75 protein-coding genes, 5 tRNA genes, 1 other RNA gene and 3 pseudogenes are annotated in these 97,457 nt (G+C 70.8%); 41 read left to right on the plus strand and 43 right to left on the minus strand.

The window, feature by feature from the left end:
- From ACIQOU_RS29505 to ACIQOU_RS29525, 5 genes are all read right to left on the minus strand, one after another.
- Positions 1 to 1,487, minus strand: a 1,487-nt coding sequence (locus ACIQOU_RS29505; protein WP_401541333.1) for a class I tRNA ligase family protein, incomplete at its 3' end; no start/stop codon positions are given.
- Between the two features lie 239 nt (positions 1,488 to 1,726).
- Positions 1,727 to 2,443 carry a thioesterase II family protein gene (locus ACIQOU_RS29510; protein ID WP_401541336.1) on the minus strand — a complete coding sequence of 239 codons (717 nt, stop codon included), beginning with the start codon at positions 2,441 to 2,443 and terminating at the stop codon, positions 1,727 to 1,729.
- Between the two features lie 104 nt (positions 2,444 to 2,547).
- A complete protein-coding gene (locus ACIQOU_RS29515) occupies positions 2,548 to 3,504 on the minus strand; it encodes a chlorinating enzyme (RefSeq protein ID WP_401541339.1) in 957 nt (318 codons plus the stop codon).
- 5 nt (positions 3,505 to 3,509) lie between these two features.
- Positions 3,510 to 3,770, minus strand: a complete 261-nt coding sequence (locus ACIQOU_RS29520; protein ID WP_401541342.1) for a phosphopantetheine-binding protein — start codon at positions 3,768 to 3,770, stop codon at positions 3,510 to 3,512.
- A gap of 1 nt (position 3,771) precedes the next feature.
- Positions 3,772 to 5,346, minus strand: coding sequence for an amino acid adenylation domain-containing protein (locus tag ACIQOU_RS29525; RefSeq protein WP_401541345.1), 1,575 nt, complete (start codon positions 5,344 to 5,346; stop codon positions 3,772 to 3,774).
- Positions 5,347 to 5,559: 213 nt separating this feature from the next.
- Here ACIQOU_RS29525 and ACIQOU_RS29530 point away from each other — a divergent pair, with 213 nt between their 5' ends.
- Positions 5,560 to 7,080 carry a cation:proton antiporter gene (locus ACIQOU_RS29530; RefSeq protein WP_401541347.1) on the plus strand — a complete coding sequence of 507 codons (1,521 nt, stop codon included), beginning with the start codon at positions 5,560 to 5,562 and terminating at the stop codon, positions 7,078 to 7,080.
- 10 nt (positions 7,081 to 7,090) lie between these two features.
- Here the strand turns inward: ACIQOU_RS29530 and ACIQOU_RS29535 are convergent, their stop codons facing one another.
- Positions 7,091 to 7,924 (minus strand): AraC family transcriptional regulator, encoded by an 834-nt coding sequence (locus ACIQOU_RS29535; protein WP_401541350.1) that lies wholly within the window; start codon positions 7,922 to 7,924, stop codon positions 7,091 to 7,093.
- A gap of 67 nt (positions 7,925 to 7,991) precedes the next feature.
- Between ACIQOU_RS29535 and ACIQOU_RS29540 the strand changes: the two genes are divergently transcribed.
- Both ACIQOU_RS29540 and ACIQOU_RS29545 read left to right on the plus strand, forming a co-directional pair.
- Entirely contained in the window at positions 7,992 to 8,972 is a 981-nt protein-coding gene (locus tag ACIQOU_RS29540) for a DMT family transporter (protein ID WP_401541353.1), read from the plus strand.
- A 505-nt stretch (positions 8,973 to 9,477) separates the two neighbouring features.
- Entirely contained in the window at positions 9,478 to 10,293 is an 816-nt protein-coding gene (locus ACIQOU_RS29545; protein WP_401541355.1) for a triphosphoribosyl-dephospho-CoA synthase, read from the plus strand.
- A 130-nt stretch (positions 10,294 to 10,423) separates the two neighbouring features.
- Here ACIQOU_RS29545 and ACIQOU_RS29550 read toward each other — a convergent pair whose 3' ends face one another.
- Both ACIQOU_RS29550 and ACIQOU_RS29555 read right to left on the minus strand, forming a co-directional pair.
- Entirely contained in the window at positions 10,424 to 11,884 is a 1,461-nt protein-coding gene (locus ACIQOU_RS29550; protein WP_401541357.1) for an aminopeptidase P family protein, read from the minus strand.
- A 140-nt stretch (positions 11,885 to 12,024) separates the two neighbouring features.
- A complete protein-coding gene (locus ACIQOU_RS29555) occupies positions 12,025 to 13,536 on the minus strand; it encodes a PP2C family protein-serine/threonine phosphatase (RefSeq protein ID WP_401541360.1) in 1,512 nt (503 codons plus the stop codon).
- A gap of 523 nt (positions 13,537 to 14,059) precedes the next feature.
- Here ACIQOU_RS29555 and ACIQOU_RS29560 point away from each other — a divergent pair.
- Both ACIQOU_RS29560 and ACIQOU_RS29565 read left to right on the plus strand, forming a co-directional pair.
- The gene (locus ACIQOU_RS29560; RefSeq protein WP_401541363.1) at positions 14,060 to 14,725 is read left to right on the plus strand and encodes a bifunctional DNA primase/polymerase; all 666 of its coding nucleotides are present in this window, start codon (positions 14,060 to 14,062) and stop codon (positions 14,723 to 14,725) included.
- 56 nt (positions 14,726 to 14,781) lie between these two features.
- Positions 14,782 to 15,399, plus strand: coding sequence for a hypothetical protein (locus tag ACIQOU_RS29565; protein ID WP_401541366.1), 618 nt, complete (start codon positions 14,782 to 14,784; stop codon positions 15,397 to 15,399).
- A 244-nt stretch (positions 15,400 to 15,643) separates the two neighbouring features.
- Here the strand turns inward: ACIQOU_RS29565 and ACIQOU_RS29570 are convergent, their stop codons facing one another.
- The 3 genes and pseudogenes from ACIQOU_RS29570 to ACIQOU_RS29580 form a co-directional block, all read right to left on the minus strand.
- Positions 15,644 to 16,609 carry a DUF5926 family protein gene (locus tag ACIQOU_RS29570; protein WP_401541369.1) on the minus strand — a complete coding sequence of 322 codons (966 nt, stop codon included), beginning with the start codon at positions 16,607 to 16,609 and terminating at the stop codon, positions 15,644 to 15,646.
- Positions 16,610 to 17,593: 984 nt separating this feature from the next.
- A pseudogene (locus ACIQOU_RS29575) lies at positions 17,594 to 18,254 on the minus strand (ATP-binding protein).
- A 190-nt stretch (positions 18,255 to 18,444) separates the two neighbouring features.
- Positions 18,445 to 19,257: a glycerophosphodiester phosphodiesterase gene (locus ACIQOU_RS29580; protein WP_401541372.1), complete on the minus strand. Its 813-nt coding sequence runs from the start codon at positions 19,255 to 19,257 to the stop codon at positions 18,445 to 18,447.
- Positions 19,258 to 19,550: 293 nt separating this feature from the next.
- Between ACIQOU_RS29580 and ACIQOU_RS29585 the strand changes: the two genes are divergently transcribed.
- A complete protein-coding gene (locus ACIQOU_RS29585) occupies positions 19,551 to 21,083 on the plus strand; it encodes a S1C family serine protease (protein ID WP_401541374.1) in 1,533 nt (510 codons plus the stop codon).
- A 44-nt stretch (positions 21,084 to 21,127) separates the two neighbouring features.
- Positions 21,128 to 21,214, plus strand: a tRNA-Ser gene (locus ACIQOU_RS29590).
- A gap of 228 nt (positions 21,215 to 21,442) precedes the next feature.
- Here ACIQOU_RS29590 and ACIQOU_RS29595 read toward each other — a convergent pair.
- The 5 genes from ACIQOU_RS29595 to ACIQOU_RS29615 form a co-directional block, all read right to left on the minus strand.
- A complete protein-coding gene (locus ACIQOU_RS29595; RefSeq protein WP_401541376.1) occupies positions 21,443 to 21,934 on the minus strand; it encodes a hypothetical protein in 492 nt (163 codons plus the stop codon).
- A 258-nt stretch (positions 21,935 to 22,192) separates the two neighbouring features.
- Positions 22,193 to 22,549: an ASCH domain-containing protein gene (locus ACIQOU_RS29600; protein ID WP_401541378.1), complete on the minus strand. Its 357-nt coding sequence runs from the start codon at positions 22,547 to 22,549 to the stop codon at positions 22,193 to 22,195.
- A 322-nt stretch (positions 22,550 to 22,871) separates the two neighbouring features.
- Positions 22,872 to 23,060, minus strand: a complete 189-nt coding sequence (locus ACIQOU_RS29605) for a hypothetical protein (RefSeq protein WP_401541380.1) — start codon at positions 23,058 to 23,060, stop codon at positions 22,872 to 22,874.
- A gap of 1,071 nt (positions 23,061 to 24,131) precedes the next feature.
- A complete protein-coding gene (locus tag ACIQOU_RS29610) occupies positions 24,132 to 24,287 on the minus strand; it encodes a hypothetical protein (RefSeq protein WP_401541383.1) in 156 nt (51 codons plus the stop codon).
- A gap of 44 nt (positions 24,288 to 24,331) precedes the next feature.
- On the minus strand, positions 24,332 to 24,862 hold the full coding sequence (locus tag ACIQOU_RS29615) for a hypothetical protein (RefSeq protein ID WP_401541386.1): 531 nt from the start codon (positions 24,860 to 24,862) through the stop codon (positions 24,332 to 24,334).
- Positions 24,863 to 25,502: 640 nt separating this feature from the next.
- Here ACIQOU_RS29615 and ACIQOU_RS29620 point away from each other — a divergent pair.
- From ACIQOU_RS29620 to ACIQOU_RS29630, 3 genes are all read left to right on the plus strand, one after another.
- Entirely contained in the window at positions 25,503 to 25,814 is a 312-nt protein-coding gene (locus ACIQOU_RS29620; RefSeq protein ID WP_401541389.1) for a hypothetical protein, read from the plus strand.
- 1,404 nt (positions 25,815 to 27,218) lie between these two features.
- The gene (locus tag ACIQOU_RS29625) at positions 27,219 to 27,779 is read left to right on the plus strand and encodes a SigE family RNA polymerase sigma factor (protein WP_401541392.1); all 561 of its coding nucleotides are present in this window, start codon (positions 27,219 to 27,221) and stop codon (positions 27,777 to 27,779) included.
- A gap of 249 nt (positions 27,780 to 28,028) precedes the next feature.
- On the plus strand, positions 28,029 to 29,723 hold the full coding sequence (locus ACIQOU_RS29630) for a long-chain fatty acid--CoA ligase (RefSeq protein WP_401541395.1): 1,695 nt from the start codon (positions 28,029 to 28,031) through the stop codon (positions 29,721 to 29,723).
- 35 nt (positions 29,724 to 29,758) lie between these two features.
- Here the strand turns inward: ACIQOU_RS29630 and ACIQOU_RS29635 are convergent, their stop codons facing one another.
- Positions 29,759 to 33,670, minus strand: a complete 3,912-nt coding sequence (locus ACIQOU_RS29635; protein ID WP_401541398.1) for a PAS domain-containing protein — start codon at positions 33,668 to 33,670, stop codon at positions 29,759 to 29,761.
- A 206-nt stretch (positions 33,671 to 33,876) separates the two neighbouring features.
- Positions 33,877 to 34,458 (minus strand): SSI family serine proteinase inhibitor, encoded by a 582-nt coding sequence (locus tag ACIQOU_RS29640; protein WP_401541401.1) that lies wholly within the window; start codon positions 34,456 to 34,458, stop codon positions 33,877 to 33,879.
- A gap of 160 nt (positions 34,459 to 34,618) precedes the next feature.
- Here ACIQOU_RS29640 and ACIQOU_RS29645 point away from each other — a divergent pair.
- From ACIQOU_RS29645 to ACIQOU_RS29685, 9 genes are all read left to right on the plus strand, one after another.
- Positions 34,619 to 34,709: transfer RNA gene (locus ACIQOU_RS29645), tRNA-Ser, on the plus strand.
- Positions 34,710 to 34,881: 172 nt separating this feature from the next.
- Positions 34,882 to 34,954: transfer RNA gene (locus tag ACIQOU_RS29650), tRNA-Arg, on the plus strand.
- A gap of 196 nt (positions 34,955 to 35,150) precedes the next feature.
- Positions 35,151 to 36,047, plus strand: coding sequence for a DUF2797 domain-containing protein (locus ACIQOU_RS29655; RefSeq protein ID WP_401541404.1), 897 nt, complete (start codon positions 35,151 to 35,153; stop codon positions 36,045 to 36,047).
- 280 nt (positions 36,048 to 36,327) lie between these two features.
- The gene (locus tag ACIQOU_RS29660; RefSeq protein ID WP_062701118.1) at positions 36,328 to 37,068 is read left to right on the plus strand and encodes a response regulator transcription factor; all 741 of its coding nucleotides are present in this window, start codon (positions 36,328 to 36,330) and stop codon (positions 37,066 to 37,068) included.
- Positions 37,065 to 38,687: a sensor histidine kinase gene (locus tag ACIQOU_RS29665; RefSeq protein WP_401541407.1), complete on the plus strand. Its 1,623-nt coding sequence runs from the start codon at positions 37,065 to 37,067 to the stop codon at positions 38,685 to 38,687. The genes ACIQOU_RS29660 and ACIQOU_RS29665 overlap by 4 nt, the downstream gene beginning before the upstream one ends.
- Positions 38,688 to 38,701: 14 nt before the next feature.
- Positions 38,702 to 40,273 (plus strand): glycosyltransferase, encoded by a 1,572-nt coding sequence (locus ACIQOU_RS29670; RefSeq protein WP_401541409.1) that lies wholly within the window; start codon positions 38,702 to 38,704, stop codon positions 40,271 to 40,273.
- On the plus strand, positions 40,273 to 42,522 hold the full coding sequence (locus tag ACIQOU_RS29675) for an ArnT family glycosyltransferase (protein ID WP_401541411.1): 2,250 nt from the start codon (positions 40,273 to 40,275) through the stop codon (positions 42,520 to 42,522). Before ACIQOU_RS29670 ends, ACIQOU_RS29675 begins: the two co-directional genes overlap by 1 nt.
- Before the next feature lie 214 nt (positions 42,523 to 42,736).
- The gene (locus ACIQOU_RS29680) at positions 42,737 to 44,257 is read left to right on the plus strand and encodes an MFS transporter (protein WP_401541413.1); all 1,521 of its coding nucleotides are present in this window, start codon (positions 42,737 to 42,739) and stop codon (positions 44,255 to 44,257) included.
- 108 nt (positions 44,258 to 44,365) lie between these two features.
- The gene (locus ACIQOU_RS29685; RefSeq protein WP_401541415.1) at positions 44,366 to 45,220 is read left to right on the plus strand and encodes a TetR/AcrR family transcriptional regulator; all 855 of its coding nucleotides are present in this window, start codon (positions 44,366 to 44,368) and stop codon (positions 45,218 to 45,220) included.
- A 35-nt stretch (positions 45,221 to 45,255) separates the two neighbouring features.
- On the opposite strand, the gene ACIQOU_RS29690 is transcribed toward ACIQOU_RS29685, so the two are convergent.
- The 4 genes from ACIQOU_RS29690 to ACIQOU_RS29705 all read right to left on the minus strand — a co-directional run bounded on the left by ACIQOU_RS29690 (position 45,256) and on the right by ACIQOU_RS29705 (position 50,448).
- Complete coding sequence (locus ACIQOU_RS29690) at positions 45,256 to 45,729, minus strand: PPOX class F420-dependent oxidoreductase (RefSeq protein ID WP_401541418.1); 474 nt, start codon at positions 45,727 to 45,729, stop codon at positions 45,256 to 45,258.
- 350 nt (positions 45,730 to 46,079) lie between these two features.
- The gene (locus ACIQOU_RS29695) at positions 46,080 to 46,901 is read right to left on the minus strand and encodes a YceI family protein (protein WP_401541420.1); all 822 of its coding nucleotides are present in this window, start codon (positions 46,899 to 46,901) and stop codon (positions 46,080 to 46,082) included.
- A gap of 458 nt (positions 46,902 to 47,359) precedes the next feature.
- The gene (locus ACIQOU_RS29700; protein WP_401541422.1) at positions 47,360 to 49,924 is read right to left on the minus strand and encodes an MFS transporter; all 2,565 of its coding nucleotides are present in this window, start codon (positions 49,922 to 49,924) and stop codon (positions 47,360 to 47,362) included.
- Between the two features lie 11 nt (positions 49,925 to 49,935).
- On the minus strand, positions 49,936 to 50,448 hold the full coding sequence (locus tag ACIQOU_RS29705) for a MarR family winged helix-turn-helix transcriptional regulator (RefSeq protein ID WP_401541425.1): 513 nt from the start codon (positions 50,446 to 50,448) through the stop codon (positions 49,936 to 49,938).
- Positions 50,449 to 51,365: 917 nt separating this feature from the next.
- On the opposite strand from ACIQOU_RS29705, the gene ACIQOU_RS29710 reads away from it, so the two are divergent.
- Positions 51,366 to 51,569, plus strand: coding sequence for a hypothetical protein (locus tag ACIQOU_RS29710; protein WP_401541428.1), 204 nt, complete (start codon positions 51,366 to 51,368; stop codon positions 51,567 to 51,569).
- A gap of 970 nt (positions 51,570 to 52,539) precedes the next feature.
- On the opposite strand, the gene ACIQOU_RS29715 is transcribed toward ACIQOU_RS29710, so the two are convergent.
- The 4 genes from ACIQOU_RS29715 to ACIQOU_RS29730 all read right to left on the minus strand — a co-directional run bounded on the left by ACIQOU_RS29715 (position 52,540) and on the right by ACIQOU_RS29730 (position 55,831).
- A complete protein-coding gene (locus tag ACIQOU_RS29715) occupies positions 52,540 to 53,430 on the minus strand; it encodes an RNA polymerase sigma factor SigF (protein ID WP_401541430.1) in 891 nt (296 codons plus the stop codon).
- A gap of 245 nt (positions 53,431 to 53,675) precedes the next feature.
- Entirely contained in the window at positions 53,676 to 54,497 is an 822-nt protein-coding gene (locus ACIQOU_RS29720) for an RNA polymerase sigma factor SigF (protein ID WP_401541433.1), read from the minus strand.
- Between the two features lie 294 nt (positions 54,498 to 54,791).
- On the minus strand, positions 54,792 to 54,962 hold the full coding sequence (locus ACIQOU_RS29725; protein WP_401541796.1) for a hypothetical protein: 171 nt from the start codon (positions 54,960 to 54,962) through the stop codon (positions 54,792 to 54,794).
- A gap of 296 nt (positions 54,963 to 55,258) precedes the next feature.
- Positions 55,259 to 55,831 (minus strand): TetR/AcrR family transcriptional regulator, encoded by a 573-nt coding sequence (locus ACIQOU_RS29730; protein ID WP_401541436.1) that lies wholly within the window; start codon positions 55,829 to 55,831, stop codon positions 55,259 to 55,261.
- 147 nt (positions 55,832 to 55,978) lie between these two features.
- Here ACIQOU_RS29730 and ACIQOU_RS29735 point away from each other — a divergent pair, with 147 nt between their 5' ends.
- Complete coding sequence (locus ACIQOU_RS29735) at positions 55,979 to 56,797, plus strand: SDR family oxidoreductase (protein ID WP_401541439.1); 819 nt, start codon at positions 55,979 to 55,981, stop codon at positions 56,795 to 56,797.
- A 44-nt stretch (positions 56,798 to 56,841) separates the two neighbouring features.
- A complete protein-coding gene (locus ACIQOU_RS29740) occupies positions 56,842 to 57,795 on the plus strand; it encodes an SDR family NAD(P)-dependent oxidoreductase (protein ID WP_401541442.1) in 954 nt (317 codons plus the stop codon).
- A gap of 194 nt (positions 57,796 to 57,989) precedes the next feature.
- Here the strand turns inward: ACIQOU_RS29740 and ACIQOU_RS29745 are convergent.
- From ACIQOU_RS29745 to ACIQOU_RS29760, 4 genes are all read right to left on the minus strand, one after another.
- Positions 57,990 to 58,077 (minus strand) — tRNA-Ser (locus ACIQOU_RS29745).
- Positions 58,078 to 58,122: 45 nt separating this feature from the next.
- A complete protein-coding gene (gene tadA / locus ACIQOU_RS29750; RefSeq protein WP_401541445.1) occupies positions 58,123 to 58,548 on the minus strand; it encodes a tRNA adenosine(34) deaminase TadA in 426 nt (141 codons plus the stop codon).
- A gap of 41 nt (positions 58,549 to 58,589) precedes the next feature.
- Entirely contained in the window at positions 58,590 to 59,120 is a 531-nt protein-coding gene (locus ACIQOU_RS29755; protein ID WP_401541447.1) for a hypothetical protein, read from the minus strand.
- Positions 59,121 to 59,578: 458 nt separating this feature from the next.
- A complete protein-coding gene (locus ACIQOU_RS29760) occupies positions 59,579 to 59,806 on the minus strand; it encodes a hypothetical protein (protein WP_401541784.1) in 228 nt (75 codons plus the stop codon).
- A 105-nt stretch (positions 59,807 to 59,911) separates the two neighbouring features.
- Between ACIQOU_RS29760 and upp the strand changes: the two genes are divergently transcribed.
- Positions 59,912 to 60,547 carry a uracil phosphoribosyltransferase gene (upp, locus tag ACIQOU_RS29765; protein ID WP_401541450.1) on the plus strand — a complete coding sequence of 212 codons (636 nt, stop codon included), beginning with the start codon at positions 59,912 to 59,914 and terminating at the stop codon, positions 60,545 to 60,547.
- Positions 60,548 to 60,674: 127 nt separating this feature from the next.
- Here upp and ACIQOU_RS29770 read toward each other — a convergent pair whose 3' ends face one another.
- From ACIQOU_RS29770 to ACIQOU_RS29790, 5 genes are all read right to left on the minus strand, one after another.
- Positions 60,675 to 61,319 (minus strand): LytR C-terminal domain-containing protein, encoded by a 645-nt coding sequence (locus tag ACIQOU_RS29770; RefSeq protein ID WP_401541453.1) that lies wholly within the window; start codon positions 61,317 to 61,319, stop codon positions 60,675 to 60,677.
- 97 nt (positions 61,320 to 61,416) lie between these two features.
- A complete protein-coding gene (locus ACIQOU_RS29775) occupies positions 61,417 to 61,713 on the minus strand; it encodes a type II toxin-antitoxin system VapB family antitoxin (protein WP_003999914.1) in 297 nt (98 codons plus the stop codon).
- Positions 61,714 to 61,907: 194 nt separating this feature from the next.
- On the minus strand, positions 61,908 to 62,051 hold the full coding sequence (locus ACIQOU_RS29780; protein WP_401541456.1) for a hypothetical protein: 144 nt from the start codon (positions 62,049 to 62,051) through the stop codon (positions 61,908 to 61,910).
- 71 nt (positions 62,052 to 62,122) lie between these two features.
- Positions 62,123 to 62,437 carry a hypothetical protein gene (locus tag ACIQOU_RS29785; protein WP_401541459.1) on the minus strand — a complete coding sequence of 105 codons (315 nt, stop codon included), beginning with the start codon at positions 62,435 to 62,437 and terminating at the stop codon, positions 62,123 to 62,125.
- A gap of 111 nt (positions 62,438 to 62,548) precedes the next feature.
- The gene (locus ACIQOU_RS29790) at positions 62,549 to 63,214 is read right to left on the minus strand and encodes an HhH-GPD-type base excision DNA repair protein (protein WP_401541462.1); all 666 of its coding nucleotides are present in this window, start codon (positions 63,212 to 63,214) and stop codon (positions 62,549 to 62,551) included.
- A gap of 196 nt (positions 63,215 to 63,410) precedes the next feature.
- Between ACIQOU_RS29790 and ACIQOU_RS29795 the strand changes: the two genes are divergently transcribed.
- The 6 genes and pseudogenes from ACIQOU_RS29795 (at position 63,411) to ACIQOU_RS29820 (ending at position 71,835) form a co-directional block, all read left to right on the plus strand.
- Positions 63,411 to 65,510, plus strand: coding sequence for a penicillin acylase family protein (locus ACIQOU_RS29795; protein WP_401541464.1), 2,100 nt, complete (start codon positions 63,411 to 63,413; stop codon positions 65,508 to 65,510).
- Positions 65,503 to 66,108, plus strand: a pseudogene (locus tag ACIQOU_RS29800) (GNAT family N-acetyltransferase); the annotation flags it as partial. The gene ACIQOU_RS29795 and the pseudogene ACIQOU_RS29800, both read left to right, overlap by 8 nt.
- A gap of 139 nt (positions 66,109 to 66,247) precedes the next feature.
- Positions 66,248 to 68,053, plus strand: coding sequence for a copper resistance protein CopC (locus ACIQOU_RS29805; RefSeq protein WP_401541786.1), 1,806 nt, complete (start codon positions 66,248 to 66,250; stop codon positions 68,051 to 68,053).
- A 607-nt stretch (positions 68,054 to 68,660) separates the two neighbouring features.
- The gene (locus tag ACIQOU_RS29810) at positions 68,661 to 69,974 is read left to right on the plus strand and encodes an ABC transporter substrate-binding protein (protein WP_401541467.1); all 1,314 of its coding nucleotides are present in this window, start codon (positions 68,661 to 68,663) and stop codon (positions 69,972 to 69,974) included.
- Entirely contained in the window at positions 69,971 to 70,951 is a 981-nt protein-coding gene (locus ACIQOU_RS29815) for a carbohydrate ABC transporter permease (protein ID WP_401541469.1), read from the plus strand. Before ACIQOU_RS29810 ends, ACIQOU_RS29815 begins: the two co-directional genes overlap by 4 nt.
- Entirely contained in the window at positions 70,948 to 71,835 is an 888-nt protein-coding gene (locus tag ACIQOU_RS29820) for a carbohydrate ABC transporter permease (protein ID WP_401541471.1), read from the plus strand. Before ACIQOU_RS29815 ends, ACIQOU_RS29820 begins: the two co-directional genes overlap by 4 nt.
- Positions 71,836 to 71,875: 40 nt before the next feature.
- On the opposite strand, the gene ACIQOU_RS29825 is transcribed toward ACIQOU_RS29820, so the two are convergent.
- Positions 71,876 to 74,254, minus strand: a complete 2,379-nt coding sequence (locus ACIQOU_RS29825) for a helicase-associated domain-containing protein (protein ID WP_401541473.1) — start codon at positions 74,252 to 74,254, stop codon at positions 71,876 to 71,878.
- Between the two features lie 302 nt (positions 74,255 to 74,556).
- Here ACIQOU_RS29825 and ACIQOU_RS29830 point away from each other — a divergent pair, with 302 nt between their 5' ends.
- Positions 74,557 to 75,240, plus strand: coding sequence for a DUF6000 family protein (locus ACIQOU_RS29830; RefSeq protein ID WP_401541476.1), 684 nt, complete (start codon positions 74,557 to 74,559; stop codon positions 75,238 to 75,240).
- Positions 75,241 to 75,470: 230 nt separating this feature from the next.
- Here the strand turns inward: ACIQOU_RS29830 and ACIQOU_RS29835 are convergent, their stop codons facing one another.
- Positions 75,471 to 76,130: a hypothetical protein gene (locus tag ACIQOU_RS29835; RefSeq protein WP_401541478.1), complete on the minus strand. Its 660-nt coding sequence runs from the start codon at positions 76,128 to 76,130 to the stop codon at positions 75,471 to 75,473.
- A 38-nt stretch (positions 76,131 to 76,168) separates the two neighbouring features.
- Here ACIQOU_RS29835 and ACIQOU_RS29840 point away from each other — a divergent pair, with 38 nt between their 5' ends.
- The 5 genes from ACIQOU_RS29840 to ACIQOU_RS29860 all read left to right on the plus strand — a co-directional run bounded on the left by ACIQOU_RS29840 (position 76,169) and on the right by ACIQOU_RS29860 (position 84,040).
- The gene (locus ACIQOU_RS29840; RefSeq protein ID WP_401541481.1) at positions 76,169 to 78,031 is read left to right on the plus strand and encodes a TIR domain-containing protein; all 1,863 of its coding nucleotides are present in this window, start codon (positions 76,169 to 76,171) and stop codon (positions 78,029 to 78,031) included.
- Positions 78,032 to 78,349: 318 nt separating this feature from the next.
- Positions 78,350 to 78,559 carry a hypothetical protein gene (locus ACIQOU_RS29845; protein ID WP_401541484.1) on the plus strand — a complete coding sequence of 70 codons (210 nt, stop codon included), beginning with the start codon at positions 78,350 to 78,352 and terminating at the stop codon, positions 78,557 to 78,559.
- Between the two features lie 146 nt (positions 78,560 to 78,705).
- Entirely contained in the window at positions 78,706 to 79,017 is a 312-nt protein-coding gene (locus tag ACIQOU_RS29850; RefSeq protein ID WP_401541487.1) for a hypothetical protein, read from the plus strand.
- A 5-nt stretch (positions 79,018 to 79,022) separates the two neighbouring features.
- Positions 79,023 to 83,468, plus strand: a complete 4,446-nt coding sequence (locus ACIQOU_RS29855) for an RHS repeat-associated core domain-containing protein (protein ID WP_401541489.1) — start codon at positions 79,023 to 79,025, stop codon at positions 83,466 to 83,468.
- Between the two features lie 17 nt (positions 83,469 to 83,485).
- Positions 83,486 to 84,040, plus strand: a complete 555-nt coding sequence (locus ACIQOU_RS29860; RefSeq protein ID WP_401541492.1) for a hypothetical protein — start codon at positions 83,486 to 83,488, stop codon at positions 84,038 to 84,040.
- A gap of 478 nt (positions 84,041 to 84,518) precedes the next feature.
- Here the strand turns inward: ACIQOU_RS29860 and ACIQOU_RS29865 are convergent, their stop codons facing one another.
- The 5 genes from ACIQOU_RS29865 to ACIQOU_RS29885 all read right to left on the minus strand — a co-directional run bounded on the left by ACIQOU_RS29865 (position 84,519) and on the right by ACIQOU_RS29885 (position 88,228).
- Positions 84,519 to 85,040 carry a hypothetical protein gene (locus tag ACIQOU_RS29865; RefSeq protein WP_401541494.1) on the minus strand — a complete coding sequence of 174 codons (522 nt, stop codon included), beginning with the start codon at positions 85,038 to 85,040 and terminating at the stop codon, positions 84,519 to 84,521.
- Positions 85,041 to 85,344: 304 nt separating this feature from the next.
- A complete protein-coding gene (locus ACIQOU_RS29870; protein WP_401541496.1) occupies positions 85,345 to 86,514 on the minus strand; it encodes a hypothetical protein in 1,170 nt (389 codons plus the stop codon).
- Between the two features lie 115 nt (positions 86,515 to 86,629).
- A complete protein-coding gene (locus ACIQOU_RS29875; protein ID WP_401541499.1) occupies positions 86,630 to 86,893 on the minus strand; it encodes a hypothetical protein in 264 nt (87 codons plus the stop codon).
- Between the two features lie 212 nt (positions 86,894 to 87,105).
- Positions 87,106 to 87,708 carry a TlpA family protein disulfide reductase gene (locus ACIQOU_RS29880; RefSeq protein WP_401541501.1) on the minus strand — a complete coding sequence of 201 codons (603 nt, stop codon included), beginning with the start codon at positions 87,706 to 87,708 and terminating at the stop codon, positions 87,106 to 87,108.
- Positions 87,709 to 87,736: 28 nt separating this feature from the next.
- Complete coding sequence (locus tag ACIQOU_RS29885) at positions 87,737 to 88,228, minus strand: DUF3515 domain-containing protein (protein ID WP_401541504.1); 492 nt, start codon at positions 88,226 to 88,228, stop codon at positions 87,737 to 87,739.
- Between the two features lie 175 nt (positions 88,229 to 88,403).
- Here ACIQOU_RS29885 and ACIQOU_RS29890 point away from each other — a divergent pair, with 175 nt between their 5' ends.
- A complete protein-coding gene (locus ACIQOU_RS29890; protein WP_401541505.1) occupies positions 88,404 to 88,922 on the plus strand; it encodes an RICIN domain-containing protein in 519 nt (172 codons plus the stop codon).
- A gap of 226 nt (positions 88,923 to 89,148) precedes the next feature.
- On the plus strand, positions 89,149 to 89,388 hold the full coding sequence (locus tag ACIQOU_RS29895) for a LuxR C-terminal-related transcriptional regulator (RefSeq protein WP_401541508.1): 240 nt from the start codon (positions 89,149 to 89,151) through the stop codon (positions 89,386 to 89,388).
- Positions 89,389 to 89,563: 175 nt separating this feature from the next.
- On the opposite strand, the gene ACIQOU_RS29900 is transcribed toward ACIQOU_RS29895, so the two are convergent.
- Positions 89,564 to 89,651: transfer RNA gene (locus ACIQOU_RS29900), tRNA-Ser, on the minus strand.
- A gap of 73 nt (positions 89,652 to 89,724) precedes the next feature.
- Between ACIQOU_RS29900 and ffs the strand changes: the two genes are divergently transcribed.
- From ffs to ACIQOU_RS29920, 4 genes and pseudogenes are all read left to right on the plus strand, one after another.
- Positions 89,725 to 89,819, plus strand: an RNA gene (gene ffs, locus ACIQOU_RS29905) — signal recognition particle sRNA small type.
- 58 nt (positions 89,820 to 89,877) lie between these two features.
- Complete coding sequence (locus tag ACIQOU_RS29910; RefSeq protein ID WP_401541511.1) at positions 89,878 to 92,145, plus strand: DNA polymerase III subunit gamma and tau; 2,268 nt, start codon at positions 89,878 to 89,880, stop codon at positions 92,143 to 92,145.
- Between the two features lie 318 nt (positions 92,146 to 92,463).
- Positions 92,464 to 93,717 (plus strand): phosphoribosylamine--glycine ligase, encoded by a 1,254-nt coding sequence (gene purD / locus ACIQOU_RS29915; protein WP_401541514.1) that lies wholly within the window; start codon positions 92,464 to 92,466, stop codon positions 93,715 to 93,717.
- A gap of 393 nt (positions 93,718 to 94,110) precedes the next feature.
- A pseudogene (locus ACIQOU_RS29920) lies at positions 94,111 to 95,386 on the plus strand (hypothetical protein); the annotation flags it as partial.
- Positions 95,387 to 97,457: the final 2,071 nt, after the last annotated feature.

Raw genomic sequence — 97,457 nt, forward strand, 5'->3', positions numbered from 1 at the left:
TGCGGGTCGAGGCCCGACTGGTCGGTGCCGGTCAGCTCCGACAGCTCGGCGAGCGAGCCGACGACCGTGAGGTGGTCGTCCTCGCAGCGCCAGATCGGCAGCGGGGTGCCCCAGTAGCGGTTGCGGGACAGCGCCCAGTCGATGTTGTTGGTGAGCCAGTCGCCGTAGCGGCCGTGCTTGACCGTCTCCGGGAACCAGTTGGTCTTCTCGTTCTCTTCGAGGAGACGGTCCTTGACGGCGGTGGTGCGGATGTACCAGGAGGGCTGCGCGTAGTAGAGCAGCGCGGTGTGGCAACGCCAGCAGTGCGGGTAACTGTGCTCGAACGACTCGTGGCGGAACAGTAGGCCGCGGTTCTTGAGGTCCTTGAGGACCGTCGCGTCGGCATCCTTGAAGAACTGTCCGCCGACGAGGTCGAGTTCGGGGTCGAAGGTGCCGTCAGTGCGGACCGGGTTGACCAGCGGCATCCCGTAAGCCCTGCACACCTTGTAGTCGTCCTCGCCGAAGGCGGGATTGGTGTGCACGAGGCCGGTGCCGGTCTCCGTGGTCACGTGGTCGCCGTTGACGACGAAGTTGGCGCCGTCCAGCGGTAGGAGGGAGAAGGGAGGGCGGTACGTCCAGTGCTCCATCTCGGCGCCCGTGAAGGTCCGGCCGGTGGTCTGCCAGCCCTCGCCGAGCGCCTTTTCGAGCAGGGCTTCGGCAACGACCACCTGCTCGCTGCCGTCTGTCGCGACGACGTAAGTGATGTCTGCACCCACCGACACGGCTGTGTTCGTGATCAGGGTCCAGGGGGTTGTCGTCCAGGCAAGGAGCGCGGCCTCGTCGGCGAGCGGACCGGAGGTGAGCGGGAAACGGACGTACACGGACGGGTCGACGACCGTCTCGTAGCCCTGGGCCAGCTCGTGGTCGGACAGGCCGGTGCCGCAGCGGGGGCACCAGGGGGCGACGCGGTGGTCCTGGACCAGCAGGCCCTTGTTGAAGATCTCCTTCAGCGACCACCAGACGGACTCGATGTACTCGGGCTCCATCGTGACGTACGCCTCGTCGAGGTCGACCCAGTAGCCCATGCGGGTCGTCAGCGCGGAGAAGGCGTCGGTGTGCCGCAGCACGGACGCCCGGCACCGGTCGTTGAACTCGGCGATGCCGTACGCCTCGATGTCCTTCTTGCCGGAGAAGCCCAGCTCCTTCTCCACCGCAAGCTCGACCGGCAGGCCGTGGCAGTCCCAGCCCGCCTTGCGGGCCACGTGGTGGCCGCGCATGGTGCGGAAGCGGGGGAAGACGTCCTTGAAGACGCGGGCCTCGATGTGGTGGGCACCGGGCATGCCGTTGGCGGTGGGCGGACCCTCGTAGAACACCCATTCGGGGCGGCCCTGGGACTGCTCCAGGCTCTTGGCGAAGATCTTCTGCTCGCGCCAGAAATCGAGCACGGCGTGCTCCAGCGCGGGCAGGTCGACCTGGGCGGGCACCTGGCGGTACTGGGGGAACGGCATCGGCGGGTTACTCCGGTGGGTGAATGCGGTTTAGCTCTCCGGAAGGTGCGGACACAAGCTCCCGCAGTACACCCTTCCTGGCCTGGAAACAGCGTGACGGGCGTTCATCTGATGACTCCCGGGCGGACTATGTGGGCTCGCCCCTCGCTACGGTCAGCGTCTGTCAGTCGACACACTGTACGGACAAGATGCCAAATCCCGGCGGGAGTTGAGTCGGAATTCGGCCACCAGGAACCACGTCACGTGGTCGGCAGACTCAGCCGACGCGTGATGACCTCCGTCAGCGCTGGAACGTTCTGTTCAAGATAGAAGTGTCCGCCCGGGAACAGGTGGAGCTCTGTCGACTGCGTTGAGTTGCAACGCCACGGGGTGAGCTGCTCCTTGGCGAAGATGTCCTCTGTGCCGCAGCAGACGACGATGTCTGCTTCCGTGACTGTCTTCCGCCCCTTGGAGAGGAAGGACTCAGAGATCGAGAAATCGGCCCGGAGAAGGTCGGCGGTCCGCTGACGCAGCTGAGGGTGCTCAAGTATCTGCGGCGAGAGGCCACCACCGGACTTGGCCGTGATCTCGAATATCTCGTCGTCGCTCGTCAACAAAGGTGACCCCGTGAAGGGAAGTGCGGCGGCACTCGGCGCTGCGTTCGCCGATGCGAACAGCAGTGAGCAGCGGCTGCCTACCGTCGTCTCCTCTAGCCTTGCCGCGAGCGCCAGCCCCAAGTAGGCACCCAGGCTGTGGCCGAAGATGGCGAACTCACCCTCGATATGGGAGACCGCCGGTAACAAGGCGTCTATGGCTTCATCGATGGACGTGACGGAGGTCTCCCGCCACCGGCGCCCTCGCCCCGGCAGGTCCAGGGGCATCGGCTCGATCTGCGGTGGCAGCGCCTTGACGAGAGGCTCGAAGAACGTGGCGGAACCGCCCGCGTGGTGGATCAGGACGAGTGGGTGAGAGGTCATGCCTTCTTCCTCCGGCGGGCCGTGTAGATCCGGCATTCGTGGTGACTCGATGGCTCCGGGGGCGGAGGCGTAACGCCAGCCGCCCCCGGAGCCGCGACGATGTGTCAGCTCAGCTGGTGCGGAATGAACTGGAAGCCCCGCTGGCTCTCCTTGGCGATGCGGTTGTGTCCGTAGTCGTCCTGACCGCCGACGAGCACGGCGCCGTACTTGTCGAGGACGATGCCGCCACCGTATTCACTGACCTCTTCGGTACCCGGGTAGATCTGCACCTGGGTCGGAACGAAGCGGGACGCGTAGCCCATGCGGTAGTCCTTCTTGCTACCGGTGTGCGGCAGAGACGCGTGCATCAGCGTGGACCAGAAGATGACGCACTCACCGGGCTTCATCACCAATGGGAACGCCTTGGACTCGTCCGGCGTCCAGTCGGGGTCCTTCTGGAGCTGCCGGTAGTCGTAGCCGAAGAAGCCCCGCTTGATGCCGTCCTTTTCCTGGGCGTTGACCGCCTCGGCGTCGTACGACATGCCCTTGGACTCGTCGTAGTTCATGTACTTGTGGGTGCCGGGCATCAGCTGCAGACAGCCGTTCTCCCTCGTGGAGTGCGTGAAGGCGGTCCAGACCGTGATGGTTCCGCCGAACGCCGGCTGACCGTCCTCCGACGGCCACACGATCTGCGGCGTGCCGCTGGCGTGCGCGAAGTTGGCCGCTTGGTGCCAGTCGGTGCCTTCGTCTCCCTGGTACTTGGGGAAGAACTCACTGCGCCAGCAGAGGACGTTCGGACCCAGGATCGAGGCGACGCGATCGACGATCTCCCGCTTGATGATGTGCTCGGACAGCAGATCGATGTCCAGGTGACGGTCGTAGTTCGAGATACTGCTCGCCTTGCCCCCGCCCTCCGGGTAGATCGCGTGGGAGCGGTCGCGGAGCTGGCGCTGGAGCGTCTTCCAGCGCTCCTCCATTTCCTCTACCTCGTAGATCTTGATCGGGCCGAGGAAGCCGTCGCGCTCGAACTGGGCGAGTTCGTCCTCGGTGAGGGCGAAGGAGGTCTGCTGATCGGTGGTCATCGGTGTCATCCTCTCGGTACGGGGATCTCGGCGCGACGTACTACGTCGGCGGCTACCTCGCTGAAGCTGTGCTCGAACAGCAGCTGCAGGTCGAGGTCGACGTTGAAGTGCTCCTTGATTCGGCTGATCAGGTCGAGGGCGAGTGCCGAGTGTCCGCCGAGGTCGAGGAAGTTGTCGTCGCCGCTGGCCTGCGCTTCGAGCAGTTCGGTCGACCAGGTGAGGACCAGCTGCTCGACGTTGTCCGGACTCGGATTTCTCTGTGTCATCTCACTCATCCGTTGTAAGCATTTCGTTCCAGGACCGGGCGACGTCGGCTCGGTCGACCTTGTCGTTGACCGTTGCAGGCAGCGACGGCAGGCGCAGGTAGCGGGCCGGATGCATGTACGACGGCAGCAGATCCTTGATGTGCCTGCGCAGGTCGGCTGCCGTCGGGGGACCCGCATCGTCACGCGCGACGAACGCGCACACGAGGCGGTCGTCGCCGGCCTTGAAGTGCCGTACCTGCACCACCGCGTCAAGCACCTGGTCGTGGCGTCGTACGGCTGCCTCGATGTCGCTCAGCTCTATGCGGTAGCCGCGGAGCTTGACCTGCAGGTCGGCGCGGCCGTCGTACACCAGGTTGCCGTCGGGCAACCGACTCACCAGGTCACCGGAGCGGTAGTAGCGGACTGCGTCACCCGTCTCCGAATCGGTGACGACGGGGTACTTCTCACTGGTGAGGTCCGGTCGGTTCAGGTATCCCTCGGTCACCTGCGGGCCGGCGAGCCACATCTCGCCGGTCTCACCGTCCGGAACATCGCGGCCTTCATCGTCGACTACCCGGACCCGGAACCCCGGCAATGCTGTGCCGATCACCGACCTGTCCGTGGCGAGATCATCGTCGACGATCTCGTGGAAGGTGGTGAAGACCGTGGTCTCCGTGATTCCGTAGCCGTTCACGAGCCGGGGACTGGCCAGCCCGTACCGCTTGGCCCACGGCCGGAACGCGGCGGGTGTCAGCTTCTCTCCACCGAAGATGACGTAGCGCAGATCAGGCAAGTCCCGGTCGGAGCGTAGGGCCGCCTCGGCAAGGGCTGCGAAGGCCGTAGGTGTCTGATTCAGGACGGTGATGCCCTGATCGACCACGACGTCGAGGCACTTGTCCGGGGAACGCGCGGCCCAGTGCGGCAGAATCACCAGTTCGGCGCCCGTGGTGAGGGCTCCCCAGATCTCCCAGACGGAGAAGTCGAAAGCGATCGAGTGGAAGAGCAGCCACCGGTCCTGGGCGGTGAATCGGAAGACGGCCTGTGAGGCCGAGAACAGGGCGGCGGCATGGCCATGCCGCACCGGTACGCCCTTGGGGGCACCGGTGGTGCCCGACGTGTAGATCACGTAGGCGGTGTCCTGTGCATCTACACGCCGGGCGGTTGATCGCTTTGTGGCCTGCTGGGCCAACTCGGCGATCTCCGACGGGGTAATCACGGTGGGGACCACCCCGTCGTTGATCCCCTCGCCGGGTTCGCCGATGAGGGCCGTGGCCCCACTGTCGGTGATGATGAAGGTCTTCCTCGCCGGAGGGTGCCGGACGTCCAGTGGAACGTACGCAGCTCCTACCTTGAAGATCCCGAGAATCGCAGCGATTGCCTCAGGCCCCGGGGGCATGCGCAGAGCGACACGGGCTCCGTGGCGCACCCCCTTTTCCTGAAGCAACCAACCAATCGCGTCTGACCATGCATCCAGCCGACGATACGAATATTGCTGACCGTCGGCGGATAAAGCAATGCGATGCGGATGGGTGGATACCGAGTGACCGAATGAGGCTAACAGATTCGCTTCGGCCGATAAGGCGGTGCTCGTTTTCACCGCGGAAAGCCCCCCTCCGGTTGTGAGTTGGAGATCCCGAGATAGTTTCTCGGTTCAATCGGTGCAACGGAGAGCAACTTAGGTGGACTTCTGGGTAGCCAGCAAGCGGTTGTGTTCTTGATCACATCGGATGGACTAGGTTGCCTGACCTGCGGTTATCTCCTACGTGCACGGCCTGGCAACTGTCTAAATGAGGAAGGGAGTTGGCGAAAAATGCATCATTTAAAGTCCGGGGAGGGTAAACGGTGGCGAGTCCAAACCGCCTTTCTTCTGGCTGGCGTCGTGCCTCTTTCGCTGGTCATTGCTATCTCGGTGTCGGTCGGCCGTGAGCCTGCACAAGGGGAACGTGCTGTTCCGAAGGAGGCATTTCTGGACACGGCTGGCCACTTCTTTCTCGGGGTTGCAGCGGTTCTGCTGGCGTCTCACACAGTGGGATTTCTGGCAACCAAGTTGGGCCAGCCGAGAGTCACCGGCGAGATAGCCGCGGGCATCCTCCTCGGTCCTTCCTTCCTTGGGGCGCTGGCGCCCGATGCAACCGGACGGCTCTTTCCTGAGAGCGTTCTCCCGATGTTCAACGGACTGGCTCAGCTCGGTCTCGTGCTCTTCATGTTCGGGGTGGGACAGGAACTCGGGTCCATGCGCTTACGTGGTGCAGCCAGCCAGGCCATGGTGATCAGCCAGGCGTCCCTGTTCGTCCCCCTGGCCGCTGGTGTCCTGGTCGCACTGCCGCTCGTGGACCAGTACATGGACCATGGAGTCCGCCCGGTGGCCTTTGTGCTGTTCGTGGGGTGTGCGCTGAGCATCACCGCCTTCCCCGTGCTCGCGCGTGTCCTGAGCGACCTCAGAATGTCCCGGACACGGCCCGGTCAACTCAGCCTGTTCGCTGCCGCCGTTGGCGACGGCGGCAGCTGGCTGGTCCTGGCCGTGGTCCTGGCCCTGTCGCACGGGACCGACCCGATGTCGGTCCTGGGCAGAGCCTTGGCGGTGGTGGCCGTGACCGTCGTTTTTGTCGGGCCGCTGCGTCGGCTTGTGGCCCAGTGGGCCGACCGTGTGCCCGGCGTGGCAGGGGCGCCGGCCATCACTCTGTTCCTCGTGGCCGCCGTGGGGGCCTCCTCGGCCCTCACCGCTGCCCTGGGGATTCACCAGCTCATCGGCGCCCTGCTCGTCGGACTGATTTGGCCACGCGAGCACAGAGTTGCCATCGCCGCGGTGGCTCCCTTGGCGTCCACGGCCAAAACCATCCTGCTTCCCTTCTTCTTCCTGGGGTTCGGCCTCACCGTGGACCTGCGGTCCCTTCACCTGGACGGCAGGGCCGGCATCGTCCTGCTCTCTCTGCTGGCGGCCGCCACAGCTGCGAAGATCACCGGACCCAGTCTGGCCGCACGGCTCACCGGGCTGCCCTGGCGGGAGTCGTTCACCGTGGGCGTCCTGCTGAATGCGCGGGGCCTGACGGAACTGGTGGTGCTCCAAATAGGCTACGAAGCCCGGCTCATCAACGAGGAACTGCTCGGCCTGTTGACCATCGTGGCCTTGGCCACCACGCTCATGACCACTCCTCTGCTCAGACTCACCGGGGGCCTGCCCGACAGGCTCCAGGACCCTCTTCCGCTGCCGCACGACACGACCGCATCGGTTGCCGAGGCGCCCGTTGACGCGGTAGCCGCCAAGGGAGTTGGCGACAGATTGGGATCAGCGTCCGACGGCGCGTCCCACAGGGCCGGCGGGAGCACGTGAGTCACCGGGCTCACTGCACTGAGCGCTGATAAGTACCCGGTGTGATGCCGTAAGTACGCTTGAACCAGCGGTTGAAGTGTGCCTGATCCGCGAAACCCGACGCCGCCGCGGCGTCGGCGGGCGACATGCCGCCCGTCAGCAGACGCCGCGCCCGGCGGAGGCGCAGGAGGCGCTGGTAGTCGCTCGGCGCCATGCCGTACTCCGCCAGAAAGGCTCGGTAGAGAGCGAATCGGCTGCAACCGGTGGCCAGAGCCAGGTCATGCGCCGATACGGATTCGAGTAGCGCCTCGTCCAACACGGCACGAGCCCGGTGGGCGGCCCGGCGCTGTCCCGCTCCAGCCAGAGTGCGCAGTCGCGGAGCGCGGGTCGCGCCGCGTTCCGCCATGGTCAAGACAGCTGCGGTCAGAAGCTCTTCCCGTACGAGATCGCTGGCGGAACCCAGTAAGGAAGCGTGGAGGCGCTCCAGTGCGCCGGTGGGCACCGGATCGGTCAGCACTGGGCGTACGAACAGCGGCATCGCTCGTGAGCGGCCGTCGGAGGCATCAGCGAGGATGTCGTGGACCACGGAGGGGCCGATGTGCACGATCCGGTAGTGATAGCCCAACTCCACCGCCGCGTGGCCGTCATGCACTTCGTCGGGATTGAAGGCCATCACCATGCCGGCGGCGCTGGTGTGGTCCGCTCCGCGACAGCGAAAGCTCTGGGCGCCCGCGTCGGTTATGCCGAAGGAGTAGGTGTCATGGCTGTGCCGGGAGTACTCGTGATCGAGGAAGTGCGCATGCATGGCCTCCAACGGACGAATGCTGTCCCGCCAATACCGCACCCAGTTCTTCCCCGTTGCCATAGCCCCATTGTGACTCGCGCACCAGCGTTCAAGTCAGACGGGGCATGGCCTCGACAGAGTCTGATCCATGGGAATGTGGAGAGGGGCTGGCAACCCGTACCTGCTGCTGTTGACGACCATGGTGCTGTGGGGGGCCTCATTTTCGAGCTCCAAGGTGGTCGTGGAGAACGTTCCGCACTCCGTGGGTGCTCTCCTGCGGTTCGGGGGCGGTGCCATCGCCCTGCTGGTGGCCGTCTGGTTGTTCGACAGACGTGAGACGCCGGTCCCGGCACGCAATGCCTGGCTGGCGGGGGCCGCAGGTGTGCTCGGCGTCTTCGCGTACAACGGGTTCTTCTTCTGGGGGCTGTCGCTCGCTCCGTCTCTCGACGCGGGCATCCTGATTCCTGTCATGAGTCCTGTACTCACCAGCACGTTCTTGCTGGTCTCCGGGAAAGAGAAGGCGACCTGGGCACGTGTCTTGGGCCTTGGCCTCGGACTTACCGGCGCAGCGATCTTCTTCCTGGGCGCCGGTGGCAGCACGGAAGGCGGGTCAGACCGCCTCTTGGGTGACGCGCTGTTCGTCCTCAGCGCGGTGTGCTGGGCGGCGTACACACTCGTGGGGCCCCGTGTGATGGCCGGAATCGCACCGCTGCGTGCCACCACATACGCGACCTGTGCAGGCGCCGTGATGCTGGGCGTCCTCGCGGTCCCCGACATGGGCAAAGTGGAGTGGACCGAGCTGCCGTCCAACGTCTGGCTGAACGCTGTGTACCTGGCAGTCGGTGCCGCCGCGGTGGCCAACCTTCTCTACTACCGGGGAGTGAGCGCCGTTGGTCCGGCGAAAGCCTCGCTGATGATGTTCAACGTTCCTGTAGTCAACACGCTGTGTGCCACGCTCATCCTCGGTGAGTCTTTTGGCTGGCTTCAGGGAACCGGGGCATGTGTGCTGCTCGCTGGAGCTGCTATTGCTATGAGTCAGGGCAAACTGCCTAGGCGCTCGTCCGCTCGGGGCAAGCATGGATCTACTCCTGACCAGAGCGCTGCTCGGGAGAGCGATCTGGCGAAGTGAGGGCTGCTCAGTAGCCCGAGCGGCCACTGTCGCAACGTCAGTCCGAGCTCTGACTCGGTGGTGGGCGAGGGCCGGCGCGGTGGGACATCCTCGTCAGGAACTCGCAGATGTGCCTCCAGCGGGCACATCCAGGGCACAGTGCAACGGAAAACACCACGGACCAGTGAGAACTACCGAGCATAGTTTTCCCTGGTCCGCAGTGTTCTCGGGACGAACCCGCAGGTCCCCCCCCACCCCCTGTCATTTGATGCTGAAGTTCCGTGAGGGCGCCCCGCTCATGGCGGTGTGAAAGCGCCAACGGACCGGTTTCCGGCCAGACTTCAGCTTTCTCAGCATTCACAGCTCACGCTCACCTTCACCCCAAGCGCCTGACGGCCTCCGTTCGTAGCTTCCCTGCGCATGACGGGACATCACCAGAAAACGATCATCACCGGGCGCCGTGCGCGTTCGGCGCCCCCGGCGAGCACCGGCGACGTTCCCCCCTCGGCCTCGGCGTCCTGACGGCATGACCGGAGGCGAGGACGAGAAGCTGGCGTGGGCCGCCGTCGGCGCGCTCACCGGGCAGCTGGCCCTGGCTCCCAAGCCGGGCCTGCCCGACCCGCGCGACCTCGGCGCCCGCGTCACCCGGCGGGACCACCTCGCCCTGCGCTGGTCGGCCAAGGCGTTGGCGCCCGGCCTCGCGGCGATGGCCGCCGCCGCCCGCCGCACCGGTGAGCCGACGGTGCGGCTGCGGGCGGAACTCGGCGCGATCGGCCGCTCCACCGAGCACGCGGTGGGTCTGGCGGGCGGCGGCCACCGGGGTGCCCTGTGGGCGCTCGGGTTCCTGGTCGCGGCGGCGGCGCTCACCCCGGGTCTGGCGGTGCCGGACGTGACCGCGAACGCCCGGCGGCTCGCCGCGTTCACCGACCGGGGCGTGCCGCGCAGGCCGTCACGGGGTTCGACGATCTCCGTGAAGTACGGCGCCGCCGGTGCTCGCGGCGAGGCACGCGCGGGCTTCCCGCACGTCCGGCGGGCGGTGACCGCGCTCACCGCGGCCCGCGCGGCCGGTGCCACCGAGGCCGAGGCCCGCCTGGACGCGCTGCTCACCGTGATGTCGACGCTCCAGGACACGGAGCTGCTCCACACGGCGGGCCCGGCCGGGCTGCGGCAGGTGCAGGCGGGCGCCCGGGGCGTCCTGGAGGTGGGGGGAACGGCGACGGAGGCGGGCCGCGCGGCCCTGCTCGCCCTCGACGCCGATCTGCACGCGCGCGCGTGGAGCCCGCGGGGGAGTGCGGGCCTGCTGGCGGGCGCCCTGTTCCTGGACGACGTCACGCCAGGTTGACGTTGGGTGCCCTCCTCAGAGGACGACGAATGGCCGGGCACGCACCTGCTGCCCGGCCATTCGTCCAACCGTCGCCCTTAAGGCGGACGATCTGTCCCCCAGGTGAAACGCGCGCCCTTAAGGAGGGCCGTCAGCCCTTGAGCAGTGCTGCCATCCAGGCCTCGACCTCGTCGGAGGCGCGGGGCAGGGCGGCGGAGAGGTTCCGGTTGCCGTCGGCGGTGACGAGGATGTCGTCCTCGATGCGCACGCCGATGCCCCGGTACTCCTCGGGCACGGTGAGGTCGTCGGCCTGGAAGTACAGGCCGGGCTCGACGGTGAGGACCATGCCCGGCTCCAGCGTCCCGTCGACGTAGGACTCCACGCGCGCGGCGGCGCAGTCGTGGACGTCCATGCCGAGCATGTGCCCGGTGCCGTGCAGCGTCCAGCGGCGTTGCAGTCCCAGCTCCAGGACCCGTTCGACGGGACCCTCGACGAGCCCCCACTCGACGAGCCGCTCGGTGAGCACGCGCTGCGCCGCGTCGTGGAAGTCGCGGTACTTGGCGCCCGGCCGGACGGCCGCGATCCCGGCCTCCTGGGCCTCGTGGACGGCGTCGTAGATCTTCTTCTGGATCGGCGTGAAACGGCCGTCGATCGGCAGCGTGCGCGTGACGTCGGCGGTGTAGTAGGTGTGCGTCTCGACGCCCGCGTCGAGCAGCAGCAGGTCACCGGCGCGGACCGGGCCGTCGTTGCGGACCCAGTGCAGGGTGCAGGCGTGCGGTCCGGCGGCGGCGATGGTGCCGTAGCCGATGTCGTTGCCGTCGACGCGGGCGCGCAGGAAGAACGTCCCCTCGATGTAGCGCTCGCTGGTCGCCTGCGCCCGGTCGAGGACCTTGACGACGTCCTCGAAGCCGCGCACGGTCGAGTCGACGGCCTTCTGCAACTCGCCGATCTCGAACTCGTCCTTGACGAGGCGGGCCTCGGAGAGGAAGACGCGCAGTTCGGCGTCGCGCTCGGCGGTGACCTTGTCGGTGAGGGCGGCCTCGACGCCGGCGTCGTACCCGCGCACGACGCGGACCGGGCCGCTCGCCTCGCGCAGTGTGCCGGTCAGTTCGCGCACGTCGGCGGCGGGGATGCCGTAGAGCGCCTCGGACTCGGCGAGGGAGTGGCGGCGGCCGACCCACAGCTCGCCCTGCCCGGAGAGCCAGAACTCGCCGTTCTCGCGGTCGGAGCGGGGCAGCAGGTGGATCGTCGCGCGGTGCCCGTCGGCGGTGGGTTCCAGGACCAGGACGCCGTCCTCGGTCTGGTTGCCGGTGAGATAGGCGTACTCGACGGACGCGCGGAACGCGTACTCCGTGTCGTTCGAACGGGTCTTCAGGTTGCCCGCGGGGATCACCAGCCGCTCGCCGGGGAAGCGCGCGGAGAGCGCGGCGCGGCGCACGGCGGTCTCGGCGGCCTGCGCGATCGGCTCCAGGTCCCGCAGCTCGGTGTCGGCCCAGCCGGACTTCATGTTCTCGGCCAGCTCGTCGGACACGCCCGGGTACAGGCCGTTCTTGCGCTGCTTGATCGGCTCCTCGGCCTCGTCCGGGGTCTCCGGGGTGAGCTCCTCGGCCACGTCATCCTCCTCGATACGGCGCGGGACCCGCCCCCGGGTTCTCGGCTTGGCCCGGGCAGGGGGACCCCTCCCACATCGTACGGTTGTGCGGAAAGCGGGCGGGAGGCTCTGCGGGCCGGTCTGCGGCCCGGTCTGCGGGCCTACTCGAAACGGGCCGCGAGCAGCACGACGTCCTCCGCGTCGTCCGCGTCCGCGAGGCCGTCCGGCAGCATCGCGCGCAGCACGTGCTCGACGATCGCGTCCGGGTCCTGGCGTACCGACCTCGGCACCCCGGCCGCCGCCGCGTGCAGCCGGGCGAAGGCGCGGTCGGTGGCGTCACCGGTGCGGTGCAGCAGGCCGTCGGTGTACAGCAGAACCGTCTCTCCGGGTGCCGCCTCCAGTTCCACGCCGGGCGCCTCCCAGCAGGCCAGCATGCCCAGCGGCGCGGACACGGACGTCTCCACGAACTCGGTGTGCCGCTCGCCGAGCAGCAGCGGCGGGCAGTGTCCGGCACCGGCCAGCGTGATCCTGCGCAGCGCGGGCTCGCAGTAGGCGAACAGTGCGGTCGCCGACCGGGCGGGCTCGGTCAGCCGCAGCAGCAGCTCCAGATCGGAGAGAACGGCGACGGGGTCCTCGCCCTCCATGACGGCGTAGGCGCGCAGCGAGGCCCGCAGCCGGCCCATCGCGGCGACCGCGCTCGGCCCCGAGCCGGTGACCGCGCCGACGGCCAGGCCCAGCGCGGCGTCCGGCAGCGGCAGCGCGTCGTACCAGTCGCCGCCGCCGCGCGGCCCGGTGCGGTGGCGGGCCGCCAGCTGGACGCCGGGCACCCGGGGCAGCCGGGAGGGGAGCAGTTCCTCGGCCATCGTCGCCATGCACGCGCGCGTGCGCTCGACCTCGACCAGGCGGGCCAGGTGCACGCCCGCGTACCGGGTGTACAGCCCGGCCAGGTGCCGTTGCCGCTCGCCGGGTTCGGCGGGCTCGTCGTAGAGCCAGACGGCGGCGCCGACGCGGTCGCCGGGGCCGGTGCCCAGCGGGAGGGCGTAGCTCGCCGCGTAGCCGAGACGGGCGGCGACCTCGCGGTGCCGGGGGTCGAGGCCGTCCTCGGCGAAGAGGTCGGGCGAGGCCAACTCGGCGTCCGCGTCCGGGAGTCCGTCGAGGATGCGGCCGAACGGCATCGCGCTGCGCGGCACCGTCTCGATGTGGCCGAGATCGGCCCGGCCGAGGCCGAGACCGAGGGTGGTGGCGGGGCCCAGGCCGTCGCCGGGTTCCAGGACGACGAGACCGCGCCGGGCGCCCACCAGGGCGGCTCCGGCGCGCAGCAGTTCGGTCAGGGCCTCGTCGAGGGTGGCGGTGCGGGCCAGTCGTTCGGTGAGTTCGTGGAGGGTGGTGAGGTCCGAGACCCAGCCGGCCAGACGGTCCTGGAGGAGGGCTCCGGGGGCATGCGGTCCAGTGACGGGAGAGGCGCCCGGGGCGGTCGGCGACGGCGCGACAGTGTGTGCGGGCGAGGGAACCGTGGCATCGATTCCGGCCACTTTCGAGGGGTGAGGGGCGTTCATGGTGTTCGGCTTTCCGACCGGTGCGTTTTGCTCAAAAGCATCGCAAACCCCCATGTCATTCTGCGCCGCTGGCAGTGTCTCCACATGTACACGCACTCGTGAGGGGATGTCCAGCATTGTCCTGCCGGGATTCCTGGTGTCCAAGGGGTCTGCGGCGAACTCTTACCTCATTGCAAAGTTGGCTTAAAACTGCCTCGGGTTACGGGGTATTGCGGTCGACTGGCCTAGCTCCACAGAGCGTCACACCGGTCGCGATGGGTACGTACTCGGAGAAGACACAGGGGTGGTCGACCGCCACCCGGAACCTGGTGACCGACCCGAGCGTCCTAGCCATCGACGACCGTGCCCCATCCTCCCGTGGCGGAGGCGAAGAGCCATACGCGCGACGGCAAACGCCAGACTTCGCCACCCCTGCGCCACGCCCATGCTTGTGATGGAAGCGACGACGGCACAGCAAGCACGGCACGACGGTCGAGGCCGCCGCGGACGCGGCCGATGTTCGACCCCTGGGGTTCCCTCCGTCCCGGATGTCATGGACAGGGGTGTGATGCGCCAACAGGTACGCACAGTCCAGTGATCGACACATGGTGTGAAGTGGCCCACGTGTTGCCAGCGGTGCAACGGAAAGGAACGAGCGCTCATGCGCGAGATCCTCGGAAGGCGACGCAGGCTCCTGTCCCGGCGCGGCGGCGGGAGGCCTGAGTTGATCAGCGCGGCCCTGACCATCGCGACACAGTGGCAGTGGCCCGTACTCCCGGGTGTGCCGGCCGACCCCCAGGGTCGTTCCCGCTGCACCTGCCCCGACCCCGAGTGCACGATTCCCGGTGCGCACCCCTTCGACCCGGCGGTCCTCGCGGCCACCACGGACGAACGCATGGTGCGCTGGTGGTGGACCAACCGGCCCGCCGCGCCGATCGTCCTGGCCACCGGCGGCCGCGCCCCCTGCGCGGTCAGCCTGCCGGCGGCCGCCGCCGCGCACGCCCTCGCCACCCTCGACGCCCAGGGCATCAGAGTCGGCCCGGTCGTCGCCACGCCCAGCCGCTGGGCGATCCTCGTCAAGCCGTACTCCCTGGAGCAGCTCGGCGCGCTGCTCTACGCCCAGGACTGCGTGCCGCACTCGCTGCGCTTCCACGGCGACGGCGGCTACCTCGCCCTCCCGCCCTCCGAGACCGGCGAGGGCGAACTGCGCTGGGAACGCGCCCCGCTGCCCGGCTCCGCCTCCCCCTGGGTGCCCGATGTCGAGGCCGTGGTGGACGCCGTGGTCGAGGCCCTCACTCGTACGGGTGTGAGCGCGCCCGAGTTGTAGGCGGGTCCGGCGCGCGCGGGGCGGCGGGTCCGCGCGCGGAAGTTATCTTCCGTCCCATGAACCTTCGTCTGCTCGGCCTCGCGGGCGTGGTGGTGTGCGCGGTCGCGCTGCCGCTGGCCGTGGCGTCCGCGGGACAGGTCGGCGACAAGGACCGCGCCGCCGCGTCCGCCCCCGACGGCCACCCCCGTGCGGGCACCTCCGCCAACGAATCCACCGACGGCTCCGTGAGCGATCCGGCGGCCCGTGCGGGCGGCCAGGGCGCCCCCGGGGACGCCAAGCCCACCGCCCGCTCCTCCCCCACCTCGCTGCTGCTCGGCCTCGGCCTGGCCACCGCCACCCGCTGCGGGCCCGAACTCACCGCCCCCGAGGGCATCGAGGCGCAGACGTGCGTGCTGACACAGGGCGACGAGTCCTGGGCCCGTGCCTACTACCGCAACGCGACCGGGGACGCCCTGGACGCCGTTCTCAGCCTCATGGGGCCCGACGACCACACCGTGCGCACGAGCTGCGCCGTGGGGGCCGGGGACGACCCGGGGACGTGTGAGACGCCCAGGGAGCACAGCCGGGGCGGTCTGGACGCGTACACGGCCGTCTCGGAGTTCACCACGCGGGGTGGGCGGGGGCCGCTGCTGCTGCGGTCGGGGAGCAACTCCGGTTCCGCTACAGGGAGTTGACCGACGGCGGCGTTCCGTCGAGGGAACGCGGGCAGAATAAGACCCGGTTGCTGGCGACGGGGGATGCACCAGCAACCGGGCTATTGGAACGGTAACAAGAGATCGGCGGTTCGCAAATTCGATCCGGGCTTTCCGGTCACGGATCTGCTTGTGACAACGGGGACTTGTGACCGGAGTCACCGATCTGGCCCAACGCCGTACGACTGACCGACGAGTCAGCTGAACGGCGTCCCGTCGCCGGCCGTCAACTCAGCGTGACCTGGCGGTTGGTGAGTCCGCCCCGCGCCCGGCGCTCCTCTGCGGTCAGCGGCTCGTCGCTCGCGAGCGCCCCGGCGAGCCGCTCGGCGAACTCGGCGGCCGGCTTCTCGATCTCCTCGGCGCCGACCCCGCTCGGCAGGTCCCAGACCGGCACGATGAGCCCGTGAGCGCGGAAGGAACCCACCAGACGGGTGCCTTCACCGAGGCTCGAACGGCCCGCCGCGTGCAGCCGCGCGAGAGCGTCCAGAAGCCGCTCCTCGGGGTGCGGCATGACCCAGCGCAGGTGGTTCTTGTCCGGCGTCTCGCACCAGTACGCCGCGTCCACCCCCGTCAGCCGCACCGTCGGGATGGCCGCGGCGTTGGCCCGCTCCAGGGAGGCGGCGACATCCGGAGTCGCGTTCTCCGCGTCCGGCACCCAGAACTCGAACCCGCTGTGCACAACTGGCTCGAACGCGCCTTCCGGCTCCAGCAGATCCTGAAGCCGCGGCCCCTCGGCGGGCGCGCGACGCCCCTGCACGGGGGAGCCGGGCGCCGCCTCCAGCGCCCGCTGCAAGGTGTCGGCGAGGTCGCGGCTGATGTCGCCGGACGCCGTGTCGTTCTGGAGGCCGAGCAGGACCGAGCCGTCGTCGCGGCGCAGGGCGGGCCACGCCATCGGCAGCACGGTGGCCAGCGTCACCGAGGGAACGCCCTCGGGCAGGCCGCCCTTCAGGGGCAGTTCGACGGTCGCCGCCGGCACCAGCTCGCGCAGCGCCACCCAGTCGCCCTCGCCGGGCAGGCCCTCGAACGGCCGCTGCACCAGCTCGGTCACCGCGTGCGAGGCGGCCCGGCCGTGACAGGCCTTGTACCGGCGGCCACTGCCACAGGGGCAGGGCTCGCGCGCGCCGACGACCGGGATCTCCCCGTCCGTGAGCTGCGGGCGCTTGGCCTTGGTCTGGGGTTGCTTCTTGGCCATCGTGGCTGTCTCCCGATCACGGCTCGTCCAGATACGCGGGGAGCCTAGCCGCTCCCGGCGGCCGCGACGGAGCCTGTGGATAACCGGGGGAGGGTCGGGGCAGCCCCTAGTGGGGCGGCGCCGCCGGGGGCGGGAGGCGGACCGGGGGCGGCTGGCCGTCGGTGCAGCCCCCTAGTGGGGCGGCGCCCCAATCTCTACACAGGGCGGCCGCGTGACGCACGCCCGGGAGCACTGGCCGCGTCCCGCCGTCGGCCACCTTGCCCGACCCGTAGTACCCGTAGCACCCGTGATCCCCGGCGGGCCGAGCGCCGAGGGCCCGTCGCGGAGATGCCATCGGCCTCGTAGGACCCGTAGCCCGAGCTGCCGGGCCTTGCCTGGTCCGGGTCTGCCTTCGCGGCCGGGGAGTTCGCGGACCCCGTACGACCCGTAGCCCCAGCCGTCGCGCCTTGCCTGGTCCGGGTCGACCCTGGCGGCCGGGGGAGCCCATGGGCCCGTGCGGCCCGTGGCCCCGCCTGCACCGGTCTGGTCGGGTCCGCTTTCGTGGCCGGGGAGTTCGCGGCCCCCGTGGGACCCGTAGCCCCAGCCGCCGCGCCTTGCCTGGTCCGGTCCCGCCCGTGCGGCTGGGGCGCAGCCCCGTAGCCCCAGCCGTCGCGCCTTGCCCGGTCCGGGTCGACCCACGCGGCCGAGGGAGCCCATGGACCCGTACGACCCGTGGCCCGCTTGGCCCGGCCTGGTCAGGGCCGCCTTCGTGCCGGGGGAGTTCGCGGCCCCCGTACGACCCGTAGCCCCAACTGCCGTGCCCTGCCTGGCTCGGGCCCGCCCTTGCGGCCGGGGAGCCCGCAGCCCCCGTACGACCCGCAGCCCCCGTACGCCCGTGATCCCAGCCGCCCGGCGCGGCACGCCCCCTCGGGGCCCTGCTCCCGCCCGGCGCGGCACGCCCCCGGGGACCTGTTCCCGCCCCGCACCCGGCTCGCCCGGCTGTTCTCAGCTCAAGTCGTCGAACGCGTCTGCGAAGTCCAGGGTGGGTGGGTGGGCCGGGACTGTGGCCAGGGGGCGGGGTGACGGGGCCGTGACGCGCGTAGCGAAGTCGTCCCGGCAGTGCCCCGCATCCGGATCGTGGACGTCCTTGTGGACCAGCACCCACACCGTGACCTCGCCCCGGGTGTCGTCGCGGACGCCCCAGTCGTCGGCCAGCGCCGTGATGATGTTCAGCCCCCGGCCGCCGTGCGCGGTCACCGACGGGGTGGCAGGGGCGGGCCGGGTCGGGCCGCCGCCGTCCGTCACCTCCACGATGAGCCGCCCCCCGTGGTCGACCTCCCACGCGGCGCGGACATCACCGTCGCCGGACAGCGCGTCGCCCAACGGGCGCCCGTGCTTGCACGCATTGCTGAGTAGTTCGGAAAGAATCAGAACTGCGTCGTCGATGACCGTGTCCGACACCCCGCCGACGCGCAGCTGTTCGCGCATCCGATGTCTCGCTTCCCCCACGCCCGCAGGCCCATGAGCAACGGCCATGCTCGACGACGTGGGCACCTCCTGTGCCACCACCAACGCCACCCCCGAGACCTCCTTCGCCCCCACGCCACGGATTGGATGCCCCACCCGCCTGTGCCGGAAACCGGCCGTCGCGGGTCCGGCGACGCATTCAGCACGTTCGAACACTCACCGAACGCGCCGGGGCACACCCTGTAGCCGTATGGCCGGTTTTCGACCCATGTCCGGGATCGGAGGATCTCCGTGGACGCCGGTACGGGTCAAGGTTTTTCCTGGGGTTCTTCACAGGTCTTTACCAGTGGACGCCGAGGCCGCGCCGGGTGTTCGGCCCGGCGCGCGGATCAGCGGCCGAGACTGCGCAGCACCGGTCCGGGCCGGTTGGTGATGATCGCGTCGACGCCGAGGTCGACGCAGAGATCGACGTCCTCGGGCTCGTTCACGGTCCACACGTGGACCTGGTGGCCGGCCTGCTTCAGCCGTTCGACGTAGGCCGGATGACTGCGCACGATCCGCAACGAGGGGCCCGCGATCCGGATGCCGGCCGGCAGCCGCCCGTCCCGCAGCCGGGGCGAGAGGAACTGCGTGAGATAGACCGTCGGCAACGTCGGCGACGCGCCCCGCACGCGATGCAGCGAGCGCGCCGAGAAACTCATCACCCGCACCGGCGACTCGGCGGCCGAGGCGGGCGCGTCGAGGCCGAACCGCTTCAGGAGCACCAGGAGCCGTTCCTCCACCTGCCCCGCCCAGCGCGTGGGGTGCTTGGTCTCGATGGCCAGTTCCACCCGCCGCCCGGCGTCCGCGACCAGCTCCAGCAGCCGTTCCAGGGTCAGAACGGAGGTGTCCGCGCGGTCGTCCGAGCGGAACTCCCAGTCCGGCGCCTCGTCGCGGGCCTTCCAGGAGCCGAAGTCCAGGGCGGCGAGGTCGGCCAGTTCCAGCGCCGAGACGGCACCGCGGCCGTTGGACGTACGGTTGACGCGGCGGTCGTGGACGCAGACGAGGTGTCCGTCGGCCGTCAGGCGCACATCGCATTCGAGGGCGTCCGCACCGTCCTCGATCGCCTTCTTGTACGCGGCCAGGGTGTGCTCGGGAGCGTCTTCGGAGGCTCCGCGGTGAGCGACGACTTGAATCCGGTGCTGCTGTCGTGCGTGGGTCACCGCGTCATGGTGCCACCGCGAGGCGAACGGTGGGCGGCCGAAGGGCGTCGGTGGGCGATCGGAGGAATCCGAATTGCGCCAATTTGACGCTTCGTGACCTATATAAGGGATGGCCCCACACCCACAGGCCCCGCTTATGGTGCCCTGACGGCTCATGGGAAAAGCTGACGGCATACAAAAGGACATGCACAGCAGGACATGCACAGCTGCATCGCGCCGGGCCCCAGGCCACCGTGAACGAGCGTGACCGAGTGCGACCGAGAACAAACAGCCGTGGATCGAGGAGAGAAGCTGTGAGCACCGAGAACGAGGGCACCGCGGTACCACCCGCCCCGTCCGCACCCCCCGTGCCGGTGGACGCTCCCGCTGCCTCCGCACCCCAGGAGCGCACGGCCCCCGACGGGGGCGCCCCCACGACCCCGATCCCGCCGGTGCCCCCGGGCGCCCCCGCGACCCCGCCGCAGGAACCGGCGTACGGCGCCACGCGCGCGTACGCGGGAACCGGCGCGGAGGAAGCGCAGGCCGGGCAGCAGGCGGCTCCGCAGGGCGCGTTCGGTGGCCAGAATCCGCCGGCGCACGACACTGCGAACCCCCAGGGCGCCTGGCCGCCCCCGGCGCCCGCCACGCCCGCGTACGGCGACGCGGGCGCGGGCGGCGGTGACGTCTGGGGCGCGGCCTATCCGCAGGAGCCGGCGCCCAAGTCGGGCCGCGGGCGCGGCGGTCTGGTCGTCGCGATCCTGGTCGCGGCCCTGGTGGCCGGCGGTCTGGGCGGCGGCCTCGGCTACACCCTGGCCAAGAACAACGACGGCGGAAACGGTTCGACGACCGTCTCCTCCTCCACCAGCGGCGGTTCCGTCAAGCGCGACGCGGGCACGGTCGCGGGCGTGGCGGCCAAGGCGCTGCCCAGCACGGTCACCATCGAGGCCGAGTCGAGCAGCGGCGAGGGCGGCACCGGCACGGGCTTCGTCTTCGACACCCAGGGCCACATCGTCACCAACAACCACGTCGTCGCCGACGCGGTGGACGGCGGCAAGTTGACGGCCACCTTCCCGGACGGCAAGAAGTACGACGCCGAGGTCGTCGGCCACGCGCAGGGCTACGACGTCGCCGTCATCAAGCTCAAGAACGCGCCGTCGGACCTCAACCCGCTGACCCTCGGCAACTCCGACAAGGTCGCCGTCGGCGACTCCACGATCGCGATCGGCGCGCCGTTCGGGCTGTCCAACACGGTCACCACGGGCATCATCAGCGCCAAGAACCGCCCGGTCGCCTCCAGCGACGGCAGTGGCTCGAACGCGTCCTACATGAGCGCCCTCCAGACGGACGCGTCGATCAACCCGGGCAACTCCGGCGGCCCCCTCCTCGACGCCCAGGGCAACGTGATCGGCATCAACTCCGCGATCCAGTCGACCGGCAGCGGCGGCCTCGGCGGCTCCAGCCAGTCCGGTTCGATCGGCCTGGGCTTCGCGATCCCGATCAACCAGGCCAAGTACGTGGCCCAGCAGCTGATCCAGACCGGCAAGCCGGTGTACGCGAAGATCGGCGCGTCGGTGTCCCTGGAGGACTCCTCGGGCGGCGCGAAGATCACGGAGCAGGGCGCCAGCGGTTCCGACGCGGTCGAGTCGGGCGGGCCCGCCGCCAAGGCCGGGCTGAAGCCGGGTGACGTCATCACCAAGCTCGACGACCGGGTCATCGACTCCGGGCCGACCCTGATCGGCGAGATCTGGACGCACAAGCCCGGCGACAAGGTCACGATCACCTACGAGCGCAGCGGCAAGTCCCACACGGTCCAGCTGACGCTGGGCGCCCGCGACGGCGACGGCTGACCCGTTACTCTTGTCCCCGCGCCGCTGATCACCGGCGGCGCGGGGGAGGCGTGCCCGAGCGGCCGAAGGGAACGGTCTTGAAAACCGTCGTGGCAGCGATGTCACCGTGGGTTCAAATCCCACCGCCTCCGCAGAGCCCGTAGTACACGCAGACACTTGGGGTGCCCCTCCCGGGAGGGGCACCCTTTTTGTGTGAGAGCCGTCTCAGCCTGGTCCCGCCCTGCCGCGTTGCGGATCAGCGCGTGTGAACCAGGCATGCACCAAGAACCGACGGCGTGAGGCCGCGGAACTTGGAGATCCGACGAACGCGCAGCGTGCAAACGCCGGAGCTGCTGCCTCCGAACAGAAAGAAGCCGGGGTCAGCCACCGACGACGTGATTTTCGATGAAGTCCCGAAGCAGATTCCCTGAAGGGAAAAGCGTCAGTGAACGGAGCACACCTGAATCTCCGTCGTACATCAACGTGGCAACGGTCGAGGACGACGATTCGACTCTCACCGAAACCTCGTACTCATCGCCCCTGGTAGCGGTGTCATCGAGATCGAAGCGGACCGCGCCTTGCTCCTCGGGGCCTGCCATCCACACCTCGACTACACCCCGGCAATAGTCCCGCACTCCCGGCGGTGGCGTGCGCAGCTTTGACAGCAGCCGAGGGACCGCACGCTTCGCACCCAGAAGTTCCAGGTGGTCGAATTCTCCCTCAGCGCCGAGCCGAACCAGACCTGCCAATCCAGTCTCGTCATCAAACTCCAGAGCTGGACCCCCAGAAATGGACGATGATTTCACGAAGGACAGTAGCGCCACGTCCACTTCTGGATCGTAGCGAATGTGGCAATCTACGCGGCTTGTCATATGGATTCCCCCCCCAGGCTCCCAAGTGGTGATGCTAGCGACGCCAGGCCGTCACGCAGGAGCCGTTTTTGGATGATGCCTGGTCGAAGTGCCGCTCGATCTAATTCGCCGACGGTAGCCTCCAAGGCCCGTTCAGTCCGTTCGTTCGAGCGTTGCTGGTTGCTGCTGATCGCCTGGGCGTAGAAGTGGAACAGGACGGCGATGCTGTGGCCCGCCGTCGCTCCTTGTCTCCGCGACCCTTCCGGCAGCGTGGCGGGCTTACTGCGGCAGTAGCTCGATCTCGATGGCGAGTGTGCCGAGGGCTTCCTTCTCTGCCGGGTAGATCTCGCGGATGTGGGCGAGCTGCTGCTCACGGGTGGAGGACGGGTTGACGTTCGCCGGGCCCTCTCCGTCGAGGAGTTCCTCGAACGTCCGGTACCCCGTGACCCGCTTCACCAGGACGTCGCGGCTCTCGTCCGAGCCCTTGATGCGGAAGCGGATGATGTCGCCGGTAGCCAGGTCTTCGAGGTGGGGGTACTTCACGCGCACCTCGATCGTCTTCTCTCCTGCCGCGACGAGGTCGAAGTACCGGCGGTAGAGGTTCAGTTCGCGGAGGCGGCCGGTGGTTTCCGCCATGGTGCGGGCGTGCTCCTGGTCGGTGCGGGGACATCAGTCGGCCGAGTTCACCGGCTGAGTACGAGCGGAAGAAGTGGTGGGGGTCGGCGAGTGACACGTCGGCGAGATCGAGGAGCCGGTCGACGTACTCGGCCAACGAGCCCGGCCACTCCCGGGTGTCGAGCATCCACGGGGCCGCACCGTCGGGCAAGAGGAGGGGACCCCCGACGAAGGGGCCAGGCAGCAGCGGGCGGAGTCCACGCGGGGCAGCACCCGCAGCCACGTGCGGCGGAAGTGCTCGTCGGCCTGCTGCCGGCTGTAGGTCTCGAACGAGTAGGGCACGCTAGCCTGTCGACCTGGTCGGCGGCACCGGCCGTGCCAGGGTGTGCGCGGAGGCCCGCTGGCAACGGTGACCGCTCTCCGGGTCGGTGACGATGGCGGGGGCGTTGTCGAGGGCGCTGAACTGGACTTCGGCCGGTACCCCGAACCTGTCGCGGACGAGGGCCGCCCCGGCGAACGTGAGGGACTGCACCAGGGAGCAGGGCTTCGCCCGATCCTCGGTCCTCGGTCCTCGTAGTGAACGGCGATCGCGAGGGCGGCCTGTTGCGCGCGGAGGTCGTAGACGGCGTCACGGCGCAGTGGTGTCACGTGAGTGACCGGGACGGGCACGGAGCGCAGGGTGCTGCCGTCGGACCTGGCCCGCCACTCCGCGCCCCCAACGGGCGGACGGAGCTGGTAGGACGCCGAATGGTTGCTCGGAACGGCGACGACGACCCCGATCTCTCCCTTCTTGGCGAGATCGAGGGAGAGATCGCCGAGGCGAGAGTGAAAGGGGGGCCCGGCGATTAACTCACCTTTGTGCAGGGAGAGTTGCTTCGGCCTGCGGCATCCCGAGCCGGAGCCGCGCCCGGCGCACGCGACGACCGATCTTTTCGGCTTCCTCCAGCATCGGTGCTCCGTCCGTCGAGGCTGTTCCTCACGAAGGTACCGAGGGCGTGTGCCGAGTGGAGGGCGCTCTGGTCAGCGATGTCACCGTGGGTTCAGATGCCACCGCCTCCGCACAGTCCGTAGGCCACGCAGGCCACTTGGGGTGTCCCTCTCCGGAGGGGCACCCGTTCTGCGTGCCGTGACCGTAGGCAGGGTCAGGTGTTTGCGATCGAGGTGGTGCGAAGCGTGGACGTCGTGTTGAGGGGGCTCGGGAATGGGGAGTTCGACGTCAGTCCAAAGTCGGGGGACAGGGGCGGCACAGTTGGCGCCTTGGGCGTCGAGAGGTTTGCCGTCGGGTGTGAGATGAAGAGGAACGGTGACGACGGTCCGTTAGTTATCGGTGAGCCGCATAAGCGTCGAGCCGTAGAAATGCGGAACCGTAAGGATTTCCCCGTAATTGCCTTAGTGGCAGCTTGCCGGGGTGAAAGGGGGCGGGGGAGGTTGCCGTTCCCGAATTCTCTGGGTACGGGGCAATTCGGCTGCGCCAGTCCAACCGTGAAACGGCGAGATTGGGGGCGCCCTCAAAAAGGCACCCCCAATCCCACCCCCAATCCCACCCCGCGACCTCATCTGCCCGGCGTGACCACGTGAGCCCGCGCCTTTCGTTGAGGAAACCTCAGCGCGAGGGCGATTCCCGGCGGGCGCGAATGTAGTGCCAGCCGAAATACAGCGCGCCCAGCACGCCGACAGCCGCACCGACGCCGCACAGTGCCGTCGCCCAGGAAGCCATGTCCTGCGTGATCCACAGCAGGCTCACGGCAACCAGCGCCACGGAGAGCAGGAGGCGCTCCCCGTGGCCCGGGCTGCGGCGACCGGTCAGTCCCCGATGGCGCTGCACTTGTACGTGACGCCCTTCATCTTGATGTCCCGGTACCCCACCTTCGGGCTGATCGGGACGGACTTCGAGTTGAGCGGGGCGATGTCGCCGCCGCCACCGCCGCCGGTGCTCTTCTTCCGGCAGCTGTAGCCGAGAGCCTCAAGTTTCTTGAGGTCACTCTTGGCCTGGTAGCTCTTGTACGACTTGATCATCGCCGCGCGCTTCTGTGCGGGCGTGGCCTTCTTCGCCTGCGTGTACAGATAGCAGCCGATGCTGGCGCCGATTCCTACCCAGGACGCGCCCTTGGCCAGTGCCTTGGAAAGGCCTGCCGCGCCACTGCCGATGCCTACGACAGCGCAGATCTCATCCGATCCCACGCTGGCCTGCATTTCTGTTGCCGCCTGCGCGGCCGCCGCGACCTTTTCGGCTTCTGTCGGCGCCGCGTAGGAAGCGGTCGTCCCGATGGCGCACAGTGTGCCGGCCATGGTGAAGGTCACCGCAGTGGAAATGGCTTTGCTTCGGATATTCACGAAATCAAACCCCCGTGCACTCGGAATCGCTTAGATCAAGCAATTCCCCCGTCAATGCGAGTGAGACGCTACCAGCGGGGTCATGTGTACGCAATGGTGAATATCGTTCAGTTGCAACTCTTCGGGGAGGGCGGTTCCGGGCGGTCGAGGGGCTGGTCGAGGGGGCTGTGCGGGCCGTGTCGCCGGCGCCTGCCGACTGGTGATGGTCGCGCCCGCGCCTCCATGTCGCCGTGCCTCGCGCCCCGCACCCCCCTGTACCTACCCGCCACCGCCCCCTCCGTCCGTGTGCCCGTTCGACTGAGGGAGGTGGGTGGGGAGGCGACGCGCCGGAGTGGGTGGCCTGGGATCGAAACTGACCAAGCCGGGAGAAAACGCTTCACCTCAAGGGGCGCCTAGGGCGTGAACGTCGCTTCCGTGCCGAATCGGGCGCAGAGTGCCGGAAGGTGTAGTGAAAGGGGTTTATCGACTTGTCGTAGCACTTGAGGGGGAATCAGGGTCTACGGGGTGGTTCTGCGGGGTGCGGTGGGCAACTCTGATCTCGCGACGTCGTACACAGCACCGAGGCGGTCGGCCAACTGCCCCGGGAACAGCCTTACTTGACGTACTTCCGGCACAGAGCCGGGTTCTGGAGGAAGAAATCATGGCAAGCATCCGTACCGCCCGCGTCATCGCCGCCGTCTCCGCCCTCCCGCTGGCCGCCGCCCTGTTCACCGGCGTCGCCGCGGCGGACAACGGTGGCTTTGCGGACGACGGATCGAACGCCGGTGTCGCGACCATCGTCGGCAGCGGCGTCGGCCACGACAACAACGGCAACCTGGCCACCACGCAGCAGAACGCGGTGGGTTCCGGCGCCACGAACCAGAGCAACACCGCGCAGGTCAAGGGGTCCGCGTTCACGGGCATCAATCAGGGCAACGAGAACGTCCTCGTCCACTTCAACCGCCTGTGGTGAACCGGCCCTGATGGTCAGGGTGTGCTCCGTGGGGTGGTGACACGTCGGCGCGGCGGTACTCCGGTACCGCCGCGCAGGCGTTTTCGCCCCCGGCACCAACAGGGTTCCGACTTCGGCATGGCTCAAGTCCCGTACCTGGCCTCGGCGTCGACAGACAGGTCCCCCAACAAGGGCTCCTGCTCGGCGCCTTGACGCTCACTCCTCACCAAGTTGGGCACCGGGTACTTCGTCACGCCCCGGACCGGCCTCCACGGTTCGGCTCGGCGGTCCGGATCGAGGATGCGCCACCAGGAGCCGCCAGCGGAGCACACGGCGCCCGGCTCGGCGCTGCCGTTCGAGCAGCTCACCCCAGCCTCCTGGGGAGCGACGCCGACCCGCAGAACTCTGCACACCTAGGGGTCAGGCAGCCGCCGTCGGCCGGGCATACACGGCGACGAACCCGGCGGCGTACCCCCACGGCCGTCGCCCGCCCACTCTGACGCACCTCGGGCCTGTCCCGGCTGGCGACCACTTCACGCCGTTCGTGCCGATGCAAGTGCGCGCGCGGGGAGGCACCGGAGTTCGCGGCCGGGGCGGACGGCGCCGCACTCCGCACACCAGGCAGCTCGGGGAAGCCACCCGGCACGGCATGAACGGCATGGCAGGCGCTGGCGTACCGGCTTCCAGCCTGATCCTGACGTCACCGGACGCCCCGGGGCCGGTCCTGGCCACGGCGGCAACGGCGTACTCGCGTACCGGAGTGTCGGCGTCGGAGTACTGGCGTCCCGCCCGATCCCGGTGGCATTGGACGCCTGGCCCCCTACTGGTCGCAGTACCGGCGTCGGGGTACTGGCCTCCCGCCCGATCCCGGCGTTACTGGACGCCGTGGACCGGTCCTCGGCATGGCCGGCGCCGGAGTGCGGGCTTCCGGCCCGATCCCGGTGGCATTGGACGCCTGGCCCCCTGCTGGTCGCAGTACCGGCGTCGGGGTACCGCCCTCCCGCCTGATCCCGGGCGTTACTGGACGCCGTGGACCGGTCCTCGGCATGGCCGGCGTCGGAGTGCCGCCCTCCCGCCTGATCCCGGCGGCATCGGACGCCTGGCCCCCTGCTGGCCGCAGTACCGGCGTCGGCGTACCGCCCTCCCGCCCGATCCCGGCGTCACCGGAGGCGTGGGCCGGTACTCGGCATGGCAGGCGCCGGAGTGCAGGCTTCCGGCCCGATCCCGGCGTCACCAGACGCCTACCCCCCCACTGGCCGCGTCTCATTCTCAGGGCTTCCCCCAGGGGTCATCCCGCAGTACCCCGATGTCTCTCGTCCACCTTCAGGAGGTGGAGCCAGTACCACCCGTACAACCTGAGAGGGACGCCGCTTCGGGACCTCCGGCCGATCCGCCGCAGGCACCCCCGCTCCTAGCGTGGAAGCCATGACCACACTCGTCTGCACCAGCGCGTCCGCGGCTGCCGAACCCGCGTCGCAGACCCTCGCGTACCCGTCGTTCGCCTCGTACGTGAGGGCCCGCCAGCCGGTGCTGCTGCGTGCCGCCCGGTCGCTGACCGCGAACCCGTGCGACGCGGAGGACCTGCTCCAGACCGCGCTGACCAAGACGTATGTCGCCTGGGAGCGGATCGAGGACCACCGCGCGCTGGACGGCTACGTCCGCCGGGCGCTGCTGAACACGCGCACCTCGCAGTGGCGCAAGCGCAAGGTCGACGAGTTCGTGTGCGAGGAGCTGCCCGAGCCGGAGCCGCTGCCCGGCGACGAGGACGACCCGGCCGAACGGCAGGCGCTGCACGACGCGATGTGGCGGGCGATCATGAGACTCCCCGCCCGGCAGCGGGCGATGGTCGTTCTCAGGTACTACGAGGACCTCAGCGAGGTGCAGACGGCCGAGGTGCTCGGGGTGTCGGTGGGGACGGTGAAGTCGGCGGTGTCGCGTGCGCTGGGTAAGTTGCGTGAGGATGCTGAGCTGGGGCTTGTGCGTTAGCGCCGATCGGTACCGGGGGCCTAGGGGTGCTCGGGGCGTTGGTGGCCGGTGAAGTCGGCGGTGTCGCGTGCGTTGGGTAAGTTGCGTGAGGACGCTGAGCTGGGGCCTGTGCGTTAGCACCGGGGACCTAGGGGTATCCCTGGGGCGGCGTCCGGATTCTGTGGGTGTGGTGATCGATCGGCCCGGCCCCTAGTGACATACCGAGCGGTACGTGCGCAGAATCGGCGCAGCCCCCACCGCCGTCGGGCAGTGTCGCCCCGGGAGGACGCCGTGCTGAGCACCATGCAGGACGTACCGCTGTTGATCTCCAGGATTCTGACCCACGGGTCGACGATCCACGGAACCTCGCAGGTCACCACGTGGCGGGAGGAACCCGGCGAGCCGCAGCGCCGCACTTTCGCCGAGATCGGGGCCCGTGCCGCCCAGCTGGCGCACGCCCTGCGCGACGAACTCGCCGTCACGGGCGACGACCGCGTCGCGACCTTCATGTGGAACAACTCGGACCATGTCGAGGCATACTTCGCGATCCCCTCCATGGGTGCGGTCCTGCACACCCTCAACGTCCGCCTCCCCGCCGACCAGCTGACCTGGATCGTGGGCCACGCCGCCGACCGGGTGGTGATCGTCAACGGTTCCCTGATCCCGCTGTTCGCTCCGCTGCTCCCGCACCTCACGACGGTCGAGCACGTGGTGGTCTCGGGCCCGGGCGACCGCGCCCCGCTCACGGACGCCGCCGCCGTCGGCGTCGTTCGCGTGCACGAGTACGAGGACCTGATCGCCGGGCGCCCGACCACGTACGACTGGCCTGAGCTGGACGAACGTCAGGCCGCCGCCATGTGCTACACCTCCGGCACCACGGGGGACCCCAAGGGCGTGGTGTACAGCCACCGTTCGATCTATCTGCACTCCATGCAGGTCAACATGGCGCAGTCGATGGGGCTGACCGACCAGGACACGTCCCTGATCGTGGTGCCCCAATTCCATGTAAATGCCTGGGGTCTGCCCCATGCCACCTTCATGACCGGCGTCAACATGCTGATGCCGGATCGTTTCCTCCAGCCCGGGCCGCTGGCCGGGATGATCGAGCGCGAGCGGCCGACGCACGCCGCCGCCGTCCCCACCATCTGGCAGTGCCTGCTCCCCGAACTGACCGACCGCCCCCGCGACGTCTCCTCCCTCACCCAGGTCACCATCGGCGGCTCGGCCTGCCCGCCCGCCCTGATGGACGCCTTCGACCGGCTCGGCATGCGCGTCTTCCACGCCTGGGGCATGACGGAGACGTCCCCGCTCGGCACGGTGGCCCGGCCACCGGCGCGGGTGATCGGGACGCCGGAGGAGTTCGCGTACCGGCTCACCCAGGGACGTTTCCCGGCCGGAGTCGAGGCCCGCCTCTCCGGTCCCGACGGCGAACGGCTGCCCTGGAACGGCGTGTCCGCCGGGGAACTGGAGGTGCGCGGCCCCTGGATCGCGGGCGCCTACTACAACGGCCCCGAGGCTCAACCCCTGCGCCCCGCCGACAAGTTCAGCGCGGACGGCTGGCTGAAGACCGGCGACGTCGGCACCATCTCGCCGGACGGCTATCTCACCCTCACCGACCGCGCCAAGGACGTCATCAAGTCCGGCGGCGAGTGGATCTCGTCGCTCGAACTGGAGAACGCGCTGATGGCCCACCCGGACGTCACCGAGGCCGCCGTCGTCGCCGTCCCCGACGACAAGTGGGGCGAACGGCCGCTGGCCGCCGTCGTCCTCAAGGAGGGCGCCGACGCCGACTTCGCGGCCCTGCGGACCTTCCTCGCCGACCACGGCCGGATCGCCAAGTGGCAGCTACCGGAACGCTGGACGGTCATCGACGCCGTCCCGAAGACCAGCGTCGGCAAGTTCGACAAGAAGGTGCTGCGCGCGCGGTACGCGGACGGCGACCTGACCGTGACGACCCTGCCCTGACCCCATCAGGGCAGGGTCGTCACGGCCGCCGACGATCAGTTGGTGCCGATCCGGGCCAGGAGGTCGACGATGCGGCTCTGGACATCGGGGCTGGTGGAACGTTCGGCGAGGAAGAGTACCGTCTCGCCGGAGGCCAGCCGAGGCAGGTCGGCCTGGTCGACGGCGGCGGTGTAGACGACCAGCGGGGTGCGGTTGAGCTGGCCGTTCGCGCGCAGCCAGTCGATGATCCCGGCGAACCCGGCCTGCCGCCTGTGCACCTGCATCAGGTCCATCACGACCAGGTTCGGCCGCAACTGCCCCGCGAGCGCCACCGCGTCCGCGTCGCTCGCCGCCCGCGCCACCTGCATCCCGCGCCGCTCCAACGTCGACGTCAGCGCCAGCGCGATCTCCGCGTGCTCCTCGATCAGCAGCACCCGGGGCGGATGCTGCTCACTGTCCCGGGGCGCGAGCGCCTTCAGCAGAACGGCGGGATCGGCGCCGTACGCCGCCTCGCGCGTCGCCTGCCCGAGCCCGGCCGTCACCATCACCGGCACCTCGGCGGCCACCGCCGCCTGCCGCAGCGATTGCAGCGCCGTCCGCGTGATCGGCCCGGTCAGCGGGTCCACGAACAGCGCGGCCGGGAACGCCGCGATCTGCGCGTCGACCTCCTCGCGCGAGTGCACGATCACCGGCCGGTAGCCCCGGTCGCTGAGCGCCTGCTGCGTCGTCACGTCCGGCGCCGGCCACACCAGCAGCCGACGCGGATTGTCCAACGGCTCCGGCGGCAACTCGTCGTCCAACGGCTGCGGGCGCGGCGGGTCCGCCACCTCGACCGCGCCGCCGGGACCGTCCAACGGCTCGGGACCCTCGTCGGCGTTCTCGTCCGGGGCCCCTATCGCGTACGACCTGCCGGAGCCCTCGGTGGTCTGCGCGAGCCTCGACTGCCCACCGGACGACGGGAGTTGGGGCGACGCGGCGACGGGCTGCTCGCCCGACGGATGCGGGCGCGCGGTGGTCGGGTCGGGCGGCGTACCGAGCTTGCGCCGCCGCCCGGAGGCGTTCGGGTCACGCGGCGGAGGCGTCGCCGTGGGCTGCTGCACCTGAGCGGCCTGCCGCGTGAACGGCACCCCCTGCCCGAGAGTCCGCACGCTGATGGCGTGCCCCTGGGCGGAGTGGGGGTCGACGGCGGCCTCGGCGGGCAACGGCTGCGGCTGCGGCGGGGCGGCCTGCGCCGGGGTGTGCTCCGGCGGCAACGGGGCGGCGGGCACGGCCGTCTCGGCGGGCAACGGCTGCGCCGGAATCCCGGGCGCCTGCGGAGCCGGGGCGGGAGCCGGAGCCGGGGCGGGAGCCTGGGCGGGTCCAACGGCCGTTCCCTGCGGGGGAGTTGCCGTGGCCACGCCGGGCTGCGCGACGGCACGGCGACGGCGTCCGGTGGGCCCGTTGGTGGGGTGCGGCTGCGGCGGGGTGTGGTCGTCGGCCTGGTCCAACGGAACGGCGTCGTGCCGCCCGTCGTCGCTCACCGCGACCGGTGCCCCCTCCGGCCCCGCCTGCGACGGGAGGTGAGGCGGGGCGCCCTGCGGCTGGGCGCGCGGCGGGGCCGGCGGCGCCTTGGGAGCGCGGTCGGCGGCGGCGGGCGGCAGGGCGAACACCGGGCGCGGACCGGCCTCCTGGGTCGCGGCGGCGCGTTCGTTGGCGGCGGCCAGGGCACGGCGCCGACGTCCACCGGGCTCCCCGGCGTCCTCGTCGGCGCCGGGCTGCCGCTCGGGCGCCGGGTCCGCTCCCGGTGCCGCGGCGGCGGGCCTGCCGGGCGGCAGGGCGTGCTGCTCACCGTCGTCGCGCCGGGCCCGGCGTCCTCCTGCGGGTGCGGGCACACCCTGCGGCGGAACGGTGCCACCGAGCCCCGTTCCGACCGCCGCCGCGCCCGCCGCGTGCTCGGCCGCCGTGACGACGGCCCCCTCGGAGACCCCGTCCCCGCCCTCGACGACGCCGTCGGCCGGTCGGCCACGCCTGCGTCCGGTGCCGCCGGAACCGTCGCCGGGGGCAGCGGCCAGCGCGGGCAGCGCCGGTGCCTCCTGCGCGGGAGCGCCCCGCCGACGGCGCCGTCCGGTGGGCACACCGGCCTCACCGGCACCCTCGCCCTCGCCCGGAACGCCGACCTCGCCGGGGCCGTCGTTCTCCCCCGGGACGTCGCTCTCCAGGAACGCGTCGACGGACGCCCGCCGCCCGCGCCGCCGCCCGCCCCCGGCGACCTGCTCCTCGACCTCGACCTCGGCCGGAACCTCCTCCGGCGCGGCGGCGACGGCTCCCGCGCCTCCGCCGATCGGCACTTCGAGGACGTAGGCGTTGCCGCTCATCCCCGGCACCTCGTGGGTCTGGAGGACGCCGCCGTGGGCGCGCACGATCCCGCGCACGATCGGCTCGTGCACCGGATCGCCCCCGGCGTACGGCCCGCGCACCTCGATGCGCACGACCTCGCCGCGCTGCGCCGCCGCCACCACGACGGTGTTGTCCATGTAACCGCTCGCCGACATCGGCGAGTTGCCGGTCGCGTCGACGCCCGCCACGTCCGCGATCAGATGCGCGAGGGCGGTCGCGAGCCGCACCGGGTCGACCTCGGCCTCGATCGGCGGCGCGTGCACCGCGAACTGCACCCGGCCGGGCCCGATCAGCTCCACGGCGCCGTCCACACCGGCCGCGACGACCGCGTCCAGCATCACTTTGGTCCGGCTGACGTCCTCGCCGCCGGTGTCGAGCCGCTGGTAGCCGAGGACGTTGTCGATGAGGGTGGTGATGCGGGAGTAACCGGCCGACAGATGGTGCAGCACCTGATTGGCCTCGGGCCACAACTGCCCGGCGTCGTCGGCGGCCAGCGCCGCCAGCTCCCGCCGCAACTCGTCCAGCGGCCCGCGCAACGACCGTCCCAGCAGCGTCAGCAGCTGTTCGTGCCGTGCCGCGAGCGCCTCGTACCGGTCCTTCTCGCGCTCCCCGAGCGCCGCGTACCGGTCCTCACCCGCGCCCAGTTCCTCGGCGTGCCGCTCGGTCAGCTCCTCCAGTTCGCGGACGTGCTGCTGGCGCAGGGCGGTCAGCTCGGAGGCGTGCTCCTCGTCGAGGCGCTCCAGGTCGTCCCGGTGGCGCTGCTCGGCCTCGGCCATCTCCTCGGCGAGCACGTCGTAGGGGCGCCGGTCGGCGAAGGTCATGACGGCGCCGACGAGTTGGTCGCCGTCGCGCACCGGCGCCGTCGTCAGGTCGACGGAGACCCGGTCCCCGGACTTCGACCACAGCACCTGCCCGCGCACCCGGTGCTTGCGCCCGGACCGCAGGGTGTCGGCGAGCGGCGACTCGTCGTACGGGAACGGCCCGCCGTCGGCCCGCGAGTGCAGGACGAGGGTGTGCAGCTCCTTGCCGCCGAGGTCGCTGGCGCGGTAGCCGAGGATCTGCGCGGCGGCCGGGTTGACCAGCACGATCCGCCCGTCGGTGTCCGTGCCGACGACGCCCTCGCTGGCGGCCCGCAGGATCATCTCGGTCTGCCGCTGGGAACGCGCGAGTTCGGCCTCGGTGTCGACGGTGCCGGTCAGGTCCCGGACGACCAGCATCAGCAGCTCGTCGCCGCTGTAGCCGTAATTGTCGTAGGCCTGCTGGCCGTTCTCCAGGTTCGCGCTGGTCACCTCGACCGGGAACTCGACGCCGTCGGTGCGTCGCGCCACCATCCGCGTCGGCTTGGTCTGCCCGCGCGGGTCCATGTGGTCCGGCCGGCGCATCGAGCCGGGGATCAGCTTGGAGTCGAACTGCGGCAGCAGATCGAGCAGTCCGCGCCCGACGAGCGCGGTGCCCGGGGCCTCGAAGGCCTCCAGGGCGATGGTGTTCGCGTTGACGACCGTCCCGTTCGCGTTGACCAGGAACAACGCGTCGGGGAGTGCGTCGAGTATCGCTGCGAGGCGAGCAGCGCCTCGGGATGGCCTGCTGCTCACGAGACGCTTCCTCCCTGTTACCGCACCTTGCCGACCGCTCGGGCCATCTTGCCCACCGGCCCGAGCCGTGTCACGCGAGGGAGTCTACGACCCCGGGTCCCGCTCGGGGCGCGCAATGAGAGGGAGGTCGCACGGTGAAGTGACGCAGAACATGTGACCGGCAGTTCAAGCGCGCGAGGCGGGTTCACGAGACCTTGGCGGGACTTTTACGCGGCCGTTGCCCGGGGCGGCGGGCTCAGGTCGGGCAGCAGCGGTACGAGGCGGTCCCACTGTCCGATCCGGCAGCCGTCCCGCCGGTCGAACGTCGCGTCAACAGGGCGCCCGGCCCACACACCGGTGATCCGCGCGGTGGCGGGCCCGCCGTACTGCATCGTGCAGACGCTGCCGTCGGACGGAGGAGCGAAGGTGTCCCGGCCCCACTGCGTCTTGCGGTCCAGCAGCGCACAGGCCGCGTCGACCTGCGGATGATTCCCGCCCCCGGGATGGCAGTACACCTCGAACGTCCCACTCCCCCGCCCGGCCTCCCGGACAACGACGGTGAGGTGATCCCCCTGCCGCCCGACGGGGGCGAGGGAGGAGGGGACGGGATCGAGGGAGGGAACGGCGGTGCCGGGGACGGCGACGGGGGCCACGGAGGGAACGGTTGTGCCGAGGGGGGCGGCTTGGGCGGCGGAGGTGACGGGGGTGCCGACGGCGAGGGCGAGGGCGGCGGCGCCGAGGAGCAGGCGGCGGCCGGCGGCCGGGGCGACGCGGGGGGCGCCGGGGAAGCGGGGGGTGACCTGGAACATGACCTGACTAACGCCGTGCGGGGCGTGACGGTACGGGGCGGGGGGAAGCCCTTTGCCCTGCGGCCCACCCGCCTAGTACCGTGGGTGCCGATTGGTGACACGCCGCTCGTCTGTGTCATCATCTGCACGCACCACTCGCGCTCGCGCGGGGGGTTGTGCTGGAGGCGTCGCCTAGTCCGGTCTATGGCGCCGCACTGCTAATGCGGTTTGGGCCTTAAAGCCCATCGAGGGTTCAAATCCCTCCGCCTCCGCAGCAAGATCACGAAGCCTCGGTCCATGGACCGGGGCTTCGTCATTTTCCCAGGTCACAAGGGCTAACCCGAACGGATTTCACAGGACGGCGGCAGTCATGTAATGTTCTTCCTGTCGCCGCGACGGGGCCGAAAACACCGGCTCGGAAGCGCAACGACAACAACAGAACAAGCACTCGTAGCTTAACGGATAGAGCATCTGACTACGGATCAGAAGGTTGCAGGTTCGAATCCTGCCGAGTGCACATGTGAGTCGAGGCCCCGGAGAGATCCGGGGCCTTCGGCGTTTCCCGGGACGGGTTCTCCCGGCCCTCCCCTCGCCTCCCCTCCCCTCCCCTCGCCTCCCCTCTCTTCTCTTCTCTTCTCTTCTCCTCCCGTCCGTCCGTCCCTCATCCTCGTCCCCGCCCCCGTTGTCAGTGCCCCCCTCTACTCTGCGGAGTGATGGCTCAGGTGTGGAAGTGCTCAGGGCTTCAGTGGTCGGACGTCGGGCCCGTGCTGGTGTGGGACGGGGGACGGCGGTCGGTGCTGGCCCGGGGGAAACGGGTGGCGTTCGGGGTTGCCGACGGGGGTGGGCGGACGTGTACAGGGGCACGTGGATATCCGTGTCCGGCTCGGGTGACCGTGTCCGGGAGGAGCACCGGGGCCCGGTGCGAGGAGTGCGGGCGGCTGGACCGGGCGCACTCGGTCGCCGCCGACACCCTCGCCGACGACCCCCGCCCGTACCGCGTGTACCTCGCGTGGTTCGGGCCCGGCCTGGTCAAGGTCGGCATCACCGGGGCGCACCGGGGGTCGGCCCGGCTGCTGGAGCAGGGCGCCGTCTCCTTCAGCCGGCTCGGCGTCGGTCCGTTGATGGCCGCCCGGCGTACGGAGGAGTTGCTGCGGGCCGCGCTGAAGGTGCCCGACCGGATTCCGTACGCCGACAAGCGCGCGGTGCGTTCGGCGCTGCCCGGCACGGCTGCGGAACGGGCCGTGGAGGTGCGGGAGTTGCACGCCCGGGCGGTCGCCCTCACCGGCTGGCCCGAGTCGCTCACCCGCGAGCCCTGCCGTCCCGTCGACCACGCGGATGTCTTCGGCCTCGTGGGCTTGCCTGCCGCCGTCGGCGAGGTGAGCGGGCTGGTCGCGGGCGGCGCGGTGAGCGGGGCGTTGGTCGCCGTGGCGGGGCCCGATCTGCACCTCGACACCGGGCGCGGGGTCGTTGTCCTCGACACGCGGTTGATGCGGGGGTGGGAGCTGGTGCCCGGCGGGGGCGCGGACGGGGAACTCGGCTTTCCTGTGCGGGAGTTCGGGGGCGGCGCTGGGGGCGGGGGCGCGGGGGGAGTGCAGGACGGGTTGTTCTGAGGAATCGGCCACCGTGGCTCAGGATCGTTCTCGGTGCCGCTCCTCGGTATGGGGGCATTTATGGCCCATGTCCGGATGGTCCGGTCCTTCGGTCCCTGTGATTTTGGGTGGGGATGGAGGTTCGGGCGGCTTACCTTCTCCGGATGAAAGCCCTCTTACCTGCGGCCTTGAGGAACAGAAGGGGTTTCCATGGGTTCCCTGAGAGGTGGCTGTGTGTTTCTCAGATAAATCACAGGTTAGGGAAAGAGTGCTCTCAGGGGGCGCCGACAAAGTATGCGACATGACCACGACCTCGCCCCAGGGGCGCACCGAACTGCTGAGGCCGGACGGGAGCCCCGTCCGAGTGCTTGTGGTGGACGACGAGCTGTCGATCACCGAGTTGCTGTCCATGGCCCTGCGCTACGAGGGATGGCAGATCCGCAGTGCCGGCGACGGCACCGGTGCCATTCAGACCGCGCGGGAGTTCCGGCCCGACGCCGTCGTGCTGGACATGATGCTTCCGGACATGGACGGACTGACCGTACTGGGGCGCCTGCGGCGGGAGTTGCCCGATGTGCCGGTGCTGTTCCTGACGGCCAAGGACGCCGTCGAGGACCGCATCGCCGGGCTCACCGCCGGTGGCGACGACTACGTCACCAAGCCGTTCAGCCTGGAGGAGGTCGTCGCCCGGCTGCGCGGACTGATCCGGCGTTCCGGTGCCGCCGACCGCCGTTCCGACTCCGTGCTGGTCGTCGGGGACCTCACCCTCGACGAGGACAGCCACGAGGTCTCGCGGGCCGGGGAGAACATCCACCTCACCGCCACCGAGTTCGAACTGCTCCGGTTCCTCATGCGTAATCCTCGGCGGGTTCTCAGCAAGGCGCAGATCCTGGACCGCGTCTGGTCCTACGACTTCGGCGGCCAGGCCAACGTCGTCGAGCTGTACATCTCCTACCTGCGCCGCAAGATCGACGCCGGGCGGGAACCGATGATCCACACCCGGCGTGGGGCCGGTTACCTGATCAAGCCCGCCGCGTCATGAGCGGGCGACGACGACCGCGTCCGCAGAGGCAGAAGCGACGGATGGGCCAGCCTCGTACCCTGCGGACGCGGCTCGTCGTCGCGTCCGTGATGCTCATCGCCGTTGTCTGCGCGGTGATGGGGACGGTGACCACGCTCGCGCTGCGCTCGCACCTCTACGACCAGCTCAACCATCAGGTGACGGAGGTGGCGAACCGGGCCGGTGCGATGGCCCCGCCCGGCGCGCTCAAGGGCGGCGGGCCGGACAACGACTCCCGGTCCACCACCGTCGACCTGGCGGACTTCGTCACGCACGGCCCGCAGCCGCCCGGCACGGTGATCGCCAAGGTCGTCAACGGCAGCATCACCAGCGCCAAGGTCGGAGTGAAGGACGAGGCCAGCGCCGCCACCAACCCCATGGTGGACAAGAGCCTCACCTCGGCCCAGGAGGCCGCCCTCGCCTCCGTCGCCCAGGACAAGAAGCCGCACAGCGTCGACGTCCCCGGCCTCGGCAGCTACCGGGTGCAGTACGTCGACGGGACCAAGGGCACCTATTACGTCGCCGTCCCCACCGAGGACACCGACGGCACGATCAACACCCTCATCATCGTCGAGCTGAGTGTCACCGCCGCCGGTCTGGTGGCCGCGGGCATCGCCGCCTATGTGCTGGTCGGCGTCGCCACCCGGCCGTTGCGCCGGGTCGCCACCACCGCCACCCGGGTCTCCGAGCTGCCGTTGCACACCGGCGAGGTCAACCTCAGCGAGCGGGTGCCCGAGTCCGAGACCGACCCGCACTCCGAGGTCGGCCAGGTCGGCGCCGCGCTCAACCGGATGCTCGACCACGTCCACGGGGCGCTGCACGCACGCCAGCAGAGCGAGATGCGGGTACGGCAGTTCGTCGCGGACGCCAGCCATGAGCTGAGAACCCCGCTCGCCTCCATCCGGGGGTACGCCGAGCTGACCCGGCGCGGCCGGGAACAGGTCGGGCCCGACACCAAGCACGCGCTCGGCCGGATCGAGTCCGAGGCGGGGCGGATGACGCTGCTCGTCGAGGACCTGCTGCTGCTGGCCCGGCTCGACGCCGGACGGCCGTTGCAGTTCGAGCAGACCGACCTCATCCCGCTGGTCGTCGACACCATCAGCGACGCCCGCGCGGCCGGCATGGACCACAACTGGCGCCTCGACCTGCCCGACGAACCGGCCCTGGTGTCGGCGGACGCGGCACGGCTGCTCCAGGTGCTCGTCAACCTGCTGGGCAACGCCCGTAAGCACACCCCGTCCGGCACCACCATCACCGCGCGCGTGCAGCGTCGCGGCCCATGGATGTGCGTGGACGTCGAGGACAACGGCCAGGGCATCCCGCCCGAACTGCTCCCGCACGTCTTCGAACGGTTCGCGCGAGGCGACTCCGCGCGCTCCCGGGCGACCGGGTCGACGGGGCTCGGCCTCGCGATCGTTCAGGCCGTCGCGTCGGCGCACGGCGGCGCGGTGACCGTGGACAGCGTCCCGGGACGCACGGTGTTCACCGTGCACCTGCCGGCGCTCGCCGGGCGGGTGCCGCAGCCGGACCCCGAAACCAACTGGCAATCGCACTCACAGGTACAGCACAGTGCCACCACATCGGTGCAACAGGGCCACTGACGAAAGTCGTTGCCATGCGAACCGACTCTTCTCCCGGCACTCTGCCGGCGCGGGAGCACCTCCCGGCCGGCACCGCCGGTGCGCCTGTCCTGGACGTCGTGATCCCCGTCTACAACGAGGAGAAGGACCTTGAGCCGTGTGTCTTGAGACTGCATGATCATCTCAAGCGCACCTTCCCGTACGCGTTCCGCATCACGGTGGCGGACAACGCGTCGACGGACGCCACCCCCCAGGTGGCGGCACGGCTGGAGGCGGAGATCGCCGAGGTCTCCAACTTCCGTCTGGAGCAGAAGGGCCGGGGTCGCGCCCTGCGGACGGTGTGGTCCGCCTCGGAGGCGCCGATCCTCGCCTACATGGACGTGGACCTGTCGACCGACCTGAACGCGCTGCTGCCGCTGGTGGCACCGCTGATCTCCGGCCACTCGGACCTCGCCATCGGCTCCCGCCTCGCCCGCTCCTCGCGGGTGGTGCGCGGACCGAAGCGTGAGTTCATCAGCCGGGCCTACAACCTCATCCTGCGGGGCTCCCTCCAGGCCCGCTTCTCCGACGCACAGTGCGGCTTCAAGGCGATCCGGCGCGATGTCGCGCAGGTGCTGCTGCCGCTGGTCGAGGACACCGGCTGGTTCTTCGACACCGAGATGCTGGTCATCGCCGAGCGCGCGGGCCTGCGCATCCACGAGGTGCCGGTCGACTGGGTCGACGACCCGAACTCGACCGTGCACATCGTGAAGACGGCGACCGAGGACCTCAAGGGCGTCTGGCGGGTCGGCAAGGCGCTGGCCACCGGATCGCTCCCGCTGGACCGGGTCGCCCGCCCGTTCGGCGACGACCCCCGCGACCGTGACATCCAGGACGTGCCGAAGGGGCTGGCCCGCCAGCTCGTCGGGTTCTGCGTGGTCGGCGGCCTGTCCACCCTCTTCTACCTGGTGCTCTACAGCGTCTTCCGGGAGTTCTCCGGTTCGCAGATCGCCAACGCGCTCGCCCTGCTGGTCTCGGCGGTCGCCAACACCGCCGCCAACCGCCGCCTCACCTTCGGGGTGCGGGGCCGGGGCGGGGCCGTCCGGCACCAGGCCCAGGGTCTGGTCGTCTTCGGCATCGGGCTCGCCCTGACCAGCGGCTCCCTCGCCGCCCTGAGCGCCGCGAGCAGCGACCCGGCGCACTCCACCGAGCTGGCGGTGCTGATCGCCGCCAACCTCGCGGCGACCATCCTGCGCTTCCTCCTCTTCCGCGCCTGGGTCTTCCCGGACCGCCAGGACGCCACCCCCTCGACGGTCGTCGCCTCGCACACCCCGTCGTCACCGACCTACGCGACGTCGGCAACGGCGCCGAACGCGGCGTCGTATGCAACGTCGGCGGCGCCCTCGTACCCCGCGGGCGGCTCGGCCGGTCACGCTCAGCAGCCCCCGCTGCCCCAGCGCTCCGGCCAGCAGAGCGCCGACCACCTGAACGCACAGCAGTACGGCAGCACCCAGCACCAGACCACGCAGTTCCGCGCCGGTGAAGCCGCGGACGGCGGGCGGCAGGACGCCACGATGCGGCTCCAGCCGACGCGCCCCTACGACAGCACCGAGCCGAGGGACCACTGATGACCACCCACTACGACCGGACCACGCACGAAGGGGGTGCCGCCCTCGCCGAACCGGCCGAACCGGTCGACGCGCGGGACATCGCCCCGTCGCCCCCCGAGGGCGGCGAGCCGAAGCAGCCGTTCGCCACCCGGGTGTGGCGCGGCCGGCCCGAGGACCCGCGCTGGGCACGCCCGGCCTTCCTCGGACTCCTGCTCGCGACGGCGGCGCTCTACTTCTACAACCTGAGCGCCTCCGGCTGGGCCAACTCCTTCTACTCCGCGGCCGTCCAGGCGGGCACCAAGTCCTGGGAGGCGATGTTCTTCGGCTCCCTGGACTCGGCCAACGCGATCACGGTCGACAAGCCGTCGGCGTTCCTGTGGCCGATGGAGCTGGCGGCCCGGGTCTTCGGCCTCAACTCCTGGACGATCCTGGGCCCCGAGGTCCTCATGGGCGTCGGCACGGTCGCCGTCGTCTACGCCTCGGTGCGCCGCCGGTTCAGCCCCGGCGCCGGTCTGATCGCGGGCGGCGTGCTCGCCCTGACGCCGGTCGCGGCGCTGATGTTCCGGTTCAACAACCCGGACGCGATGCTGGCCCTGCTGATGTCGCTGGCCTGCTACTTCGTGGTCCGCGCCCTGGAGGACGGCCGCACCAAGTGGCTGGTGTGGGCGGGTGTCGCCATCGGCTTCGCCTTCCTCGCCAAGACGCTCCAGGCGTTCCTGATCCTGCCGCCGCTCGCGATCGTCTACGCGGTCTGCGCGCCGGTCCCGGTGAAGAAGCGGTTCGGTCAACTCGCCCTCGCCACCGGTGCGTTGGTGGCGGCCGGCGGCTGGTGGGTGGCGCTCGTCGAACTCTGGCCCGCCTCCTCCCGCCCCTACATCGGCGGCTCCCAGAACAACTCGTTCCTTGAACTGACCTTCGGCTACAACGGACTTGGCCGCATCAACGGCGACGAGACCGGCAGCGTCGGACCCGGTGGCGGCTCGGTCAGCGCCTGGGGCGAGACCGGCTGGGACCGGATGTTCAACTCCGAGATCGGCGGCCAGATCTCCTGGCTGCTGCCCGCCGCCCTGGTCCTGCTGGTGGCCGGCATGGTCGCCACCCGCAAGCTCAACAGGACGTCGGTGACCCGGGGTTCGTTCCTGGTCTGGGGCGGTTCGCTGCTGACCACGTGGGTCATCTTCAGCTACATGGCCGGCATCTTCCACCAGTACTACACGGTGGCGCTGGCCCCCTACATCGCGGCCGTGGTCGGCATGGGCGCGGGCATCCTGTGGGAGAAGCGCACCGAGATCTGGGCCTCCCTCGCCCTCGCGGGCTCCGTGGTGGCGGCCTCGGTCTGGGGTTACGTCCTGCTCAACCGCAGCTCCACGTACCTGCCGTGGCTGAAGTGGCTGGTCCTGATCGGCGGCCTGGTCGGCGCCCTCGGCCTGATCTTCGCGGGCCGCGTCAAGCGTCAACTCGCCCTCGCCGCCGTCGCGGTGAGCATCCTCGCCGCCCTCGGCGGCCCGACCGCCTACACCCTCAGCACGGTCAGCACCGGTCACACCGGCTCGATCCCGACGGCGGGCCCGTCCGGTATGGGCATGGGCGGCATGGGCGGCGGCCCCGGCGGCGGTGGCGGTCGCGGCGGCAACGGCGGCCCCGGCGGCGGCATGCCGGGCCAGAACCAGCAGAACGGCGGCACCCAGAAGAACGGCACCGGCAACGGCGGCGGCTTCCCGGGCGGCGGCACCGGTGGCGGCGGCTTCGGCGGCGGCACGCCGGGCCAGGGCGGCACCGGCCAGCAGGGCGGCCAGAGCCAGCAGGGCAACGGCACCGGCTCCACCCAGGGCCAGAACCGTCAGGGCGGCCCCGGCGGCGGCATGGGCGACGGTGGCATGGGCGGCGGCGCGGGCGGCCTGCTGAACGGCGCGAACGTCACCTCGGCGGCCAAGAAGCTGATCTCCGCCGACGCCGACAAGTACACCTGGGCGGCTGCGGCCATCGGCGCCCAGAACGCGGCGAGCTACCAACTCGCCACCGGTGACCCGGTGATGGCGATCGGCGGCTTCAACGGCACCGACCCGTCCCCGACGCTGGCCCAGTTCAAGAAGTACGTGGCCGAGGGGAAGATCCACTACTTCATCTCCAGCGGCTCCGGCGGCGGCATGGGCTCCAGCTCCACCGGCACCTCCTCGAAGATCACCTCCTGGGTCGAGAAGAACTACAAGAAGGTGACGGTCGGTTCGGCCACCTTCTACGACCTCACCCAGAAGGCGAGCAGCTGACGTCCGACTGAGGAGTCGAACGGCCAACGGCCGACAGAGGGCGGTGACTTCGGTCACCGCCCTCTCTCGTGCGCCGGGGACGGCCGCCCGTCGGCGGCGGCCGGGGGGCGAGGGGGTGAGGGGTGAGGGGGCGAGGGACGGGTATCGAACGGCGGCTGCGGCTGACCGGAATGGTTGTTGTACGGCGTACAGGGGCTGTTCTACGGTGTATGGCATGCCGACCAGCCAGGGCCACCCGCCGGACCACTCCCCGGACCACTCCTCCCCGGGCCCCCTCCATGACCAGCCCCAGGGTCACCCCCAGCGGTGGCTCATCCTCGGGGTCATCTGTCTCGCGCAGCTCACCGTGCTGCTGGACAACACCGTCCTGAACGTCGCGATCCCGTCCCTGACCAGGGAGTTGGACGCGGGCACCGCCGACATCCAGTGGATGATCAACGCGTACTCGCTCGTCCAGTCGGGCCTGCTGCTCACCGCCGGCAGCGCCGCCGACCGCTACGGCCGCAAGAAGATGCTGGTCGCGGGTCTGATCCTGTTCGGCGTGGGCTCGCTGGTGGCCGGACTCGCGGGCACGACCGGGCAGTTGATCGCCGCGCGGGCCGGGATGGGCATCGGCGGCGCCCTGTTGATGACGACCACGCTGGCCGTGGCGATGCAGATCTTCACCCCCGGCGAGCAGCCGAAGGCCATCGGCATCTGGGCCGCCGTCAACTCCCTCGGGTTCGCGACCGGACCGCTGCTCGGCGGCTTCATGCTGAACCACTTCTGGTGGGGCGCGATCTTCCTGATCAACCTGCCGGTCGCCGCGCTCGCCCTGGTGGCCGTCGTCGTGCTGGTCCCCGAGTCCAAGAACCCGCTCGGTGACCGCCCCGACCTGCTGGGCGCCCTGCTGTCCACGGTCGGCATGAGCGCGCTGGTCTTCGCGATCATCTCCGGCCCCTCGCACGGCTGGACATCGCCCCGGGTGCTGGTCAGCGCCGCCGTCGCGGCCGTCGTCCTGGCCCTGTTCGGCTACTGGGAGAACCGGATTCCGTACCCCATGCTGGACCTGAACTTCTTCCGCAACCGGCGGTTCACCGGCGCCGTCGCGGGCGCGGTGCTGATCTCGTTCGGCATGGGCGGCTCGCTGTTCCTGCTCACCCAACACCTCCAATTCGTCCTGGGCTACGGCCCGTTGGAGGCAGGGCTGCGTACCGCGCCGCTCGCGCTGACCATCGTCGCCCTCAACTTCACCGGGATCGCGGCGCGTTGGATGACCCGGCTCGGCACGCCCCTCGCGATCGCCGTCGGCATGGCGCTGATGTCGGGCGGCGTGGCGGCCATCGCCCTGCTGGCGCCGAGCGGTTACGCCGGAACGCTGGTCGGCCTGCTGCTCATCGGCGCGGGCGGCGCGATCGCCAGCCCGGCGATGGCCCACGCCATCATGAGCGCGATCCCGCCCGCGAAGGCCGGCGTCGGGGCCGGGGTCAACGGCACCCTCGCCGAGTTCGGCACCGGGCTCGGGGTCGCCGTTCTCGGCGCCGTCCTCAACTCCCGTTTCCTGGCGGTGTCGTTGCCGGTCGCCCTGGCCGCGGCCGGTTCGGCGGCGGAACGGCACCGGGTCACCGCGTCCTTCTCCGACGCCCTCCGCACGAGCCTGCTGGTGGGCGCGTTCGCGGTGCTGCTGGGCGGAGTGCTCGCCGCGCTGCTGCTGCGCAGGGCCGAACGGGCGGACTCGGAGGCGGTGGTCGCCTAGGTGCCGGGGTGGTTGGGTAGTCGTTGAGGCTGGTCGTGGGGGTTTCCCGTGGTGTGCGGGGGGCCTGGTGCGGTCGTTGCCGGTGTGCGGAAGTGAGGAAGGTGCCCCATGACGAAGGCGGCCGATCGGACCAGCGTGTGGCTGGCGGGCAAGGTTCGCGGGGGCGGGCGCGGTGGGCAGCCGTCGGGGCTCGACCGGGGGCGGATCACCGAGGCGACGGTCCGGCTGCTGGACGCGGAGGGGCTCGCGCGGTTCTCGATGCGCCGGCTCGCCGCCGAACTGAACGTCACCGCGATGTCCGTCTACTGGTACGTCGACACCAAGGACGACCTCCTCGAACTCGCCCTGGACCACGTCTACGGCGAACTGCGCCTCCCCGACGCCGTGCTCCCCGGCCAGTGGCGCGACCAACTCCGGTCGCTGGCCGGTGCGTACCGGCTGCTGCTGGTCCGGCACCCGTGGCTGTCGCCGCTGGTCGGCACGTTCCTCAACGTCGGCCCGAACTCGCTGTCGTTCTCCCGTTCCGTCCAGCAGATCCTGCGGACGACGGGGCTGCCCACGGCCGGACTGACCGGCGCGATCTCCGCCGTCTTCCAGTTCGTGTACGGGTTCGGCACGATCGAGGGGCACTTGGGGGTGCGCTCGGCGGAGGCCGGCATGACCCAGGAGGAGTACTTCCGGCACGCGATGGACGCCGTGGCCCAGGCCCCGGAGACCGCCGCGATGGTCCAGGAGAACGCCGACCTCATGGCGGCTCGCGGCGGCGACACCATCCAGGAGATGAGAGACCGCGACTTCACCTTCGCCCTGGACCTCCTGGTGGCCGGCATCGAGGCGATGGTGGAGAGGGCGGGGAGTGGGGAGCAAGCGGGGCTGGCGTCCGGTGTGGAGGGGGCGGGGGCGACGGGGACGGCGAGGGCGCCCGGGGCGACGGGTGCGGCCGGGGCGCCGGGGAACCCGTAGTACCCGCACGTACCCGTCGTAGTGCCCCCGCCCCTTTACGCCTCCGGCGGAGCCAACCGTGCCGGGAAACCGCCCGTCGCCACCGGCCCCCACTTCTCCGGCGTGACCCGGATGATCGACTTGCCCTGCTTGGCCATGGCCGCCCGGTACTCGTCCCAGTCCGGGTGCTCCCCGGCGATGTTGCGGTAGTACTCGACGAGGGGTTCCACGGAGTCCGGGGTGTCGATGACCTCGGCGGTCCCGTCGATCTGGACCCACGGGCCGTTCCACTCGTCGCTCAGGACGACGAGGCTGACCCGGGTGTCCCGCTTGGCGTTGCGCGTCTTGGCCCGCTCGGGGTACGTCGACATGACGATCCGGCCGGAGTCGTCGACCCCGCAGGTGAGCGGCGAGGCCTGCGGGCTCCCGTCGGTCCGCCGGGTCAGCAGCAGCGCCCGGTGCCGGGGACGCACGAAGTCGAGCAACTCGTCGAGGGAGACGCGGGTGTTGGTCGCGATGTTCGGTGCCATGCGGCCAGCGTAGAACGCCGGGTGCCGGAAGGCGCGCTGAGGACGGAGGGGGCGACGGAGGGGGCGACGGAGGGGGGCGACGGAGGGGGGCGACGGAGGGGGCGTCAGGATGGCGAGGGCTTGTCACGCCGGTTAGAGGGTGTCACGCCCGTGAGAGGCTCCCCGAACACGCCCAGCCCTCGCCCCCGTTACACCCTCTAACTCCCGCTGCAACCACTCGCGCCCCCGACACCCCCTCACCCGTGAGGCACCCTCTCACCTCTGGGGCACCCCCTCACCCGTGAGGCACCCTCTCACCTCTGGGGCACCCCCTCACCCGTGAGGCACCCTCTCACCCCGGAAGCACCCCCTCACCCCTGCGGCAGCGTCTCGCCCTGCACCGCCTGCACGTCCAGCTCCACCCGCAGCGTCGTGCCGATGGCGGCGATGCCGGCCTGGACGACCTGGTTGTAGTTCATGGCGAAGTCCTCCCGGTGCAGTTCCGTCGTCGCACGGAACGCGGCCCGCGTGCCGCCCCAGGGGTCGGCGCCGGAACCGAGGTAGGCGAGGTCGAGGTCGACGGGGCGGGCGACGCCGTGCAGGGTGAGTTCGCCGTGGACGGTCCAGCGGTCGGTGCCGGCCGGGGTGAGCCCCGAGGAGCGGAAGGTGATCTCCGGGAACGCCGTCACGTCGAGGAAGTCGGGGGAGCGCAGGTGGTCGTCGCGCATGCCGTTGCCGGTGTCGATGGACGCGGCCCGGATGACGGCCTCCACGCGGGACTTGGCCGGTTCGTCCGGGGCGATCTCGATGCGCGCGGCGAAGTCGGTGAACCGGCCCCGCACGCTGGAGATCCCCAGGTGCTGGGCGCTGGCGGCGACCGAGGAGTGCGCGGGGTCGACGGTCCAGGGGCCGGGCGGCGGCAGTTCGGTGCCGCCCTGCCGGGCGAGGGTGAGGGTGCCCAGTTCGGCACGGCCGCTCGCGGTGACGAGGGCGCTGGAGGCGACCGGCGCGTAGCCGACGGCCGTGACGATCACCGTGTAGGCGCCCGGCGCCAGGGCGGTGGTGTCCCGGACCGCGCCCTCGGGGTCGGCCTCGGCGCGCAGCACCTGGGTGCCGGTCATGTCGGTCACCGTGACGACCGCGTGCGACACGGCCCATCCGTCCCTGGTGCGGATCTTCGCGGTCAGTCCCATCCCGTTGTCTCCTTGCGGGGCCGTGCCGACACAGCTGTGGGTGGTCGCCGTGCTGATGCCGGTCGTTGTGGTGCTGGTGGTCACTGTGGTGCTGCTGGTCGAGCGAGGGACCGGCCCGTGGCGACCGCCCCGATCGGAGGCGTGCCCACCACGGGCCGGTACGGAACTCCCCGCCGAACGAGGCGAGTTGAACGTCGGGCTGAACGCCCGCCCGACGCAAGCGAGTTGCACACTCGCCCACCTGAGCGGGCCGAACTCCCCACCCACCTGGCTGGGTTGAACTCCGCCCCACCCGAGCGAGCCGAACTGCCCACCCGCTCGGGCCGGTTGGACTCCACACCGGCGTCGGGGGGCTGAGCCGACCCCCGACGCCGGTGAGCCGGACGCTCCCCGGAACCGGTGAGCCGGGTGCTGCCCGACGCCGGTGCGCTGGGGCTCACCGGCGTCGGCGTGCCGAACTACTCGCTGGGGTGGGCGAGTTCGATGTCGTGGGCGTCTACTCCGGTGCCCTGCACGGTGAGGGCGGTGGCGGTCGGGGGGTAGCCCGTCGCGATGACGGTGTACTCACCGCCGTTGAGGTCGGCGAAGGCGTACGCGCCGTCGGACCCGGTGGTGGAGGTGCCGACGACGTTGCCGGCGGCGTCGACGAGGGTCACGCGCGCGTCGGGCAGCGGGCCGTGCGGCGCCCGGACGACGCCCCGCAGTTGGGCGCCCGCGTCGAGGTCGACCTCGATCCGGGTGACCCCGGTGCCGCCCACCTCGACGGGCAGCGCGCGTGGCCGGAACCCGGCGGCGTTCACCGCGACGGTGACGGCACCCGGCACCAGTTCGGCGAACCCGAACTCGCCGCCCGCCCCGGTGGTCCCGGTGGCCAGCAGGTCGCCGCGGACATCGGTGACGATGACCATGGCACCGTCGACGGGCAGCCCGGTCCCCGCGGCCCGCACCAGGCCGTTGAGCCCGCTGGTGCCGCTGAGCAGGATGTCGAACGGGACGGGGTCGCCGTTCACCACGATCGTGGACGCCTGTGGCTGGAAACCGTCGGCGGAGGCGATCAGGACGTAGCTGCCGGCGCTCGGCGCGGCCAGCGCGTAGGAGCCGTCGGCCTGGGTGACCGCGCGGCCCAACTGCCGTCCGGCCAGCGAGATCAGGGTGACGGCTGCCTGCGGCACCGGCGCGCTCTCCGCGCCCCGCACGAACCCGTGCACCGGTATGCCCCCGAAGCCGGAACCGAACCCGGCACCGGACTCGTCCGGGTGGGCCAGGGTGGCGACGGCGGCCAGCGGCTGCGTGCCGTCGGCGGCCACCTCGGGTGAACTCCCCGCGTCCACGGCCCAGTTCGGCACCGACTCCCGCGCCATCGCCGTTTCGCGCGCGGTCGCCTGGGCCGGGATCGGAGCCGTCGCCGCGGCCTCCTCGCCGTCGGCCGCCTGCGCGAGTCCGCCCTTGGTGCGCAACGGGACCTCCTTGATGAACAGGGTGATGAGGAAGGCGAGCAGCGCCAGCACGGCCGCGATCATGAAGACGTCGGCGATGCCGTGGCCGTAGGCGCTCTCCATGACCGTGCGCAGCGGCGCGGGCAGCTTGTCCATGTCCGGGATCTCGCTGGAGGAACTCGAACCGGACGCCAGGGAGGCGTACTTGGGGCCGAGGCCGGCGATGCCGTCCTTGGCGTAGTCGGTGATGCGGTTGGCCATCACGGCGCCCAGCGCGGAGACGCCCATGGCGCCGCCGAGGGAGCGGAAGAAGGTGACCGTGGAACTGGCGGAGCCGAGATCCTTCGGGTCGACCTGATTCTGCGTGGAGAGCACCAGGTTCTGCATCATCATGCCGACGCCGAGGCCCAGCAGGGCCATGAAGACCGCGGTCTTCCAGTAGTCGGTGTCGTAGCGGATGGTGCCCAGCAGACCGAGCCCGGCCGTGATGAGCACACCCCCGCTGACCAGCCACGCCTTCCACTTGCCTGTGCGGGTGATGAACTGCCCGGAGACCGTGGAGGAGACGAACAGGCCGCCGATCATCGGGATGGTCATGACACCGGACATCGTCGGTGACTTGTCCCGCGCCAGCTGGAAGTACTGGGCGAAGAAGACCGTGCCGGAGAACATCGCGACGCCGACGAACATCGAGGCGAGCGAGGAGAGGGTGATGGTCCGGTTGCGGAACAGCCGCAGCGGGATGATCGGTTCGGTGGCCTTCGACTCGACGAGCACGAAGATCAGGCCGAGCGCGATCGAGCCCGCGATCATCGCGTACGTCTGCCACGACAGCCAGTCGTACTTGTCACCGGCGAAGGTGACCCACACCAGCAGCAGCGAGACGGCCGCCGATATGAAGAACGCGCCGGCCCAGTCGACCTTCACGTCCCGCTTCACGACCGGCAGGTGCAACGTCTTCTGCAACACGATCAGCGCGATCACCGCGAACGGCACGCCGACGTAGAAGCACCAGCGCCAGCCCAGCCAGCTGGTGTCCGTGATGACACCGCCGAGCAGCGGACCGCCGACGGTGGCGACGGCGAAGGTCGCCCCGAGGTAACCGGAGTAACGGCCGCGCTCACGCGGCGAGATCATCGCCGCCATCACGATCTGCGCGAGGGCGGAGAGGCCGCCGACACCGATGCCCTGCACCACGCGGCAGGCGATGAGCATCCCGGCGTTCTGCGACAGACCGGCGGCCGCCGACCCGAGCACGTAGATGATCAGGGCGATCTGGACGAGCGCCTTCTTGTTGTACAGGTCGGCGAGCTTGCCCCACAGCGGGGTGGCCGCCGTCATCGACAGCAGGGTGGCGGTGATGACCCAGGTGTAGGCGGACTGGCCGCCGCCGAGGTCACCGATGATCTCCGGGAGCGCGTTCGAGACGATCGTGGACGACAGGATCGCCACGAACATGCCGAGCAGCAGGCCGGAGAGGGCTTCCATGATCTGCCGGTGCGTCATCGGGACGTCGCCGGAGGGACCCGTGGAGCCTCCCCCGTGCTTGGCATGTCCCCGCACACCGGCTGGTGTGGTCGTTGCCATGGACTTCCTTATCAAGTGGTTGCGGGTGTACGGGTGGTCGGTGCGAGGGTGGGGGGCGGTGGTGGTGGCGGTGGTGGCGGTGGTGCGTGCGGGGTGCGGCTGTCGTCGAAACTCGAACGCAGCCGGGCCATCAGGCCGATGAGCTGGGCGACCTCGTCGTCGCTCCAGTCCCCGAGGCGGTCGGCGAGCAGATCGGACGTCCGCTCGGACAACTCCGCCAGCAGGGCCAGACCCGCCGGGGTGAGGTGCAGAATCCGTGACCGCCGGTCCGCCGGGTCGGCGCTCCGGTCGATCCAGCCGCGCTCGGCGAGATGCGCCACGTGTCTGCTGGTGACGGACATGTCCACGGCGAGCAGCTCGGAGAGCCGGCTCATCCGCATGGCACCGTGCCGGCCCAGCAGCGTCAGCACGGCCGCGCTGCCGCTCGGGCAGTCCGACGGCAGAATCCGCCCCAACTCCCTGCGTACGGCGCCGAAGGCACTGAACTGACGGATCAGCTCCTCATACTGCGCCCGCTCGGCCATCGCCCCTCCCATTGTTGCTTGGGGCAACCATAGAAGTCGTTGGTTGCTACAGGCAAACGAAAAGGGACCCCCTCAAACCAAAAACTCGGCAAACCCAAGTATTGCAAACGTAAATAAGCAGGTGAGGCTGGCTGGGGGCGGGGGCGGGGGCGTGGGCGGGGCTGGGGCGGGGCGGGTGGTGAGGCCGGGGGCAGGGTCGGTGGCTGGTGGCTGGGGGTTCGTGGCGGTTGGTCGGTGGCCGGGGGCCGAGGGGCGAGGGGCGAGGGGTGAGGGGCGGGGGAGGCAGCGGGGTGGGGGTCGGGTGCGCGCCTGCGGGGGTGGCCGGGGGCGAGTGCCGTCTGTGTCGGCGGGGTGTGGGCGGGGATGGCGCCTGCGTAGGTGGGGCGTGGGCGGGGGTGCCCCGGCTGGGGGTGTCGTGAGGGTGCGGGTGGGGGTGCCGTTTGCGTCGGCGGGGTGCGGGCGGGGGCGTCGGCTGGGGGTGTTGTGCTTACTCGGCGGGCGTGGGCGTGGGCGTGGGCGTGGGCGTGGGCGTGGGCGTGGGCGTGGGCGGGGGCGTGGGCGTGGGCGTGGGCGTGGGCGTGGGCGTGGGCGGGGGCGTGGGCGTGGGCGGGGTGCCGGGTAGGGGTGCGGTGCCCGCTCGGCGGGCGTGGGTGGGGTGTTGGCCAGGGGTGTCGTGCTCGCCCGGTGGGCACGGGTGCGGGTGCCGCCTGCGGGTGGGTGGGGGCGTGGGCGGGGCGTCGCCTGGGGTGTCGTGCGCGCTCGGCGGGCGCGAATGCGGGTGCGGATGCGGGCCCCGCCTGCCGGGCGCGGGCGTGAGCGTCGGCCGGGCGGCGCCGTACTCACCCGCCGGATGCGGGCGCCGGTACCGGGTGACCCGCACTTGGGTCCCCACCGCGGATTCGCTAGGGTCTCGTGCCATGGCTAACCCCCAGGGCCCCCAGGGCAACCACGACCCGGCCGGCTCCACCCAGATGTTCCGCGCGTTCGTCGACGAGGGCCCCCAGGGTCGTCAGCAGGCTCAGCCCGCCGCCGCCTCCTCCGGTCCCCGCGTCGGCCTCATCATCGGCGTCGTCGTGGCGATCGTCGTCGTGGCCGCCGTCGCCTGGCTCGCCCTCAAGTAACCGGCGCGCCCGGCCACTCCACACCTCTACGGGACGGCGACGTCCCGCGCTTCGGCGTGCCGGGCCCCGTCACGCCGTTTCCCGCGCGAACGATGCCGCCCGGCGCCCGGCGCGCCAACTCCCGCTGCTGGGGCGCCCGTAGGCCAACTCCAGCGGGCGAAACCACCGTTGGCCAACGGCCGTGGGCAGAGCGGCGATTGGCCAACCCCGTCGGATGAAACGGCCGTTGGCCAACGGCTGTAGGCAGGGCGTCGGTTGGTCAGCCCCGGTGCGCGACACGGGCGTTGGCCAACACCTGTTGGCGCGGACTGCGGCTAACTCCGGCGGGCGAAACGGCCGTTGGCCAACGTCTGTAGGCAAGGAGGCGTTGACCGGCCCTGGCTGGCGACACGGGCGTTGGCCAACGTCTGTTGGCAAGGTGACGGTGGCCAACACGGCGGATGAAACGGCTGTTGGCCAACACCCGTTGACGAGGCGCCCGTCGCCCACCTCCGGTTGCTGAAACGCCCGTTGGTCAACTCCGGTAGGCAAACCCCCGTAGGCAAACGCCTGTTGGCCAACCCCCGTAGGCAGAGCGGCCGTCGATCACCCCCGCCAACTCCCCCGCACAGGACAGCCGCACACGTAACCGGCTCCCCCCACCCCCCACCAGGACGGCCGTCGACGCGCCGGTCAGGGCGCCTCGACGGCCAGGTGTCCGAGAGTCGGGGAACTTCCTTGAAGCAGGCGGCCGTCAAGGCCGACGTGCCCCAAAGCGTGCGCCCCCTCAAGTGGCCCGGGACGTGACCCCAAGGCGTGCGCCCCTCAAGTGGGTAGGGACGTGACCACAAGGTGTGCGTCCCTCAAGTGGCCCGGGACGTGACCCCAAGGTGTGCGTCCCTCAAGTGGCCCGGGGCGGGACCGCAAGGTGGGCGGATCTTGAGGAGGTTGGGACGTGTCGCAACGCGGGTGTCCCTCAAGTGGGGGTGGGTCAGTCGGAGATGAGGCCCTCGCGGAGTTGGGACAGGGTGCGGGTGAGCAGCCGGGAGACGTGCATCTGGGAGATGCCGACCTCCTCGCCGATCTGCGACTGGGTCATGTTGGCGAAGAAGCGCAGCATGATGATCCGGCGCTCGCGAGGCGGCAACTTCGCCAGCAGCGGCTTCAGCGACTCGCGGTACTCGACACCCTCAAGTGCCGTGTCCTCGTAGCCGAGCCGGTCCGCGAGGGAGCCCTCGCCGCCGTCGTCCTCCGGGGCGGGGGAGTCCAGCGAGGAGGCCGTGTAGGCGTTGCCGACCGCGAGGCCGTCGACGACGTCCTCCTCGGACACGCCCAGCACGGTGGCGAGTTCGGCGACCGTCGGCGAACGGTCCAGCTTCTGCGACAGCTCGTCGCTGGCCTTGGTGAGCGCCAGACGCAACTCCTGGAGGCGGCGCGGGACCCGCACCGACCAGGACGTGTCGCGGAAGAACCGCTTGATCTCGCCGACGACCGTCGGCATCGCGAACGTCGGGAATTCGACGCCCCGTTCGCAGTCGAAACGGTCGATCGCCTTGATCAGGCCGATCGTGCCGACCTGGACGATGTCCTCCATCGGTTCGTTGCGCGAGCGGAACCGGGCCGCCGCGTACCGCACCAGCGGGAGGTTCAGCTCGATCAGCGTGTCCCGGACGTAGGCACGCTCGGGGCTGTCCTCGGCGAGCGTGGCGAGCCGCAGGAACAGGGAGCGGGACAGGGTGCGGGTGTCGAGGGCTCCCGATGCCGTGGGAAGCGCCGGGGCCACGGGGGCCTCCAGCACCTGGACTTCGTCAAGCGCGGCTACGGGCGCGGACTCGCTCTTCGTGAGCGTGAGCACCTTCGAGCTGCCCTGGTCTGCGGACATGCCACCCCCTTTGGGTCGCGGGACGGTCGGGGCGAACGCTCCGGACGAGGAACGCTGGCCTTCACCTGAATACCGGAGCCGAGGCCACGGCAAACGCGCTTCCGGCAGAATGTCACATGTCGGCAACACGCTGTAGTGACATGTCGACATGCGAGACGCGAAAAGGCCCTGGAAGAAGGGGGTCTGACGGTGTTTCGGACCAGAAATGTCAGTAACCGTCCGGATGAGCGATTCGCTCGGGACGGTTACGCCTCGATCCTGTTTGCGGATCGCAGCCGCTGGAAGCTACGCGCGAGTAGCCGGGAGACATGCATCTGGGAGACGCCGAGTTCGGCGCTGATCTGCGACTGGGTGAGGTTGCTGTAGTACCGCAGCAGCAGGATGCGCTGTTCGCGCTCGGGGAGTTGAACGAGGAGATGGCGGACGAGGTCGCGGTGTTCGACGCCGTCGAGGGCCGGGTCCTCGTAGCCGAGCCGGTCGAGCAGTCCGGGCAGCCCGTCGCCCTCCTGGGCGGCCTCAAGCGAGGTCGCGTGGTACGAGCGCCCGGCCTCGATGCAGGAGAGCACCTCCTCCTCGGAGATGCGCAGCCGTTCGGCGATCTCGGCGGTGGTCGGGGAGCGCCCGAAGGCCGTCGTCAGGTCCTCGGTGGCGCCGTTGACCTGCACCCATAGCTCGTGCAGCCGGCGTGGGACGTGGACGGTGCGGACGTTGTCGCGGAAGTACCGCTTGATCTCGCCGACGACGGTGGGCATCGCGAAGGTCGGGAACTGCACGCCCCGCTCGGGGTCGAAGCGGTCGATCGCGTTGATGAGCCCGATGGTGCCGACCTGGATGACGTCCTCCATCGGCTCGTTGCGGGAGCGGAAACGTGCCGCCGCGTACCGCACGAGGGGGAGGTTGGCCTCGATGAGCGCCGCCCGCACCCGGGTGTGCTCGGGGGTGCCGGGGGCGAGGTCCTTGAGTTCGGCGAAGAGCACCTGGGTGAGGGCCCGGGTGTCGGCACCACGGCTGCGCTGGGGGGTTTCCGTGACGTCCTGGGGAGGCGCGGTACTGGCCGACACGGACAACGCCACCTCTTCATCGGTCGACTGCTTCGGGCTGGTGCATCGGTCAACTCATCCGTCAAAAGCGGTCATAGCATCACAAGACATGTGCACTGTGTGCAAGCACCTCATAACGCCGTGTTGAGGGTGAGTTGGGGCATATAGCGGCAATCCAGCCCAAACAGGCCCTCCGCCTGTCCGACGGAGGGCCCGGGAAAGGGTTCGTGACGGGTTTGTGGACGGGCTCGTGGACGGGCTCGTGGAGGGGGCTGCGGGAAGAGGTGCGGGAGGGGCCGCCGGGGAAGCCGGGGCTCCCCGCTACTTCCCGCCGTTGGCCATCCACGTCATGAAATCGCCGACGGCCTTCGCGGCATCCGATATGCCCTGGAAACCTATCTGGACGTAGTCGGCTGCCTTGGCCGGATCAGTGATGATCACGTAGAGCACGAAGACCACGACCACATAGACGGCGATCTTCTTGGAATTCACCGCCACCGCGGCCTCCCCTGTGACTGCTGTGCCTGGTGCCTGCCCTGTGGATCAGGCCGGCGGCGAGTGTAACCTTCACACCCGCTTATCGGACCAACGGCCCACCGTGCGAAGGTTTTCGGCCACAGTTCGAGGCGTGCGCGGACCGAGGGGCGACCGGCCCGGCCCGCACCGGTGGACGTCGTCCGGCGCCCACTCGCCCTTCTTCCCAACGCCCCCTGCTCCCAGGTGAGTTGGGGATCGCGGCGCCCGGCCCCCGCGCCTCGGCGACGCCGGCCGGGAGCCTCCCCCGCCGGTCACTCCACGGGCGCGCCGGGCTCCGCCTCCCGCAGGCAGCGGTCCAGGCGGCGCAGGAACCCGTCGAAGGGCTCGGCCGCGGGCCAGGTCTCGTAGGCGGTGGTCATGGCGGCCACCGCGAGATTCATCCGGAGAACGGGGGTCAGGTCGTCGGCACCGGTGGCGCGGGACTCCACCCAGCTCCGCAGGTCGGTGAAGAACTGCTCGCTGAAACGCTTGGCCGACTGCGCGAAGGCGGGTGACTGCGCCTTGAGGCGGCGTTGCAGCGGCATCCGGTCGCGCAGGCTTGCGCAGAACCCGGTCAGGATCGCGGTGAGCGAGTCCCAGAGTGGCTCGTCCGCGGGGCGCTCGGCCATCAGGGCCTGCCAGTCGAGCCGTTCCTCGGGGTCCTGGTCCAGGACGGTGGCGTCCTTGCCGGCGAAGTAGTTGAAGAAGGTGGCGCGCGAGACGTTCGCCGCCTCCGCTATCTGCTCGACCGTCGTGGCCTCGTAGCCCTGCTCGTCGAAGAGCCGCAGTGCGGCGGCCCGGATGGCCCGCCAGGTGGCCAGTTTCTTGCGCTCGCGCAGGTTCATGTGGTTCCTCCCATGCGTCCATCCTACGTGCGATTTCTGGACGGGTGCATTTCTGGATGAGGCTATTTTTGGATGGGTCTAAGTTTCTGGGGTACGGTGAAGCTGCCGCCCGGGGCAGTCCCGGGCGGCCGTCCCCGAGGAGGAACAATGAGCAAGGTCTGGTTCATCACCGGCACGTCCCGCGGCATCGGCCGCGCCTTCGCCGAGTCCGCGCTGCGACGCGGGGACAAGGTCGCCGCGACCGCGAGGAACGTGGCGACGCTGGCGGACCTGGTCACCGAGTTCGGCGACGACGCGGTCCTGCCCCTGGCGCTGGACGTCACCGACCGGGCGGCCGTGACGGCCACGGTGGCCGCGGCGCACGAGAAGTTCGGCCGCCTCGACGTCGTCGTCAACAACGCGGGCTACGGGCTGTTCGGCATGGTCGAGGAGATCACCGAGGAGCAGTTGCGCGACCAGATGGAGACGAACTTCTTCGGCGCCTACTGGGTGACCCAGGCCGTGCTGCCGATCCTGCGCGCCCAGGGCAGCGGGCACATCGTGCAGATCTCGTCCGTCGGTGGCGTCGCCGCCTTCCCGTCGCTCAGCGCGTACCAGGCGTCGAAGTGGGCGCTGGAGGGCTTCAGCGACTCCCTCTCCCAGGAGGTCGCGGGCTTCGGGATCAAGGTCACCATCGTCGAGCCCGGCGGCTTCAGCACCGACTGGGCCGGTTCCTCCGCCGCCCGCGCCGAGCCGATCCCCGCCTACGACCCGGTCCGCGAGGCCATGGCCCGCCTCACACGCGACGCCCGGTACAGCGAGAGCGCCAGCGCCGGTGCCGCCCTGCTGCACATCGTCGACGCGGAGAACCCGCCGTTGCGCGTGCTGTTCGGGACCGAGCCCATCGAGATCGTCGAGCCCGTCTACGCCGAGCGCCTCAAGACGTGGGCCGACTGGCAGCACGTCTCCCGGATCGCCCAGGGCTGACCGGCCCGGCAACCCCTCCCACCTCACCTGTCAGGAGACAGCTCATGTCCGGATCGCAGAGCCCCCGCACGTTCGGGGCGACCACCACAGCCGCCGAGGTCATGGACGGCGTCGACCTGCACGGCCGTCGTGCCGTGGTCACCGGCGCCAGTTCCGGGATCGGCGTGGAGACCGTCCGCGTCCTCGCCGCCGCGGGCGCCGATGTCACCCTGGCCGTCCGGAACGTCGACGCGGGCGCCCGGGTGAAGGCCCGCCTGGAGGCCGAACTACCCGCCGGATCAGGGACGTTGACGATCGGCCGACTCGATCTGTCCGACCGTTCGACGGTGGCCGCGTTCGTGGCGGACTGGGACGGGCCGCTGGACATCCTCGTCAACAACGCCGGAGTGATGGCGCCGTCCGAGATCGCCCGCACGGCGGAGGGCCGGGAGTGGCAGTTCGGCGTCAACCACCTGGGCCACTTCGCCCTCACCACCGGCCTGCACCGGGCGCTCGCGGCGGCGGACGGCGCCCGGGTCGTCGGGGTCAGCTCCATCGGTCACCTCTTCTCCCCGGTGGTCTTCGACGACCTCGACTACCGCTTCCGCCCCTACGACCCGTGGACCTCCTACGGGCAGTCCAAGACGGCCGTCATCCAGTTCGCCGTGGCCGCCGCCGCACGCTGGGCCGACGACGGGATCACCGTCAACGCCGTGATGCCGGGCAACATCTCCGGCACCGACCTGGCCCGCCACATCGACATGGCGGCGGTGACCGCGATGATGACCTCCGGCGAACTCGCCCTGCCGCCCGGCAAGTCCGTCCCGCAGGGCGCCGCGACCTCCGTCCTGCTGGCCGCCTCCCCGACCGTGGCCGGCGTCACCGGCCGCTACTACGAGGACTGCGCCGAGGCCACCCCGGTCACCGAACGCGCCGGAGCGGCCGCCGGCGTAGCCCCCTACGCCCTGGACCCCACCAACGCCGACCACCTGTGGACGGTCTCGGAGTCCTTGACGTAGCCGACCTGACCTACGTTCCCGGAGCCGGGGAGGGCGATGCGGGCGAGGAGAGCGGTGGCGGGGGGCTGCGAACCCGCTTGCTTGACCTGTCCCACCTGCGGTTTTCCTAGGCGTGGGACACGCTGCCCTGTTGTGCACGGTCGCGCAAAAACACCCCCCCGGCCACGTTTCCGTGGGCGGGAGGGTGTTGAGAGCGGTAGCGGAGGGATTTGAACCCTCGGTGACGGGTTACGCCACACTCGCTTTCGAGGCGAGCTCCTTCGGCCGCTCGGACACGCTACCGAGAGAGACCCTACAACACGGCGGGCCGTGCTCAGAAATCGGCGTTCAGCGGGAGCGGAAGAAGTCGGTGAGGAGCCGGGCGCAGTCCTCGGCGAGGACGCCCTCGACCACCTCGGGGCGATGGTTGAGGCGGCGGTCGCGGACGACGTCCCAGAGGGAGCCGGCCGCGCCCGCCTTGTCGTCACGGGCGCCGTAGACGACCCGGTCGACCCGGGACTGCACGAGGGCGCCCGCGCACATCGTGCAGGGTTCCAGGGTGACGACGAGGGTGCAGCCGGACAGCCGCCACCGACCGGTCCGCGCGGCCGCCCGGCGGATCGCCAGGACCTCCGCGTGGGCGGTCGGATCGCCGGTCGCCTCGCGTTCGTTGTGCCCGGCCGCCAGCACCGTCGTTCCGTCCGGGGCGAGCAGGACGGCGCCGACGGGGACGTCGTCGCCGGCCCGCCCGGCCTCGGCCAGGGCGAGCCGCATCGCGGCTCGCCACGGGTCGCGGACCGGGTCGGACAGGGGGGTCAGCGGACGGTCTCCAGGACCTCCGAGGCACCCAGGGCCTCGGCGATCTCGGCGAGCGCGTCGTCGTCGAGGGTGCGCAGGTCCTGCTCGCTCACCCCGAGGTCGGCGAGGATCGCGGGGTCGCCGACGGGCCCGGACGGCATGGACTCGGCGCCGGTGGACTCGTCGTCCTCGTCGGCGTCGGGTTCACCGTCCTCGGTGCCGTCGAGGTCGAGGTCGTCGAGGTCGATGGAACCGCCCGGGTCGTTCTTGCCGAGCAGTTCGTCCGTGAGCAGCAGTTCACCGTACGAACTGCGGGACGCGGCGGCGGCGTTCGAGACGTAGACGCGTGGGTCCTCCTCACCGTCCACCCGGACGATGCCGAACCAGGACTCCTCCTGCTCGATGAAGACGAGGACGGTGTCGTCGTCTTCACCGGCGGACTCCCGGGCCAGATCGGCCAGGTCGGCCAGGGTCTCCACATCGTCGAGCTCTGTGTCGCTCGCTTCCCACCCGTCTTCGGTGCGCGCGAGCAGTGCGGCGAAGTACACCGTGACTCTCCCACTGGTCTGAGGCGTGCCGGTTGGGGGTCCCCCCGGCGGAGGTTACGGGTGGGGATGAGCTGGGCTCCGAGCCCCACCCACTCGGAATCGTGGCAGAAACAAGGCGTTCAGGGGACGTCTTCCGGCCCCTGTGTCCGGCAGTTTTGACCGTGTGTCCGCAAAGGACCCGCAAAGGTCCCACCGGTACCTCGTTGCCGCCACGAGCGGGATCGTACGCGGCTTTCCCGCGCGCCCGCGCACGGCCACCCGGCAGCCGGCCCTGCCGACGCGCCCGCCGCACCCCCGCGGGTCCACCGACGGACCGGCCCGGGGACCGGCCCCGCGGCTCTCCGGGTCCACCAGCGGAACGTCCGAACGCGCGGCCGGCCGGCGGAACGCGCACACGCGCAGCCGGCCGGCCGAACCTCCGCACGCGCAGCCAGTCAGCGGAACGTCCGCACGCGCACCTACCAGCGGAACGTCCGCATCCGCAGCGCGTGCCGCAGTCGGGCCACCTTCGCGCGGCGCGGCTGCACCCGGTCGCGCAGTTCGCGGGCCTCGGCCAGTTCGCGCAGGAAGCGGGCGCGGCGGCGACGCCGTTCCGCCTCGGTCTCGTGGGCGGGGGCCCGCTGAAAGGGGGCCAGCGGCGACGGTGTGCGCGCCAACGGGTCGCGGTCGGGTTCGCGGTCGGGCAGGTCAGGCATCAGCTCATCACCCCAGTCCGTTCCTGGCGCTTTCCCCCGGACGGGCGGTTTGATGCCAGGGCGAGCCGGGTCGGGTGCCCGGTTACTGTTGTGGACATGCGTCTCCACGTCGTCGACCACCCTCTGGTCGCCCACAAGCTCACCACGTTGCGCGACCGCCGCACCGACTCCGCGACCTTCCGCCGGCTCGCCGACGAACTGGTCACCCTGCTCGCCTACGAGGCCACGCGTGACGTGCGCACCGAGCAGGTCGACATCACGACCCCGGTCGCCACGACGACAGGCGTCAAGCTCTCCTACCCGCGCCCCCTGGTGGTGCCGATCCTGCGCGCCGGGCTCGGCATGCTGGACGGCATGGTCCGGCTGCTGCCGACCGCCGAGGTGGGCTTCATGGGCATGGTGCGCAACGAAGAGACGCTGGAGGCCTCCACGTACGCGACCCGCATGCCCGAGGACCTCTCCGGCCGTCAGGTCTACGTCCTGGACCCGATGCTGGCCACCGGCGGCACGCTGGTCGCGGCGATCCGCGAGCTGATCCGGCGCGGCGCCGACGACGTCACCGCCGTGGTGCTGCTGGCCGCCCCCGAGGGCGTCGAGATCATGGAACGCGAGCTGGCGGGCACCCCGGTGACGGTCGTGACGGCCTCGGTCGACGAGCGCCTGAACGAGCACGGCTACATCGTCCCGGGCCTGGGCGACGCGGGCGACCGCCTCTACGGCGCGGCCGAGTAACCCCTCCCCGGCGAACGACGGTTCAGCAGGCCTTTTCCGGCGAGGTGGCCGCCGGCTGCGGTACGGCCGAGCGGACCCTTCCCGAGCGGCCCGCTTCCAGAGTGACCCTTTCCCTGTGAACGACGGTTCAGCAGGGCTTCTTCGTCGGGGTCGCCGTCGGCTGCGGGGCGGTCAGGGCGGCCAGTGCCTTGTCGGCGGCCGCCTTCGAGGTGAGCGCCTTGAAGTCGTTGCCGAGGATCAGGTCGACGTCGGTGCCCTTGCGGGCCGCGTCGGTGCGCCGCTCGGCACCGGCGAGCTGGGTGCCGAGGACGGGCAGCGCGGTGTCGAGGGCGGCGGCGGGACCGAGCAGCATGCCCGTGCCGCGGACCTTCTTGTCGTACTGCTTGGTGGCGTTGCCGACCTCGCCGATCTTGAAGCCGCGCTTCTTCAGCTCGTCGGCGGTGGTCTTGGCGAGGCCGCTGCGGGCGGTCGCGTTGAGCACGTTGACGGTGATCCGGCCGGGCTCGGGCAGGCCCGCGACGGCGCCGCCGGGCGACGGGCTCGCCGAGGCCGGGCAGGCGGCCGCCTTGGTGCCGGCCGCGGACGCGGTGGAGCCGCCGGTGAAGGCGTCGATGAGCTGAAGGGTGCCCCAGCCGGTCAGGCCGAGCACCGCGACGGAGGCGACCACGACCACCGCGAGCCTGCCGCGCCGTCGGCGCTGGCGCATCCGGGGGTAGACGTCCCCCGTGATCCGGTACTTGCCGCCCATGCCTGGGGGAGTCAGCATGCTCATGGGCGCAGCGTAGTGCGCATGAGCGGTGTTTCCTACTAGATGATCATCGGATGCGGCACAGGTGAACCCGAAAGGGCCAACGGGTGAGCCGCGTGGGTCAGTCCAGCTCCAGGACGCGGGCGTGCAGCACCTGGCGCTGCTGGAGCGCGGCGCGGACCGCGCGGTGCAGCCCGTCCTCCAGGTACAGGTCGCCCTGCCACTTCACGACGTGGGCGAACAGGTCGCCGTAGAACGTCGAGTCCTCGGCCAGGAGCGTCTCCAGGTCGAGTTGGCCCTTGGTCGTCACGAGCTGATCGAGGCGGACCGGGCGCGGTGCGACGTCCGCCCACTGCCGGGTGCTCTCCCGGCCGTGGTCGGGGTACGGCCGGCCGTTTCCGATGCGCTTGAAGATCACACGGAAAGCCTACCGGCCCATCCGTTCCGGGCGCAGCCATGGCGACGGAGTGCGACGCTGGAAAAGACATGCTCAACCAGGGCAAACCGGGAACAGTGGGCCGCCGCGAGCGGCCGTCGGACCCGGGAGGTGACGGAGGGCGGCGCGTCCACGGGGGATGCGCCGCCCTCCGTCGTCGGTGGCGGTCGTCGGCGTCAGCGGACCTGTTCGGCCGGGGCCTTGTGCTGGGGCGCCTTCTGCTGCGGCGCCTTCTTCGGCTTCGGCTCGGGGGTACGGGCGTTGCGGACGGCCTCGGCGCGCAGCAGGGCGCGCAGGACCGCGTACGGGTCTGTCGGCATGGCGGTGTTCCTCGCGGTTCCCTCGTGATGTCGTGCGATGTGCTGATCGGCCGGTGCGGAGGCGGGCTCGGTCAGCAGCGCAGGATCACGGTGCGCAGCAGGCGCAGGGCGCGGGCCGCGGCGGGCGGGCCGGGCGGCGGCCGGTGACCGGCCGCCGGGCGCGCCGGGACGGGCAACGGCGCCGGGCGCGGGGGAACGGCAGCCTGCTGGGCGGCGGTGTGGGCCACGGGCCGGACCGCCGCGTCGGCGAGGCCGTACTCGACGCTCTCGACGGACGCCGTCAGCGCGGGCGCCGCGAATGTCTCGGCCGGGACCAGCAGGGCGAGCAGCAGGACGAAAACCCTCAGCCACAGTCGGCCGTGGGTCAGTCGTCGCGCGATGTTCACGGGGGAGGTCTGCCCACCCGACGCCCGTGTTTCATCATTTTGGCCCTGAAATTCGCCCGATCAGGTTATTTGTCAGACAGTGTCCCTTCGGTAGCTCTTCTCTGCTTCTTTCTACTTCTTCGCCGCTTTGGTCGCTTTGGTCGCTTTGGCCCCTTTAGCCGTCTTGGCCGTCTTAGCTGTCTTAGCCGTCTTCGCTGTCTTCGTGGCCTTGGCCGCCGCCTTCATCTCCTGCTTGTGCGCGCGGACCCGGGTCAGCGACTCGGGGCCGGTGATGTCGGCCACGGAACGGAAGGAGTCGGGTTCGCCGTACGCGCCGGCCGCCTCGCGCCAGCCCGTGGGCCGCACGCCGAGCTGCTTGCCGAGGAGGGCCAGGAAGATCTGCGCCTTCTGCGTGCCGAACCCGGGCAGCGCTTCGAGCCGGCGCAGCAGCTCGGGGCCGTCGCTGACGCCCTTCCAGACCAGTTCGGCGTTGCCGTCGTAGTGCTCGACGAGGTACTGGCACAGCTGCTGGACCCGCTTGGCCATCGAGCCGGGGTAGCGGTGCACGGCCGGCTTCTCGGAGAGCAGCGCGGCGAACGCCTCCGGGTCCTGCACGGCGATCCGGTGCGCGTCGAGGTCGGTCGCCGCGAGCCGGTCGGCGATGGTGCGCGGCCCCTTGAACGCCCACTCCATCGGCACCTGCTGGTCGAGCAGCATGCCGGTCAGCGCGGCGAGCGGGGACCGCCCGAGCAGCTCGTCGGCCTCGGGGTCCTGGGCGAGATGAAGGGTGACGTCCATACTCCGATGATCTCGCGTGCCCGCTTGGCCCGCGCGCCGGTGCCCCGGGGCGTGGGTGCGGTCCTTCGGCCGCGTCGGTCTGTGTGCCGTGCCTCCCGGTCAGGACCCCGTGCCCTGCGCTTTCGACCCCTCACGTACGATTTCCCCACCATTGGTCAGTTAGGTAAGGCTAACCTAAAGAAAAGAGGGTCACCGCGTGGCGACCGAGATCTACCGGGATGCGTGGGGAATCCCGCACCTGCGCGCCGACACCGTCCTCGAACTGGCGTACGTCCAGGGGAAGGTGACCGCCCGGGACCGCTCCTGGCAGCTGGAGGTCGAACGCCACCGCGCCCAGGGCACCTCCGCGTCCTTCCTCGGTCAGGCCGCCGTCTCCTGGGACGTGCTGGCCCGCCGCGCCCGCCTCGCCGACACCGCCCGCCGCTGCTTCACCGCCCTGGAACGCGACGACCCGGAGACGGCCGACTGGGTGCGGGCCTATGCCGACGGTGTCAACGACGGGCTCACCGCCACCGAGGAGTTCGAGCGGACCGGCCTCGCCCCCGGCCGCTGGGAGCCCTGGACGCCGCTCGCCGTCTGGCTCGCCCTGCATCTCCTGTTCGCCGGGTTCCCGGCCAAGCTCTGGCGCGAGGAGGCCGTCCGCCACCTCGGCGACGACGCCGTCGGCCTCTTCGCCACCGACGGACCCGGCACCTCGGGCAGCAACGGCTGGCTGGTGAGCGGCGCCCGCACCCGCACCGGGCACGCGGTGCTCGCCGGAGACCCGCACCGCTTCATCGAGGACCCCGGCGTCTATCAGCAACTCCACCTGTCCTGCCCGGAGTTCGACGTCGTCGGTCTCGCCGTCCCGGGCCTGCCCGGCATCGCGCACTTCGGGCACACCGGCACCGTCGCCTGGGCCATCACCAACGCCATGGCCGACTACCAGGACCTCTACCGCGAACGGCTGCGCCGCACCGGCGCCGGGATCGAGGCCCTCGGCCCCGACGGACGCTGGCACCGCGCCACCCGGCACACCGAGACCGTCGAGGTGACAGGCGAGGCCCCCATCGAGATCGAGGTCGTCGAGACCGACCGGGGGCCCGTCATCATCGGCGGCCCCGAAGGACTGGACGAGGGCGTGCCGGGCGGCCCCGACGAGGGCGTGCCCGGCGCCCGCCCGCTCGCCGTCAGCCTCCGTCACCCGCCGCGCGTCACCGGCGACCTCGGCTTCGGCGCGCTCCTTCCGCTGCTGCGGGCCCGCCAGGTCGCCGACGTGGACCGGGCCTTCGACCGCTGGGCCGAACCGGTCAACGTCGTGCAGGCCGCCGACACCGAGGGCGGCACCCTGCACCGGGTCGCCGGGCGGGTGCCGGTGCGCCCCGCGGCCGACCGGGTGCGGCTGACGCCCGCCTGGGAGCCCGGGCACGGGTGGCGCGGCTGGCACCCGATGCCCCGCGCCCAACTCACCGACGGGATCGCGGTGATGGCCAACGGACGCGGCCTCGCGGCCCCGCTCGGCGTCGAGTTCGCACCGCCGCACCGCGCCGACCGCATCGCCGCCCTGCTCGCGGAACGGGAGCACTGGTCGGCCGACGACATGCCGCGCATCCACATGGACACCCAACTCGCCTCCGCAGCGCCCCTGTTGGACCTCCTCGCCGCCCTGGACGGCCTGTCAGCCGAGGCCGCCGCGCTGCGCGACCGACTGCTCGGCTGGAACCGCCGGATGGACGCGGACAGCGCCGACGCCGCCGCCTACGCCGCCGTGCGGGGCGCGGTCGTACGCCGCCTCGCCGCGCACCCGGCGTTCGCCGCGCTCGCCGTGCCGCCCGCCTACCCCGAGATCTTCCAGCCCTGGCTGGCCCTCGTGACGCGCGTCGCCTTCGCGCTCGAACACCTGCTGCGCGCCGAGGAGTTGTACGGCGTCGACCGGGCCGCCGAGGTGCGTGCCGCCGTCGAGGAGGTGGCCGCCGCGCCGCCCACCGGGACCTGGGGCGACACCCACCGCCTCGCGCTCTGGCGGGCGTCCGGCACACCGCCGTTCGAGGCGCCCCGGCTCTCCGGCGACCACGACTGCGTGCTGGCGACCTCGTCCGTGCCCGGGCTCACCGATCTCGGCGGACGCGGCCCCTCGGCCCGTTACATCTGGGACCTGGCCCGGCGCGAGGACAGCCGTTGGGTGGTGCCGCTCGGCGCGGCCGGCGCCCCCGGCTCACCGCACCACCACGACCAGCTCCCCCTGTGGCTCACCGGCGAACTCGCCCCCGTCATCACCGACTTCGACCAGCTGACCAAGGAGAACGACGATGGCTGAGCCGTACCCGGAGCGGACCGTGCTGCACGAGCGGACGGTCGACGGCTTCGGCACCGTGCGCGTGCTGCCCCTCGACCCGGACGCCGACGCGCCCGCCCTGCACTCCTGGGTGCGCGAGGAACGCGCCGCGTTCTGGGGGATGAACGGGCTCACCGAGGACCAAGTCGCCGATGTCTACGCCCACATGGCCACCCTCACCACCCATCACGCCTTCCTCGTCGTCAAGGACGGCGCGCCCGTCGCCCTGCTCCAGACCTACGAGCCCGAGGCCGACCGGGTCAGCGCGTGCTACCCGGTGCGGTCCGGGGACATCGGCATCCACCTGCTGCTCGCGCCCGCCGGGGCGGGCGGCGCCCGTTCCGGGTGGTCGGCGGCGCTGCTCGGGACCGTCGTCGGATATGTGCTCGGGGTGCTCGGGCGGGAGCGGATCGTCGTCGATCCCGATGTGCGCAACGAGAAGGCCGTCGCCCGGTTCCTGACGGAGGGGTTCACGGCGGGCGAGGTCGTCGTGCTCCCCGAGATCGACCTCCCGGATGTGTACCTCCCCGAGAAGACGGCCCAACTCGCCTTCCTGGAAAGGACGGTGGCCTTCCCCGGCCGACCCCGAGGACGGTTCCCGGCCGAGCGGGTGAGCGTTCCGGCCGTTTCGTCCGTACCTCTTCCTGTGGGAGCTTCGTACGACGGGGAGTGGCGTGGGGCGTGACGGCGGGCGCGGGCGACGCGGACTTCAGGGGCTGGTGCTGCTGGCGTCCGTGCTGGTCCTGCTCGTCCTCGGCTCGGCGGGCCCCGCGACCGCCCACGCCGCCCTCCGTGCCGGCGACCCCGCCGACGGCACCGTCCTCGCCTCGGCCCCCCGCCAACTCACCCTGACCTTCACCGAGTCCGTCGGCCTGCTCGACGACTCCTTCCGCGTCCTGGACCCCGACAACCGGCGGCTGCGCACCGGGGAGCCAGGACACGGGCCCGGCGGTTCCGACACCGCCCGGGTGAGCCTCCCCGCCCAACTCCCCCAGGGCACCTATGTGGTGGCGTGGCGGGTGGTGTCGGCGGACAGCCACCCGGTGTCCGGCGCGTTCACCTTCTCCGTCGGCAAGGCCTCCCCGACCACGGCGGTCACGACGGCGGGCCCGACCGAGGACCCGGCCACCGCGAGCCTCTACAACGTCGGCCGCTACCTCGCCTATCTGGCCGCCGCCCTGCTCATCGGCACCGCCGCCTTCATCGCCCTGTGCCGCCCGGCCGACCGCGCCCCGCTGCGCACGCCCCTGCGGGTGGGCTGGTGGACGCTGCTGGGCGCCACCCTGGCCCTCCTCGTCCTGCGCGCCCCCTACGAGACGGGCACCGGACCCACGACGGCGTTCCACCTCACCTCCCTCGAACGGACGTTGACCGGCCGCCCCGGCCTCGCCCTGCTGGCCCGCCTCGCCCTGCTCCTCGCCGCCGCACTCTGCCTCCCCCGGCTCCGTGACTCCCGCCCGGCGCGCGTCCTGGGCGGCGCCCTCGCCGTCGGCCTCGCCCTCACCTGGGCGTCGGCCGAGCACGCCTCGGCGGGCCTCCAGGTGCCGCTGGCGATGACGTCGGCGGTGCTGCATCTGCTGGCCATGGCCGGCTGGCTCGGCGGCCTCACCGCGCTGCTGCTCACCCTCCACCGGGCCACCGCGCTGACCCCGGCCACGGTGACCCGGTTCTCCCGGCTCGCCTTCGCCTCGGTGACCGTCCTGGTCGTCACCGGCGGCTACCAGTCCTGGCGCGGCCTCGGCTCCTGGGACGCCCTCACCACCACCCCCTACGGCCGCCTCCTCACCGCCAAACTCGCCGCCATCGCCCTCCTGTTGGCAGCGGCGGCCGTCTCACGCCGCTGGACTGCCGCGCTGGCGACGGGAGTTGAGGCGGAGGCCGACGCCGAGGCGCGGGTGCCGGAGGCGGTCGGGGCGGCGGGGGAGCGAACGCCGGGCGCGGTCACCGTCGTTGCGGAGGACCGGGAACACCGGGATGGTCGGGAGGGGCCGGGGGGAACGGCGGTGAAGGCGGCCGGTGCTTTGGAACTCCCGCTGGACCGGCGGGCGTTGCGGCGGGCCGTCGGGGCCGAGGTCGGGATCGGGGTCGTGGTGCTGATGCTCTCGACGCTGCTCAGCGGGACGTTGCCCGGGCGGGCGGCGGCCGAGGCGGAACAGGCGCCCGCGACGACCGGGGGGCTGCGAGCCGCGTCCGTGACGACGATCCCGTTCGACGTCGGCACCCCGAACGGCCAGGGCAAGGTACAGGTCACCCTCGACCCCGGCCGGGTCGGCGACAACGCCGTGCAGGCCGTCGTCTACGGGCCCGACGGCGGCATCTCCACCGTCCCCGAGCTGCGCCTCTCGCTCACCCTCGCGGACCGGAAGATCGGGCCGCTGGACGCCGGGGTGCGGGACGCGGGCGGGTACTGGGCGAGCAGCGGGTTCACGGTGCCGCTCGCCGGGACGTGGACGATGAGGGTGACGGTCCGGGTCTCCGAGCTGGACCAGGTCACCGTGAGCAGTCCGGTGCGGATCACGCGCTGAGGGGAGCGGCGGGCGGAGGGGCCGGGGCTGGGCGCCGGGGGCCGGACCGGTGGGGGCGGGCGTCGGGGTCGTTCCCTAGGGGGAATGGCTCGGGGCTGGCTCAGGAGCGGCTCAGGGCGGGGGCAGGGGCGCGTGTGGCCCGCGTGGGGGGCGCCCCGCGTCTGCGCACGCCCCGCGTCCGTGCACGCCCCGCGTGAGGGCCACGTCGTACTTCTGGCGGTACATGACCACGTCGTGCCCCGGACGGCGTACCCCGGAGGGGTGAGCCTCGCGGCGGCTCCGGGGGCGGGGCGGGGAAGTCGTTGCGCACCGGGGCGGGGCGGGGGAGTCGTCGCGCGATGGTGGCCTCGGCGGCTGTCGGGCGTCTACCGATCGCCTGTCGATCCTCTGTAGATCTTCGCCGGTCCCCGCCTGTGCCCCGGAAAACGGAGTGGATCACGCGTGTGTCGGTCACGTTTCCACAAAGCTCGACGGGGACCCTTGACCTATGACCGGACATGAGGCTGTTATTACCGCCACGATGTTCGGTCAGGTTGTTTTCTGGTCGGTTTCGAATTATTTCGACGTGGCGTTTCCCCGGCCGCATCCTTGCCCACAGGAGCCGTTCATGCGCGACCTCTCCTCCTCGCGTCTCTCCCTTCCCGCGCCGAGCCGCCGCACCCTGCTGCGGGGTGCGGGCGGCGCCGCCCTGCTCACCGGAGCCGTGCCGCTGCTGAGCGCCTGCGGCGGCAGCGGGACGGCCGCCGACCCCAAGACGGTCACCCTCGGCTCCAACGGTTCGGACGCCGTGCCGAAGAAGGCGTACGCCGAGATCTACGCCGCCTTCAAGAAGCAGTCCGGGATCACGGTCGACGTGAACACCAAGGACCACAACACCTTCCAGGAGCAGATCAACTCGTATCTGCAAGGCACGCCGGACGACGTGTTCAACTGGTTCGCCGGGTACCGCATGCAGTTCTTCGCGCAGAAGGGCCTCGCCACCGCGATCGACGACGTGTGGGAGAAGATCGGCGGCAACTTCCCCGAGGCCATGAAGAAGCTCAGCAAGGGCGCCGACGGCAAGTACTACTTCGTTCCGCTGGACACGTACCCGTGGGCGGTCTTCTACCGCAAGAGCGTCTTCAAGCAGCACGGCTATGAAGTCCCCACGAAATGGGACGACTTCGTGGCCCTGTGCAAGCGGATGAAGAGCGACGGACTCATCCCCATCGCCTTCGGCGACAAGGACGCCTGGCCCGCCCTCGGCACCTTCGACCAGCTCAACTTCCGTACCAACGGCTATGACTTCCACGTCGAGCTGATGGCGGGCAAGGCCTCCTGGACGGACGCCAAGGTGCGCAAGGTCTTCGACCTGTGGACCCAGATCCTCCCCTACCACCAGGACGGCTCCCTCGGCCGGACCTGGCAGGACGCGGCACAGACGCTGGTCGCCAAGAAGGCCGGCATGTATCTGCTCGGTTCCTTCGTGGCCCAACAGATCACCAAGCAGGCCGACTTGGACGACCTCGACTTCTTCGCGTTCCCGGAGATCAGCTCCGAGTACGGGCAGGACACGGTCGAGGCGCCGACCGACGGCTACATGCTGAGCAAGAGCCCGAAGAACCACGCCGGTGCCGTCAAGCTCCTGGAGTACCTCGGCACCCCGGCCGCCGAGGAGATCTACCTCAAGTCCGACTCCAGCGTCGTCGCCGCCTCCAGCACGGCGTCCACGTCGTCGTACACCGTGCTCCAGAAGAAGGCGTACGACATGATCGGCGCGGCCAAGAGCCTCACGCAGTTCATGGACCGCGACAGCCGGCCCGACTTCACCTCGACGGTGATGCAGCCCGCGTTGCAGAGCTTCGTCCGCAACCCCAAGGGCGTCGACAGCCTGCTCTCCTCCATCGAGCGCCAGAAGAAGACGATCTTCGCCTCGTCATGAGCACCGAGACCACGACTGCCGAGTCCCCGCAGCCGGCGCCCCCCGCGCCGGCTCCGGCCACCTCCCCCCGCACGAGGCCGACGGGCCACCGTCGCCTCCTCACCCGCCGCGACCGGATCACCCTCGGTCTGATGGCGGGCGTCCCCACGATCCTGCACGTCGTCCTCGTGTGGCTGACCGCGCTCGCCTCCATCGCGCTCGCCTTCACCACCTGGGACGGCATCGGCTTCGACTCGATCAAGTGGGTCGGCCTCCAGAACTTCCGCGAACTGTTCACCACCAACCCGCAGTTCTGGCCGGCCGTCGAGCACAACGTCATCTGGTTCGTCGTGCTGATCCTGCTGCCGACGCCGTTCGGGCTTTTCCTGGCCGTCCAGTTGGACAAGCGCATCCGCTTCAGCCGGGTCTACCAGACGGCGTTCTTCCTGCCGGTGGTCGTCTCCATGGCGGTCGTCGGCTTCGTCTGGCAGCTCGTGTACAACCCGGACACCGGCCTGATCAACAGCCTGATCGGCGCCAACAAGCCCGGCCACTACATCGACTGGATCGGCGACCCCAACCTCAACCTGTGGGCGATCCTCGTCGCCGCGTCCTGGCGGCATGCCGGCTACATGATGATCCTGTACCTGGCGGGCCTCAAGGGCGTCGACCCGGCGCTGCGCGAGGCGTCCGCGCTGGACGGCGCGAGCGAGTGGCAGACGTTCAAGAACGTCGTCTTCCCGACCCTGCGCCCTACCAACACGGTCGTCCTGGTCGTCACCATCATCGAGTCGCTGCGCGCCTTCGACCTGGTCTTCGTCTTCAACAAGGGTGCCCAGGGAACCGAGTTGCTCTCGATCCTGGTCACCAACAACATCATCGGCGAGTCCAGCCGGATCGGATACGGCTCCGCGATCGCCGTCGTCCTGCTGGTGATCTCCCTGGTCGTGATCATCCCCTATCTGATCGCGACCTTCCGGAAGGAACGGCGCGCATGAGCACGGCAGTTGCGGCGGGCAAGCCGCGAACGACCATCCGCCCGGCCCGAGTTGTGCTGCACGCCTTCCTCGTCATCACCTCGCTGGTGTGGCTGGCGCCGCTGCTGTGGGCGCTGCTCGCGGCGCTGCGGCCGTACGCGGAGACCAGCGAGAAGGGCTATGTGTCCTGGCCCAGCAAGCTGAGCCTGGACAACTTCATCAACGCGTTCCAGCAGTCCGACATGGTCCACTACTTCGTGAACACGCTGGTCATCGCGGTCCCGGCCGTCCTGATCACGCTGCTGCTCTCGTCGATGGTCGCCTTCTACGTCGCCCGCTTCGACTTCCGCGTCAACCTGTCGCTGCTGCTGGTCTTCACGGCCGGCAACCTGCTCCCGCAGCAGGTCATCATCACCCCGCTCTACCGCCTCTACCTGCTGATCGACCTGCCCGGCATCACCGCCAGCGGCAAGCTGTACGACTCGGCGCTCGGCCTGGTCCTGATCCACGTGGCGTTCCAGTCGGGCTTCTGCTCGTTCGTGCTGGCCAACTACATGCGCGCGCTCCCGCACGAGCTGACCGAGGCCGCGCTGGTCGACGGCGCCTCGGTGTGGCGCCTGTACTGGCAGATCACGCTGCCCCTGTGCAAGCCGGCGATGGCGGCCCTGGGCACGCTGCTGTCCATCTGGATCTACAACGACTTCTTCTGGGCCATCGTCCTCATCTCCACCGGCGAGAACATGCCCATCACCTCGGCCCTGAACAACCTCACCGGCCAGTACTTCACCGACCCCAACCTGGTAGCGGCAGGCGCCCTGTTGACCGCGATCCCCACCCTGATCGTGTACTTCGTCCTGCAACGCCAGTTCGTGGGCGGCCTGACGCTGGGGGCCAACAAGGGCTGAGGCAAGGGGCGTTGGGGGTGCCCGCCCGGCGCCGGGCGGGCTAGGCGGGCATGACCCCCTGGATGCGCGAGAGCGTGAACACCCTTTCGTCGTCCCGCAGATGGCACCACGCTTCGAGATAGGGCGGGTCGAGGCCGAGGTCGCTGAGGGTGCGCACGGTCAGGTTCCCCGAGGCGGCGAGGTACTCGACGGTGACGGCCCCACCGGTGTCGATGGCGTGGGCGAGCTGCCGGAGGTCGGCGTACGTCAGCCCTTTCGCCCACCGCGCGACGGCCTCCTCGGTGCCCGTGGCGAGGGACGCCCCCGCCGCCGCCGGGTCCGGGACCGCCGCCGGGGCGGCCAGCAACCGCGCGGCCAGGGCCGGGAGATCGACGTCGGCCGCGCGCCGTTCCCGCACCCGGGCGCCCCGCCGCTGAGGGACCCCGGGCACCCGCAGGGGCCGTTCCTCGTCGACCCGAACGACGCCGTCGGCCGTCTCGGCGACCGGACCGTACCCCTCGGCCCGCAGCGCGTCGAGGGTCGCGTCGAGAGGGCGCCGGCTCACCAGCACCGTCGGCGCCAACTGCCGCAGCCCGAGCGGCGCGAGAGCGCGGTGGGCAGCCAACTCGGCCAGCAGCGCCGGTTCTTCGCCGTGGATCACACACCCGGCCGGGGCGACCCGCGCCCGCCCGTGCCCACGCGCGGCGTCCGCGATCAGCCAGGCCAACGGCTGCGGCAGCGGCCCGGCGGCGACATCGGCCAGGTCGGCCGCGATCTCCTCCCCGCTCCGCCCGGCGTCCAGAGCCCGCCGCACGCTCCCGGCGCTGAACCGCCACACCGACGCCGTACCGCTGCTCTCCCGGTCGGCGACCGAGTCCAGCAGCGCGGCCAGCCGGGCGGCGGGCGTCCCGCTGACAACGGCGGTGAGGTCGCCCCCGATCCGCACGATACCGGTCGCCGTCGGCACCAACTCCCGGCACGCGGCGACCAGTTCACGAGCATCCCCGGACAGCGCGACACCGAGCGGGGACAACGCCCCCCGGCCGAGCACCCCGAGCAGTTCGGCCTCCCGGACCACCTCGGCGTGCGGCGCCCGGTCCGGATCGGCGGAGTCGGCGAACGGCCGCTGCCAGAAGACCAGTTGACCCAGTTCCGCGCGGTCCCGCACGCCGTACCCGGCCGGCATCCCGGCCGCCGCGGCCACCACCCCGTGCCGTGCCTGCACACACCCCTCGCACCCCGGGGCGTCGGCGAGGGCGGGCAGCGCCTTGCCGTCCTCGTCCCGTGCCCGCGTCGGAGTCAGCGCCGCATCCCACCATGCCCGCACCAACTCCGCGAACTGCTCGGCCGGTTCACGCTCCGTCCAGTCGTCGTACCCGGCGCCGGGCGCCACCCGGTCCCCGTCCTTGCCGACCAGCCCGGCGCCGTACGCGCTCTCCAGCACCAGCCGCACGACGGCGTCGTCGACCCGGGCGGCCTTGCCGATCCGCCCCAGCTCCCGCGCCCCGATCCCCCCGGACTTCAACCGCCACGGCGGCGCCGCCGAGCAGACGCCCAGCACCGAGACGGCCCCGCCCACGAACGCCGTCGCCGCGGCCGACGCCTCCCGCGCCACCTCCTCCGGCGTGACCTGCACCAGCCGCGCGACCGGCGGCTCCGGCTCGAACGGCGCCCGCCAGCCCGGCCCGCGCAGCGCGAGCGCCACCTCGGCGGGCATCCGGGCGGGCCCGTACCCGTACCGGTCCGCGACCAGCAGCCCCCGCTCCATGGCCCATCGCTCGCCCGGCGCCCCGCCGCCCCCGCAGGACCCGACCATGATGAGCCCGGCCCCCTCCGCCGGAGCCTCGGCCAGCCGCTCCAGCAGCCGCCGGGCCGCGACGGGCGCCTCGGCCACCAGCTCGACGACCCGTTCCGGACGGCCGAGCCACTCCACCAACGCGGCCAGCCGCCGCGCCTTGACGCCCGGCGCCCTGATCCCCAACCTGCCCAGCATCAGCCGCAGTTCGTCGGAGGTGACGCCCTCCAGCAACTCCTCAAGGGAGGCGTCGAGCCCCAACGGCGCGTCCCAGGCCCCCCGCAGCGCCTCGGCCATGTACAGGGCGCCCGCACCGTCCGGCCACACCAGCGCCTGACCGGCCAACACCTCCAGAACGGCGTCCAGTTGACGCCCGTCCCCACCGACCCCCAGCAACTCCGCCAGCCGGTCCCGGGGCGCGGGTTGCGCCAACGCCGCGAGCGCCTCGGCCACTTGGAGACAGGGCAACGTCAGCCGGGGCAGCACCGCCGCCACCGACCCCGGCCGCAGCAGCCGCTCCGCCAACTCCCCCACCGACCCGGGCTCCGGCCCGGCCACGACATCGCCCCGCGCCTCCAGCACCCGGGCCAGCCGCGCACCCTCAAGGCTCCCCAGCCACGTCACCAACGCCGAGAGACACTCCATACGGCCCGCCCCTCACCGAGTCAGCCACCACCACCCCGACCCCGAGCCCACCCCGACGCCGCCCTTCCAGAATGCCCCATGCCGGGGCAAGAGGAGACCCATATGAGGACGAACCCAAACCGGGGGGAGCACCAGCACACGCGGGCCCGGTGCCCCCCACGGACAATCCGCCCGCCGCCTGCCAGACGCCGTGCGCGGAACGGTCGACCTCGCGGGCCTTGCGGCCCTCGCAGCCGTCGTTCACTTCACCCGGCCACGTCAACTCGCTGGCCCAAGAGCTTCGTTCAGGCGAGGATGCCGCCATGTGCCACACCGACGCAGACGCCGAGCGGCTCCGGGTGATCCGCCGCTACGTCACGCCCGACCGGCGGTATCTCAAGCTCGGGGGCGGGCTTCTCAGTAGGCGCGAGAGTGAACGAGCCGTGTTCATGCGGGAGTTGGGCCGGGCCGCCGGTGAAGTCACCCCGAGGGAACTCGGCGTGCTGCTCGACGGCGGCTGGCGCGAGCGCAAGACGGCGGCCTGGCTCATCGCCGTTGCCCGCCAAACCGCATTCCGGGAACGTCTCGGTGAACTGCTGCTCGCCAGCGAGGGGCCCTACGCGGGGCAGGCGTACTGCGTCGCGCTGGCCACCTTCGGCACCTCCGCCGACGCCGCCCTCCTCGTCGCCTACCTCGACCGCTACCTGCGGCGCCCTGACCTCTTCTACGACCAGCCGGCCGCCCTCGGCGCACTCCTGCTGCTCGACGCCGGACTCGGTACGGGCCACGCCGGCCGTTTCCTCGCCCCGGGTGGGCTCTGGCAGCAGTGGATCGACGGCCCACCCGGCAAGAAAAGTGAAGTCCCCGACAGCTACCGGGAGTTCATCGGCCGACTCCGCGCCTGCGCCGACGAGAGCGCGAAGTACGTTCACTCAAGGCAGCTCCCAGTCAGGGGAGTTCAGGACTCTGCGGGTCACGGGCACGGCGAAGGGCGCCCGTTGGCCTGAGTGTTACTTCCGACTTGGGCGCCCTTCTGACAGCACCGTACGCGTTCGGCGGCGGCGATGTGACGCCACGTCACCGGATCGGGCTACCCCCGAAACCGGCGAACGTTGAACTCCCGTGCTTGACCTTCGCCCCCGTGAGGGCTGCCCCTTCCGCGGTCAACGGCCGGTAGCCGCACAGCTGTTGGTGGCGTGCGCAACCGTGTCGAACCCCGAAAAATGCCGTACCACCCCTAGTCAGCGGGGGGGGGGGTGCCCTCAGAGGGCCCACCGGCGGGACGCGGGACCGAGGAGCCGGGCGGCTGGGGTGGGCGTGCCGGTGGAGGGAGTGGCGGCCGGGGGACCGGCAGGTCGATCAGGTCGCCCACCTCGGCCACCTGCTGCAACGTCCGGGCCAGGGAACGCAGCGCCTGACGGGTGGCGTCCAGCTGGCGGCGCAGTTCGTCGGCCTCGGACCAGGCCCGTTCGTAGCTCACCGGATCGGTACCCTCCGGCCGCAGCGCCTCGTACGCCGCGAGCCGGGGATGCCACACCGTCAGCAGCGGCCGCAACACGCGGTTGAGCGTCACCATCGCCAGCACCCCGAAGGTGAGCCGACCCGGTGGCACCGGCGGCGCGACGGCCGGGCCGTGCTTGTGCAGGATGCCCCGGGTGACGTCGTAGAGGGAGTACAGCGAGGTGAGCGCCTCGCGCAGGACACCCTCGTCCCGTTCCAACGGAACCACCGCGACGCGGCTGGCCAGTTGGAAGTACAGCTCCCAGGCGGCCGTGCGCTCGGCGTCCGCCGGCTCCCACAGACCCGCCACCTCACCGACGAACGGAATCGTCAGTTTCGCCGTGACCTGCGAGGGTGCCGTGCGCCCCCGCCGCGGCGTCTCGCCGGACTGCGTCATGATCGCCTCCCCGGTTGCCCACAGTAGGGTATGGCACCGTGTGGGATGTCTTCCTCAGCTACAGCCGCAAAGACGCCGGCCACGTCCGTCGGCTCCACGAGGAGCTGATCGCGTCCGGGCTGAAGGTGTTCACGGACGAGTCCGCGGTCGCCGGGTTCGCCGGCATCAGCGACACCATCCGCCGAGCCCTCGCCGCCTCCCGGGTCCTGCTGGCGTACTACTCCACCGGCTACCCCGAGCGCCCGGCCTGCCAATGGGAGCTGACGGCGGCTTTCCTCGCGGGGCTCGGCGAGGGCGATCCACGCCGCCGGGTCCTGGTGGTCAACCCCGAGCCGGACACCGCGCACATCCACCCCGTGGAACTGCGCGACACCCGGCACGGCGAACCGGAGACCCTCGTCCCGGACATCCTCGCCCACCTCCGGCAGGTGCCGGGCCCCATGCGCCTGGGCACCCAACCCCCACGCGTGCACGGCGAACTGCCCGCCACCATAGGGGAGTTCACCGGCAGGCTGCCCGAACTGTGGCGCCTGCACAGCGCCCTGCACGTCCAGGAGGCGCCCCTCGTCACGGGCCGCACCTCGGCCCGGCCCGTCCAACTGCGCGGCATGCCGGGCATCGGCAAGACCCGGCTCGCCCGGGAGTACGCGCTGCGGTTCGGCGCCGCGTTCCCCGGCGGCGTCCACTGGGCACACGCCGACGCCCCGCAGCCGCCGCAGACACCCGACGGACCCTGCCTGTACGTCGTGGACGACGTGCCCCACGGCCTGCCGCCCCGCGCCGTCACGGCGCTCACCGCCCGCCACCCCCTGGTCCGCACCCTGCTGATCACCCGCAGCCGCGCCTACGGCGGACACGGCGAACACCTCGACCTGGAACCGCTCCCCGAACCGGCCGCCACCGTCCTCGCGGGCGCCCCCGAGATCGCCGACGCCGCCGCCGGGCACCCCGGGGCACTCGGCCTGCTCGGCCGCGCGGTGGGCGCGGGCCAGGACGCCGCCGCCCTGGCCAGCCGACTGTACGAACCCGGCCGTTCCCTGCTCGACGTCCTCGCCGGCGACGAACTCACGGCGGACCACGTGCGCGACGCCCTGACCGCACCCGCCGAGGCGCAGGACGTGCTGCGCTGCGCGCTGGCCCTGTCCCCCCTGCCGGTCACGACCGAGTCCGCGGCCACCGTCCTCGCCCTGACCGACCGGTTGCCCCGTGCCGTCGCGCTGCGCCGCGCGAACGCCGGTCTGGCCGAGCTGACCGCCCGCGGACTGCTCACGCCCGTCCCGCACCGACTGCACCCGGTCACGGCCCATTCCTGGCTCCACCACGAGGCCGACGCGGCCCGCGCCGAGCGACTGCGCCGTGCGGTTCTCTCCAGCCTCGGAGCCGTGACCGCTACGCTGGTCGCTCCTGGAATCCCGGCTCCCGGGGTACGGGGCGCGCGGAAGGAGAGCATGCCGATGACGGTGAGCGAGGCCGAGCGGATGGCCGCCTTCGACCTCCAGGTCGAGCTGGTGAGCCGGATCGGCGTGCAGCAGCTCCCGGACGGCAGCGGCAGCCTGCGCGAGGCGCTCACCTCCCTGAACAGCCTGTTCCCGTTCACCCGGGACACGCTGCACCGCTACAGCATCGGCCTGGAACCGAGTTCGGCCCCCTCCGTCCAGTCGGTCGCGGACCATCTCCTGAACGAGGTCCTCCGCCCCTTCATGACCCGCTGGCACCCCCTCCTCAAGGCGTGGGAGGCCCACCGCCCGCCCCACACCAGCCCCCTCGACCACGAGGCCGCCTGGTCCCACGCGGACACCTTCCGCACGGACCTGAACGCCCTCCAGCAGCCCCTCCGCACAGCGACGGCTTCCCTGGCAGGAATCTCCGGAGCAGAATTCGGAATCTCAGCAGAGGTCTGAACGGCTATCCAGCCCGGGCTGCCGCACACGCCCTCTTGCCGGGAGGGAAAGAACGCCCGCAGCACCTGGTGGAGCCGTCTCGTGGAGCAGCCGCGTACCCCTTGCCGCACAGCCAGTGCTCCGTGGCGACGACGACGATCGGCGCCGGGGCGCTGATTTCTGTCCCGTTGCCGACTTCGGAGGGAGACCTGGTTCGCACCCGCGAAGCAGCAAGATCCAGCCACCCACGGCCGCGAACCGAAGGCAGCGCGTGCAGTGGATGGACTGTGCCGTCTCACGTGTCGCCGTCTGGTGAACTCAGGCGTAGCCCCGTGAAGGATGAAGGACGACCCGGCCGCGGCCACCTGCGATCGCCCTACGTTCTGGGTCGACAGGGGTAAGGCCCCTGACGTTCCGCGGGCCATTGACCCCAAGACGCTCGCAGTTCTCGCGGACCAGGAGACCAAGGTCCCCGACACCGAGGCCGAGTTGAAGCCGATCAGCCTGCACCCGGACCCCGGGAGCAAGATCCAGTCCATCAAGCGCTGAACAATTCCGGCCGCCCACGCCGACCCGGTCGGCGTGGGCGGCCGGACATTTTACTGAGTTGCAAAGATCGAGAGGCCGCGATCGATGCCCCCTCCGGGGCAGGATGTCGGCTTGTACATACGGCGAATCAGGGAGAGTCGGGTCGCGTGTCGGACCTCAAGAAGGAGGCGGAGTCGCTGCACAAAGCGGCTTCCGCGCTGGGCAAGGCGGGGCAGCACACGATGAAGCCGTTGCACGACTTCAAGGAGGCGTCGCACGACCTGTCGGCACTGGGTGCACTGGGCTCCCTGATAGGCGTGGCGGACAAGATACGTGACGGTATGACCACCCTCGCCAAGGTGACGCACGCCCTGGATGAGGAGTGGCAGGCCGAGGCGAAGTTGATGGGTGACGTCTCCGACGCTTTCGACTTGTTGGACCTCCTGCTGAGTGCCGCGGCCAAAGCAACGAAGGGCTGAGCCACGTGGCCGACCTCAATCCGTTGCACTGGATCAGCAGAGCCAATCACGCGTTCGGCGACACCATGGCCCAGGGCCTGGAGTTCATGGGCATCACCGACCCGGCGGTGGAGCCGGACGGGGTGCGGGAGATCGCCAAGAAGTGGCGGCACCTGGCCAAGGGCCTCGAAGACGGCAGCCGGGACGCCGACTTGGCGCTCAAGGGCGTGGTGTGGGAAGGCCAGGCTGCCAAGGCGTTCCACAAGCGTGCCAAGTCGGCACGCAAGGACGCGGACAGCGCCGCGGACGCCCTGCACAAAGGTGCCGACGCCCTCGACAAGTTCGCCGACGAGGCGCATGAGCTGATCTCCGAGATCGGCGTGATGGTCGCGGAGATCGCCGAGTTCGAGATCGCCGGCCTGGCCCTGTCCGTGCTGACCGCGGGCCTGTCCGATGTCGCTGCCACCCTGGCCGCAGGTGAACGGGCCCTGAAGATCATGGCGTTGATAGCCCGGCTTGAGGAACGCGGCTCGGCGCTCGCCAGTGTGGTCCGCGGCGTACTGGAGGCCATCCGCTACCTGGAACGCACCCTGCGGGCTCTCAAGGACATCAAGGCCGCTGCCGAGGTCACCAAGGCGGGCAAGCTCGGGAAGATGGCGTTCGAAGGTACGGGATTCAGCGCCTTCGCCACGGCCCTCGATGACCCGGAGGCATTCAAAGACCCCGAGAAGCTGGCTGGAATCCTCACCATGGGCGCTCTCATGGGTGTCGGCGGTGGTCTGCTCGGCAAGGCGCTCGGGAAGGGCTTGAAGAACCTCAAGCCAGGCGATCTGTCCAAGCTGAGCAGGGCGATGAACCTGGACTGCGCGGCCTTCGAACGCCTGTCGATGCGTCCGGGATTCGACGCACTGCCCGCGTCACTCCGCAACATGATCAAGAAGTTCGTACGGGACCCGATCGACGTCGCGACCGGCGATATGGCCCTGCCGCGTACCGACGTCCGACTCCCCGGTGTATTGCCGCTGATCCTGGAGCGCACCCACCTCTCCTCCTACCGATGGGGCGGCTGGTTCGGTCCGTCCTGGGCCTCCACGCTCGACCAGCGCGTCCAGGCCGACGACAAGGGCCTCGTGTACGCCGCGGCGGACGGCGCCCGTCTGTGCTTCCCTCCCCCCGACCCGGAAGCCGACGAGCCGACCCTTCCAGAGACTCCCGGCTCGCGCCTGCGACTGTCCTGGGACGATGAGACCGACGGCGCGCTTCGCATCACCGACCCCGACAGTGGCCTGGCCCACGTCTTCCACAGCCCGGTGCCGGCGGCCGATGGCGAGGCGGTCGACATGCCGTTGCAGCACATCCAGGACCGTCACGGCAACCGCATCACCCTCGTCTACGAGGAGGGCGACCTCCCGACCGCTGTGGTCCACTCCGGCGGCTACCGGATCGCCGTGGACCGGGATCGGTCCAACTCCCGCATCACCGGCCTGCGCCTGGCCGACCCCGACGCTCCTGACGGCCCCGGAACCACCCTGCTGACCTTCGGATACGACGAGCACGGTCACCTGTCCGAGGAGACCAACTCATCAGGCCTGCCCATGCGTTACACGTACGACGCAGAGGGCCGCATGACGTCCTGGACGGACCGCAACGACACCACCTACTGGTACACCTACGACGCTCAGGGCCGAGTCAGGGCCACCGGCGGCACCGGCGACGCACTGGCCTCGACCCTCACCTACGACGATGCCACCCGCACCACCCGTGTGACCGATTCCCTCGGCCACACCCGCGTCTACGAACACAACGAGGCACTCCGCCTCGTACGCGAGACCGACCCGCTCGGCCACACCACTCACCAAACCTGGGATGCCGAGCACCAGTTGACCGCCATCGTCGACCCGCTCGGCCACACCACCCGGTACCGCTACTGCGACGCCGGTCGAGTCGTCGCAGTCGTCCGCCCGGATGGCAAAGAGCTGACCTCCGGGTACAGCGAGCTCGGCAGGCCCGAAGTCATCACGGGGCCTGACGGCGCGGTCTGGCGACAGGAGTACAACGACAAGGGCGATCGCACGGCTGTCACCGACCCGGCCGGTGCCACCACGCGGTTCACCTACGACACCTCCGGGCACCTGACCACCGTCACCGACGCACTGGGCAGCACCACACAGGTCCGCTGCGACAAGGTCGGCCTCTTCGTCGAGGTCACCGACCCTCTCGGCGCTCGCACCCGCTACTCACGTGATGCCTTCGGCCGACCGGTCGCCATCATCGATCCACTCGGGAACGTGACCCGTCAGGAGTGGACCCCGGAAGGCATGCTGCTGCACCGCGTCGCCGCCGACGGCGCCAGCGAGTCGTGGACGTATGACGGCGAGGGGAACTGCACGAGTCACACGGACCCCTCGGGCGCCGCCACACACTTCGAGTACGCCGCCTTTGACCTGCTCGCCGCACGCACCGGCCCGGACGGTGTGCGTCACGCCCACGCGTACGACTCCGAGCTGCGTCTCGTGGGCGTCACCAATTCCCTAGGACAGGAGTGGAGTTACACCTACGGCCCCACCGGCCAACTGCTCGGAGAAACAGACTTCGACGGTCGTATCGTCACCTACACCCATGACGCGGCGGGCCGTCTGGAGTCCTGCACCAACGCGCTGGGTCAGATGACCGCCTTCGAGCGCGACGCGCTGGGCCAGATCATTCGCGAGACCGCCGACGACCGGGTGACCGACCTCACCTACACCGTCACGGGTCAGCTGGCCTCGGCCCACACCCGCGACTCTACGCTCGTCGTCCAGCACGACCCGGCAGGCCGGGTGCTGTCCGAATCGGTCAACGGCCGGACCATCAGATACACCTACGATCTCCTGGGCCGCCGCACGAGCCGGGCCACGCCCACGGGTGCGATCAGCCTGTGGAGCTACGACGAGGCGGGTCGCTGCGACGAGTTGAACGCCGGAGGCCGCCGGATCAGCTTCACGTACGACGCAGCGGACCGACTGCTGACCCGTCTCGTCGGAGAGACGATCACTCTGTCCAACGTCTTCGACAGTCAGGGCCGGCTCACCTCCCAGTCCGTGTACGACGCACAGGGGGCGAGTCTTCAACGGCGGGACTACGACTACCGGGCAGACGGTTACCTGACCCGCGTGAACGATCAGCACAACGGGACGCGCCGCTACGACCTCGACGCGGCGGGCCGAGTCACAGGGGTCAGTGGAGCGGACTGGACCGAACGCTACGTGTACGACGAGGCAGGCAACCAGACCGAGGCCGGCTGGCCGTCGTCGCACCCAGGCCATGAGGCCACCGGACCCCGTACATACGCGGGTACGCGCATCACGCACGCCGGGCACGTCCGCTACGAGCACGACACCGCCGGGCGGATCGTCCTGCGGCAGAAGACCCGCCTGTCACGCAAGCCCGACACCTGGCGCTACACCTGGGATTCCGACGACAGACTCACCTCCGTCACTACGCCGGACGGAACCCGGTGGCGGTATCACTACGACCCTCTTGGGCGCCGCACGGCCAAAGAGCGCCTGTCCGCGGACGGCGTCACCGTCGCCGAACGGACCGACTTCGCCTGGGACGGCGCCACCCTCTGTGAACAGACGACGGTGGCCGATGAGTTGCCTCATCCGGTCACCGTCACCTGGGATCACCAAGACCTGCACCCGATCGCGCAGACCGAACGCATAGGCGTCGACCACGTGACGCAGGAGGAGATCGACTCCCGCTTCTTCGCGATCGTCACCGATCTCGTCGGAACGCCTACCGAACTCGTCGACGAAGCGGGCATCGTCGCCTGGCGCGCCCGTTCCACACTGTGGGGAACGACGTCCTGGACGTCCGGCAGTGCGACGTACACACCGCTGCGGTTCCCGGGGCAGTACTTCGATCCCGAGACGGGACTCCACCACAACTATCACCGGCACTACGACCCCGAGACCGCTCGCTACCTCACGCCGGACCCGCTCGGCCTCGCCCCGGCCCCCAACCCCTCCGCCTACGTTCACAACCCACACACGTGGATCGATCCACTCGGTCTCGCCCCGAGCTGTGAAGAGACCGTTCTCGGCTTCCGAAAGCAGACTGACCACCCGCTGAGCAATCGCATCCACGTCGGTGAAGACGGGAAGGTCACGATCACCGGAAACGGCGCGCTCTACGTCAATCTGAGCGGGGACATCGGCCACACGGTGAAATTCCGTGGCGAAGGCGGGCAGATCATCGAGTTCCAGATTTCCCAGGAATACCGCGACCGGATTCGAAAGCTGGCCATTCCACAGAAACAGCCAGAGGGACTCGGGTTCACGAAGGCCGAGTGGAAGCAGCTGAAACGGATCAGTCCCGAGATCTCCGACCCGACCATGGGCAAGGACCTGTACGGGATTCCGAGTGGCATGCTCGACGAGTTCCGGCGAGAAGTGGCCAAGTACCCTGGCCGGATCGTTCAAGAAGGCTGACGAGGAGACCCGTCGTGATGATGCACACGATCGAGGACATCGAGCAGGAGAAGCTCCGCGTTCTGAGCCGTCCCTCCCCGCAGGCCGCCCCTCCGGTGCTGTGCTTCTTCGCGATCCGGCCGGTGGTGCCAGTCGAGGAGTATCAGGCTCGGTTGCGAGCCGTTCTCGGCCCTGCCCTCGAACTGGCAGCCACGCAGTCCTTCGATGACGAGTTGCCCGAGGACTCCATCCCCGGGTGGTTCGCCGCTGTCTGCGGCCGTTCTTCAACAACAGTCCCGGACTTCGCCCGGCGGGGAGCGGAGCACTACCGGACGGCCCGGGAGGGAGGCCGATGGGAACTCCAGGAATGGCTGGACCAGTTCGACCCCGAATCGGAGTTCCGAGGGTGGGCGTGGTGGGACCTCACGCGATCGCCCGACGGAAGCGTCAAGGTATGGGTGGACACGTGGGGCGAGTCGTTCTTCGCGTGCGACGAGCTGAGGTGGCTCGCCTTCGTCGCCGGTGCCGATCGGGTAACCGGCCCTGAGCTGGCCCGGATCGACGGCTGGCACGAGGCGGCGACTGCTGAGTAGCGCGGTCCCGCCTGCTGCCTGCTGCCTGCCGCCTGCGGACCACGACGCCGCCAGACACGGTCGTTACGTGTTGTCCCCTCCAGCAAGCTCAGAGCTGCGGAAGGAACGTCCGTGGAGTAGGCATCGAGCCGCTCTTGCCGAAGCTTCTCCCGTCGGGTGAACTGAGCCTTTGACGGCGATCCACTCGCGTAACTGCTCGACCTCGGAAGGCCCGTCCCTCCGCAGCCGCCCCAGCAGCCCACCCCGCCGACCAGCCGGTGCGGAGCCGTTGCCCCCGACGGCGGAGGGCTGTTGGGGGGATGCCGCCAGCCGCCGCACCGCTCGAAGCGTCTGCGGGGACGGACGTGGAGTTGGGTGCGGGGGCGGAGCCCACCGGCACCCACAACTGCCAGCCGACAGGCGGCGCCGGCAGGGCGGCTCGGGCTCTCAGCCCACCGCCCGCCCCACACCAGCCCCCTCGACCACGAGGCCGCCTGGGTCAGGTGTTCTTGGTCTCGGTGTAGGAGTCCGGGACCGTGACCTTTGCCCAGGTGTTGGTGACCTTGCAATTCCGGAGCTGATGCGTGACGTACACCTGGTACACCCGCTTCTTGATACCGACCTTGTAGCTGACCCGCTTGTGGGCGGGAACGACGATCATCGTGCTCTTGCCCAGTTCGATGGAGACACTGGCCTCGACGGTCACGCCGAACTTGGAGTTGATCTCCCCCACGGCCAGATTGATCTTGCCGCCGATCTCACCGCTGACGCTGCCCTTCAGGCTGGCGGCGACCTTCGCGCTGACGCTCTCGCGCACGGAGGCGCTGCTGCGGCGGTTGTCGATGGTCCCCGACGCGACCACCTTGTGCCACGTGGACGAGATCTCCGTGTACTTGCGCTTGTAGACGTTGTCGCAGTCCTGCGTGGCGGACGCGGGCGTCGCCGACAGCCCCATCAGCCCACCGGCGAGAATGGCCGACGCGGCGGTGGCCGTGACGAACTTGCGCGCGGAAGTTTGCATGATGATTCCCCCTGTTCCTGGGCTCCGGCCGGATCGGCGGCGGAGCGATCTCCTAGAAATTAGCCACGGGTTGTCGGCCCCGCCACGTTATTGATGAAGATCTGAGCTGGCACTTCCGAGTCGGCGGCCCGATCGATGTGCCCCCGATCGGCCACGCTCGCCGATGATCCAGAGCACTCCGCGGACGGTGGTCGTGATCGCCGCGTCTTGCGCATGCAAAGCCCCCCACGACAGCCCCCCGACCGCACACCCGGCGGCAGCCGGTCCGGTGTGCGGTCGGGGGTCGGGGGGTGGGGAGGTGGGGTCAGAAGGAGCCGCGGCGGCCTGTCAGGTCGGCCTCGGGGCAGGTGACGGAACCGACCAGGCAGGCGACGCTGGCGTAGGAGCGCTTGTAGACGTTGGTCACCTTCCCGCCGTCGTAGATGTAGATGTAGTTGTTCGGGTAGAGGCGGTGCTTGCCGGAGCGGATGGTGTAGTTGCCGCTCTTGGTGAGGTTCATGGTCAGCGCGCCGTCGGCCGCGCCCTTGACGCCGCCGAGCCCCTTGCAGAACGGGTTGGTGGCGTGGACGACCATGCGCACGTCGACGTAGTTGCTGCCGGACCCCAGCTTCTTGGCGTAGGTGTCCTTCGCGCTGGCGGTCTTCTGCGTGACGAGCGCGCCGTTGGCCTTCTTGTAGACCTTGGTCGGGTGGATGCTCTTGTTCGGGGTGACCTTCTTCGAGCTCCAGGTGACCGTCGCGTGCAGGGCGAAGCGGTACTGGTCGGACTTCCAGTTGAAGTCGGTGTGACCGTCACCGCCGAACTGGAAGTTCTTGCCGTAGTCGCAGCCCGCGACCGGGGCGTCGACCTTCTTCGTCGGGATGAAGCCGACCCAGCTCACGGTGGAGGTGGCGGCGGTGCCGGCCGCCTCGGCCCGCTCGACGGCCGTCTCGCGGAGGGCCGAGGTCGAGCCGGAGGCCGGGACGGACACCTTCATGCCGTACGTCCGCGCGCCCTCGTCGCCCGACCCGGTCAGCAGCGGCACGACCTGGTAGGCGTAGTCGGCGCCCGGACGGACGTTCGTGTCGCGGAACGACGTCACACCGGCGGCCGGCGTGGCCACCTCGACGCCGTCCCGGGTGATCACGTAGCGGGCGTCCTTGGTGTAGCCGCGCCAGGAGAGTTCGACGAAGCCGTCGCCCGATGCCGAGGTGATGCCTTCCCGGGCCATGGAGGTGTCGACCACCGCCTTCTCACCCGAGCCGGCCTTCACGACTCCGAAGCCCTGCGCCGTGAGCGCCCTGCCGGTGACGCTGTCCTTGGCCAGGCCGGAGACGTCGGCCAACGTGTGCGCGGAGAGCGCCGACACCGTGAACGCCGGTGCGACGGACGCCGGTTGCTGGTCGGCGGACGCGGTCGCGTGGAACGTCGTCGCCACCAGCGCCAGCGGAATCGCCGCCAGGCCGGTCACCTTGATCGGACGTGAGAGCAGCAAGAGAAGTCCCCCTTCGGTCTTTGCCGTTCAATGGAAAAGAACCTAGGAGAGAGATAAAGAAGGCGTAAGTGGCTCTAGGTGCAGTGCACTTGAGGGCACTGCCCGGAAGGGAGGGTCAGCCGAGCAGCGCGACCAGGAACACCGGGTAGAGCACGCCCAAGGACCCCGTCGCCACGCCGGCCACGCTGAAACCCCGGTTCAGCCGGTGGGCGAGGCCGAGCAGGCCGAAGGTGACGGCGAGGGCGCCGGCCAGCAGCGGGATCGCGATGCCGATCACGCCGGACAGCGCGGCGGCGACGGCGGCGGCCACACCGAGCACGAGGGAGACCGGACCGTAGAGGGTGGCGGGAGTGTCGGTGGGTGCGGTGCCGTCGGACATGTCGGTTTCCCCAGGGTGAGTCGAAGTGAACGACCGAGCAAAGAAAGTAAACCGCATCCCTCTGACAGTCCGAGGAACCGGCCTCGATCTCAGGCAGAGAGCCTGGGCGGAAAACCTGGACACGGAACTCGGGGAACCTGGACACGGGGAACTCGGGGAACCTGGACACGGAACTCGGGGAACCTGGACAGGGACCCCGCTGAGCGTCCCCGCTAGGAAGAACCGGTGTCCGTCCTGGCGGTGGCGACCAGCGCGGCCAGGCGTTTCTCGTCGATGCCCCCGGAGACCGTCGCGGCGACCCTGCCGCGCGGGTCGATGACGAACGTCACGGGGAGGCCCTGCGTGGACGTCAGTCCCTTGGCCAGGGCACGGAACCGCTTTCCGGCGGGGTCCAGGACGCTGGGATAGGACATGCGGTACTCGCGGGCGAAAGCGCGTGCCGCGCCGGCGGAGTCGTCCTCGTTCAGGCCCAGAACGACGACGCCCTGGCCCTTCGTCCGCTCCTGGTAGCGCGTCAGCGCGGGGGCCTCCTCGCGGCAGGGCCCGCACCAGGACGCCCATACGTTGACCACGACCGTCCTGCCCCTGTGGTCGGCGAGGCTCACCGCGCGGCCGTCGGTGCCGGTGCCGACGAGGTCCGGCGCGGTGGGACGGTGCGCGGCGTCGATCGTGAGCGCCCCGTCCGCGCTCCGGTGACGGCCCGAGGAGCCGTGCGCTTCACCGTCGTCCCCGAAGACGGTCATGCCGACGAGCGTCGCGGCGCCGACGAGGGCGGCCAGAACGGGGACGCAGACGCGAGCGGACGGACGTTTCATACGGGTTCCTTCGCGGTCCGGGCGGGGCTCAACTGCCGGCGGAGTCGATGCAGTGGTTGCTCTGGTGAATCGGCCGGACGATGCGGCTCAGCTCGACCAACGCGCTGTCGACGGCGGTGTCCTGGGCGTTGAAGGTGACCTCGACGGCGGGGTCACGCCCGTAGGTGATGATCACTTTGCGGCCGTCACGGGATTCGGACTGCCGGTAGACCCAGTCCACGCTGTTGACGGTCACGCACAGGTCGGTGGTGGGAGCGGGCGGTTGCAGCCCGCAGCGCAGGACCACGGCCTTGTCCCCCCACACGGCGACGCCCGGCACGTCGGTGCCCGCGAGCCGGTGTCCGCCCAGCGTCGCCGGGTACCCCTTGGCGATGCGCGCGCAGGCGGGAGCGTCGGCACGGGGCGCCTGCGCGACACCGTAGGTCGGAGCGTTCAGTTCGCGTGCCACGAGGAGCGCCGCGAGTCCGGCGGCGGCCGTGAGACCCAGGCCGAGCCAGAGTCTGCGGGATGGGCGGGCCATGCCGGACATACCCCCGATTTCGTATGTGGACACCCTTGCTGCTGGTCGTACGGAACGATACGCCGCCGTTCAACTGGCCTTGTGGACACCTCCCTCATGGACGCTGTGCGCGCGAAAACGCCCTGTCTACGCTGCCGTGACTCACTTGCTCATGGCCCACAGGGGGATATTCGCCATGCTCAAAACCGCCAAGGTGCTCATGCTGGCCGGCGCCGCCACGACGATGCTCGCGGTCTCGGCCCTGCCCGCGAACGCCGTGTCCGCCGGGAACGCGACGGCGAGCGCGTACACCAACGTACGGCTGGAGAAGGTCTGGGGTCCGACGGGGATCTGCCTGTCCATGAACGGCAAGACCACGGCGAACGCCCCGGTCGTGCAGAAGAAGTGCACCTCGGGGACGGACCAGAGGTGGACGCTCAGCGGGACGTCCGCGGGCATCTACACGATCAAGAACAAGAAGTCCGCGAAGTGCCTGGGCATCTCCGGCACGGCCAACGGCACCGTCGTCACCCAGCGGACGTGCGTCCCGTCGTCCAAGACCCAGCAGTGGTACCTGGCCGACAGCAAGATCCACAGCAAGTGGGCGAAGAAGTGCCTGACCGAGGCGGGCTCGACGCTCGGACAGAAGGCCACGATCACGCCGTGCGGCCAGACCACCGCGAAGCGGAAGGCTCAGGAGTGGGGCATTTCCTGACGTTCTGACCGGAAGGGGAAGGGGCTCCGCGTGTGCGGAGCCCCTGTCTCCGTTTACGTGACGAACTGGTAATAAAAAACGACTTCCCTGTCGGTAGCGACGGCTAAGTTGACCGGTGACCACCGCCGTACTCGGGGCACGGGGCTCTGCTGGGAAACGCGGGGGTCGGGAAGGATCTTCCATGACGCCGTTGACGTGTGCCTATCGTCGACTGGGTGCGGAACCAGTGCACGAATCCGTCAAACTTGACCAGCTGACGGACCGGGAGAAGGAGGTCTTCCTCCTGCTGGGTACGGGCCTGGGCAATCGTCGCCTCGCGAACGAACTACGCATCTCCGAGCGGACGGTCAAGGCGCACATAGCGCGGATCATCGAGAAACTGGGGCACCAGACCCGCCTACAGACGGCCGTGTTGGCCGTCCTCGCCCACGGCGCCCTGTGCGTCGACGCGGACTGCACCTGCTGAGACCCTCCCGCACACCGGAGGGGCTCACGTCCGGGCCCCTCCCCCACTCCGACGACGAACCCCCGGACGGCAAGCGCCTACCCACGGCCTGCCGACCACATCACCCGGAAGCCCAACGTCGAAGGGCCCCACTGCGAACAGTGGGGCCCTTCGACGTTAGTGCCCGGTGAGGCACTGGCGGAGGATACGAGATTCGAACTCGTGAGGGGTTGCCCCCAACACGCTTTCCAAGCGTGCGCCCTAGGCCTCTAGGCGAATCCTCCGCCGGGAACATTACATGACCGAGGGAGGTGCTCGCGAACTCGTTCCCACCCGCTGACGTCGGGTACTGTGGCGGCAGCCCCTCACGCGGCGCTATCTGACTGAACTCCCCCAGGGCCGGAAGGCAGCAAGGGTAGGTCGGCTCTGGCGGGTGCGTGGGGGGCGTTCGCGTGCCCGGGGAACCGCGCGGGACGTCCGTTGTCAGTGGGCGCCTATAACCTCGTGGGTGTGTCGTCTCTTGCGTTGTATCGCCGCTATCGCCCGGAGTCGTTCGCCGAGGTCATCGGGCAGGAGCATGTAACCGACCCGTTGCAGCAGGCGCTGCGCAACAACCGGGTCAATCACGCGTACCTGTTCAGCGGGCCGCGCGGCTGTGGCAAGACGACCAGTGCCCGCATCCTGGCGCGCTGCCTGAACTGCGAGCAGGGGCCCACCCCGACGCCCTGCGGCCAGTGCCAGTCCTGCCAGGACCTCGCGCGCAACGGCCCCGGTTCCATCGACGTCATCGAGATCGACGCCGCCTCCCACGGTGGTGTGGACGACGCCCGTGAGCTGCGCGAGAAGGCCTTCTTCGGGCCCGCGGGCAGCCGCTACAAGATCTACATCATCGACGAGGCCCACATGGTCACGTCGGCCGGTTTCAACGCGCTGCTCAAGGTCGTCGAAGAGCCGCCGGAGCACCTCAAGTTCATCTTCGCGACGACCGAGCCCGAGAAGGTCATCGGGACGATCAGGTCGCGCACCCACCACTACCCGTTCCGGCTGGTGCCGCCCGGCACGCTGCGGGAGTACCTCGGCGAGGTCTGCCAGAAGGAGGGCATCCCGGTCGAGGACGGCGTGCTGCCGCTCGTCGTGCGCGCGGGCGCCGGTTCCGTGCGTGACTCCATGTCCGTCATGGACCAGCTCCTCGCCGGTGCCCGCGAGGAGGGTGTGACGTATGCCATGGCGACCTCGCTCCTCGGCTACACGGACGGTTCGCTGCTCGACTCCGTCGTCGAGGCGTTCGCCACCGGTGACGGGGCCGCCGCCTTCGAGGTCGTCGACCACATCATCGAGGGCGGCAACGACCCCCGCCGCTTCGTCGCCGACCTGCTGGAGCGGCTGCGGGACCTGGTGATCCTCGCCGCCGTGCCCGACGCCGCCGACAAGGGCCTCATCGACGCCCCCGCCGACGTCATCGAGCGGATGCAGGCCCAGGCGGCCACGTTCGGCGCGGCCGAGCTGAGCCGTTCCGCCGACCTCGTCAACGAGGGGCTGACGGAGATGCGCGGCGCCAACTCCCCGCGCCTCCAGCTCGAACTGATCTGCGCGCGCGTCCTGCTCCCCGCCGCCTACGGTGACGACCGCGCCGTCATGGCCCGCCTCGACCGCCTGGAACGCGGCGTCAACGTCGCGGGCGGCGGCGCCCTGCCCCCCGTGGGGTACGTGCCGGGACCCGAGGCCCACCAGGCCCCCGCCGCCCAGCCCTATCAGGCCCCTGCGGCCCCTCACGCGCCCGTGGCCCCGCCCGCGCCGCCGCCCGGTGGCGGCCCCGCCGCCGCCCGCGCTGCGGTACGGGGAGGCCCGACGCCCCCCGACGCCGCCCCGGTCCCGTCGGCCGCCCCGGCCACGCCCCCGGCGCCCCAGGAACAGCCCCCCGCCGCTCCCGCCCCGGAACCGCAGCCCCAACCCCAGGCAGCGCCCCCCGCCGCCCCCGGCGCCTGGCCGACCGCCGCGTCCGCCGGTGGTGGCCGACGTCCCGGCGGCTGGCCCACCGCCGCCCCGGCGGGCAGCGGCGCGCCCCAGGCCCCGTCCGCGCCCCCGAGCGCCCCGGCGCCCGCCGCGGCTCCCAGCGCCCCCGTCGCCTCCGGGCACGCCCCCCCGGCCGGTGGCATCGACCCCCGCATGCTCTGGCCGAACATCCTTGAGGCCGTCAAGAACCGCCGCCGTTTCACCTGGATTCTGCTCAGCCAGAACGCGCATGTCGCCGGGTTCGACGGCACCACCCTCCAGATCGGCTTCGCCAACGCGGGCGCCCGCGACAACTTCGCCGGAGGCGTCAGCGAGGACGTCCTGAAGCAGGCGCTGGCCGAACAGTTCAGCGTGCAGTGGAAGATCGAGGCCGTCGTCGACCCCTCGGGCGGCGGCTCGGCCCCCGCGCCCGGCGGCTACGGCGGTGGCGGCGCCCCATCAGGCGGCTACGGCGGCGGTGGCGCCGGCGGCTACAACGCCGGTCCGTCCGGCCAAACGACGCCCCCGGCCGCCCCCGCCGCCCAGCGTCCGCCCGCCCCGCCCTCCGCGTCGGCGTCCTCCGCACCCGCGCCGTCCAGACCCGCCCCGCCGTCGTACGACCCCCAGCCGCAGCCCCCCCAGCGGACCGCCCCCGACCCGGTCTCCCCGGAGGACGACACCCCCGAGGACGACGACCCCGACCTCGTCGACTCCGCCCTCTCCGGCCACGACCTCATCGTCCGCGAACTGGGAGCCACGGTGATGGAGGAGTTCACGAAAGAGTGAGCGCCCGGGCGGCGATGCAGTAGCGGGCGTGCAGTACAGGAGCGGGCGGGCCGCATGGAAGCGGGCGTGCAGTACGGGAACGGGCGGGCAGGTCCGTGCCGCACGGTTCCCGCACGTCCGGCGCCCGCGTCACCGGCGTTCGCCTTACGGCCGTTGCGCCCGCTGGCTGCTCGATTCTCGCGAGTCGGGGGCTTGCTTTGTCGGCGTCTGCCTCAGTGGCGTTGGGGTTGGCTTTTGTGGGAATGCACCATGGTCTGGGGCGTCGGCCCTCGGGCTCCCGCACGAAAGGGTGGGGTGGGCGGCGGTTAGGCTGGCCCTGTGAAGGTCCTTGTCATCGGTAACGGCGCCCGCGAACACGCCCTGTGTCGGTCCCTGTCCCTCGACCCTGCCGTCACCGCGCTGCACTGCGCGCCCGGCAACGCCGGCATCGCCGAGGTCGCCGAGCTGCACCCGGTCGACGCGCTCGACGGTGTCGCGGTCGCCGCGCTCGCCACGGAGCTGGGCGCCGAGCTGGTCGTCGTCGGCCCGGAGGCGCCGTTGGTCGCCGGGGTCGCCGACGCCGTGCGCGCGGTGGGCATCCCGGTGTTCGGCCCCGCCGGGGACGCCGCGCAGATCGAGGGGTCCAAGGCGTTCGCCAAGGACGTCATGGCGGGCGCGGGCGTTCCCACCGCTCGTTCGTATGTCTGTACGACGCCGGACGAGGTCGAGGAGGCGCTCGACGCCTTCGGTGCCCCCTATGTCGTCAAGGACGACGGGCTCGCGGCCGGCAAGGGCGTCGTCGTCACCGGCGACATCGACGCGGCCCGGACGCACGCGAACTCCTGCGAGCGCGTCGTCATCGAGGAGTTCCTCGACGGCCCCGAGGTCTCCCTCTTCGCGATCACCGACGGCGTGACGGTCCTCCCGCTCCAGCCCGCCCAGGACTTCAAGCGCGCGCTCGACGGCGACGAGGGCCCCAACACCGGCGGCATGGGCGCCTACTCGCCGCTTCCGTGGGCCGACCTCAAGCTCGTCGACGAGGTGCTGGAAACGGTCCTGCAACCGACGGTCGACGAGATGCGGCGGCGCGGCACCCCGTTCTCCGGTCTGCTCTACGCGGGCCTCGCGATCACGGGGCGGGGCGTGCGGGTCATCGAGTTCAACGCGCGGTTCGGCGACCCGGAGACCCAGGTCGTGCTGGCCCGCCTGAAGACGCCGCTCGCCGGTGTCCTGCTCGCCGCCGCCAACGGCACCCTCGCCGACCTCCCGCCCCTGCGCTGGAGCGACGACGCCGCCGTCACCGTCGTCATCGCGTCGCACAACTACCCCGCCACCCCGCGCACCGGCGACCCGATCACCGGCCTCGACGCGGTCGCCGCCGAGGACGCCCCGCACGCGTACGTGCTGCATGCCGGGACCCGGCGGGACGGGGGCGACGTCGTCAGCGCCGGTGGCCGGGTGCTGTCCGTCACCGCGTCCGGCGCGGACCTCACCGAGGCCCGTGACCGTGCCTACCGGGCGCTCGGGCGCATCCGGCTCGACGGTTCCCAGCACCGTACGGACATCGCGGCCAAGGTGGCGGCCGAGGCCTGACAGCCCTGTCCGCCCCCCGGACGGTCCGCCCCCGGGCGGTCCGGGCGGTCCGGACCACTTCTGGAAGCTCGGCAATTCGGGTGAAACGCTCGTTGCCGCGTCAACCTCGCAGGCCCCGTATCCGCCCCAGGATGCGGGGCCTGATCCTTGCCCTGCGTCATCCACCTTTCCCCAAAGCCATTCCATCGAGTGACCGATGGCCCATCCGGCTGACGAGGGCCCGGGCCCCAACTAGGGTGCGGCGCAAGCGTTCCGGCACTTGGCCCACCGGCATTGCGATGTCAGTGGCGGGTGCCACAGTGGGGGGGAGTGAGCAACGCCAGGACCGTGAGGACTGTCAGGACAGCCAGGCTTTCAGGGAGGGGGTGAGGTCGGGTCGTGACCGGTAACGGGATCGGGATCGGTGCCGAGGCGGGTGCGCAGGGCGCACGGGCCAGGGCGCTCGCGGTGCTGCGGGTGCGCAGCCGCGCGCTGGCCGTGGCGGTGCTGCCGGCGGCGGTCGCCGTGGTGCTGCTGGCCGGAGGGTGGACGGGGCATCTGGTGGGGCCCTTCTGGCACACGGCACGCTGGGTCGTGACCCCGTTCGCCGTCCTCGTGCTGCTGGCCGCGGGCGCCGTCGGCCTGGTGGTGGCCAGGGCCCGCCCCGCCGTGAGCCCCACGGTCGAGATCGCCGAGGAGATCGCCCCCGACCTGTACCGAATGGTGCGCGACCTCGCCGACCGGCTCGACGTCCCGGCGCCGTCCGCGATAGCCCTCACGCCGGACTGTGACAGTTGGCTGGAGGACCGTACCCACCCGTCGCACGGGCCGACCTCGCTCCAGAAGCGGGACGGGACAGCCGGTGCCCCGGACGCGCACCGGCGGTCCGCGCTCGCGCCGGTCCTCGTCATCGGCTCGCCGTTCCTGTGGTGGATGCGGGTCGGGGAGTTGCGCGCGGTGCTCGCGCCGGTCGTCGCCGGTACGGGGCCGTCCGCGCATCCGGACATAGCCGCGGCCCGGCGTTTCGTGCGGGGCCTGGACGCGGCGGTCGCCGTCGCCTCGACGACCGGCCGCTGTCCGCTGACCCGGCTGGTCTGCGGCGGCCTGGGCTGGGTGGCCCGGCTGATGCTGCGGGCCTGCCGTGAGCACGCGGCGCAGATGGAACGCGGGGTGGCCACGGCGGCCGCCGAGCGTGCCCAGGCCGTGGACTACGGACTGCGGATCGTCGCGCAGGAGCAGGTCGGGCTGGCGTACGCGGGCTGGGACCGGCTGCTCACCCGGGTCGCGTTGCCGGCCTGGCGGATGGGGCGGTGGCCGTCCCGGCTGGCGGCGGGTGTCGTCGCCGCGCTCACCGAGCTGTCCCGGCGCGACCGGCTGGCCGAGGGGTTCGCCTCCCGGCTCGGCGAACGCCCCGCCTGCGATCTGCTGGACGAGCCCGGCGTGATCGACGAGGCCACCTCCCTCCTCGCCGCCCGCCTCTTCCACGGCGGCCCGGCGGAACAGGGGCCCGACTGGGCGCCGGTGGACTGGACGGCGTATCCGGAGGAGGTCGTCGACCGTACGTGGCGTACTGCGGCGGCCCGTCTCCACCGCGTCCTGGACGCCGTGGGCCCGCACGACCCCGCCGACCCGACGACCCCCCGCCCGGCCCAGGGCCCCACCCTGTCCCGAATCCTGGACCACCTGACCCTCCGGGCCACGAACGCGGACCTTGATTCCGACGCCGACCTTGGCTCCGATGCCGACCTCGGCTCCGGCTCCGACCTTGATTCCGACGCCGACCTTGATTCCGACCTTGATTCCAGCTCCGGGGCTCAGCAGGGGTCGACGGCATCGCCGCTGATATCGGGAGCGGTGCCTGCGGCTGGGGCTGACGCCGGGCGTGGTGGGGCGGCGGGGACGGAAGTCGGTCGGGCAACGGTGCCGGAGTCCGTGCCTGGTGGGGTGGTAACGCCGGTGACGGAGGCCGGTCGGGCAGTGAAGCCGGAGTTTGCCCCTGGCGGGGCGGCAACGCCGGTGGCCGGGGCGGGTCGGGAAGTGACGCCGGTGGCCGACGAGGGCCGGGAAGCGATGCCGGTGGCCGAGGCGAGTCGAGCAGCGACGCCGGTGGCCGACGAGGGTCGGGACAGTGCACCGGAGGTCGGGGGAGGCCGGGAGCCGATGCCGGTGGCGGAGGCTGGCCGGGCAGTGAGGCCGGAGTTCGCCCCTGGCGGGGCGGCAACGCCGGTGGCCGAGGCGGGTCGAGCGGCGACGCCGGTGGCCGACGAGGGCCGGGGAGCGATGCCGGTGGCCGAGGCCGGTCAGGCAACGACGCCGGTGGCCGAGCCCGGTCGAGCAGTCACGCCGGAATCCGACGAGGACCCGCACCGCACGCCCGAGTCCACCCCCGGCCGGGCAACGGCCGCCCCCGACGCCCCCAGCTTCCAGAAGTCCCCGGCGTCCACCTCCGGCCGGGAGCCCGCGCCGGAATCGGATGCCCGGGTCCCTCAGAAGTTGCCGGAGTCGGACGCCCCGATCCCTCAGAAGCTCCCGGAGTCCGCCCCTGACCGGGCAACGGCCACCCCTGACGCCGCCGACCTCCACCAGCTCCCGGCGTCCACCCCCAGCCCTGCGTCCGCCCCGGAATCCGGCGCCCCCGGCCCCCTCCAGGGCCCCCCGGAGCCCACCCCCGACTCCCGAGAGCCCTTCGCCACCGCCTCCGAGGGGCCCCTCAACCCGGACCCCGACCCCGACCCCCAAAGCCCTCTCGCCCCCGCGTTCCACGAACCCCCCGAACCCGACAGCGACGGCAACCTCTTCCCCGAAGAGGACCTCACCCCCCGCAACGAAATCGGCGCCGCCCTGGCCGCCCGCCTCGCCGCCGAGCTGGCCCGCGAGGAAGCCGCTGCGGCCAAGGAGGGTCGTTCCCCTGTTCCCGGCCAGGCCACGGCCGCTCCCGACGCCCCCCTCTGGGACGACGGGGGCCTCCCCCTCTTCCCGCTCCAACCACCGCGCACGGCACGGGAGTTGCTCGCCGATCACGTCACCGCGATGGTGTGCTGCGCGGCGATGGACACCGCCGGTGCCGTCCCCGGCCTCGACTGGCTCGACGGCCCGTCCCTCCTCCTCGACGACGGTGAACGGGCGACGGACCTGACGCCCCGTGTCCTCAGCCTCGTCGAGGACGGTGACCCGGGGCCGTTGCGGACATGGCTGGCGGCGTCCGGCATACGCCCGGAGAAGCCGGTACGGCTCGTCTGACCCCGGCGGCCTCAGCATCGTTGAGGACGGCGACTCGGCGCTGCTGCGGGTCCGGTGACCGGGTCAGCCCTTCCGCCGGGTTGGCCGCGTCCTCGGCCTCGTCGAGGACGGCGACTAGGCATCGCAGGCCCAGCTGACCGCGTCCGGCACGCGCCGGGCTGGCCGTGTCCTCAGCGTCGTTGAGGACGGCGACTCGGCGCCGCAGGCCCGGCTGGCCGCGTCCGGCGCCCGTCGGGCTGGACGCGTCCGCTCCCGCCCCCTTTCCGCCCAGCTGCCTACGACCGACTGCACCGCCCCTCGGGCCCGGCGACCGGGTCAGCCCCCCGGCCGGGCTGGCCGCGTCCTCAGCGTCGTTGAGGACGGCGACCCGGCGCGGCCGCAGGCCCAGCTGACCGCGTCCGGCGCCCGTCGGGCTGGACGCGTCCACTCCCGCCCCCTTTCCGCCCAGCTGCCTACGACCGACTGCACCGCCCCTCGGGCCCGGCGACCGGGTCAGCCCCCCGGCCGGGCTGGCCGCGTCC

The sequence above is a fragment of the Streptomyces sp. NPDC091279 genome (genome assembly GCF_044757465.1).
Taxonomy (GTDB): Bacteria; Actinomycetota; Actinomycetes; order Streptomycetales; family Streptomycetaceae; genus Streptomyces.

Coding starts and splice junctions, on each gene's coding strand:
- ACIQOU_RS29510 (WP_401541336.1), bottom strand. CDS start 2,443: ATGACCTCTCACCCACTCGTCCTGATCCACCACGCGGGCGGTTCCGCC.
- ACIQOU_RS29515 (WP_401541339.1), bottom strand. CDS start 3,504: ATGACCACCGATCAGCAGACCTCCTTCGCCCTCACCGAGGACGAACTC.
- ACIQOU_RS29520 (WP_401541342.1), bottom strand. CDS start 3,770: ATGACACAGAGAAATCCGAGTCCGGACAACGTCGAGCAGCTGGTCCTC.
- ACIQOU_RS29530 (WP_401541347.1), top strand. CDS start 5,560: ATGCATCATTTAAAGTCCGGGGAGGGTAAACGGTGGCGAGTCCAAACC.
- ACIQOU_RS29535 (WP_401541350.1), bottom strand. CDS start 7,924: ATGGCAACGGGGAAGAACTGGGTGCGGTATTGGCGGGACAGCATTCGT.
- ACIQOU_RS29540 (WP_401541353.1), top strand. CDS start 7,992: ATGGGAATGTGGAGAGGGGCTGGCAACCCGTACCTGCTGCTGTTGACG.
- ACIQOU_RS29545 (WP_401541355.1), top strand. CDS start 9,478: ATGACCGGAGGCGAGGACGAGAAGCTGGCGTGGGCCGCCGTCGGCGCG.
- ACIQOU_RS29555 (WP_401541360.1), bottom strand. CDS start 13,536: ATGCTGGACATCCCCTCACGAGTGCGTGTACATGTGGAGACACTGCCA.
- ACIQOU_RS29560 (WP_401541363.1), top strand. CDS start 14,060: ATGCGCGAGATCCTCGGAAGGCGACGCAGGCTCCTGTCCCGGCGCGGC.
- ACIQOU_RS29565 (WP_401541366.1), top strand. CDS start 14,782: ATGAACCTTCGTCTGCTCGGCCTCGCGGGCGTGGTGGTGTGCGCGGTC.
- ACIQOU_RS29570 (WP_401541369.1), bottom strand. CDS start 16,609: ATGGCCAAGAAGCAACCCCAGACCAAGGCCAAGCGCCCGCAGCTCACG.
- ACIQOU_RS29595 (WP_401541376.1), bottom strand. CDS start 21,934: ATGACAAGCCGCGTAGATTGCCACATTCGCTACGATCCAGAAGTGGAC.
- ACIQOU_RS29600 (WP_401541378.1), bottom strand. CDS start 22,549: ATGGCGGAAACCACCGGCCGCCTCCGCGAACTGAACCTCTACCGCCGG.
- ACIQOU_RS29620 (WP_401541389.1), top strand. CDS start 25,503: ATGGCAAGCATCCGTACCGCCCGCGTCATCGCCGCCGTCTCCGCCCTC.
- ACIQOU_RS29625 (WP_401541392.1), top strand. CDS start 27,219: ATGACCACACTCGTCTGCACCAGCGCGTCCGCGGCTGCCGAACCCGCG.
- ACIQOU_RS29640 (WP_401541401.1), bottom strand. CDS start 34,458: ATGTTCCAGGTCACCCCCCGCTTCCCCGGCGCCCCCCGCGTCGCCCCG.
- ACIQOU_RS29655 (WP_401541404.1), top strand. CDS start 35,151: ATGGCTCAGGTGTGGAAGTGCTCAGGGCTTCAGTGGTCGGACGTCGGG.
- ACIQOU_RS29660 (WP_062701118.1), top strand. CDS start 36,328: ATGACCACGACCTCGCCCCAGGGGCGCACCGAACTGCTGAGGCCGGAC.
- ACIQOU_RS29665 (WP_401541407.1), top strand. CDS start 37,065: ATGAGCGGGCGACGACGACCGCGTCCGCAGAGGCAGAAGCGACGGATG.
- ACIQOU_RS29670 (WP_401541409.1), top strand. CDS start 38,702: ATGCGAACCGACTCTTCTCCCGGCACTCTGCCGGCGCGGGAGCACCTC.
- ACIQOU_RS29675 (WP_401541411.1), top strand. CDS start 40,273: ATGACCACCCACTACGACCGGACCACGCACGAAGGGGGTGCCGCCCTC.
- ACIQOU_RS29680 (WP_401541413.1), top strand. CDS start 42,737: ATGCCGACCAGCCAGGGCCACCCGCCGGACCACTCCCCGGACCACTCC.
- ACIQOU_RS29685 (WP_401541415.1), top strand. CDS start 44,366: ATGACGAAGGCGGCCGATCGGACCAGCGTGTGGCTGGCGGGCAAGGTT.
- ACIQOU_RS29690 (WP_401541418.1), bottom strand. CDS start 45,729: ATGGCACCGAACATCGCGACCAACACCCGCGTCTCCCTCGACGAGTTG.
- ACIQOU_RS29695 (WP_401541420.1), bottom strand. CDS start 46,901: ATGGGACTGACCGCGAAGATCCGCACCAGGGACGGATGGGCCGTGTCG.
- ACIQOU_RS29700 (WP_401541422.1), bottom strand. CDS start 49,924: ATGGCAACGACCACACCAGCCGGTGTGCGGGGACATGCCAAGCACGGG.
- ACIQOU_RS29705 (WP_401541425.1), bottom strand. CDS start 50,448: ATGGCCGAGCGGGCGCAGTATGAGGAGCTGATCCGTCAGTTCAGTGCC.
- ACIQOU_RS29710 (WP_401541428.1), top strand. CDS start 51,366: ATGGCTAACCCCCAGGGCCCCCAGGGCAACCACGACCCGGCCGGCTCC.
- ACIQOU_RS29715 (WP_401541430.1), bottom strand. CDS start 53,430: ATGTCCGCAGACCAGGGCAGCTCGAAGGTGCTCACGCTCACGAAGAGC.
- ACIQOU_RS29730 (WP_401541436.1), bottom strand. CDS start 55,831: ATGAACCTGCGCGAGCGCAAGAAACTGGCCACCTGGCGGGCCATCCGG.
- ACIQOU_RS29735 (WP_401541439.1), top strand. CDS start 55,979: ATGAGCAAGGTCTGGTTCATCACCGGCACGTCCCGCGGCATCGGCCGC.
- ACIQOU_RS29740 (WP_401541442.1), top strand. CDS start 56,842: ATGTCCGGATCGCAGAGCCCCCGCACGTTCGGGGCGACCACCACAGCC.
- tadA (WP_401541445.1), bottom strand. CDS start 58,548: ATGCGGCTCGCCCTGGCCGAGGCCGGGCGGGCCGGCGACGACGTCCCC.
- upp (WP_401541450.1), top strand. CDS start 59,912: ATGCGTCTCCACGTCGTCGACCACCCTCTGGTCGCCCACAAGCTCACC.
- ACIQOU_RS29770 (WP_401541453.1), bottom strand. CDS start 61,319: ATGAGCATGCTGACTCCCCCAGGCATGGGCGGCAAGTACCGGATCACG.
- ACIQOU_RS29780 (WP_401541456.1), bottom strand. CDS start 62,051: ATGCCGACAGACCCGTACGCGGTCCTGCGCGCCCTGCTGCGCGCCGAG.
- ACIQOU_RS29790 (WP_401541462.1), bottom strand. CDS start 63,214: ATGGACGTCACCCTTCATCTCGCCCAGGACCCCGAGGCCGACGAGCTG.
- ACIQOU_RS29810 (WP_401541467.1), top strand. CDS start 68,661: ATGCGCGACCTCTCCTCCTCGCGTCTCTCCCTTCCCGCGCCGAGCCGC.
- ACIQOU_RS29815 (WP_401541469.1), top strand. CDS start 69,971: ATGAGCACCGAGACCACGACTGCCGAGTCCCCGCAGCCGGCGCCCCCC.
- ACIQOU_RS29820 (WP_401541471.1), top strand. CDS start 70,948: ATGAGCACGGCAGTTGCGGCGGGCAAGCCGCGAACGACCATCCGCCCG.
- ACIQOU_RS29825 (WP_401541473.1), bottom strand. CDS start 74,254: ATGGAGTGTCTCTCGGCGTTGGTGACGTGGCTGGGGAGCCTTGAGGGT.
- ACIQOU_RS29830 (WP_401541476.1), top strand. CDS start 74,557: ATGTGCCACACCGACGCAGACGCCGAGCGGCTCCGGGTGATCCGCCGC.
- ACIQOU_RS29835 (WP_401541478.1), bottom strand. CDS start 76,130: ATGACGCAGTCCGGCGAGACGCCGCGGCGGGGGCGCACGGCACCCTCG.
- ACIQOU_RS29845 (WP_401541484.1), top strand. CDS start 78,350: ATGAAGGACGACCCGGCCGCGGCCACCTGCGATCGCCCTACGTTCTGG.
- ACIQOU_RS29860 (WP_401541492.1), top strand. CDS start 83,486: ATGATGCACACGATCGAGGACATCGAGCAGGAGAAGCTCCGCGTTCTG.
- ACIQOU_RS29865 (WP_401541494.1), bottom strand. CDS start 85,040: ATGCAAACTTCCGCGCGCAAGTTCGTCACGGCCACCGCCGCGTCGGCC.
- ACIQOU_RS29875 (WP_401541499.1), bottom strand. CDS start 86,893: ATGTCCGACGGCACCGCACCCACCGACACTCCCGCCACCCTCTACGGT.
- ACIQOU_RS29880 (WP_401541501.1), bottom strand. CDS start 87,708: ATGAAACGTCCGTCCGCTCGCGTCTGCGTCCCCGTTCTGGCCGCCCTC.
- ACIQOU_RS29885 (WP_401541504.1), bottom strand. CDS start 88,228: ATGGCCCGCCCATCCCGCAGACTCTGGCTCGGCCTGGGTCTCACGGCC.
- ACIQOU_RS29890 (WP_401541505.1), top strand. CDS start 88,404: ATGCTCAAAACCGCCAAGGTGCTCATGCTGGCCGGCGCCGCCACGACG.